This is a genomic window from Lysinibacillus sp. FSL K6-0232 (assembly GCF_038008325.1).
Lineage (GTDB): Bacteria > Bacillota > Bacilli > Bacillales_A > Planococcaceae > Lysinibacillus.
Window position 1 is genome coordinate 3757231 of the sequence record NZ_JBBOYW010000001.1, and the last position, 115343, is coordinate 3872573.

Below are 115343 nucleotides of genomic sequence, written 5' to 3' on the forward strand. Positions count from 1 at the left end.
CCAGTGCAATGATATTAATAATGCTTTTTACATTCAGCATAACAGTTGCTAGAGTTAGGACAACCATGCAAATGCTTCCTAACCACGCAGGCAGCCCAAACATTTGTTGAAAGGTCGCTCCTGCCCCGGCAAACATAATTACAGCCACACCGAATAAGAAAATAGATAATATAAAATCCAATATAAAGCCTATTCCATTCCCACAAATTTGATAAATTAAATCCTTATGTGATGTTGTACGTAATCTTGAGCTAACTTGCGCAATGCACATGCCGACAAATGCAAAACAGACAGCCGCTAATAGTGCACCGTAAATTCCTTTAAAACCAAAGCTTGTAAAATACAGAATAATCTCCTGTCCAGAAGCAAATCCTGCACCAACGATAATTCCTACATAGGCACCACCGATTTGCAAGCTTTTTTTCAAACAATTCTCTCCTCGTTTATACTGATGCAAGGTTGATTTATCGATAAACCTCTGTACTCATTGTTAATTTATTAATAATAGCTTGATTAGGCGTGTAACCAATGCCCACTGATTGTGGCACATGAATATAACCATCAATCACCTTTACTTCCGGCGTAATAATATCCTCATACCAATAATGACTAGAACCTGCAGTATCTCCAGGTAAAACAAAATTACTAAGCGATGTTAGGGCAATATTATGCGCTCGTCCGATGCCCGCCTCTAACATACCACCACACCACACTGGAATATTGTTCTTTTGGCATAAATCATGAATCCTCTTTGCTTCTGTTAAGCCACCTACTCGTCCAATTTTAATATTTATCACACCGCAGCTTCCAAGCTCAATGGCCTTTCGAGCATCTTCAACAGATGTAATACTTTCATCAAGACAAACAGGCGTTTGCAAACTTCTCTGTAATATCGCATGGTCTACAATATCATCAGTCGCTAATGGCTGTTCAATCATTAATAAACGATAGTCATCAAGCTGCTGTAATAGATTAATATCATTTAATGTATAGGCTGAATTGGCATCGACCATTAAAGGTAGGTCTGGTAGTTCAGCGCGAATAGCTCGTACTACCTCAATATCATAACCTGGCTTTATTTTGATTTTCACTCGTTTATAGCCGCTATTCATATGCTCTTTTATTAGCTCGATTAATTTAGCGGTAGACGATTGAATGCCTACACTTATACCTACTTCAATACGCTGCTTCTGTCCACCTAGCGCTTGTGCAAGCGATTGCTTTGTTTGTTGAGCATAAATATCCCATACAGCACCTTCAATTGAAGCTTTTGCCATACAGTTTCGACGAATAGATGCAAATAATGCAGACACCTCATCAGGATGCCTAATTTCTGTATGTAACAAGATAGGTATTAAAAAATCCTTGAGCATATGCCATGTTGTTTGTAATGTTTCCTCTGTATACCAAGGTGCTACAAACGCAACTGTTTCTCCCCATCCTGTTACACCTGACGCATCTTTTGCCTCTATCAATAACAGCTCCTTTTCAGCAACTGTACCAAAACTCGTTGTAAATGGTGCTTTCATTGGCATCTTTAAGTGCCGTAATGTGATTTCTTCTAATTTCACAATCGTCAACTCCTCGCTCCCATTATAAAGCTAATAAGGAACGTCTGACTAATAGATAGCTATGAACATATTCAGGGTGCTTTTTCATGCGTACAATGGCATAATTTTGTTTAAATAAGGTTGTTAAAATTGTTCGTACTTTATAGCGCCAATCCTCTGCAAGCTTAGGGCTTTCAACTTTCATTTTTTGCAAATATTGAGGGATTGACAATAAATAGGCATCCTTATAAAAGGATTGTTGAAGCTGAAATGCATTATCAACATCAAGTACAGGCAAGCCATCAACGGTTAATGACCATGGTACAATTTCTTGTGCAATTTCCTCTAGCTCATCCAAGCTATCCGTCATTTGTTTGCGCTCAATCCACCATTCAACAACGAGTCTATCTGAAGGCAGTCCTTCATTAAAATCATCCTGCAATGCGCCATAATAATCCATTTCATATTGATAACTAACCGTATTAAGCTTGAAAAATGCTAGATTTGCTAAACGTGCTTCTAGTGGCTCAATTAACCAACGAATTAACTGAAAACCGTGTTCTTTTGCATATTCTTGTTGTGCGTGCTTCAATAGCTCACCTACACCTTGTTCACGATATGCTTTCTCCACACCAATCATGTGTGAATGTAAATACATTTCTCCATCTTGGTAGCCAACAAAGCAATAGTTAAAGCCGATTAGCTTTTCTTCTAAATAAGCGCCAAGCACCAAGCCGCCATTTTGTACCGCAGCTAATAATTGGTGGGAGGGAATAGCCTGTGTTCCCCAAATTTCAGCATTTAACTTTTGTGCTTCTGCAATCTCTACAGGTGTCATGATTTTATGAATACGCACTTTTTCTAACATTATGCCGACGCCTCCTTCGCATGTCCTGCCTCTAATGCTAACAGCACAGCCTTCGTTAAAATTTCAACTCCTGTAACAAGCCTAGCCTGCTTAAATCTCATTTTTGGATGATGCAACCCTGGCGTTAACCCACACCCTAACCCTAGCATAGTTGTTTTTAAATGAGGACGCTTCACTGCGTAATGATGAAAGTCTTCTCCTCCCGGTGTGTGGACAGGCTTTCTCAGGTTGGATAATCCTGCCGCCTGTATAATTGCCTGCTCCATAATATATTGCGCACTTGCATCCACCTCAGCAGCTACGATATTTGCTACGGTACGTGAATCAATTTGCACCTTATGCAAAATCTTAGCGGAATCAATTACACGCTTTACGCCTTGTGCTAAATCGTCCATCACACTATTTTGCTGTGCGCGTATATCAATCGTAAATGCGGCATTCCCAGGAATAATATTTCCTGATTCGCCACCAGCTTGAAATTTTGTCATTTTAATAGATACAGGTACCATCGGGTCTGTATGGATTGTTCGTAAATCTTCAATAATGGTTGCACCGACTTCAATTGCATTGACACCAAGATGTGGTCTTGCAGCATGGGCATCCTCTCCAATAATTTCTCCTTCAATTAAGCGAGAGGCTCCGTGATATAACGCAGCACAATATGTACCATCCTCCAGCTCATGAACAGGTCTTACATGGACACCAAATAAAAAATCTAAATCATCAATAACACCCTCTTCTAAAACAGCTAATGCCCCTGTCCCCTTTTCTTCAGCAGGCTGGAAAATAACACGGATTGTCCCATTCAATAATGGCTTTTGCTCTTTTAAAAGTAATAACGTACCTATAGCCATTGTCATATGTCCATCATGTCCACAGGAATGATTTGCACGAAAAGCGCCATCCACCTCCTGCCATAATGCGTCGATATCTGTTCGTAAGCCTACCTTTGGTGTTCCATGCCCAATATCAACATAAAGCCCCGTGGAATTTTTAAAGCGTTTAGGTGAAAAACCTTCTTGTGTTAATAAATCGAATATATAATTGGTTGTTTCTATCTCCTGCCAGCTAATTTCTGGATGGTCATGTAAATGCGTAAAAATCTCCATTAACCTTGGCCTTAAACGATTCAACTCTTCTTTCATAGCTTCCAACCCCCTAAATTTTCATATTATTAAGATTATTATAACGAAAATACTAATGTTCTACATAGAAACTTATACCCGTATTCAGCAAAATAACTACTTAAAATATTATATTCATACTAAATTTTAATAGATACCCCATAATTCCAAAGCTTAAGCCACTATCAAATCACCACTTTAACACAATATAAAAAGATGTAAGCACAGTCTATACGCAGACTATGCTTACATCTTTTTTGTTAATTAATGCCCCGCATCGCTTTAGAAATAATCGGTGAAATGAGTAGTAAAATGATGCCTATCACAATGGATAGTGACCCTAAAAAGCCAAAGTAAGTAAATTCACTTACGACTTCATAGACCCTTACAAGCTGTGCATTAATAGCTTGTGCTGCTGCACTTGTTAAAAACCATAATGACATTGTCTGTGCCGCAAAAGCTTGTGGCGCCAATTTCGTTGTAGCAGATAAACCTACTGGTGATAATAATAGCTCTCCTACAACGACTAAGAAGAACGATAGCACTAACCACCATGGGCTAACTAATGTTTCCCCGCCTGATAAGTGTGCTGGAATCATCATTACAAGGAAAGACAAACCTGCAAAGAATAATGCATAGGAAAACTTACGTGGTGTTGTTGGTTGCTTATCTCCCCATTTTAACCATAGCATCGCAAATAAAGGTGCTAATGTGATAATAAATAACGGATTCAGTGATTGGAACCATGAAGATTGAAGCTGGAAGCTACCAATACTTAATTGTGTACGCTCATCTGCATAGGTTGCCAAAATCGTTGCTCCCTGCTCTTGAATAGCCCAGAACATAACCGCTGCTAAAAATAACGGAATATAGGCAAGCAGGCGTGATTTTTCATCTTTTGTTGTTTTTTTACTGCGATACATATAAATAAAGAATATAGTTGGGATTAATACACCAAGTGTTGTAATAATTACACTAAATACATTCATTGTTAATGTACCTGTTTTAATACCTACAGCACCTAGAATAATGATGAGTAAAGCTACAATCCCAAATTGTGTAAAGATTTTTTTACGCTCTTCAGGCTTTAATGGATTATTTACCTGCAGCCCTGCTAAGCCTAAATATTTTTTCTCTGTTAATTTATAAACAATTAAACCAAGTAGCATTCCAAGTGCTGCTAAGCCAAAGCCAAGGTGGAAGCTATATTTTTGCCCGATTGTTCCAACAATAAATGGTGCAACAAACGCACCCATATTAATACCCATATAAAAAATTGAAAAGCCTGCATCTCGGCGACTATCAGTTTCTGCATAAATATCCCCAACAATGCTTGAAACATTTGGTTTTAATAACCCTGTCCCTATCACGATAAATGCCATTGAAGCAAATAGCATTGTTACACCGCCTGGCAATGCCAGCAATAGGTGACCAATCATAATTAAAACGCCACCATAAAAAATTGTTTTACGTGTTCCTAAAACTCGGTCAGCAATCCAGCCACCGATAATACCAGACATATAAACAAGTGAACCATAAATTGCCATAATCGAGTTCGCTGTTCCACGATCTAAGCCTAATCCACCTTCATTTAACTCATAATACATAAAGAAAATAAGAATGGCACGCATTCCGTAATATGAGAAACGTTCCCAAAATTCTGTGAAAAATAAAGTAAAGAGCCCTTTAGGGTGTCCAACGAAGCCCTGCTGAGGGACCGATTTTACAACTTCATCTTTACTAGACATATAATACCCTCTCCTGATTTAATTTAATTATTCTGAAAAAATATTTTTCGACCTAATTTAAGAAGAAAAACTTTATTTCATCATACTAAATTCTTTTTTAAACTTTAGCAAGAGTTTTAAAAAATGTTGAAAATTTATTATTTTTCAATAAATTCTGATTGATTTTTCTAAAAAACATTAAATCCTTTGATATATCTAAGTTTTCTTATTCTTTAGTAAAGATCATATCCTTGGCATTCATTAAATTATTCTAAAATATATAAAATTCTGATTTATAACTCTTTATACAAATTTATACTATTTTTTCTACAGTATAACTATATAAATGTTCTCTAGTGCTACTATGCCCTTTTATAAAAAAAAGCATGCTATAAAGCTTTGGTACGCCTTATCCAAAATAATTTCATAACCTAAAACGAAAAAAACCAAACTATTCCACGAAACGCCCATTGAGAGTTTCGTAATAGTTTGGTTTTTTACTTGATTTAGCTCACCACATAATGCTGATATTTAGCATAGTCTGCCTGCTTTAGCTCTAGCGATAGCCATGTGCCATCCTCTTCATACGCTGTTTGATGCACAGAGGCATGCTCGTTCAAATAGGAAACAATATTGCCTTGATCATAAGGTATTAACATTTCACATGTGACATAATCGGAGAAGATATGCTGACGGATTAGTTGTAATAGCTCCTCTAAGCCTATCCCTTGCTTGGCGGAAATCCAAATATTATCACCACTTACTACAGGATACGGAACATTCGCAGCATCAGCCTTATTGTATACATAAATAGTTGGAATGGCTTCAACGCCAACTGCCTTTAATGTTTCATTTGTTACATCCATCATAAAGCCGTGCTCAGTGTTGGAAACATCGACAACATGAAGTAAAAGATCTGCATCTCGTGCCTCTTCTAATGTAGAGCGAAATGCTTTTACTAAATGGTGCGGTAATTTACTGACAAAGCCAACTGTATCTGTTAATAAAAAGGTCTTTCTATCAGGCAACTCTATTTGACGCACAGACGTTTCCAGCGTAGCAAAGAGCATATCCTTCTCAAAAACCTGTTTATGCTCCTCTTGCCCTATTGCTGCAAGTAGCTGATTCATAATCGTTGATTTCCCAGCATTTGTATAACCTACAATCGACACAATTGGCAATGCATTTTTACGGCGCTGCTTACGCTGTGTTTCTCGCTGCTCCTGAACATGCTCAAGGTCTTTTTTAATTTTTGCAATTTGATCCTCAATTTTTCGACGATCAAGCTCAAGCTTCGTTTCACCAGCACCGCGGTTTTTAAAGCCGCCTCCAGTTCCCCCACCTTGACGGCTTAGAGATGCATGCAAGCCTACTAAGCGCGGCAGCATATATTGTAGCTGTGCTAACTCCACCTGCATTTGTGCCTCACGTGTTTTCGCTCTTCGTCCAAAAATATCTAAAATTAGCATCGTGCGATCAATTACTTTTGTTACTAAATCACGCTCTAAATTACGAATTTGCGAAGGTGATAATTCATCATTAAAAATGACCAAATTGGCTTGCGCTTCCTCATAGAAATTTTTAATTTCCTCTATTTTACCTGTGCCCACATAATGAGATGGTGTAACACGCTCTAAATTTTGTGTCACAACACCAACTACTTCCACATGCAAAGCCTCTGCTAAGTTTTGCAGCTCCTCCATTGAATAATCGAAATGCTCATCATTCCGTATATTGACGCCAACTAATATGGCTTTTTCCATTAATACATCAACTTCTTTAATTTTATCCATTAGCATCCTCCCACCAAAGCCTTGGTGTCCCTACGGCAAATTTCCTTTATCTTACCATATAATATATTACTCGTATTCATAAACAATTATTATTTTTTCCCAAAAATGCGCCTCTTAAGCAAGGCGCATCAACATTGTTTATGTTCTTTCTTCTTTTAATAATTGCTCTGAGCGATTAAATTCCTCTTCAATTTCTGGATTTGGTTTATATGTCATAATACTGACAACAACTGCAACAATTAAACAAACAAGAAAGCCCGGTACAATCTCATATAATGCATCGGATAAAGCATCAACCTTACCCCAAATAAATGCTGTTATAGCACCTGTAATCATACCACCAATTGCTCCATAGTTCGTTAGCTTGCGCCAATATAAAGACAGCAAAATAATAGGACCAAATGCAGCACCAAAGCCTGCCCATGCAAAGCCAACTAAATCTAAAATTGAATTATCTGGATTCCATGCTAGGATAATGGCTATAATAGCAACGACTAATACAGCCATACGGCCAGCCAAAACATAATGTTTATCGTCTGCTGTTTTATTAAATAGAGCCTTATAAATATCCTCCACAAGCGCTGAGGACGTTACAATTAATTGTGAAGAAATGGTACTCATTACAGCGGCTAAAATTGCTGCCAGCATAATACCTGCTATAAATGGATGGAATAAAATTTGCCCCATCACAATAAATACCGTTTCAGCATCTTTTAATTCGCCAGCGTTTTGCTCGTAGTATGCGACACCTACTAAGGCTGTTCCAATCGCACCAAAAAGGCTTAACATCATCCAGCCGATTCCAATACGACGAGCCTGCTTTGTTTCCTTAACAGAGCTAATCGCCATAAAGCGTACAATAATATGTGGCTGCCCAAAATAACCTAAGCCCCATGCAATCGAAGAAATAATACCAGCGGCTGTCGCTGTAACAGGTAATAAATTTAGATGGTCAGGGTTAACAGCTTTAATGGATGTAATCGTATCTCCTAATCCCCCTGTTACAAACACACCGAATAGTGGCACACTAATAAGGGCTATAAACATAATAAGTCCTTGAATAAAATCTGTATAACTAACAGCTAAAAATCCACCAAATAATGTGTAGGCAACAACTACACCTGAAACAATTAGTAAGCCTAAATGATAGTCATAACCAAAGGAGCTATCAAAAAACTTGCCTCCTGCAACCATCCCAGATGATACATAAAATGTAAAGAACACTAAAATAATAATTCCTGAAGCAATTCGAATTAGCTTTGTCTGATCACGCAATCGACTATCCAAATAACTTGGAATAGTAATCGAATCATTTGTCACCTGTGTATACACACGCAACCTTGGTGCTACCAATAGCCAGTTTAAATAAGCGCCGATTGTTAAACCAATAGCAATCCATACCTCTACAAGACCTGATAAAAAAATCGCCCCCGGTAAGCCCATTAGGAGCCATCCTGACATATCAGCTGCCCCTGCACTTAATGCTGTTACCGCTGGTCCTAAAGAACGCCCGCCCAGCATATAGTCTGTTAAATTAGATGTTTTCGCAAATGCATACCAACCAATTGCCAGCATAGCGACCATATAAATAATAATGGCTAATAATTGATACATATTATCTGACATATGCTTCCCTCCTTGATATATGTTTAGTATCACCTATTCTTACTATAATAAAGGTACCGTAAATAGCCAATTATCCCTGTAATTTCTTAATTATAATAATAAAAATAGCTCACTAAGCCAAAGTAGCCTTGGTCACTGAAAAAAGTATGTTAAACTAGTGCCATCTATCACACAATAAAGTAGGCGAAAAATATATGACATTTGAGGAAATGAAAGCTCAGCTTATTGAGCAAATCTTACAGCAGCAGCTTGTTACTGCAACAATTAGTCAACCGCGCATGAAATCTAATGACATCAAACGAATTAAATTAAAGCCATTAATGCTTAAAAATGCTTACCATATACAAATTGAATACCAATATGAACGGATTTTAAAACATGAAAATATCCTTTTAGCAAGCTTCCCTGCCAAGCTTGAGTCCTTCTTTGAGGACTATCGTCAAGCTCATATTGATTTTGTAGATGAAAAAGTACATGTACAATTATCCAAAAAAAATAAGGTGCTTTGGAAATCCGATAAGACTGCTTCACCAAAGCAGGTCAGCCTTACACATAATCGTAAAAAAAATTACTTACTCTCTGATGACCAGCCCTATCCTTTTTTAATTCGACTTGGTGTACAAACAGCGGAAGGAAAGGTTAAAAAGCAAAAGTACGATAAATTTAAACAGATTAATCGCTTTATTGAATTTATTGACGATGCTTTAGCTTACTTACCAAAAGATCGGCAGGTGCGAATTTTAGACTTTGGTTCAGGTAAATCTTATTTAACATTTGCTTTATACCATTATTTAAAAATTGAAAAGGGCTTAGATATTCACGTAACAGGCTTGGATTTAAAAAAAGAAGTTATTGAAGAATGCTCACAGATTGCACAGGATTTAGGCTATGACCAGCTTGAATTTCTTGTAGGGGATATTAATGATTATAACGAGGAATCTGCTGTTGATATGGTGGTAACATTACATGCCTGTGATGTTGCTACAGATATGGCCTTGGCTCGCGCTGTAAAGTGGGGTGCAAGCGTTATTTTAAGTGTTCCTTGTTGTCAGCATGAGCTAAATCGTCAGCTTCATACACCAGCTCTTGATATTATGCTACAGCACGGGCTTGTACGAGAACGTTTTGCTGCCCTTGCGACAGATGCTATTCGAGCAGAAATATTATCATTGGTTGGCTATGAGGCACAGCTACTGGAGTTTATTGATATGGAAAATACACCAAAAAATATTTTAATTCGAGCCTACCACACAGGCAAAAGGCCAAATAAACAACAGCGTGCTAGCTACGATGCCTTTGTAAAACTCCTAAATGCCACACCATTTTTAGCAAATGAACTAAGCGACTATTTACAATAGGTCTATAAAAAGGGAGCTCAAAAGTTATTTGAGCCCCTTTTCTTATAATTCTTGTCGTAAAGCTTGAATGACATCAATTTTTGTCGCCTTGCGTGCTGGGCGATAGCCAGAAATCATTGCGACCCCAATGCTAATAGCCGCTGCAATCAATACGAGCTGCCATGGAATCAGAGAAAACGTAATATTATTTGTTGCAAAGGCATCCTCTCCTGTTGCTGCCTTTAAAATTAATGGCAATGCAATATTAGCTGCAATACTAATAGCATAGGAAATAACAACCGCAATGAGCGTCCCTAAAATACCAATAAATGTACTTTCCATTAAAAATAATCGTTGGATAAGCTTTGGGCTTGCACCAATTGCCTTTAGTACACCAATTTCACGTGTGCGCTCTGTCACAGCCATTGTCATTGTATTAAAAATACCGATAGAAGCAATTAATACTGCAATTGTCCCAACAAAAATTAAACCCATTTTTAAGACAAGGAAAAATACATTCATTTGCTCTAATTGCTCTGTAACTGAATAAACACTGTAGCCTTTCTCTTTTAATGTTTCTAAAATTGGCTTTACATTTTCCAATGTATCCGCAAAAATATTAAATTCCGAATAAAACAGCTCATCCTCTGGAAGTGCTAAGCTTTGTGCTAATGCTGCCTTCTGTGCCTTATCCATATGAATAGAGCTATCAATCATCCAATCATAAGAAGGCTTCTCCATAATACCAACAATTGTATAGGTCATTTTTTCCGTTTCATTATTTGGATCATCATGAGTTGCTAAGGACAAGTCAATCTTTTGACCAATGAGTGATTCCTTATAGCCCTCGTCTCTTCCATCATAATAAGTACCTTCAGCTTCAGCCTTTTTACTTTTCTCAGCCATTATATTGCGATCCTCTTCATTTAATAATGTTTGAGCAAAATGATAGCCTACAATAATTTCATTGGGCTTTGATGGATATGTGCCTTCAGCTAGTTTATCATTGACCTGCTTAAAATCCTGCATATTCGTTAGTGTGACATTAGAAGTTGTATCACGGTCTTCAAAAAATGAATGTGCCATAGCATTGATATTGATTGTTTCAAGCACTGTTTCCACATGGTCTATTTTTTTAATTTCTTGTATTTGATCGTCTGTTAGTTGTGTAGTATCACCGTACACTTGAATTTTTGTTACGGTTTCATTTGAAAGAATTTCATTGCGTAATGATTCCTGTAAGCCAAAGCCAACTGATGCTAAAACAATTAAAAAGGCACAGCCCATTGTTGCAGCTAATATCGTCATAAAAACACGTAATTTATTTTTCTTAATATGTTGCGTCACAAAATCTAATTGATCCTTAAATAACATAATTAAGCCTCCTCCTTTACAAGTTCCCCATCATACATACGGAAGCGGCTATGTGCAATTGTCGCAACCTCTTCATCATGGGTAATAATAATGAAAGTTAGCCCTAATTCTCGATTTAAGCTTTGAATAAGCAGCAAAATATCTTGCTCTGTTTCAGAATCCAGACTTCCTGTTGGCTCATCTGCCAGCAGTATTGGCGGATTTGTAATAAGGGCACGCGCAATACTTACTCGTTGCTGCTGACCTCCTGATAGCTCATTTGGATAATGGTCTGCAACCTCTGTTAAGCCAACCTTGTCCATTAATTTCTTAACCTTTTCTTTCCGTATAGCTTTGCGTAAGCCTTGTAATTTTAATGGAAGCTCGATATTTTCAAAAGCCGTTAAGCCCGGCATCAATTGAAAGTTTTGAAAAATAAAGCCAAATTGGCGTAAGCGAAACGCAGCACTTTCTGTTTCATTAAGATAGGCCGTTTCTTTCCCATTTACTTTAATTGACCCTTGCTCAGCCTTCATAAAGCCAGCTAAAGTTTGTAATAACGTAGATTTCCCAGAGCCGCTTTTCCCTACAATGGCTACAATTTCTCCTTTTTGAACCTCAAAGTTTACACCCTTTAATACAGGAACTTGTTTTTCCTTGCCTTTTTTACCAATTAAAAATGTATGTTGTAAGTTTTCAACTTGAATCATTTGTCAATAACCGCTCCTTTCTTATTTCATTTTCCATTGTAGAAAATAAATCTTAATAAAGAAGGAGGATAAAAATGAAGATATTCTTAAGAATAGTAAGGACATTTTCCTTTACATTATCTCTACGATTCTACATACAATATCTGTAGCTACAATGCTTATCATCGTTATTTTGTGAACAAGTTATATTACAGAAATGTAAATTTTCATGTCGAATATAAAATTTTTATGTAGAAATCCTAAAGTTTTTGTTATGATAGTAAAGTTTAGAAGCTGATTAACTTTTTATATCCAGGAGGATTCGATTTACATGCTTAACTCAAAAAAACAAGACCCTTTCTTTATTGCGCTGCATAAAATTGCTGAAAATATGAGAGAGGCTGTACATTACGCAAATGATTTTCGTATTAACAGTGTAGCTGACCTAAAAGAGATTAGCATTACAATGAAAAATTACGAAACTGCTGGCGATAAGCTTATTCATGAACTAATCGTAATGCTCAATAAGTCGTTTATGACACCGATTGAGCGTGAGGATATTTTAGAGTTTGCCATTCGTATGGATGACGTGCTAGACGGTACAGAGCATTGTATTGCACACTTTGAAATGTTTTCACTGACAGAAATTGATGAAGCTATGCGTATTTTCTTAGGCTATATTTCTAAAAGTGCTGATGAAATCGTGAAGGCAACAGAGGAGTTAAAGAAGAAAAATTTAGTTGGCATGCGTCCACACGCAATTCTTATTAAAGACTATGAACGTGAATGTGACGAAGTACAACGTTCATCCATTAAACAATTGTTTTTAAATGAAAAAGACCCAATTCGCATTATTAAATTTAAAGATATATACGAACAACTTGAAGATATCGCTGACTATTGTCAAAACGTAGCAAATACGATGGAAACAATTATCATGCGTAACGCATAATTAGGAGATGGGCATTTTACAATGAATACAATTATTATACTAACCGTATTGGTCGTCATCTTTGCCCTAACATTTGACTTTATCAATGGTTTTCATGATACAGCAAATGCTATCGCAACTTCGGTTTCCACAAGAGCACTGCCACCTCGTGTTGCAATCATGATGGCAGCAGTTATGAACTTTATTGGTGCAATTACCTTTGTAGGTGTTGCCAAAGCTCTTACAAAAGACATTGTAGACCCGTTTTCTTTAAATGCCTTTGAAGGAGATACAACAGGCTCGGTTGTTATATTAGCTGCATTGATTTCAGCTATTATTTGGAATTTATTAACATGGTACTTTGGTATTCCATCTAGTTCTTCACATACATTGATTGGTTCGATTGCTGGTGCTGCTATTGCATCTGCTGGCTTCAATGTTTTAAACTATGGCGGCTTTACTAAAATTATTTTGGCATTAGTTCTATCGCCAATACTTGCTATTTGTGCTGGCTTTATTATGATGACACTGTTTAAATTATGGTTTAAAAACTTAAATTTGTATCGTACAAATAAAGGCTTCCGTACATTACAAATCTTTACAGCAGCCATTCAATCATTTACACATGGCACAAATGATGCCCAAAAAGCAATGGGTATTATGACGATGGCATTAATTGCTGGCGGCTTGCATACAGGAGATGAAATTCCTTTCTGGGTACGAGCAGCAGCAGCTACAGCAATGGGGCTAGGAACCTCAATAGGTGGCTACAAAATTATTAAAACAGTGGGCGGCAAAATTATGAAAATCCGCCCTGTTAATGGTGTTGCGGCAGATTTAGCATCCGCAACTGTAATTTTTGGCGCTACATTGATTCATTTACCAGTATCAACAACACATGTTATTTCCTCATCTATTATGGGTGTTGGCTCTGCACAGCGTGTACGTGGTGTCAACTGGGGTATGGCTCGAAAGATTGTTACAACTTGGGTTATTACAATGCCAATTTCAGCCGTTATGGCATCCATTATTTATTTCTTATTATCATTATTCTTCTAACAATAAGACTCCTGTCCAGAAAACGGACGGGAGTCTTTACTTTGTCACACGACAAAATATGACACATCCATTACACTAATTGAAAAGGAGGATGTTGATACAACTATGAAAACTTTTTCAGCTTTTATCACAGCACATGCTAAAGCAATTGTAGTAATCTGGCTTATTATTTTTCTAGCAATGGCTTTTTTTGCTTTACAACTGCCATCTAAACTTCAAGGCGATGGTTTTTTTGTTGAAGCCGATCATACATATGTGACAAATAAGCTAGCAGAAACCTTTGATTTGCCTTCAGATACGATTTTGATTGTCTTTGATCCAGCAGAAGATCAAAAAATAGAGCACACCTTAAAGAAACTCGACAATATAGAAGAAATTCATTCCATCCAGTCACCTTTAGAAGATGCTTCATTGCGTAAAGATGGTATTGCCTATGCAATGGTTCATTTAAAAAATGATAGTGATAACCTTCCTGATATTGTGAAGGAGTTTCGTTCATCTATTGAAGAAGATGGTGTTCATATTACAGGAGGGCCTGTTATTTCTGCCGATATTAATACAGCTAGCCAAAAGGATTTAGCCTCAGCTGAAGCGATTGGGCTACCAATTGCCATTATCGTGCTATTACTAGCTTTCGGTACTGTTATTGCCTCTATTTTACCTATTGTTATTGGCATTGTTACAGTTGTTACTGCCTTTGGTATAATGACATTGCTTAGCGGCAGTATGAATCTATCCATTTTTGTCTTAAATATTGTCCCAATGCTTGGGCTTGCATTAAGCATTGATTTTGCGTTGCTGTTTATCAATCGTTACAGAGAGGAGCGCACGCATACCTCTGTTGTACAAGCCATTGAAATTGCTGTACAGACAGCAGGACGCTCCATTATTTTCTCTGCTGTCTGTGTCATGATTGGGCTTGGTGCGATGATTGTTATTGATGTAGAGATTTTCCATAATATTGCCCTAGGAGGCACAATTGTTGTTTTATTAGCTGTGCTTTCTGGCTTAACACTACTGCCTGCCACAATGATGCTGTTAGGCGACCGCCTGAATAAATGGCGTTTACTACGTGTAAAGCCAGGTGGTGCTAATCGTTGGCGTGGCTTTGCAGGCTTTGTGATGAAGCATCCTGTAGCAATTGTCATTGCAGCCATGCTATTACTTGGTGTTGGCATGCTTCCGTTAAAGGATATTCAACTAACGATCCCACAGGTTGATTCTTTGCCAACTAAATATGATGCACGTGCTGCCTATGATCAATTAGATAAAACATTCGGACTTGGTGACTCCTCTACGCTTTATTTATTAGCTGAGCGTAAAGAAGGCTGGCAGGATGATGAAGCAAGGCAGCTTATTTATGATATCCAAGAAAAACTCTTAAAGGACCCACTTGTCAATGATGTGTCCACCATCTATACGGTCGCCCAGCTTCAAACGCCTGAGGAACTAACTGCAGCATTAGCGACTCCGCAGGCTGCGGCACACTTACAACCGATTATAGATACATTTTCACAGGACATGCAGCTATTTATACCAATTACCATTGATGCAGCAGGCTCCTCCACTACCGCTCAAGATTTTGCTCGCACATGGATGGATAAGGATTTAGGTGTGGAGTTTGCGCTTGGCGGACCAGCTAAATTTAATCAGGAGATATTTGATGAAATTGCCAATAAAATCGTGCTAGCATTAGCCATTATTATCGTATCAACATTCTTTATTTTAATGCTGGCATTCCGTTCTATTTTAATTCCGCTTAAGGCAATCATTATGAACATAATTGGGTTATCCTCTGCCTTCGGAATACTTGTTTATATTTTCCAATATGGACATTTTGGTATTGAGGCAGGTTCAATTGTCTTAATTATTCCGGTAATTGTTTTCTGTCTTGTATTTGGTTTAAGTATGGATTACGAGGTCTTTTTAATTTCTCGTATTCAGGAGGAATATTTAAAGGGTGCTGATAATACACGTGCTACTGTAGATGGATTAACTTCCACAAGCCGTATTATTACATCCGCAGCACTAATTATGATTGTTATTACAGGGGCATTTGCTTTTACAGATGTAATGCCTGTAAAGCAAATTGGCGTTGGTATAGCTATTGCTGTTGCAATTGATGCAACAATTATTCGTCTTATGCTTGTCCCTAGCCTCATGAAGCTCTTTGGCGATTGGAACTGGTGGCTACCTTTTGCAAAGAAAAATAAATGATAGCAAACATATTGACTAAATAGCCTTTACTTTACAGAGAAAGCCTATGAATCTATTGCGAGGAATACCTTCAACTGAAATAATACAAATAAACTCCGCTTCCCTTTGAGAGGAAGCGGAGCTGTTAATTATGCATAAATGCTGTTATACCATTCTTTTGCAGCTTGTACTTCAGGCATTGTTAGCTGATGACCGAAATTGAACCACCTCGTTGTCACAACTGCACCCGCTGACGTTAATAATACTTCTAAATCCTCCGACTCTTGTGCTGTACACATTGGATCGTTTGTACCTGCACCAATAAAAACAGGCGTAGTAGGGAGCTTAGGCAAGTCAATACCACGTCTTGGCACCATTGGATGATGTAAAATTGCCCCCGCTAGTGCATCTGCATAATGGAATAATAGGCTTGCTGCAATATTTGCACCATTTGAGTAGCCTATTGCCACAATTCGATGACGGTCAAAGCCATATTGCTGCGCTGCCTCATCTAAAAACTCATTCAGTTCTTTTGTACGGAAGATTAAATCCTCAATATCAAAAACACCTTCTGCTAATCGACGGAAAAATCTTGGCATACCATGTTCAAGTACATTTCCTCGAACGCTTAACATATTCGCTGTATGATCTATTTCCTGTGCAAGGCCTACTAAACTTTCTTCATTACCACCTGTGCCATGTAACAACAATAAAGTTGGTTTTGTTTCATCTGTACCTTTTTTAAAAATATGTTGCACAAACAGCCCACCTTCCAATTATCTTGAATTCGAGATAATTGTACCTTGTGGCAAAATTAAATTCAAGCTCTTTGACTTATTAATTTCTCGGTTTTCATGATTCGGCTGCTCTTCATGTTTATCATAAAAGTTTTTAATTGTAAAAACGGAAAATAAGCATGCCGCAATAACAATAGCAATAACAATAATGACTAGTTTCTTTCCATTCATTTTATAACGATCCCCCGCATTGTTTATTTCTTCGTACGAAAGCCTTCTTCTAGTAAATATTCCTTTGCCGCATCATATGTACCAAATGCTTCTTCGAGATTATCACCATGATAAATATTCCAAGAGCGTTGCTCAAAGGCTAGCTGTAATTGTACACCATGTCGGTTATGCCAAGTTTCTACAATCAGCTCCTGCTCCTCTTCCGCCTCCGATAAATAGCTAATAGCATCCTCAATAATTTCAAGGAGCTGTTGCTCACTATAATCACGAATATTCACTAAGCCTTTATCGTTTGCTTCATGCTCATAGCGCAATAAATCGCCAACAAAAACAAAGCCGTTGCCATTTGGGTGCAATTTTTCAACCACGATCGTTTTTTCATAGAGGCTGTCCATATAGTGATAATTTAAACGCTTTAATGAAATTTCTTTTTTGGTTAGTTCAGAAAACGATTCAATAATCGCTTGCTTCTGTTCAAATGTTAGCATAGTACAAATGCTCCTTTTCTCTTTTATAAATTGGACTGCTTTAATTATCTCAGTAGTCATTTCTGATATTTTCTACAACCTACCTTACAGTATAACTTATTTTTTCTACTATCACGTTTAGAAATTGTGTTAGCAGATGTCAAATAAATAGGATAAGCCAGCATTGTAGCTTATCCCCTTTATCTTGGTTTGGCAAATTCCTTTTGTATCGAAAGCGAAGGGACAAATCCCTTTTGCGCGAAAGCAAAGCGACAGCAGCAGATATTTTTGCGCGAAAGCAAAGCAACAGCAGCAGATATAGAAGACCCCTTCCTCTGCTAAGCTAGTATATCCATCATCGTTTAGTGTTAAGCAAATGTGCTTTCCTGAGCAAATTTTATAACTTGTGCAACATAGAGCTCTCGATACGGAACAAACTGTGCTGTACTAACAGGTCTAACAATTTTCACACGTTGACCATCAGGAAAATATTCATAGCCTTCAATATTTAATGTTGTTGTTTCACCTAAAAAGAATGTCTTTGCCTCATCAAGCTTTGCTCTTACAACACCTGATACTTCCTCATACTGTAATGCAAAGGCATCCCAATCATGTTTAAAATGATAGAGATACACATGACAAAATTCATTATCAATCATATTTTCAGAAACAATGCTACAAGAGGTCATGCCCATTTTAACGACTTCATGTACAGCTATATCAAGCCCCAATTCTTCTTTTACTTCACGAATACCTGACTCCACTGTTTCGGTTGCAAGAAGATGACCTGCTGCTGTAATATCAAGTAGCCCTGGATAATCCTTTTTCTGTAAGCTTCGTATTTGAAAATAAATATACTCCTTATTAACAAGCCAGCAATGAAATGTTTCATGCCATAGTCCTTTCGCATGTACCTCTGCTCTTGTAGCTGTGCCTATTTGCTTGTGCTGCTCATTAAACACCTTTACAATTTCTTGTTCCATTTTCTATACTCCTATACTGACTTCGTCGCTTTGGTCTTAATCGCTTTACGTTGATCGTAAAGATTAGATGCAATCACCTTTAACACTGCATAAAATGGCACAGCAATAATAATTCCAACAAAGCCAGCAATATTACCCGCTGCTAAAATAATTGTAATAACTGTTAGTGGATGAATATCAAGAGATTTCCCCATCACATTAGGAGTAATAAAGTTGCTATCTATTTGCTGGGCAACAAGCGTTACAACAGATACCCAAATGACTAAAACAGGGTCTTGAATTATCGCTACAATAAGCGCTGGTGTAAATGCTATCCACGGTCCAATGAACGGAATCATATTCATTAAAAAGGCAAAGAGTACCAATAATAATGAATATTCTAAGCCGATAATCAAATAGCCTACATACATAATAAGCGCTAATAAAAAGCTAATTTGTAGCTGACCTTGAATATAGCTACGCAATACATCGTCAATTTCGCTTAATGTCTTCTTTACCCATGCCTGACGCTCGCCACTAAAGTATTTATAGATAGATGGCGCAAATTTTTCATGATCCTTTAGCATAAAAATAAAGAAAAATGGAATTAAAATAGCGAGCAATGATACAGACACAACGGATTGTAAAAAGGCAACAAGCCCTTTACTCACAGCAATCGCTATATCCTGTATAGAGTTTGCTATATTGTCAATCATATCGTTTAATTGCGGCGGGAGATTATCCTTATTTTGTAGCATATCTGTTATACTTTGAATGCCTGAACTAACACTCGCACTAATCATAGGGGCATTTTTCACGAGCTTATTAACCTGATCTGCTATTGGATTACCAATAATCCAGCCAAAGCTACCAACAATCGCAACTAACCCCACGATAATTGTTAAAATACTTGCCCATCTTGGCCATTTTCGCTTTTCTAAAAACCTTTGAATAGGCTCAGTTACATAATACAAAACACCACCAAGTAGTAACGGCACAAAAATTGCTTTTAAGATAATACCAAGTGGCGAAAAAATCCAATGAATCTCTATAAAATATTTAATAATTAATAGTGTAAGTAATATCCCTACACCAACCTGAAACCAAACCTTCCTCGTCACTTCTATTCACTTCCTTTTATCACAGTTACTGAAAATACTACTGATATATATCTTGTTTCGCAAGTATCCTAGTATATATTATGAAAATAAAGTAAGGAACTAAAAAAATTCGCCCACTTCCATAATTTTTATCATGGAAGCATTGCGAATTTTTTCATACATTATAATGATAAATCGTCTACTGAATTTAAGTATGCCTCAATTTCACCAATAACCGATTCAACACAGCCATCCTCAAATGGCGAAATTAAACCTGCCTCTTTCACAAGCTTTGTAAACGACATAGAGCCACCTAAACGGCATAGATGAATATAATCTTTCCAAGCAGCATCAAATTCTTCACGTGAACGTTTCCAAAACTGGAAGGCACAAATTTGTGCTAATGTGTAATCAATATAATAGAACGGGCTTGCATAAATATGAGCTTGACGTTGCCAAATGCCCCCAGCCTCTAAATAGCTATTATGATCGTAGTCGCGATGTGGTAAATATGTTTCCTCAATCTTTTTCCATGCTGCCTTACGTTCAGCCGGTGTCATTGTTGGATTTTCATAAATAACATGCTGGAATTCATCAACGGCAACACCATATGGTAAAAACAATAAGCTACTGCTTAAATGGGTAAATTTATATTTTTCTGTATCCTCTTTAAAGAATAGTTCCATCCATGGCCATGTGAAAAATTCCATACTCATTGAATGAATTTCACAAGATTCATAAGTCGGCCATAAATATTCAGGAATGCCGATATTGCGGCTTGAATAGATTTGGAATGCATGTCCAGCCTCATGTGTTAATACATCAATATCGCCTGACGTACCATTAAAATTCGAGAAAATAAACGGAGAATGATAGTTTTCAATAAATGTACAATAACCACCACTTTCTTTACCTTTCTTCGCCACTAAATCCATTAATTCATGGTCTATCATAAAGTTAAAGAACTCCCCTGTTTCAGGTGATAGCTCCTCATACATTTTTTTACCGTTTGCTACAATCCACTCTGCATTACCTTTTGGCGTCGCATTACCTGATAAAAAGTTAAATGCCTCATCATAAAACTTAAAATCTTCAATACCAATACGCTTTGCCTGACGCTGATATAGCTTAGTCGCTACAGGAACAATTAAATCGCGCACTTGATCACGGAATTTTTTCACCATCTCCGCATTATAATCAATGCGATTCATACGAATATAGCCTAATTCCACATAATTGTTATAGCCTAGTTTTACAGCAATTTCATGGCGTACCTTGACAAGCTCATCATATAAACGGTCAAATTCTTCCTCATGCTCAGCAAAGAAGCCAAAACGTGCCTCTGTTGCTGCTTTACGTGTTGCTCGATCAGTGGACTCTGCAAAGGGACCAAGCTGTGCCAATGTTAACGTTTCACCATTAAATTCGATTTGTGCGGAAGCAACAAGCTTATTATATTCAGAAACAAGCTTGTTCTCCTTTTGCATTAAATCAATAACTTCTGGGGAGAAGCCTTTAATTTGATAGGTTGCTAAATCGAATAGCTGCTGTCCCCATTTTTCTTCGAGCTGCTCACGGAATGGTGAGGTAATTAGTGCTTTATAATATTCTGTTGTTACCTCTTCAAGCTGTGGACCAACCTCATCAAAGTAATCACGTTCCACTTGATAAAATTCATCATTTGTATCAATGGAAGCGCGAATATAGCATAAATTAGCCATTGTTGCAAAATCATTGCTAATCGCATTTAAGCTTGCAATAATATTATTCTGCTCGTCCATCGTTTGTGCCTGTTTAAATTCTTCAATTAATGCTAATTGCTGTTCCTTCATTTCTTCAACATTTGGACGGCTGTATTCATAGTCTTTAAATGTTTTCATAAAGTCCCTTCTTTCTTGTTAATTAACCTGTAATATTTCTATTATATGCCAAAATTTTATCATTTATCAATTATACCTCTGCACAAAACATTTAATATCCTACAATATATGTTTTTAATAAAGCAGCCCTTTCCCTTATCCTTAGCTTAGCTTCTACTGATTTCGGTGTTTTAGCTGCGAGAACATCTCCTTCAAAGCCTAAAGACTCGGCTAGATATTTTGCACGTTTAAGATGGAAGTCATTCGACACAATCGTAATTTTCTTTGTGTCTTTTGGTAGTAATTCCTTGGAAAACTTTAAATTTTCATAGGTGGATGTAGATTTATCCTCCACAATTATTCTAGCTGCATCAATACCATTTCGTTCAAGATATTCCTGCATAATAGATGCCTCTGTACGATCTTCATCTGGCCCTTGCCCTCCTGAAACAACTACCTTTACATGTGGATAGCTCGTTAAATATGGAACTGCCGCCTCTAAACGACTTTTTAATGACAGTGAGGGCACACCACCAGGTTTTACTTTAGCTCCTAATATAATCATATAGTCAGCCGAACCATCTGCATTTGATTCAGCATTTCGCTCAATTTCTTCTCCCAGCCAAATATAGAGTATTGTTCCTGCCCCTGCTAGCAGAATACTCACACCTATTATCCATCTTTTCACAAACTACCCCTCCTTTACCTTTTACTAACGTTTGACAGAAAAAAAGGATGCTTGTACTAAAGCATCCCCATAGTGTCGAAACAAAACTGTCTATGCAATTCTTATCAATATCGTAAGGAGTAGATTTCTATTTCTGACTACTCGCTCGCAATTGTAACAGCAACAACATCCTTAATCTACCATAATACATCTTTTATAATTATATAAGGCTACCTTAGTACAAAACGCTTAATAGATTCTTGAAGCGCTGTTATTTCATCTGTTAAATCATTGGAAGATTCACTAACAAGCTGAATTGCTCGTTGCTGTTCATCTACAGATGCTGTTACTTCCTCAGAGGCTGCAGCATTTTTCTCACTAATCGTTGCAATACTTTCAATCGATTGGAGAATATGATTTTTAGAGCTATTCAAATGTTCAACACCATTTGTCATCTCTCCAATAATAGAAATAATCTTTTCCACTGCCAGCTTAATTTCCTTAAAGGACAACTCTGTAACCTCCACAGAATCATTTTGCTGACGTACAATAGTATGGGTTTTTTGCATTTCATCATTTACTAAGTTTGTTTCTCTTTCAATACCCTTTAATGTAGTGTGAACTAGCTCTGTTGCAGCTGATGTTTGGTCAGCAAGCTTCCTTACCTCCTCTGCTACAACCGCAAACCCTTTACCATGCTCGCCAGCTCGTGCTGCCTCAATGGATGCATTTAATGCAAGCAGATTTGTTTGATCAGAGATTTCCGTAATTGTGCCAACAATGCCTTCTATCTCTCGCACTTTAACAATTAAACTACTAAATACTGATTGAATGCTGTGAATAAGCGTTGAAGATTCCTGTGATTTCTCTTTTAAGCTATCTATATTCATAAGCCCATCTTCATTTGACTTTTGCATATGCTGCGAGGCATCAAGCATTAATTCATTTTTATCATGCAATAATTCAATTTGCTGAGCAAAATCAGTAGCTGTTCGGTTTGTATCTTCTGCATCAGATGCTTGCTTTACTGCACCCTTTGATACTTCATTGATTGCTTTAACAATTTCATCGCCATAGGCATTTGTTTCTTCTGCAACTGCAGTTAAGTTTGCTGATGTAGATTGTATTTCTACAATGGCTTCCTCTACATCTGAAATGAGTGTTTTCAGTTGATTGACCATCTCGTTAAAGCCATCATTTAACTGTCCAATTTCATCGGAACGCTGTAAATGCTCAATTTCCACAGTTAAATTTCCCTTCGCTACTTCACGGACACGTTTTGATAGCTTTAGAACTGGTAATGCCAAATGTCTTGACACTAAAATAACAATAATAGTGCCTATAATAATAGCCCCTACTAATGTCATACCAATAACAAGCAACAAGGAGTTCGCTTCTTCATTAAAGTCTTGCATATACGTGCCTGATGCAACAATCCATCCCCAGTGCGGGTCTTTCATAGAATAAATAATTTTATCTGCTAGCACCTCCTGCCCAGGCAGCTCAAATTCATATTCTGTAAAGCCGCCACCATCAAGTGCCTTTTCCGTTACCTCTCGAATAAAATAGTTACCACTACTATCTTTGTCCTCCCAAAGATTATCCCCTTCACGCGTTGGATGTGTTGTTAATGTCCCCTTATCATCTAACACATAAATATAGCCATACTCGCCTAAATCACCAGGATAATTAATAGGTCGCTTGCCCTCGCTATCTTTAGGGCCAAGAAACGCCTCACGTACTCTCTCCTGCGCCTCCTCTAAAGATATATCGCCCCTTTCAACACCTTCGTTTGCTAGCTCAATTAATTGCACAGCAGATTCAACACTATTACGAATAACCTGCTGCCCAATTTCCTCCATTCCGTTTTTCGCTTTCCCATAACTCACTAAACCAATTATTAAACTCGGTATAATCAATAATGCTAATGAAATAATAATTAGTTTCCCCTGAATTGAACGTAAAAACTTCATATATGTACCTCCCCCTATTTTCTGCGTTCAACAATATATTAATTTCTATTATGTTATGGTTTGAAAGTTTTCTCAATGGGTAAAGCACAAATTATTTTCTTTATTCCCTTAATATGGCTTATTTTCATATATAATGATTCATTACTTTAGTAGTAAATATTACCTTATAAAAGCTTGTTTTTTATAAAAAAAACTATTTCTCCATAAAGTTATCCCTTATAGAGAAATAGTTTTATAATTATGATAATTTGAATGTATTAATTGCTTCAATTACTTCTTTTGATGTTTGATCTAAAATAGCCACCACCTCATTTAATTCAGAAACCATTGTTACTTGTAAATCTGAGGCTGCCGCCACCTCTTTCGTGCCTTGTGCACTTCGCTGTGCAATATTGCTCATCTGCTCCACAGTGGCTAATACTTCTTCAGAGCCAGCTGACATTTCTTCAATTACCGCTGAGTCATCTTGAATTTTATTATTTACCTCAACAACAGATTGCAAGATTTGCTCTAAGCTTTCACCAATATGCTGTACTGCTTCAGTGCCTGCTTGTACATCCTTTGTACTACTAGACATCTCCTGCAATGCCCGTGCTGTAATATTTTTAAAGCTTGCTAACTGCATGTATATCTTATCAGCAGACTCCTTTGACATTTCTGCAAGTTTACGTACCTCGTCTGCTACTACTGCAAAGCCCTTACCTGCTTCCCCAGCCCTTGCTGCTTCAATGGCTGCGTTTAATGCCAATAAATTTGTTTGCTCAGCAATACTTGTAATAATTGTTACCATCTCTTCAATTGAACGGAATTTTTCACCCATTTCCTCTACATGATTAGCCGTTCGGAACACGGAAGACTCTACGCTTTGAATTTGCGATACAACATCTTGGGAATGATTAACGCTTGTTTCCACTAAATCCGTCATCATTGAGGATGATTCTGCAATTTCAGACGTTGTATCTGCTAAACGTTGAATACCGATCGACATTTCATTCATCGTTAATACAACCTCTTGATTGTTGTGCTGCTGCTGCTCACTACCAGCAGCGATTTCCACCATACGGTCTGCAATTTGACTGTTAGAAGCTTCTACATTTTGTGTTGTTGTATCTATTTTATGAATAACATTTTGTAGAGCGACTGTTCTTTGCTGAATTGTTTGGAATGTTGCTTTTAATTTTTCCAATGATTCCTTAAAAGCTTTTGCAAAAACAGTAATTTCATTGTTGCCCTTCAATTGGATATTGTCGACTTCATTTGTTGCCTTTACAATATCTCCTTGTGCAAAGCTTTCAGCTACCGCTCCTAAAGTTGCCAATGGCTTTAACGCTCGGTTTATGTAGCTATACATAATAAACATTACAATACCGATTAAAACTAATATGACTACAATTAATGTAGGCAAAATCGAAGCTAGCACATCACTAGCCACACTACTTACCTCTGTCGCTTCTATATCTACTCCTACAAAGGCAACAACATGACCAGACTCATCCTTTAATGGCACGGTACCTGATATATAATCACCAAAATCACTATGTAAAATTTCACTATAATAACTACCATCATCGATTACTTTTGCAATATCTTTATACGATGTAGAGGATGATTCATCACCTATAGCTCCTGAATTTTCTATATCATCTGCAGGCATACCATCTACTAAAAACCGAACTTTTTGATCATCTCCCGGCACTGCGAAAGTATAAGCATAGAGTACACCGTTCATTTCACGTAATTCATTAAGCTCTTCTCGTAGCTGCCAGTATAATTCCGATTCTATTGGTTCTTCAGAAAGCATAGCATAATCATCTGCATCTAAATATTTTGCAATATTCTCAGCAACTACAACTGCCTGTATACCCATTGTTTTATTCACGGACGACTTTGCTGTATAAACTGTCATTATAATAAAAAAGGCTAATAAAGCGACTAGCATTAATAATGACATTAATACGATTTTATTGCTTAATTTACTTGTCCTCATACTTTCCTCCTCTAGCATATTAATATTTTACAATTCTCTATTGTACTACTTTTCAGGTAATTCGACAAAAAACTATGACTATAGTGTTAATATAGATTGTAAAAAACGCCTTACTGTCCTTTTATCATACACGTTCTAACGAAAAACCAGTAGCCAAATGATAGCTACTGGTTTTCGTTCTTTATTTATTCACCTAAATCAGCATTATGGAAAACGTTTTGTACATCCTCTAAATCTTCTAATGCATCAATTAATTTTTCAAATTTGGCTACATCATCACCTGTTAATGTTACCTCTGTTTGTGGTAGCATTGACAACTCTGCTACTGTAAATTCTTCAACACCCGCAGCCTTTAATGCTTCTTGTGTCGCAAAGAATTGGTCAGGCTCTGCATAAATAATAACTGTTTCCTCTTCTTCTAAAATATCACGAGCATCAATATCTGCTTCCATAAGAATCTCTAGAACTTCATCAGCCGTTTTACCTTCTAAGCCAATAACAGCCGTTGAGTCGAACATATACGCTACAGAGCCACTTACACCCATATTGCCGTTATTTTTACCAAATGCTGCACGAACATCAGATGCTGTACGATTCACATTGTTTGTTAGGGCATCCACAATAATCATTGTACCTGCTGGCCCAAAGCCTTCGTAGCGTAATTCATCGAAGCTTTCATCACCGCCTCCTTTAGCTTTATCAATTGCCTTTTCTATAATATGTTTAGGGACACTGTATGTTTTTGCACGCTCAAGCACTACTTTCAGTGCACGGTTTGACTCTGGATCTGGTTCGCCTGATTTAGCTGCCACATAAATTTCACGCCCAAATTTGGCATAAATACGGCTTGTGCTTTGATCTTTAGACGCTTTCTTTTCTTTAATATTATTCCACTTACGACCCATTGTTTCCACTCTCTTTCAAAGAATAAATTTATCAAAATTACAGATATGCAATTGCATATCTGTAAATGGTAATTAAATACTTATCGTATCTTTACTCTGCAAATAATAACACAATGATGCCTGTAAAGCTAGATAGAGCGATGCTTAAGGCAATAAATTCTGAAAAACTAACCTAGCAGCTGTTCTTGTTTAATTTTTGCTAATAATGCCTGACAGCCCTCTAAAACTAGCTCATAGGTTTCTTGAAAATCTCCTGTGTAGTAAGGATCAGGAACGTCCTTACGATGCTCTGTTAAATCTAAAAAGCGAAAAATCTTTGGTGAATCAGGATTGCCTAGCATCGTTCGGATATTGCGAACATTGCTGTCATCCATCCCAATAATATATGTGAACTGCTCAAGATCAATTCTTTGCAATTGTCGCCCTTGCATGCCCTTTGTAGAAATACCAAATTCGCTGAGCTTATCCTGTGTTCCTTTATGAGGAGGCTCACCTATATGCCATGCACTTGTAGCAGCAGAATCCACTTCGATTTTATCCGTCAAATGCTCTTTCTCCACTAAATCACGCATCACTGCCTCTGCCATTGGCGAACGACATATATTACCCAAACATACGAAAAGTACCCGAATCATTACTATTCCTCCTATAACAAAGCACCCAAAATCACGATGATTCTGAGTGCTAGTTTTTTATTTTGCTGCAATACGCTTTTGCAATTCTTCTGTTAAAGCAACCAGTTCGTGCTCAAGGTGCTGTGTAAATTGTTCGCGACCTTCTTTACCTTTACCTGTTACATAAAACGGCTCGCCATAGATTAAATAGCCCTTCCCACGCTTTAACACATCTCCAGCATTACGTGCACCTACATAAGCTGCTGGCACAATTTGAGCCTTTGCTAGTTGTGCAATAGTAATGGCTCCTTGCTTTAAATCCGTTCCTTCTGCATTGCGTGTACCAGAGGGGAAAATCCCTACGATTTTTCCCTCCTTTAATAGCTGTGAGGGTATTTTAATAACGCTTGGACCTGGATTATCACGATCTACTGGAAAGGCGTTTAAATGCTTAACTAACCAGCCAAGACCCTTCATATCAAATAATTGCTTCTTCGCCATAAAGTGCACTTCCCTTGGATACATTGCTACCCCAAGGTTTAAAATATCAACATAGCCTGTATGTGTACAAGCAATAATAAACCCACCATCTTTCGGTAAGTTTTCTTCTCCATATACACGAGCTTTTGAGCCCATTAGTTTTAAAATTACTTTGACAATATTCGCTGCTAATTTATACACCGTTACATTCCTACCTTATTCAATAGTTACTACTATTGTAATCGAAAAGACCAGTATACTGCAATTACAGGTATTGTACCTAAACCCTTCCTAGCAATAAATCTACATCAATTGTAATAGTATTTAACATAATTGCTGCATCACCTTTTTTATGCCAGCCCATCGGTGTCATTTCTAGCAATGCTGGTACAAGCTCCTCCGCAAGTGGCAATGTATAGGTAATCCGTTCTACATAAGCCTCACGAAAACTCTCCTGGAAACGCGCCACAATTTGTTCGTTGGAATACGTTTCCTTGCTGGAATCCGCATATAATTGTGCACGAAGCTCCTGTAAATAGCCGCTTTGTGGCACAACTTTAATGACACAGCCACCAGGGGCAAGAAGTCGTTTAAATTCCTCATAATTAGCAGGTGATAAAATATTTAAAATCGCATCAAAGCTCGCTTGAGCAAAAGGACTTTTCGCTAAATCACCAACACACCAAATTTGCTTAGGATAGTGACGAGCAGCAGCTACAATTCCTTCCTTCGCAATATCAATGCCAACGCCAATACCTGTACTTTTTTCAGCCATAATACGGGCTAAATGTGACCCTTCTCCACAGCCAGTATCAAGAATGGTATTCGCAGACGCAAGAAGTTCAGCAATTTTCGCCTCTATCGCATCATAAATACCACTATCAATGACAGCCTTGCGAGATTCAAATAAATCTTTACTATATTTTGACGTAGCACCATGCGTCAGCATATTGACATAGCCTTGCTTAGCAATATCAAAAGAATGATTAGCAGAGCAAACAAGTCTGCCCTGCTCATAGACATGCATAGCGCTTTGACAAATTGGACAAGCGAAAAGAGCAATATGCTGCTCCATTAATGCTGCTCCTATCGCACGTTTAGAAAGTGCTCCCATATCTACGCCTCCTTCTGTTCATTAGGTGAAACAAGTGCAAAGCGTTCCCATTTACGGCTTTTCCATCTAAAGTATACAAGAATTGCACGTAACCATTCATCTGTTGAGATAGCTAGCCAAATACCTACCAAGCCTAAATCTAGTATAAAAACAAGGACATAGCCAAGTGGAACACTTATACAAAGCATAGATAGAAAGCCAATTTTCACAGGAAACCTTGCATCGCCTGAAGCGCGTAAAGAGTTAATAATAACAATATTCATTGTACGCCCTGTTTCAAGCACAATACTTAAAGCTAACACAGCTGCACCGATTGCGATAACCTCAGGATTATCGGTAAAAATATGCATAAGTTGCTTTCGGAAAAGTGTTACAAGCGTTACCATAATCATTGTAAACACAAACGCTGTACGTACACTTAGCCATAGCTGTCGATAAGCCTCCTCCTTTTGCCCTGCACCAACCGCACGTCCAATAATAATCGCTGTCCCTGTACCAATAGCGATCGCAAATAAATAGGTAAACATAGAAATATTCATTGCATATTGACGAGCTGCTAACGTTTCTGCACCTAAATATGTGGCATAATATAAAAAGATAATTTGACAAAACTGATACAGCACTTGTTCAAATGCAGAGGGTAAACCAATATTTAAAATTTTCCGTACATATTCCTTTGAGTATTCGAAATAATAGCGCAGTTTTATACGTACTTCCATAGCTTGATACAGCAGCCAGAAAAATACCAATACAGCTACCCCACGGCTAATAACAGAGGAGATTGCTGCACCCTCTACACCTAGCTCTGGCAAGCCTAAATTCCCAAAAATAAGGCCATAATTTAATACGACATGCAGGACATTCATGCCTAATGATACATACATCGTTTGTTTTGTCCAACCATGCACACGAATAATTGCTGCAAGTGCATTAATAATCGCCTGTAAAAAAATAAAGCTACCAATAATAACTAAATAGCTTTGTGCATATTGAAGCACCTCTCCCTGCAAGTTCATCATTGTCATTAAACGACTAGAAAATAACAGGAACATCAAGCTCATTAAAAACCCAAGAGCTAAATTCATCGTGATCGCTAAAGCAGAAATTTTTGCGGCTTCATAAAAGCGTCTTGACCCTAAATATTGTGAAACAACAATAGATGCACCATTTCCTACCACCTCAAGAATTAAGATAGCAATATGGATATATTGATTGGCTGCACCAACACCTGATACAGCATTATCTGATAAAGCACTAAGCATAAAAGTATCGGCTAGTCCCATTAACATAAATAAAAAGACCTCTAAAAAAATCGGCCATGTTAAATGAAATAAGCTCAACTTATTCGTTGCTTTCAATGTATTTGCCAATACCTTCACTTCTCCTGTAGTTTGTTAAAAATCTATTGTATCTTATCATAAAATTTCACGCTGTAAAGGGTTTTCTATGCAACAAACAAAAATCCCTCTCACATAGCTAGTGAAAGGGCTTTAACTTAGATTAAGCAGAAAGATTGCAGCTGTACACGCTTAGCAGTTGTTAGTCCAAACTCCTGCTCTAAATAAACTGCCTTTGAGCCATATTGATGTTCCATTGCATCAAATGCGGTCTGTAAATATTCCTCACGTGCAGACATTAATGCATTGAATTGCTGTAATTCTCGGTCATTAGACTGATGTTGAATAACCTGTAACATTTTCTCAACCATTGGACGCAAATAGACATTCGTCGCTAGGTAGTCCTCCATAATCGTTTCCTCAGGAACATCTAAAGCAAGTAAAATAAGGGCGCTACCGATACCTGTTCGATCTTTACCAACCGCACAGTGATGAACAAGACCTAAATCATCAGGATTTTGAATTGTTTGCATGAGCTTCTGAAAGGATGGATTGCCAAAGGGCATTTGTGCATAGAAATCGCGAAACATATCAGCACTTATATCTTTATAAAAATTGCTAGCTCCCGTGTTTGTCGGCATTTCGAATGCCTGCTTGCCCTTTGCAGGTATTTGAATATAATGTGTATGAGGAAAAACAGGATTTGGATTACTTTGTACCTCTTGTGGATCACGATAATCAAAAATTGTTTTAATACCTAACGTTTCAAATAACTCTTTATCTGCTACTGTCATTTTACCGAGTGCTGCTGAACGATAAAATAAACCATTTTTTACTGACCGACCATCCCTTGTTTTATAGCCACCCATATCTCGAAAATTATAGACCGCCTCAAATGGTACAGCCTTTATATCTAACTGTTTCATTTACTATACCTCCCTAAATAATTAAACATGCTTATTTCTATTTTATAGAACAATTGCAATTCATTCCAATGTTCACACTAAAAAATAACGGTAATCGTTATTGATACAGGAATTATTTGCCCATCCCTATCTATATGTTCAACAATTAAAAAATACCATCTCGCTACGGTAAACGGATGGCTGACTTGTATTTCTTTTTATATTGAATTTCCTGCTCTTCATCTATTAATCGATACGCAATCTCCAATAGTTTTGGGTCTTGTAATTCATCATATAAATTTTTAAAAGATACAATAATATCATGGCGGATACGTGTAGGGTGTTTTTCATCTAAGCAAGTTTGAAATCTTTTCGCTAAATACGACACGACTAAATCCCTTTGTACAGGACCTGCCAGACCAATTTTCCAAATAGCCTGCAATGCATGTCTTGCCGTAACCGTCCTATCATCATATGTTACTGCCCAAATTTTTAAAAAGTCCTCTAATACTCTTTCCTCTGGATCACTTTTAGCAGCTAAAGCACATAAAATTTGTGCAGCACGTGCACGAGAATATACATTTCTATATGTAAGAGCTTGAATAAGCTGTTCCCAAACTGCATATGTCCAATCTACAGGTTCTTCCATAATTTTAAGCAATTTCTCGTAGGATTCTTGTTGAGTAGCTTGGTCACGCTCTGTTAGATTACTGAAAAGTTGCAAAATCTCTTTTTCCATAAGTTATCCCTACCTTTATTGTTTCAGAACCTATTACAATTTTATTTATGGTACACTTAACTTAATTTTTGTCGCAAAGAAGGTGAGTTTATGAATAAATTAAATATTAAAAAATGGCTTTTTCGATTACTTGTGATTCTTGCCCTAATCGTAGCTGCTTATTTTATTATCCCTGTATCTATGCCTCTAATACTTGCAGGTATTAGTGCATTTTTCTTAGAGCCTATTGTCATGTTCTTTACAAGGCGTTGGAAAATGTCAAGAAAAATTGCAGTTGCCTTTATTTATATAGTAAGTGTTATCTTAATTTCTATTATTTGCTACTTTTCCATTACACAAATTATGTCGCAAATCATTTTACTATCGAAGCAGGCTCCTTATTATATTTCCAAGCTATCAGATATGTGGCTTCATATGCAAGAAAATATTTCAAAATACACAGAAGACTTTCCACCTGAAGTAAGTGCTTCACTGCAACATACTACAATGGATTTTATCAAGACAATAGAAGTATCCTTTTTAAACTTCTTTAATTATAGCAAAGTTTCAGCCTTCTTTTCTGAGATTCCAAGTCTATTTATCAGTCTTCTCGTTTATATGATTGCCCTATTTCTTTTTATGCTTGATTTGCCGAAACTAAAGCAAATGACCTATAAATATTTAAAGCCTAATACTGCACAAAAAATAAAAGTGATTGTCAATCGCTTAAAGGATGCAACGGTAGGCTATATGAAGGCACATTTATTTGTTAGCTTTATTATTGGAGGCGTCACACTTATTGGTTTACTGCTAATCCAGCCGAAGTATGCTATTACAATGACGATTATTATTTGGCTTATTGATATTATTCCTTTTCTTGGCTCGATTATTATATTGGCTCCTTGGGGGCTATATCACTTGTTGATGGGAAACACAGCGATTTCTGTAAAATTATTCATTCTAGCTGTTATTTTACTTATTATTCGTCGTGTAGTCGAGCCTAAATTAATGGGTGAGCATATTGGTTTATCTACACTACCTACACTTATTGCTATGTTTATCGGTCTAAAGCTATTTGGCATTATCGGCCTTTTAGTCGGACCTTTCGTGATTATTTTCTTTATTGCATTAAAAGAAACAGGTGTTATTAAGCTAAAGTTCAAAATTTAAAAAAGGTCATCTTTGTATGTTAATTCTACAAAGATGACCTTTTTATAATGTTGCTATTTATTAAATACGGCCAAAGCCTACTAAGTATTGATTCCACCAATCAAGTGATTCAATAACAACACCTTTATTTTGTGCGTTGATCATTGTATTGTTGCCTAAGTAAATACCTACGTGTGCTACACCTGAGCCATAGCTAAAGAATACTAAGTCACCAACACGTGCTTCACTTGCCGAAATACGCTGTGTTGCTAAATATTGTTGTGATGCTGTACGTGGTAACGAAACGCCTGCTTGCTTGTAAGACCATTGCACAAGACCTGAGCAGTCAAAGCCTGTTGATGGATTGCTACCACCCCAAACATATGAACGACCTAGGAACTGCTTAGCTGTCGCAATAGCACCGCCTGAAGATGCAGTACCAGCGCCTGAGCCAACAGTAATTTGCGGTGCTGCGTTACCAGCAGCCGTCGCTTGTTGAACAACTGGTGTTGCTGCTTGCAGTGCACGTAGACGAGCTGCTTCTTCCTCAGCTGCTTTACGCTCTGCTTCTAAGCGTTCTTCCTCTTGCTTCGTTGCAATTTGCGCTTTTAATGCAAGTGATTTGGCTTCGTTTTCAGCCTTTTTCACTTCCATTTCGCTTTCCTTTTGCTGAAGCTCTTGGAATTGTTTTTGAAGCTCTTTTTGTTTTTGATCTAACGTAGCTTTTTGTTGCTCTAAGCTAGCTTTATCCGCTTCTTGCTGATCCACTAATTCTTGGTCAGCATCCATTAATGTTTTTACAGCTACAACGCGGTCCATTAAATCTGCAAAGCTTTTCGCTTCAAGTACAACATTTAAATAAACACCTACTGTATTATCTTGTGCTTGGTATGCAGCCATACGCTCGCTTAAAATTTTAGAACGTTGCTCAATACGTTTTTCTGTTTCAACGATATTAGCATCGACTTCTTTAATTTCAGCTTGCACTTGATTAAAAACTTTTACTTTTGCGTCGATCTCTTTTTGTAGTTTCGTTAGTTCTTCTTGTAATTTTTTAACTTCTGCATCTATTTGAGCTTTTTTCTCAATCATTTGTTGGGAAGTTTCTTCTGCATGAACTTCTGTTGGTTGAATTGTATTAAATAATAATCCGCCAGCTAGTGCTAATGTTAGTACCATTGACTTACGCCATTTATTGCGCTTACCCACGTTTCCTTCATTTCCTTTCGTCTATCAATTTCGCTCTTTGTACTTTCTATCATCACTCGAACGATTTGTAATATTAATGAATTGTTCTTATATTTATCTCAGCCTTATAAAGTTTAGCATTATTAACATAACTTTTATACTATTTCTTCTCTATTTAATACATTAGTAAAACTCGAAATATTTCTGTAACATTCGTATAAATACTTATTTATTCTACAAAATACAACATTATTCTATATACCACCACTTTTTACTTATTCGACAATATACCTAGATGCGACTTTGTAACACTTTTGTAATATTTCATGACGATATGCCAAAGAAAAAAGGTAGGGAAAAAAATTCCTCTACCTATTGCTTCATAGAACGCAATGCTTGTATGGACAATCTTACCAATAAAATGGCGCATAAAAATAAGCCTAAATAAGCTGCTGTATTTAAATAAACCGCATAAGAAGCATGGATAAATTGTGAAATAGCTAAAAGTGCTACCGATATGATACCAAATGTAATTCCAACAAGCAGCAGTACAAAACGAGAAAATAGCTGTGTAATAAAGCGAGCATTATGCTCATCTGAAAACACATCATGATGTAAAATAATTTTTCCACTTTCAACGCGTTGAATAAGCTGGTCGACCCTTCTTGGCATTTTTCTTAATGTTGGAATGAGCATAGATAACTCTTCTTGCAGACGTTCCTTTGTCGCCATCGGTTCCTTAAATGGCTTTAGTAAAGATGCCCGCATATAAGTAGCAGAAAAATCCTTTGCCTCTGTAAAAATATCAAAGTGTGGATCAATCACACGCAATGTGCCATCAAGTGTTACTAACGAGCGAAGTGCCAAGCCTACAGCTGGATAGAAGGCTAAACCAAAATCACGCACAACTGTAAATAAGGCATGAATCAATTCCTCCGTAGGTATACGATCCACATAAGAAATTTTCAGTAAAATTTGATCGATTGCCTGCTCCATCCTTGCACGTTCTGCATGATCTGCATTTTCCACTAATAATGTTAAGCCATCGTACAAAATACTTGAATCATTCAGTTGGATGCCCATTAAAAATAGCTTTAAGCCCTCTTGCTGTGTAGCGCCCAAGCGACCCACTGCCCCAAAATCAAGCAAAACTGGTGTGCCATCTCTTTCATCAATGTAAATATTGCCTGGATGCGGATCTGCATGAAAAATACCTGAAAAAAGCATTTGCTCAAAAAAAGAATAGAGTACTGTTCTAGCAAATTCTCGATGATCAATGGCTAAACGCTTAAATTCAGATGCACCATCCGCCACACTTTTTCCACGAATATACTCCATCACAATAATATTTTCATTGCTATATGCTGTATAAATCTTAGGAATTCGAACTTGATAATCACTTTTCGCAAGCGCATTTTTTACTTGTAATGTATTGCGTACCTCAATATCTAAATGGATTTCCTCACGCAGCCCATCCGCAAATCCAACAGCTAGCTCACGAAAGCCTAATGACTCTGCCCATGTTGATTTTGCTGTGAGCCAATTGGCAAACTCCTCTAAAATTTCGAGGTCATCACGCATAATGCCTTTTACCTCTGGACGCAGTAGCTTGACAACAACCTCATCATAATTTTTCAGTCGTGCCCTATGTACTTGCCCAATAGAAGCTGATGCAATAGGCTCCATTTGAAATTGGCTGAATACTTCATTGGTTGGTTGAGGAAGGGATTCTTCTAAAATTGTTGTTACTTGTTCAGTTGCTAAAGGCTTTACGCGATGCTGTAGCCTCTCTAGCTCTTCGATAAATACGGGCGTAAATAATTCCTTACGTGTAGATAGCACCTGTCCAAATTTAATAAAAATCCCGCCACATTGCTCCAATGTCGCTCGCAGTGCAATAGCAAGCTCTTTTTCATTTTCACGTTGCCTTGCATATTTAATCGTTTGCACAACACCATTGGTTACAGCGATTTTTAGCACCTGACGCAAGCGTTTCTGCTGCCGCCAATAACTACGTAAGCGAAAAAATAAAGATTTTTGACCATTTCGACGATCTCCAGCCGTAATACCACTTGGATCAAACAGCTCAAACACTAAATAAAGCAGCATGGAAATAAGCAGCATACTACCAATCCAAATAAGCGTACTAACCTCTGTAACAGTTTGCATCATTGTTTCTGATAAAAAGTCCGTATGACGCAAATAAGAGTACCAGTAAACAAAAGAGGTTAGTGTCACACTAATTACCACAGATAGCACTCTGCGCACAAAATGAATATTTGAGCCAACTAAACGTCCGCTAACAATATAAATCAATCCTGATACAAAGATAATTTGGAGCAAAAACTTCAAAAAAATCAACAGGGCCACCTCCATTTTTTCCTACCGCTAGTATAGCAAATTTAGGCAGCCACATTCTTTTGCAAAGCCCATCTAAAATTTTTCGTCATTTATATTTGCTATGAGCCACTATAGATTAGAAGAGGTTGTGCGAAAACTCTTTCGCACAACCTCTTCTAACTTGTTCATTAAATAATATCCATCCAAATTTTAATAGCTGTTACTAAAATAAGTCCCGCTAAAATCCATTGTAAAACTTTTGTATTGATTCTTTTACCCACTCTTGCGCCAAGAGGAGCTGCAATAAGGCTCGCTATAATCATAATAAGCGCTGGATAATAAGCAACTTGACCTGTCATCACCTTGCCAATTGACCCTCCAATCGAGGAGATAAATGTAATCGCAAGGCTCGTTGCAATCGTCATCCGCGTTGGAATGCCTAGAATAACAAGCATAATTGGCACTAATAAAAACCCACCTGCTGCTCCTACAACCCCTGAACCAACACCAACAATAAATGCTAATAGCACTGCGAGAAGCTTGTTAAATGTAACCTCCCGCATCGGTTTATCATCTATTTGTTTTTTCGGGATAAACATCATCACAGCGGCAATAATCGCAAGAATGCCATACACAATATTAATGCTAGACCCTGATAAAAATTTCGAGCCGAAGCTACCTACAAAGCTACCCATTAAAACAGCACTACCCATATAAAGAATAAGTGATTTATTTAAATACCCACCTTTACGATATACCCATACACCAGCAAGGGCGGCAAAAAGCACTTGAATCGCACTAATCCCTGACACCTCATGCGCTGAAAAGCCCTCAAAACCTAATAATGGCGGGATATACAACAACATCGGAAAGTTTATAATAGCACCGCCAATACCTAGCATCCCTGATACAAATGAGCCGATAAAACCAAGACAAAATATGGTGATAATCCACACAATATCCATTTAGCTTACCTTCTTTCTGGCAACAATCCATAAAGAGCAAGAAGGGCTGCTCTACTTTCATAGACAACCCTCCACTCGCTCTATACTTTCTGAATTAAAAATGTAATGACACACCCTGAATTTCTCCTATATTTAATGTAGCCATGTTTTTTTTATTTTCATAATAGGCATTTCCTTTTGCAACTAATTGGAACTTCCTTCAGCCTAGCAAAATGGATTTTCAAGGTTGTACCCACCAAACTTACAAGCTCTATGACTCGTTGTGCCTTCACATATTTTAGCGTACAGCACAGCGATTTGGTCCAATCTCCATTGCTGTTTGCTCGTCTAACGTTGGATTTATTTTCCCCATATTCACTTGACGAATTTCCTGATACGCATTTGGCTGTGGCGGTAATTCATTTGTCACTACACGTTTAAACTCTTCTTCATCTTGAATATTTAAGCCATGGTTTTGTGCAAATAAATCACCTAGTCGTTTGGCAACCGTACCATCCTCATTCAGCTCTTCAATAATCATAAAATGCGCTGGTAAGACAATAAGCTCATCTGACAATTCACGATAACGCTTATAAAGCGTAGCTCGTAAATCCCCCACCCAATCTTCAGCAAGCCCTGCTAAATCTGGACGTCCAATCGAATCAATAAATAAAATATCCCCTGTTAATAAATATTTGTTATCAACTACAAATGATGTAGAACCAATTGTATGACCAGGTGAATAGATTGCTCCTACAGCTATTTTCGATGCTCCAATTTTAATAGTCATACCATCTATTAGCGGTGTATAACTAAATACAACCTCTTCTGCATCCTTCGGTGGTAAATAATAGGTTGCACCAGTTGCCGCTGCGATATGGCGTCCACCTGAAATATGGTCAGCATGTAAATGTGTATCAAAAACATATTTAATGTTAACGCCCTGTTTTTCTGCAAAGCTTGTAAATACATCTGTAAAACGAACTGCATCAATAATTGCTGCCTCTCCCTCAGAAATAACCATATATGATAGACAGCCCTTCCCTAAACGGACAAATTGGTAAAGCTCGCCACCACCTGTTAAATCACCAACTTTAATGGGCTCTAAATATTCACTCCAAGATTTCATCCCCCCTGCCAAATAAGCAGCGTCACGACCAGCTTCTGATAACATCTCAGCAACCATCACGGATGATCCTTCTTTTGCACAAACTACTAAAACTTCTTTATCAGTTGGAATTTTAGGTAAAATCCCCTCAACTCCATCTAATAATTCAAAATAAGGTATATTCAGATATTCAAACTGATGACCATCAATTTTCCAATCCTCAAATGCATCTGCATTACGAACATCTAAAATAAACAGCTTTTCATTGTTAATAACCCTTTTAGCAACTTGTGATGCGTTCCATTTCTGTATTGACATACACTTTACCTCCATAGGTATAAATTTAATGCTTTTTATAGCTTCTCTGCGCCTTCAAGTCCCCATCCCTAGAATGATAATGACGGTGCGGCATCCTTCGCAAATTCAAGAAATGTTACAGCTCCACCACTCTCTATTCCATCAATAAAATCAGCAGTCGTTAAACCCATTACATCCATTGTCATTTGACAAGCAATAAACTTTACACCTAATTCCTGCGCCATTTCCACCAGTTGAGGAATAGCTGGCACATTTGCCTTTGCAAAACCCTCCGCATAACGTTCCGCTCCTGCAGGCATTGGTAGTGCATGCATACCCTGCTTATGAATAAAGTTCAGTCCTTCAAATGTAAAAAAGATTGCTACCTCTTTGTTAGAAGCTGCCGCTGCTGTCGCAATATTAAATACCTTATATGCATCAAATAACCCACCATTACTCGCAATAACCGCTACTTTGTTTGACATAATCCATTCCCCCAATTAAATATTTTTTAGTAAATCACCTGTCCAGGAGGTCATTCCTGGCAAGACGTTAAATACCTTTGTAAATCCATGTGCTGCTAGCCTTTGAGCAGCTAGATCACTGCGTACACCCGTGCGGCAGATCACATAAATCTCCTGCTCCTTATCAAGCTCAGAGAGTCGTGCCTCCAGCTCACCTATTGGGATAGATTTCGCTTTTGCAATATGCCCAAAAGCAAATTCCGCTTCCTCACGTACATCTAGGATAAGCCCCTTTCGTTGAGTAATCTGCTCTAAATCAATTGTTTGTTCAAATGTCATTTCCTCTGTAAGCTCACTAGCACATTTACGAATATAGTGCTTCAGAACACCATCCGTTTCTAGCGTACCAATATATTGATGACCAACCGTTTCAGCCCATGCCGCAATATCAGCCTTTGATCCTCGATCTGTTGCACACACTTCTAAAACTTGCCCATCCGCTATATCAGCCATCGCCTTTTTTGTTTTTACAATTGGCATTGGGCAAGAAAGCCCTTTAGCATCTAACTGAGCATCTGCCTTCATACTTATCAAAACCTCCATATACCTCAAAGGGTATTATTTTTAACAAAAAAATATAGGACTACTATAGCTACAATCCTCCCCCCTTAATAGGCGCTCATACCACCACGAACATTTATCACACGCTCAAAGCCCTGCTTTTTTAATTGTTTACATGCCTGATTACTGCGCATACCACTTTGGCAAATCACAACAATTTCTTTATCCCTTGGTAATTGGTCAAAGTTGGAACCTAGTGGCATATTTTTAAATTGTGGGATATTGCGCCCCTTATACTCAGCTGGTGTGCGCACATCAATAAACACCTTATCTTTATCATGCAACACCGTCTTTAATTGTGTTGTTGAAATAGATTGAACTCCTTTCGCTGGCAGAAGTCGCCATATAAAAAACACTGCGATTATTGCAATAATAACCCACGCTTCCAAGCTAATGATTCACCACCCTCTATACACTAATATGGAATTTATAATATACCCCATAAGGTATATTGTCAACGTATAATTTGTATGCTATCCGTCAAAATGCTGGCGCCATCCGTCATATTATTCGTTCTATCCGTCACCCACAAAAAAATCCCTGCTACAAGCATTTACTTATAGCAGGGAAATCCATTATTTTATTAAGCTAGTTGCATAGCTGGTCCGAAAAATTCATAGTGAATTTTTTCGTCCTTCACGCCAATTTCTTGTAAATTTTTAATAACAGCCTCCATAAAGCCTACAGGACCGCATACATAAACATCAGCATTATCAGCGATTTTTTCTGCTAATAATTCTTTTGTAATAAGCTCGTCCTTATCAGAATATAACGCTGTGTACGATGCATTTGGTAATGCATTTACTTTTTCTTGAATATCATCGCTAAATGCTACTACCTTCTCATTGCGAGCACATTGGATAAAGTTAACCTCATTCATTGTATCTGTGCTTAATGATTGCAGCATGCTATTTAACGGTGTTACACCAATACCACCACTTACAAATGTAATTGGCGCAGTTGTTTCCTCTAACACGAATAATCCTGCTGGCGCACTCACATCTACTAAATCTCCAACCTGCAAGTGATCATGAATAAAGTTTGATACTTTGCCGTTTGGTGTTTGGTCATTTTCACGTTTCACAGAAATACGATAGCCATCCTCTGCACTTGCTTGTGAAAGTGTATATTGACGATTCATTAAATATTCTTCACCCGGTATTGTCAAACGAACACTAATATATTGACCAGGCTCGTACGTTGGCAGTGGTGAACCATCTTCATTAACAAAGTAAACAGATGTTACTAAATCACTTTCCACTACTTTCTTCGCTACTTTCAATGGTTTAAATAAACGCCATCCACCATTGCTTTCAGCCTTTTGATATAAATCCTCTTCTACTTGAATGAAAACATCTGCGATTACGCCATATGCCTCAGCCCACGCATTAATAATCTCATCTGTTGCCGCGTCACCTAGCACTTCTTTAATTGCTTTTAATAAGTTTTCTCCAACGATTGGGTAGTGCTCTGGTAAAATACCTAAGCTACGATGTTTATGTGCAATAAGCATGACTGCTGGCAAAATTGCTCCTAAATTTTCAATATGAACTGCAGCAGCATAAACTGTATTTGCTAATGCTGTTTGTTGACGACCTTTTTCTTGATTCGCATGATTAAAAATATTTAATAATTCTGGATGAGCTTGAAACATATTTTTGTAAAACGTCTTTGTAATTTCTACACCATGAACCTCTAACACAGGAACTGTTGATTTAATAATTTGTACTGTTTCTTGTTTTAACATATCGCTTACCATCCTTTCGTGATTACAATATAACGCTTTCATCCCTTTAAAGCAATATGTAAAATACATCTTTAACAAAATGGACATAATTAATGTATTTCAAATACATCTTTTAAAAAGGATTGAAAATATTATACTTCAAAGTAAAAATGCTATAATAATTTTGAATTATAGAAAGTAGGGTGTTCCTATGCGCTTAACTTTATACACTGACTATTCTCTTCGAACACTTATCTATTTAGGTGCCAAGGAAGATGGTCAATTATCAACGATTCAAGAGATTTCAGATGCTTATAATATATCGAAAAACCATTTAATGAAGGTGACACATCAGCTTGGATTGTTAGGCTATATCGAAACAATCCGAGGACGTGGCGGTGGTATTCGTCTAGCCATTGATCCAAAAACCTTAACAATTGGTGAAATCGTTCGACATACAGAGGAAGATTTTCATCTTGTAGAATGTTTTGATAAGGAAAATAATTTATGTAAAATAGCGCCAGAATGTCAGCTTAAAGGCGTGCTATATGAAGCTTTACAAGCCTATTTAAGCGTGCTAGACCGCTATACATTAGATGATTTTCTACATTCCAAGGAAAAGCTAATGGCTCTTCTGCTTGGTAAGAAATGAGGCTGGGACAAAAGAAAAAATGTTAGACCATTTACAAGTTTGGTCTAACATTTTTTTGCGTTATTAGAACACATATACTTTAATAAATCACAAAAATAACATTCATTTTTTGATTTTTCTCAATAAAATGAGCTATGTCCCAGCCTCATTCTTTATAGTAGCTTTGAAAAGAAAATCATATCTAATGCACGAATGCCATTTTCATAAATTGGCTTGGGATAATTGCTGAAGAAGTCCTTTTCGATACTCTCCATGCGAAAGCCAGCTTTTTGATAAAAGGCTATATTATCAATACTTGAATTCGCCGTTCCAACCAGCACCATTTGATAGCCTTGCTGCTGACAAATATCTGTGAGTTGTCGTAATACCTCTTTCCCTATCCCCTTCCCTTGATACTGCGGAACAATGGCAATATTTTTTAACTCGATAGTTGTTTTAGATTTGGGCATCACTAACGCCACGCCTACTAAATGCTCTCCGCATTGAATTTCGTATAAAATACCTTGATATAAATAGCTCTGAACTGCCTCCTCGCTTTCATCCGCCAATAAAAGCTGTGGTAAAAAGGCTTCTCTTGCCCCTTCTACTTTTTTAAGAGATATACGATAGCGCACAAAATCCTCTCGTTCAAAAACATTTAACACACATGGTTGTTTTTCCTTGACCTCTAACCATGCATGCTCCTCCGGATACTCCTTTTCCACCCCTAATCGAATAAAAGGTAGCTTTTCCTGTGCTTTTTGCGAACGAATATTGACCTTTCTAGCTCCTGCAAATACATGTAGCAAGCCAAGCTCAAAAAACGCAATATCTAAAATAGCCTCTTTTGCCTCAAAATTATAGCCCTTTCCCCAAAACTCATAGCCTAGCCAAGACCCAATATGGCAGCTCATCTTATGACGATCAATAAACATTAGTGATGTCACACCAATTACTTGCCCCTCCTCATCTAAAATCACGCGAGGAACTGTTTTTCCTTCTTCTTCATCTATACGTTCACGCTTAATAAAATTAATAGTGTCTTCTACCTTGCCAGCAGGTAAACCAAGAGCATCCCGAACCTGTGGCATAGAAGACAACGCATGGATAGCTTCAGCATACTTTAAATCATGCTTTACTAAAGTTACCGCCATCTTCTATTCCCCTTTATTTGTCGTTACTTTCCATTCGATATTACTCCCCAACCTTATCAATTATACGTTAATTTCCAGGAAACACCAAATCGATCTTGAATCCATGCAAATCGCTCAGAAAAGCCATGATTATCAAGCGGCATTAATGCCTTGCCTCCCTTTAGCATATGTGCAACTAAATGATTAATTTCATTTAACGATTCACATTCTACAAAAATAGAGATTGATGGTGTAAATGTGAAGTGATGTTGTATATTACTATCATTCACCATTATCTTTAAACCCATTAAATTCAAAACAGCCATCGCTACTTGCTGTGAATTATCCATATACATTAAGCTTTCGACTGTTAAATCCGGGAACCACTGTTGATATTGCTGGATTGCCTCATTAGCCTGTCCTTGAAACATTAAAAATATCGTTGCATTCTTCATTTATTTTTCGCTCCTTTATATCATAACTTAAAGTAAAATATATAGGATACTATTTTACAAAGTTTTCATATATGTTTATCAGTATAGCCGAATATAGAAAAGCCTTATAACAATAAAATAATAAAAATCCACTTCATCTTCTCGTTTGAAGTTAAGTGAATTTTTATCTACATACTTATTATTTTATTTTAGAGCTTATTATCAGCCCTTTAATAATCGGAATAAATACTCCTAGCAATACTACTGGCAGGAACCACCAGCCTAGTGATGTTGCCTCACCAAGTCCGATTTGTACCATTTGAAAGGAGATAAATGCAAATAAAATAAGACAAAGATTTTTCACCTCATTTAGTATTTTTCTGCTATTTATATAAAATGCTTTTACATTCTTTTCATTTAAGCGTGCTGGATAATTATGCATATGTGGCACTTTTTCTAATAATGTCATAAACAACCATAAAGCTCCACCAATACATGGAAGAATCAATAGCTCCAGCTTTGAGCCCCAGCGATCAACCTCACCTAGCCCATTAAAGTGACCAGGAATTTTATCGGGTAATTTAGTCCATACAACCATAATATAAAAGATCGATAAAATAAAGAAAACTCCGCCAATATAGTCCCATACCTTTTCAGATTTGGTTTTCGGTATTTTTACAATTGGTCTATACATATCGCCCCACCCTTCTGCTTTTCTTCTAACTATATGTACGTTAAGACTACTATTTAAGTTCCAAAATTCATGATAATAGGCTTATTTCACCTCCTATCAATTATCAGTATTAAAAATGTATTTTTACTGATAAATATAGTTTTTTTATTATGCTAGTTCTAACTTATTTTACTTTTAAAACTATTACAGAAAGTAAAAATACTCATAATACTTTGTAAAACGTTGATAATCTGATATAAATGTTATAGATACATATTTCATGGTTTTGTAACATTTATACTAACTACTGAGAAAGGATATTGCATCTATGCGTTTTACTATCTACAAGAAATTACTGCTCGGTTTTTTGATAGTCATTTTAGTTCTCGTTACAACAATTGGTTTAAATATTCAACAGCTTGACTCTGTAAACAAAACATATCGTACATTACTGGAGGAACAAATCACCACATCTAATAGTATTCAGGAGCTACATGTGCTAGCAAAACAAGAAATTGTTAGTATGAGGGGTTACCTACTGCTTGGCGATAAGCAAAACCTGCAAAGTAGTGAGGAAGCACGTAAACAATTCAAGCTTAAATCTGAGGAATTAATGGCAACCTTTAATTCTAAAAAATCCATTGAATTACTAGAAGCTATTATTAAAAGTGAGCAAAGCGTTCAACAGTTTGCAGATCGTATGTTTACACTAAAGGCTGAAGGCGAAACAGAAAAATATGAAAAGCTTGATAGCACGCAAGGACGCTTAATTATAAAGCAATTTGATGAACGTGTTGAAAATTTATCTGCTTATCAAAAGGAAGTTATAGATCATAAAATTGCCGCCACATCAAAGGAAATTCAACATATTAAACTGCAAATGATTTTTCTAGGGGGATTTGCTGTTGTCATTAGTCTGATAATTGCCATTGTAGTTGGTAATCTTATGTCCCGCCCTATCAATGGCATGGCAAAGGCTGCTCAAAAAATAGCAGCTGGCGACTTAACATCTGAGCAAATTCGTGTTAAAAATCGTGATGAAGTTGGTGATTTAGCACTAGCATTTAATCAAATGGCTGTTAATCTAAAAGACTTAATTACAAATGTCCGTCATAACACTACACAAGTTAGTAGCTCGGCTGCCGAATTAACAGCAAGTGCAGATCAAACAATCCAGGCTACTGAGCATACTACTTCCTCCATTCAAGAGGTCGCAAGTGGCTCTGAAACACAGGGGAAAAATGCTACAGAAAGCTCGGAAGCTATGAAAAATATGACAAAAGGTATACAACAGCTAGCCTCTACTACAGCAGCGGTTTCAGAGCTAGCAATGGAAACAAATTCGGAAGCTAAACATGGCAATGAATCATTACAGCGCGTGATTACACAAATGCAGACGATTAATACCGCTGTAGCAGAATCTGCTAGTGTTGTGAAAAATTTAGATAAACATTCCATTGAAATCGGAAATATTATTAGTATTATTACAGAAATTGCCGAACAGACAAATTTATTAGCACTTAATGCTGCAATCGAGGCAGCTCGTGCGGGCGACCATGGACGTGGCTTTGCTGTAGTGGCAGACGAAGTAAAAAAATTAGCCGAGCAATCCAAGCAGTCTGCTGAGCAAATTGCAACCTTGATTTCCGAAATTCAGCAAAATACAAATCATGCTGTCACAGCAATGAATGCAGGTACACAAGAAGTACAAACAGGTATGCAAGTTGTGAAAGTTGCTGAAGAAGGCTTTGCTAAAATTGTAAAACTTATTGAGCAAGTATCCATGCAAATCCAAGAAGCAACAACAGTTTCAGAGGAGATGTCATCGAGTGCAGAGCAAATTTATGCAGCCTTTGATGAAATAGCAACTATCGCTCAAATGTCTTCTAATAATTTGCAAAATGTAGCCTCTGCATCAGAGGAGCAGCTAGCAACAATTGAAGAAGTAGCAGCCTCAGCAGCAACACTCTCCACTATGGCTGAGGAACTACAAACACAAGTATCTCGCTTTAAATTAGAATAAACATAAAAAATATTACCTTTGCAAGTACAGAATAAAAATAATTTTTAGAAAATTGTTGACAGAACACTAATATCCAATGTATTATTGCTTTCAACAACACATTACAGGCCAAGATTGGAAATAGTAAAAGTGATTGTGTACTTATAGAGAGCCGGTGGTTGGTGTAAATCGGTAGACACACATTTTGAACTCGTCCATGAGCTACTCCCTGAACCTCAATTAGTAAGGGATGTCGGTTTCCTCCGTTAACAGGATAGACAGTGATGGCTGTCGATAAGAGGACTTTTTCTGCAAAGAAAGGTCAATTAGAGTGGTACCGCGAGCAAAAACTCGTCTCTATTTTTAAAAATAGAGGCGGGTTTTTTTATGTTTATGTATGGCCTACGTGTAACTTTTTAGATACTACCAACAACAAAAGGAGTGTTTTGATAATGGGAAGAAAAATTTGGGTGTTTGATACAACTTTACGTGATGGCGAGCAAGTACCTGGTGCAAAGCTGAATTTATATGAAAAAGTAGAGATTGCACAACAACTTAAAAAATTAGGTGTAGATATTATCGAGGCTGGTTTCCCTGCTTCATCACAAGGCGATTTTGATGCTGTGAAAGCTGTAGCCGAAAAGGTTGGTAATACAAATGACATTATGATTACAGCATTAGCACGTGCTGTAAAAGCTGATATTGATTCTGTTTATAATGCTGTAAAATATGCTGAAAACCCTATGATTCATATGGTACTTGGAACATCCGATATTCATGTGGAGAAAAAATTCAGCAAATCCAAGGACCAAATTTTACAAATTGGTGTAGATGCTGTGAAATATGCTAAAACATTACTACCACAGGTACAATATTCTACAGAGGATGCATCTCGTTCGGACTTTGAATATCTTTGGAAAACGATTGAAGCTGTGATGAAGGCTGGTGCAACGATGATTAACGTTCCTGATACAGTTGGTTTTGCAGAGCCAGAGGAATTTGGAGCAATGATCTATAAATTAAATGATCGTATGAAAAACTTAGACGATAGCGTTCTTCTTAGTGTTCACTGTCACAATGACCTTGGTATGGCAACAGCTAATACACTTGCTGCTATTAAAAATGGTGCAGATAAAGTGGAATGTACAATTAACGGTATTGGTGAACGTGCAGGAAATGCTGCATTAGAAGAAGTTGTAATGGCACTAAAAACTCGTAGCTCTGTCTACAATGCGGAAACACGTATTAATACAAAGGAAATTATGAATACTTCTCGTCTTGTTTCTAGCTTTATGGGCTTGGATGTTCAAGTAAATAAAGCTATTACAGGGGACAATGCTTTTGCCCATTCATCTGGTATCCATCAGGATGGCTTACTAAAATCCCGTGATGCTTATGAAATCGTGCATCCAGAAGATGTAGGTCTTGATGATATGGAGCTAGTGCTAACAGCTCGTTCTGGGCGTCATGCTGTAAAAAATGCTCTCGAAAAATTAGGCTTCACAAACCTTTCTACAGAAGAATTCGAAGGTATTTTTGATGGCTTCTTAAAGCTAGCCGATGCGAAGAAGGAAGTATACGATCACGACCTATATGTTATTGTTGAAAGCTATTATGAAAAGCATGACGCTAATAATAAAAATGCTACACATTATAGTGATCAATTCTTTGATTTCGATGACCTACAAGTCGTCAGCAATGCAAGCTTCCCTTCTGCAAGTGTAAAAATTCGTAAGGGTGGCGAAACATTTAAAGCAAGTGCTGTAGGCTCAGGTCCAATTGATGCCCTATATTCAGCAATTGCAGAAATTACAAATATTGATGTTAAACTAGTTGAATATAATATTAATAGTGTGTCACGTGGCAAGGAAGCGCTTGGTAAAGTAAAAATTACCATTGAGCATGAGGGCGAGAAATATATCGCAAAAGCAGCCGATACAGATATTCTAAAAGCAAGTGCTCTAGCTTACATTAATGCTATCAACAGTGTAATTGTCGCAAAACTAGCACCTGTTATGAATTAAATAAAGTAAAGCAGTATGGATATGTATGTGCCATACTGCTTTTTTAATATTGGACATTAAGTTTATTTATTTTGTCAATAAAGCTGAAAAATTGGGCGATAAATCTAAATTTTTGGGCGATAGACCTTTTCATCTAGCTGTATCTTTAATAATTCTGTTAAATCACCGATTACAATATCGGCCTTTTCCAGCTCTTTATCTTGTGCAAAGTCAAAGCGAACGCCTATAGAAAGGAATTGATTGTCGCGTGCGGCTTGAATATCTGAGGCACGATCCCCTACTACTGCCCCATACTGTATGTCATTTTCTTCAATCACTCGTTTAACCAAGTCTGATTTATGGCCGCTCGCAATAGATTGAATACTATATACTCCCTTAATAAAACGCTCTAGCTCATAGGTTTCCACAATAGCTTGTAAATATTCAACCTGTCCATTGCTCGCTATGTATAAAGGATAGTCTTGTGCCAATGCTGCAAGAGTTTGCTCAGCGCATGGATACAATGCACCATTATGATTACGGATTTGCTCAATCAACTTTGTATGAAATAACCCGTTGCTTTTCTCACGTATGTCTAATGAATGCATCGGACATAATGTTTCCCAAACAACTGGCAATGGAACACCCATAATTTCTCGATATTGTTCAATTGGTGTAGCTCCCTGCCATAAACCTTTCGCACGTAATACATCGAATGTAGCAGCAAGGGCTGGCTCTAAAATAAGATTTGTTTGAAATAACGTGCCATCCATATCAAAGATAAAAGCTTTCTTCATCGATTCACTCCTTAATGACCCACAGTCTATTGACCTTCAAATAGGCTATGTAATTTCCCTTTCTACTTCTATTTATGTTTATAGCTAAATTTTCAAAATTTGTCAATCACAATAAGCATGTATCTCCTTCCTTAGCGCATAGAATAAGCAAGACCATTAATTGCGAGGAGATGTTGAAGTGCCGAAAATTACTTCTATCAGTACATATCAGCCACCTTACACATTACAACAAGCAAATGCAGAGGAATTAACAAAGGAGCTTTTTTATGCAAAAATGCCTAAATTAGAGCGCTATTTAAAGGTTTTTGACAATGGTGGTATTGAAACACGCCATTTTTGTGTTCCACCAGAATGGCATCGTACAAATCACTCCTTTGAAGAACGTAATAATCTATATATTGAACTCGCTACACAGTATAGTGTGAATGTTATTCAAGCTTGTTTACAAAATAAAGCTTTTTTAGCTTCATCAATTTCGCCTCAAGATATTGATGCCATTATTTTTGTTAGTAGTACAGGAATTGCCACACCTAGCATTGATGCACGTATTATGAACAAACTCGCCTTTTCTGATCGGCTTAAACGCATCCCACTATGGGGTCTTGGGTGTGCTGGAGGCGCAGCCGGTGTAAGTAGAGCCTATGATTTTTGTCAGGCACATCCTACTGCAAAGGTTCTTGTTGTTTGTGTCGAGTTATGTAGCCTCACTTTTCAGCCAAATGATATTTCAAAAAGCAATTTGATTGGTGCTTCACTTTTTGCAGATGGTGCTGCCTGTATACTTGTTTGTGGAGATAATGCAACTATCAATACGATAAAGCCAACACCAGCTATTCTTGCTACAGGCTCTAAATGGATGCCAGATTCGGAAAATGTGATGGGCTGGCATATTAAAAATAGCGGGCTACATGTTATCTTTCAGAAAAGTATTCCTACTATTATTACGAATTGGCTTGGGCCATTTGTTGAGCAATTTTTATTGGAGCAGGAGCTTTATAGCGAGCAACTTACCCATTTTATCGCACACCCTGGTGGAAAGAAGGTGTTAAAAGCCTATGAAGACACGCTTTATCTTTCTTCCCAAAAAACCGACATTTCTCGGGAAATATTACGTCATCATGGGAATATGTCATCCCCAACAGTGTTGTATGTATTAGAGCAATTTATGTTACATGAAGGAAAAGTGGATGATACAGGCTTACTTGTTGCTCTTGGCCCTGGTTTTTGTGCAGAAGCTGTATTACTAAAATGGAGGGAGTAGCATGGTATTCTATTTGATTTTAATATTTGTTATTCTACAAAGATTGACAGAGATTGTCATTGCCAAACGTAATGAAAGGTGGATGCTGTCACAGGGAGCCTACGAAGTAGGAGCCTCCCATTATCCTTATATGGTGACAATGCATATTAGCTTTTTCTTATTTTTAATGGTTGAAGTGATGACGAATAATAATGGTATATCGCCCTTATTTCCATTATTTTTTATTTTATTTTTAGCTGTGCAAGCATTACGAGTTTGGTGTATACGTTCATTAGGTTCTTTTTGGAATACAAAGATCCTTATATTACCTGATACACAAGTTGTGCGTAAAGGGCCCTATGCCTATATGCGCCATCCAAATTATGCTGTTGTTTGCTTAGAAATCCTGCTGTTGCCTCTTATGTTTCAGGCTTATTTTACAGCATTTTGCTTTACACTCTTAAATATTACAATGCTGTCTGTGCGCATACCTATCGAGGAACAGGCATTGCGAGATGCAACAAATTATAATCATGTATTTCAAAAGAAGATTTCGGAATCCTAACCGAAATCTTTTTAGTATCCAGAAGAATAAGCTTGACAATTTAGCAAGAAAAATATATATTTTAAATCGTAATAATTACTATTTAAAACAGGAGGTTTTATGATGCGTGTACAAGTAACGTTAGCCTGCACTGAAACAGGTGATAAAAACTATATAACAACAAAAAATAAACGTACAAATCCAGAAAGGTTAGAGTTAAAAAAATATTCCCCTCGTTTAAAGCGAGTAACACTACATCGAGAAACAAAATAGCTTAAGCAAGAATTCGTTTATTCCTTTTGGCGTGAAAAAATAACTGTTTCAAAGCCTTCTAACAAGCCTTTGAAACAGTTTATTTTCATTCCACTATAGCTGCTCTCTATTAATTTCTAAAGCTAACTCGTTCAACTTATGATCTAGTTCATCAAGCATCCGTAATCGCTGATCGATTTGCTGATCAAAACTTATAATTTGTACACCAGTAGCTGGCTGTTGACCATCAGCCACTTTATTGGATAAGCGTTCGATTTCTTCGTTTTTCAGCGCTAATTCTTCTATTAAATGCTGATAGAGGCTATCCGAATGAGCTTGTTCCATATAGGACTTTTCAATTGCCTGCATAATGCCCTCTATTTGCCTGCCTGTTGCTATTGTAAAATCGCTTATTTTTTTATCTAGCCCCTCCATTACGACCTTATAGCTAGCTGCTTGCTTTAGTGTTAATAGCTTTGCATTCGCCTCTTTTATATTTTCTTTTAAAACTTTATTTTCCGCCCTCAATTCCGTTAATTCCTTTAAGAGTGACTCTATTGATGCAATTTGTTTTTTTCGCTGCAATTCTCGTCTTTCCATTTCTTCATTGTATAGCTGTAATTCTTTTTCATAGTTTCTTTTTAATTTTAATAGCTCCATAGACAGGTCTTTTTTGCTTTTTGTTAAATATACATTTTCTCGCTCAAGTCGTAGTATCAATTCATAATAATCACTATCTCTAAGCCGCTTCACCTCATTTTTATATTTGGCTAATTCGGCTCTTAAAAAAATAATCATTTGTTGGAGCTGTATAGGATCATTGTTTTTAACAACTTCACTATCCACCCTTGCACCTCCTAGCCTGAATAGCTTTTCAATAAATGAATCACTTCTTCAAACTGTGCTTTACTATCCTCTATTAGTTCATCAAGCTGCTGTATTAGCTTTGCCTCTTCTATAGGCTCACTGCTATTATTTTCTCCTGAAAGCAAATAGGCAATTAATAGATTTAATGTATTTTTTTCAAGAAATGCAAAGCTATTATCTTGCCCATTGCGGCGATTTAACTGCTCCGTTATCAATTGCTGAATGGCATGCTTTTGGACATCACTCATTGTCACCCTCCTGTATTTGACTAATTCCATTGAGATTAATAGGATTTAAAACAGCTGCACCATCTGTTAACTGATCGCAATATGTAAAGCCCATAATAGTGCCCGAATAGGATAAATTATGGGACCATTTAATTTGGAAATTGGTAAATGAAATAGTTTCATTTTGCTCAATAATTGTTTTTCCTACTGGTCTTAGCCAATACTCCTCTGTGCTTGATTTATCATTGAAGCGCTCCCACTGGTATTGCCCCTGTGTTTTTAAATTCGGAGTAAAATTTTCATGTACATATCGCCCTGAAAAATAAAATGGTGAATCCTTCGGCAGTTGAATACATACATATGGGTTTGTAACGGGTTCACTACCGATATTACGAATATGATAGGAACCTAAACATAAACTCTCTTGCTCTGAATCATAAGAAATATTAAATGAGGAAGTAAAATAGCTAATTAGACTGACGCTGTTTGGTATCCTTAGCCCTTCTACCAGTTGCTTCATTTCATGCAGATAGGCGTTTGTTTGGTCTTTTAAAGCTTGTATCTTCTCTTCAATACGATTTTCCACTGAATACCCCCTTGTTGTCATCAAAAAAAGAGAGGATTACCCTCTCTTCAGCATATGACTTTCCTTGGTATGTTAGCACCATTAACCGCCATTTGGGAAAATAACGGAACATTGCTTCGGACGAACCGCAGTCGGACATGAGAATGGTAAGTCTGCTCGTGGTTCGCAGAAAGTTGCTAAAAATTCTACAGTCACTGGGAATGTAGATTGAATACTTTGACAAACAGCAACAGTGATTGTTAACGCAGAAAACGTAATTGTACCTGTTCCAGCTGCAAGTGTTCCAGTTGTACATACGAAGCAATCTAAATCTGTATATAAAATTTCTACATCTGTACCTTTAGGAGCACATAATGTTACTTGCTCACAGCGAGAAACTGGAATTTCTGCACTTGTGAAAACGGTACCGTTTGGTAAAGTAACGATAATCGTTAGGATGAAGTTCTTTTGAATATTTAAGTGTTGCAGACAAACTGTTGACCCATCAATGGAGAATTGGCGATTCTCACGATTCAGGATCACGATTGGATTTGTAGCAGCTGGCGTCACTCGACATGTAACAACCGCACCTGTTAAATCAGTACCTGCTACTACACCTGGAAACGTAATATCTCCAGTTGGCGAAATATCAAATGACATTTCCTTTACAATCCAGTCATATACCTTATCAACATTTATACAAATTAATTCCTGCGCCTGGGATGGCATATTCTCCTGCATCCTTTTGACACCTCCATAAAATTTTTATCTTTCGTTTGTAGCATATGTTTTTTCGCTATAAGTGCATGGGCTAATAAATAGTTACACCTGATTTTTATTACACGTATTTGTTTTAGCAAGAAGCGCTGAAATATGTGAAAAGGCAGGTATATTTGTAACAGAAAGGCAATATTTTTAATAAGATAATAGTGGACTGAAAGGAGTGACATGCCATGAAAGATTCAAAATTGTACTCCATACAAGAGCTTGAGGACTTAAAGCAGCGGATTGAAGCCTATAGGGAAGCATTAACCTCGCTAAAAGCAGGCACTTCCATTGAAGATTATTTATATATGAAAGATGAATTCGATGGACTAAAAGCACAAATATTACATTTAGAGAGCTTAACAGAAACAATAGATGATAAACAAAATTCACAGATTAAGGGCTATGAGGAGCAAATTCAGTTACTTACCTCACAAGTTACATCATTAAATCAAACCATTGAAGAAATGAATCGTGACATCTTAACAATGCTAAAGAAATTACTGACACCTGAAACAACTGAAGCACAAAAAATACCGAATAACAATCAATCTTTCTCTACAATTCCTAATCTACTGCCAAGAAAGACGATGGTTACACAAACAACAAATCAAGCTGCTACCCAGCCTAAATCCAATCAACCTTCTTATAAAATGCTCCAAAGCTTAGCAGGAAAAGCGATCAATACCCAAAGTTTCACTAATTACCCTTCTACTAACCAGCATGAGCAACCTATGCATAGACCTGAAGAACGCCATTTTCATCAACAATACCTTCAATCCATTAATACGCATCCGAGTCAAATTTATAATGGGCTTTATCGGAACACTACTGTAGAACCTACATTCCATTTCCGAAACGCTACTGAGGCACAAGGAATTCCCGTTCAGGATGTTATCCCCCCTAGCACTGCAATACCCGCATCTGTTAAACCTACTTCAATTGATAAAGCACCGGCTAAAGAGGAAGCAGAAAACCTTCTTGAATCTGTAAACCTTGAGCATACTGAAGAGATAGACAACCACATAGAATCTTCTTCTATTACAATAGAGGAGCCTGAAGTTATTGAACAGCCTCAAGAAATAAACGAACAGCCAGAGCCTATAGATGCTCCCATTAAGGAAGACGCAAAGAAAGAAAAACATTCATTTCTCCATTTCTTAAAAAAGTGGAGCTAATATGTCTTATTTAGAACTGTCCAGTATGTATAACATGCATATTGGATTTTTTTATTTTATATAGAAGACAAGACCATATTAGATAATTGCCCTTAACCCTTCATCGAATCTGAATAGAATAATGAAGAAAGGGGGTGTAACAATGTGTTTAAATAATTCTATGTGTGGCTGTTCAGGAAATGGTCATGGCAACGGTGAATGCAGTGCAATGGGACCATTTGTAGCAATTGATGCTGCATGTATTACTCCACCTCAAGCAACTGGCTCAATTATTCCTTTCTCTTCTGGTATCACACCTGTTGTTTTAGCATCATTAGCAACTGGTTTAATTGATACACCTAGTCTGATTGGATTTGGTACAGCAGTTCCTGGTGTTACAGTTTTAGGAAATACAATTGATTTATCAGGTGTTGTAACAGAAGCTTTCTCTGTTCCTCGTCCTGGTAGTATTACAGCAATTTCTGCATCATTCTCTGCAACAGTTGCTATTGCATTACTTGGTACAACAACAGTAACTGCAACAGTATATCGTGCTCCTGCTGGTAGCACTGTATTCACTGCAACAGCTGCAACAGTAAGCCTTGCTCCATCCTTTACAGGGGCTATCGCATTAGGTCAAACAGCATTCGCTTCCGCAAACGTACCACCAGTACCAGTTGTAACAGGTGACCGCTTATTAATGGTTTACTCCATTACAACTTCTGGTGTTGCTGTTGCTCAAGTATTAACAGGAACAGCAAGCGCAGGTATTACAATTGCATAATTCCTTAGAAAAATAAATAAAATAGGCGACTTTTTTCAAGAAGTCGCCTATTTCATATTTTACCGTGCTAAAGCGTTTTGAATATGTGCTAAATGATGTTTACCATGCCATGCATATAGTCCAATCGCATGCTCTAATGTTGTTAGCCCTGAATCTGGATGTTGAAATGCTCTTTGCAGTTGTTCCTCAGTTAAGCTTGTTAGTAAATAGACCCAGCGTTCATGTAAGCTTTCAATTAGTTTAAACGAGGTTGCTACTGCCATTTCGGAATCTGGTAACTGTGCCCATTCCGCTTCATTGTACGGCTTAATCGTTGGCACATCCTCTGTTAATGCTAGTTTAAAACGGATATAGCTGTTCATATGACTATCAGCAATATGATGGACAAGCTGTGTAACCGTCCAGCCATGCTCACGATAAGATTTTGCTAGCGCCTGCTCACTTGCTCCGCTTAATGCCTCTGCAAGCTGTCTTGGTAAAAGCCGGATATCCTCAATCCATTTTTGAACTTGCTGTGAAGTTACCTCTTCTGGTAACTGGAATTGCCCAATTGGATATCGTAAATCTATCATAGCACTCGCCTCCATTTTATTTTTATAGTATCAATTTAAGAATTTCCCCGCTACTATTTTGATAGCTATTTCCCTACTCAATAGCAGGTGCAACAAAAAGCTAACATGTAATGGGCATATCGCTAAAATGTCTAAGCTTTATATTGTATCAATAAAGGCAACACGATATTCAACATGGTTGCCATATGTATGTATTATTTACTTAAATCCATCGCTATGCTTTTGCCTTCAATATAAAGATTTATGAACAGCCTGTGCTAATGCTTGTAATGGATGAGGAATAGTTAGCATTGACGATTTTTCAAATTGCTGTGCTGCATCTACCATTGAAAGCTGAGCAACTGAAATTGGCATTTGCTTAGATGATAAATGCTGCAAAGTTTGTATAATAGCATGATTATAGGATGTCTGATCATCTTTCATAATCAGCTCAAAGGCATGCTCAATAACATGTGCTAGCGCGTGTACGGCTTTGCCATGCAATTTAGCATATTGAGCAAGCCTTGTCATAGTGCCCTCAACGGTTGCAGGATTTGTAAAAAGCAGCACCTGGGGTCTTGGTTCCCTGCATATTATTTCAAAGTATGGCTCATCAATCTTTATAATAGGTATTGAGAAATTATTATCCTCTAACAGTGCAATATAATTGGTACATGTGATTAAAATAGCATCAACACCACAGCTAGCTATCCATTCAATCTGGTTTCTAGACTTCTGCGCTAATCCATCCTCTCCTTGTGATATATGATGGATTAGTCCAGGGTCAACAAAATGAACAAGCTCTATATCCTTTATGCCTTGTTCAATATACGCAATATTAGAATGATGTGCATGTAAGCAGCCAAGCTTTTTCTTCAAATAAACGCCCCCTGTAATAGTTAAAGTTATATCGTTACAACATACCCTAGTAAACACGATATTTCAATACTTCTTAAAACATAAAAAACCGTATTAGTTATAAAAAGTTAATACGGTTAATGTTTATTTTTAGCTTTTGTTTCCTTTTCAATATGCTTTCTTGCTATTTTCAAACGCTGAATATCCTTCTTTTTAACAGGAATAATTTCGTTCTTCATCATTTTGATAAAAGCTACCATTAATAATAGTAAAATTACTGTAAATGGTAAGGCAGCAATTAACGATGCTGTTTGCAGCGCCTCAAGCCCTCCCGTATACAGCAACACACCTGAAATAGCTGCCATCAATACACCCCAAATCAGCTTTGACAAGACACTTGGATTTAAGGAACCTTTTGTTGTCATACTCGCCATAATAAATGTTGCTGAATCAGCAGATGTAATTAAAAATATAAGAATAAGCAAAATACCAAGGGCTGATGCAATCGTCGAAAGTGGCAAATGCTCTAGCATCTGAAATAAGGCAACTGTAACATCATTACTAACTGTTTGTGCAATTTGAGCATTTTTGTGCAAATCCAACCACAACGCTGTACCACCGAAAACAGCAATCCAAAAGCAAGCAATTAAAGGCGGGATAATTAAGACACCTACAATAAATTCTCGAATAGTCCTACCCTTCGATACACGAGCGATAAAAGAACCAACAAAGGGTGACCAAGCAATCGCCCATGCCCAATAAAAGATTGTCCAATCCTTAACCCATGTACCTCCTACATATGGCTGCATTCGAAGACTATATTGAATAAAGTTTGAAATATAATCTCCTATTGCTAATGTAAATGTTTCCAGTATAAAAACAGTTGGACCTGCAATAAATACAAATAGTAATAGAATAATCGCTAGAGCCATATTAACATTGCTTAAGATTTTCATTCCCTTTTGAAGACCTGTAGTGGCAGATAACATATAGCCAATAAACATAATCCCTATAATCGCTACTTGTATAAGAAATGTATTAGGTAAACCGAAAACAAAATTTAGACCTCCATTTGTTTGCAGAACACCAAGACCTATAGAGGTTGCTACGCCCATAATCGTTGCAATGACAGCTAAAATGTCTACGACGCCTTTCACAGTTCGATTTGTGCCCGCTATTGGTTCGATAGCTGTAGAAATTAATAGATCCCGCTTCTTATTAAATTGCACATACGCCATCACAAGCCCAAGTATGGCATAGACAGACCACTGACTGATGCCCCAATGAAAGAATGCATAACCCATTGCAAGCCTTGCAGCATCAGCCGTTAAAGATTCTGTTGTACTAAAGGGCGGTGAAAAATAATGGCTCATTGGCTCAGCTACACCCCAAAAGACTAATCCTACTCCAAGCCCAGCCGAAAAAAGCATAGAAATCCATGTTAGAAAGCTAAATTCAGGACGACCTTCCTGCGACCCTAATCGAATCGTACCGTATTTGCTAATAGCTAAACCAAATAAAAAAATCACAATACTAAATACAGCTAGTAAATAAAACCAGCTAAAAAAGTCAGTCGTCATATGATATACGCTATTTGCTACATTCTTAAATTGCTCTGGCTTCACTGCTCCAATAACTACCAACAGTAAAATAAGACCACTAGCAATAATAAATACCGGATTTTTAAAAAGTTTATTGTGCATACAGCGCCTCCATTAATTCCAGACATAACAATTACCAATTTTCCTTTATTATGTGTAGTATTGAGGTAATATATGTACAATAAAAAAGAAGGCGGCTCCTTTTATTGTGAGCAATGGTTTTTAGCGAATAATGATTGCTAGAAGCTAGGCTGCCCAAAAATGTACTATTTTTTGGACAGCCCTTACTTATTATGTTGATTGATGCATAAAACGTATAGCTCTGCTCATAACAGTTGGTACAACAGAGGCATGGTTTTCATCTAAAGCCTTGTAAAAGCCAACATCCATTATATCCCTCAGCATACGCATCATTTGTCGTGCATCATCCACCATTGTATTTTCAAGCTCTCCAGCACTTATAAATAATGTTTCCTGTATTTTTTCATACTTTGTTAAACATTTTGAGGCATATTGGAATAATTCATGTTCATTCCACCAGATAGAAGGACTGATCGCCAAATAGCTTTGAAAGCTAGATGGATGATGAAATAACTGCCATAGTGAAAAATAGCCTGCTAGTGAATGCCCAAATAAAGCTTGTCGCTCTCTATTTATAGGGTACTGCTCTTCCATTGCTGGCTTAAGCTCCTCCTCTAAAAAACGACTAAAGTTGGCTGCTCCACCAAGCTTGTCATGACCTTTACCTTTAAATCGTTCAGGATAAATATATGTTGCTGCTGGTGCTGTAAAATCATAAAATCGCCTTTCACGCATATCTGCACCATGCCCAATACCAACCACAATTGATGGGGCAACATTTGTTTTTAGTGCATTACCACTTTGTAAGCGCACAGCTTCCTTCACAAGCCCAAAATAAGAAGAACCGTCTAATACATAGAGAATAGGAAAGCCCTCTTCTGGTGCTTCATTATTTGGTATATAAATATTAATTGTATAGGTGTAATCCGTATATTTCGAAGTTATTTGCTTTGTAATATAATCTATTTCAGCTACCTTCATTTGTTAGCCTCCTTTAAAATATCATAACTATAACAGACAGGTGTATTTGTTACAGGGTCTTCCATAATACGTGCATCAATACTAAATACTTGACGCATCACCTCTGCACATAATATTTCCTGCGGTGTGCCCGTTTGTATTACGACGCCATTACGCATTGCAATAAGATGATCTGAATATCTCGCAGCATGGTTAATATCGTGTAAAACCATCACGATTGTACAAACATGCTGTTCATTCAAACTTTTTACAATATCTAACACTTCTAGCTGGTGTGCCATATCTAAATAAGTAGTCGGCTCGTCTAGCAATAAAATATTTGTTTCCTGTGCTAAAGCCATTGCTAGCCAAACGCGCTGACGTTGGCCTCCAGAAAGCTGTGCTAGCTCACGGTTCCGATATTCTCTTGTATTTGTCACAGTTAAAGCCCATTCAATCATTTCCTTATCCTTATTTGTTAAACGATTAACATTATTGCGATGAGGATACCGACCATAGGCAATTAGCTCTTCTACCTTTAATTGACCCGGTGCAACAGGTGTTTGGGATAATATTGCTAGCTTTTTAGCAATATCTTTTGTTGATAAATTTTGCATATTTTGCTCCTGCAAATAAACCGTTCCCTGCTGCTTCTTTAAAATACGTCCAATTGTTTTTAAAAGCGTTGACTTGCCACAGCCATTTGGTCCAATAATTGTTGTTACCTTGCCCTCCTCTATTGTTAAATTTAAACCTTCAAAGACACGAACCTGCTCATAGCCTGATGCTAAATTTTCCATTCTAAATGCAGTTTGCACACCATTTCCTCCTATGCCTTAGATTTCACCAGTAAATATAAGAAATACGGAATTCCAATAATCGAAACAACAATACCAACAGCCAACTCAGATGGTGCAAATATGGTTTTGCCAATAAAATCAGCTAAGATTAACAGACCAGCACCAATTAGCGCACTTACTGGCATAACATAACGATGTTGAATACCAACAAGCTGCTTGGCAATATGTGGCGCCATTAAACCGATAAAGCCAATGCTTCCTGATACGGATACACAGGCACTTACAAGACCCACGCTAGCTAATAGCAGCTTTATTTTCTCTTTCTCAACAGCAATTCCTAAACTTGTAATGTTATCCTCTTCAAGCTGAAAATAATCAAATAAATACGATTTTCTATGCACATAAATTCCTAAGATCAGGAGCCAAGGTAACATTGTCAGTGCAAAAATCCAATTGGCATTGTAAATGGAGCCTGCCATCCAAATAGCAGCAGATTCAAAATCCTGCACACTCATTTTTAAGGATAAAAACAAAGATAATGCGCCAAAGCCACTATTAATGGCAATCCCTGTTAAAATTAAACGCTGCATATCTAAATGACCATTTTTCATAGCAAATGAAAAAATCAATATAGCCGCAACTGTTCCACCGATAAAGCCGAACAATGGCATCATTAAAATGGACATCCAGCTACTCATATCTGCACTCACTAGCTTTAATTGAAAGAAAAACATAAAAATAACGACGGCTGCCCCAGCTCCAGCATTAATTCCTAAAATACCTGGGTCTGCTAATCCATTACGTGTTATCCCTTGTAAAACAACACCAGCCATCCCTAAGCCAACACCTACAAATGCTGCAATTACAATGCGAGGTAGGCGAAACTCAAAGATAACAAGGTCAAAGTTTGAATTTGACTCAATACGCAGCAATGTTTTCATAATATCCATCACAGACATATCAAAAACACCATTTGTAATATGTAAATAGCTCGCACCCAAAATCAATAGCATCAGCATCGTCATTAGAAATACACTTGAGGCTTTATTACGCACGCTTTTCACCTCCGTGCTTACGAACTAAATATAAGAAGAATGGCACACCGACCAAGGCTGTTAAAACACCAATTGGCGTTTCAAATGGATAATTCACATAGCGGCTAAGAACATCGCAAAGCGCTAAGAAAAAGGCCCCAATTACAGCAGCGCAAGGGATAATAAAGCGATAATCCACACCAACAAGAAAGCGTGTAATATGTGGTATAACTAACCCAACAAAGGCGATCTTCCCAACCAGTGCTACAGCTGTACCTGTTAAACAGACTACTGCCAGCATACTAATGATTCTGACAGCTTTTGTTTTTTGTCCAAGTCCCATGGCAATATCTTCACCTAGCGAAGTAATGGTAATCGCTTTTGCAGATAGTAAAGCCAAGATCAATCCAGTTAGACCAAATGGAATCGAAAGGATAAGCATATCCATATCTACCATATGTACCTTTGTGTTATACCAAGCACTTACTGTTTGCGATACTTGAAAATACATTGCAATTGCTGTAGCAACACTGCTTAAAAATGTGCCAATAACCGTACCAATAATCGCTAGCCTTACTGGTGATAGGCCATTGCGAATTAATGAGCCAAAGCCAAAAACAATTCCTGCTCCTAATGCCGAGCCTAGCATTGATAATAAAATCATTTGATAGTTTGGCAAGCCCGGGAAAAAGACAATCGTCAATGTAATAACAAAAGCTGAGCCATCATTAACACCCATTAAGGAAGGTGATGCTAAATAATTTCGTGTAATCCCCTGCATCACTGCACCAGCAACCGCCAAAAAAGCTCCGACTAGCAAGACCGCAGCTACTCTAGGAATGCGACCTGTCCGTATAATTTGATGATCAACATTTGAAGCATCAAACGCAGTGATTGCCTGCCACACCGTAATCGCACTAATATCTTTTGTGCCATACACAATAGAAATGAGTGCCACAAGCGCTATAAGAATAGGAGATAACACTAATATTGAAAACGGCATTATATTTGTTCTTTTCAACTTTCACACCTTTTTCTTTATATATTTCTACTGAGCAAAAGGCTGGTAATAGCCCGGTGACATCACCAAATCTACTACCAGCCTGTTTATACTATTGCAGTAACTTTTCAGCAGCAATATCTAAAAATTTCACCTTAGACCAAGCAGTACCACCTTGTGCTAATGGCTCAATTGTATTGACGAAAACCTGATTATTTTGAGCTGCCCTTAAGCTTGTGAAAATTGGGTTCTTTTGTAGTTCTTCTAATGCCTTTGGCGAATCTGTATTTTCAGATTCCTCAAATTGTAGGAAAATAATATCTGGGTTTACTTCAGCCAATGCTTCCAGTGATAATTCATCCTGTGCCTTAGCTGCTTGTACAATAGCTGGAATTGGTGCGCCTAAATCTTCATACAATACAGGATTTAAATAGACACCTGCAGGATAGATGTACATCATGCCACCACGCACACGTATTATTAATATTTGCTTATCAGCTAGTTGTTCTTTAGATTTTACTTGTGCCTCTGCCACTTTTGCTTCATAGTCAGCAATAATTTTTTTAGCATCCTCTTCTTTACCAGCAAGCTGTGCCAGCACTGTTAAATTATCCTTCCAGTCTGTTGAAATATGTGAGTAAGGAATCATCGTTTGAATTTTATTAAGCTTTGCAGCTGTTTCTTCAGGGAATTTTGAAGTACCTACGATAACATCTGGATCAAGCTTCAGAATAGCCTCTGCATTTGGCTCCATTTTATTGCCTATAAGTGTAGCACCGTCAAATGCTGATGCTAAATATGCAGGAACTTTACCACCAACTTCAAGTACACCTACAGGCTGAATACCAAGCATTGCAGCATCTTCCATTGACTCTAAACTTGCAGCAACGATATTATGCACTTCTGCAGGAAGCTCATATTTTTCACCTAAGTATGTAATTGTCTGTGTTGCAGCATGCTCTCCCTGTGATTCTACTGTACTTGTTTCTGGCGATGTAGATGCAGGCTCCTGTGCCTTATCTGTGCCACATGCAGCCAGTGATAATACTAAAAGTGCAGGGGCACACATTTTAAAATATTTATTCATAGATATTCTCTCCTAACAAATCATGTTTATATTGATAATGATAATCATTTTCATACTTATGTCAATATATAATTGATATTCATTATCATTTACAGATGCTATCTTAACAAAGTGAAAAAAGATTGTGAATGGACGATTTTGAAAACGACATGGATTTTTGCCGATTTCTATAATAAAAAAACTGCTTCTTTTTTAAAGAAACAGCTTTTATATATAGTTCGTTTCCTCCATTTTTACCTTTCGATAAGCTGAAGGTGATAAGCCTGTGCATTTTTTAAATACTCTACTAAAGTAAAAACAATCTGCATATCCAACAGCTTCTGCAATTTCGCTTATAGGAATCACACCATATTCCAATAAATCTTTGGCGCGTCGTATACGGTACTCCGTTATATAAGTGCTTGGATTCATGCCTGTATGCTGCTCAAATAAATGCGCAAAACGGCGTCGTTCAATACCAAACTCATGTGCAATATTTGACACGGAGAGCTGCTCTGTATAATGTTCATGGATATACTGCAATGTCCGCTCCATCAATTCGCTAGCGCTATCAAGCACCTGCATTTTTGCCGCTATAAGAATATGCTCCAGCAAGTTCATAAATAATGTTTTAGACTTCAGTATAGCCATATTACTCGGTAATAGATAGCTTTCTATTAATTGCTGGACATCATTAATAATTTGTGGATTATAGCCTGTACGAATTAAAAAATGCTGTTCTGCTAACGGAAAAAGAACCGCTTCTGCTATAGGCAAATTATAATGAATTACTGCATACTCCCAAATTTTATGACCAGTCGCCTTCACCTCTATTAACATTTGAGGGCCTGCATGGACAATCATTCCCGGCTCTAGCTCATAAGATGTGCCATTAAAGCTAAATATAGCACTACCTGCAAGCGGCACAACCAACCCACACTTTTCTGGCGCTGTTGTTCTACCTATATCAACCTCACCTGGCTCCATTCTTTTTATAAAAACATCTGTAAACTTTACTGACGCATGTGCAAAGTAATCAATAATGTATTTGATATCCATATGCTAACCCCTATACATGTATCACATTCTGAACTTGTGAGAAGTGGTGCAAATCATGATTAACTAACCCTATGAAGTAAGCAATTACAGTTATCTCTGACTGCCCAACTGTAAATAACTGCTGCCATTGTTCATCAGAAAATGATTGAACAGCTTGTAACAATTGACTTCTTGTAGCAATAAAATTTTTAATTGTTTCCTCCATGGATTGTTCGCGGCTTTTCTTCGCTGCTATCGTATTCATCCATGCAACATCCGGCCCTTTCGGTAAACATTTTTTAACAAAGAAAAAGGGAATACGGTGATTTAACACAAATTCATCCCATGGAGAAAGATGCCCTATTACCTCCGCAACTGACCACTTCCCCGGTTCAATAGGCATACGCCATTGAACCTCCGAAATATCACTCAAGCTCTTTATCCAGTAAAGTGATCGTTCATAGTGCTGAATGATTTGCTTGTTGTTTTCTGGAAACATAATCTTTGCTTTATTAAAATCATGTATATTCGTCACTTGTTGGTATTTGATAACTATACCTCCCATCTACAATAATACTATCATTCTTCTGTAGCTTTTTGCTTTCACAGTTCACCTATGACACCTATAATGAAAAGAAACCTAAAATTAGGAGGAAGGCAATGCTAGCTACTATTGAAAAGCAAACTAATCACTATGTCGCAACGTTTGAACGCCCACTTCCCTATTCCGTAGACGCTGTGTGGGCAGCTATTACGAAAAATGAAAACCTTCAAAAATGGATGGGCAATTTAGAAATTATTGCCCTTCATAAAGATGGAAAAATTCATTTTAATATGAATGATGGAACAGATGCCTATGAGGAAATTACGATTACAGACTATATTGAAAAAGAGGTGCTTGAATTTGATTGGGCTACTGATACAGTAAGATTTGAGCTATCTTCTACAGCAAATGGCTCATTATTACTACTAATAGAAACCATTCAAGAATTAACAGACCACACGCCAAAGGATTTGGCTGGCTGGCATATATGCCTTGATCTATTAGCTAATGTCTTGAATGGTATTGAGCACCAGCATTTCCCAATGGAAAATTGGCAGCAGCACTTTGTTGAATATCAGAAGCTTACAGAGGCAGTAAAGCTTTCTTAGCTTGGGAATGTTTATTCTTGCTTCGTGGGTATTTACTTCGATTCCGCGGGTAATCTCCTTAACTTCGCGAGTATTCATCGCTATCCCCCTTTAACCATAATAAAATCCTAGAGCTTCAACTGCTCTAGGATTTTTTATTGATAAAAGGCTGTAGCAATTTCTAATGCTTGTAAAGGGTCTTTTATCATATCGAGTGTGTAAACAAGCTGTTCATCCTGCCAAACAATTAAATTGCCTGATTGATAAACATCTAGCTGTGCCATACCATACTGCTTTGGAATAGGGAGCATATGGCTTTCTAAATATTCAACTGCCTGCTTTGCAAGCTGTGTACCTGCCTCTGGGTTATCTGTCCGCGTATGTGTAGCAAGTGCCCAGCGTCCCTCGTTCCAGCCTGTCCATAATGATCCCGCTCCTGCATCCTGATAGCCTGTGATATTGTAGCCAAGGTCCACTTCTTGCCCTCCATTTTGGCTAAAATTATCAAAAGCCACTTGTGTGCTTGCTCCTTCCATACTTTGATATTGCTTCACTAACAGCCTGCAAATTACTGTTGCTGAATTTTTTAGTCGAATATCATTAATAGGTAAATCTTCTTTACTTTCATAAAAAATAATCTCCACCTGATTTTCTTCAACCTTTGTTGTTGCTGTTAAAAACGCACCTTCTGCCACTGGTAATGTTGTTGGCATGTTAAGGGGTATAGCTGAATGTAGCTCCTCTTTTATATACTGAAGAACTTCAATAGGTGTTTTACTATTTTCATTACTAGGCTGTGTTGTAGATATCTGATCTGAACTCTCGTCTATTTGATGCTGTTGTTCATTAGTAGAACAGGCACTTACAATACCAATACTTAATATAAACATAATAAATATTGTTCTTTTCATTATGCTAACCTCCATCTTTTTACTATTTTCCCCTGATGAAGGTTAGCTTAAACATTAGACTACTTTAGTGCATTGATTTGCTTTGTTAAGTCATTAAACTTTTGATCAAGCATGGCATAATCCTTATCTTTCGCCGTTAAAAAGCTTAGTTTACCCAATATCTCTTGTCGCTCTGTTTCAAGCTTTAGGCGTAGAGCTTCTTGATCATCAGCCTGCTTTGGTGTAGTAGCCATCCACTTTTTCTCTACACGTTGATCGCGAAGCTCCCATACGTCATTTGTTACCTTCTCTAAAAAATAGCGATCATGTGACACAACAAATAATGTGCCATTATACTGTGCAAGTGTATGCTCTAACTGTTCACGTGAAGGTAGATCAAGGTGATTGGTTGGTTCATCTAAAATAAGAACATTTTTATCTTCTAAAATATAAGCCATTAGTTTACATTTCACGCGCTCTCCCATACTCATATCACCAATCGCAGATGTCCAATGTGTAGCTGTAAACCCTAGATTTTTCATAAGATTTCGAACCTTACCTTGCTCCTCAAATGTTGCTTTATAGAAATATTGCGCTGGTGTTTGGTCAAGTGGTAAATCAAAGACCTCCTGTGTCAAATAGCCAATATTTGCAGCAGGAGAAAGCCATATTTCGCCATCAGCCTCTAACTGACCTAAAATCACCTTTAAAAAGCTTGTTTTTCCACTACCATTCTTACCTGTAATCGCAATTTTATCACCATATTGGGCTGTAATCGTAACATCTTTAAATAATGCGCGTTCACCAAAGCTCAACGACAAATGCTTTGTTTCCAACAGGCGCTTGCCAACACGCTGATTTGTACCTAAGGAAAAACGAACCTCTGCCTCTGGTGCTACAGCCTCAACCTTTGCCTTTTCAAGCTCTGCCTCCAAGCGTTTTTTCTTTGATTTCACCTGTGAATCCAGGCGCTTCGCCTTCACACGATGATATTCTTTAAAGCCTTCTAGCTTCGTTGATTGTGCATGACCCTTTTGCGACCAAGCTGTTAGCTCCTGCATTTGTGCCTCAATACGCGCAATATTTTTTTGTTGCTTGTCATAGGCTCGCTGCTGTGTTAATCTTCGATGCTCCCGTTCAGCCATATAGCTTGTATAGTTACCACTATGCTCAATTAACGTTTTCTCCTCAATCGACCAAATTTTTGTGGCAACCTTATCTAAAAAATAACGATCATGTGATACAAGAATAATCGTTCCCTTATAATGCTGTATTTGTTCAATTAAAAAAGCGGTACTTTGTTCATCTAAATGGTTCGTGGGTTCATCTAATAATAGCAATTGAGCATTCTGTGAAAAACCTTCTGCAAGGCGCATTTTCAGCTTTTCTCCACCACTTAATGCTGAAAATGCTATATTTGGAACCTGCCATTTTGCCAGCAAATCTGCTTCCTCTGTTGAAATATCCAGCCTCTCAAAATAAGCGAGCTCCTGCTCAACATAGGCAATCTTTGTCGTTCCCAGCCCTTGAATCTCTCCTGCTGTTGGCAATAATGCTCCCTGAAGCAACTGCAATAATGTAGATTTTCCAGCACCATTTCTACCAATAATGCCAATAATCTCTCCTTGCTTCACTGTTCCTGTCACATGCTCAAATAATAATGTATCCTTTATGTCATAACGAACATTCTGTAATTTTAAAAGCTCTTTCATCATATCCATCCTCTCAAGCTGGAGGAACAAAAAAATCCCTCCAAGTATTTTGGAAGGATTAGTCGCGACAATATCATACGTCATTCATAACTCCAATACGAAAAATACTGTGCTTTCTACTTTGTATATCAAAGAGAGAACAGGCAGTTTTTAGGTATTGAAGCTGCTATATATAGAAAATGGGCGGACTAATCCTATTTTTGTTGTTTGTGAAATATAAAATTTCATATGCAAAAAATAAGATTAGTTATTCATTAGCCACCCATCGTCCCTTCATCTTTTGTTACCATCATTGTAACACCATTTTTGGAAAAATCAATGCTAGCACTTTATTGAAAACATTCATAGGAACGAATTTGATTTCTTATAATTGTACGGAAATGCCAGCCATATCTACGACTCCAACGGAACCCTACTATAAACTCTCTCCCTATAGCAGTTGGATAAAACCAAAAGCTTCTACCATTGTTCATCCAAATATACGTATTTCTAAATAAACAGGCTCGGATTCCACTTGATCCTACTCGCCATGCAGGAATTGGCGGCGAAAAGCCTGGCGGTGTACTCATTGGCATTTGCCCTGCTGGCGGTGACCCAAAATGGGACGGTCCAAAGGATGTTGTTTCAAAATCATCATAGTCATCCCAGCCACTTCTTATAAAATTGCCATCTCTAAATGGATTATTATACACATAAACCCTCCTTTTACATTACTCAATATATGTAAAAGGGCACTTAACCATTGAGCCATTGCCTAAACACATATTCGGGATGTTTTACATTGAATATCCAACCTTACCTCATGGGTAGACTAGAGGAAATTTTATTTGAGGTGATTAGCTTGACCATATCAAAAATAGATGAAGAAAAAAATCATCATCATGAAAACCGCACTCACTATAAGCAACGCAATATGTGGACGGGTATATTATTTGGACTTGGAGCAGTGGCTTTTATCGATGAAGCTCTTTTCCATCAATTATTGCATTGGCATCATTTCTATGATAAATCTACAACAAATATTGGCTTAGTATCAGATGGCTTATTTCATGTATTTAGCTTTTTTGCTACGATTGGCTCAGCTTTTTTACTCGCTGATCTTCATCGAAAGCATGCATTTTGGTTGAAAAGATGGCTTGGGGGTATTTTTCTTGGGGCTGGTATATTCCAGCTATATGATGGAATTATTCAGCATAAGCTGATGAGGCTTCATCAAATTCGCTACAATGTCAATATTCTTCCCTATGATGTTGTTTGGAATGTAGTAGCGGCTATTTTAATCGTTATTGGCATTATTCTATTAGTCCAAACTAATCAAAAAGGACATTAGGGGGTAGTTACTCATGCATGCTCACACTCAAAATTTCCCTATTATTGTGCAGCTCATACTGGCTGTGCCATTTCTTATTGCCCTTATTGCCTATATTGTAGCTGTTATTCTTTCCAATCAACATAAAAAGCAATGGCCTTATTTCCACACCATATGCTGGATTTTCGGCAATTTATGTGCCATCTCCACTGTTATTGGTCCATTGGCATCGCTAATGCATCATCATTTTGTAGCACATATGATAGGGCATCTACTGTTTGGTATGCTTGCACCACTTCTGATGGCATTAGCAGCACCCATTACGCTCCTATTAAGGACTTTACCAGTAAATATGGCACGTGCACTTTCTCGTACAATGAAAAATCGTTATTGTCGTTTTATTCGTAATCCAATTATTGCCTCAATATTAAATGTAGGCGGCTTATGGCTGCTTTATACAACGCCACTCTTTGACCTTATGCATAGCAGCTTACTGTTATATGTATTGATTCATATTCATATTTTTCTAGCAGGCTATGTGTTTACAATTGCCTTTATTTATATTGATCCAACTCCACATCCATACTCGTATATTTTTCGCTCACTTATATTATTAATAGCATTAGCAGCACACTCTATCTTATCAAAATATATTTATGCATTTCCCCCTTGGCAGGTACCAGCTGAGCAGGCAGAGCTAGGCGCCATAATAATGTATTACGGTGGTGACACCATTGAAATCATACTTATTGTCATTCTCTTTTATCAATGGTTTAAAAGCACAAGAAAATCTATCCGACTAAATCGCATTCCTGTTTAGTCAGATAGATAGGATTGGATAATTCGCCAATCCTCTAATTTCTCAGCAAAGGATTTAATATTTTTTCCTGGTATCGGACTCGTTGATGGCATTTTTTGATAGGTTCTCCCCTCTAAAAGCTCTAAGCCAAGATGCTTTTTAAAAACCTCAAATGCCTTCGCCCCATTAAAAAGCACCAATTGAATATTAGGGTAATTTTCAAAAAGTGTATGAAAATCATTTGGCTTTTCATTACGAATTGCTGCATCTAGACTTCCTTTCCGCTCACACATTTCAATAGTATCCCAAAGACCAATCGCATTGCTTTTTAATAATGCGATTCTCTCGTCATACTCCTCAGGGATAGCTGTTCCTAATAGTTCGCCGATGATAGGCCAAAAGTGATTGCGTGGGTTACCATAGTATTGTTGCTTTTCTAATGATTGCTTCCCCGGCATTGAGCCAACAATTAACACCTTTGTCGATGCATCTACAACTGGCAATAAGACATTTTTTATTGCTTGTGACATTACCATCACCTCTTCCCTTATTGTAAATAAATATTGTGCCTCTTACCATTTTTAAGCCCTTTCTTGAATTTATGTTAGACTTATTATTAAACAATCATCTATACAGAGGTGAAATATGAAAAAATGGATTCAATCTCTTACAGCTAAAATGATTTTTTTAATTAGCATTCTCATTCTTTTTATATGTGGGATATTTGTCTATCTTTTGCAGACACATATTCGTGATATAACGGAGGAGCAAATGGGTATAGAAGCCTTACATATTGCTAAAACAGTTGCTTCCATGGAGGAGATTATTGCTGCTTTTAATGAGGACAATCCAAGTGAAGTGATTCAACCAATTGCAGAATCGATACGTACTGATATTGATGCAGCATTCATTGTTGTAGGCAATGCTGAAGGTATTCGTTATTCACACCCTATTACAGATAAAATTGGCAGTACAATGGTTGGTGGCGATAATGATGCTGTATTAATTGATAGACAAGCATATATATCAAAAACAATGGGATCATTAGGTGAATCAATTAGAGGCAAAGCACCAATTATACAGGATGATAAAATCATTGGTGTTGTTTCTGTTGGCTTTTTAACAAACAATATTAAGGCAATTATTGATAGCTATATGCATAAATGGAGCACATATATCATTATTATTCTTTTAGTGGGTATACTTGGTGCTATTGCTATATCCATTTATATTCGAAGATTATTATTTAATATGGAGCCTAATCAAATCGCTAAATTATACCAGCAAAACAAGGTAATATTAGAAACAACCGAAGAGGGAATCATTGCAGTTGATCAATGGCATCAAATTACAACGATTAATAAAAGTGCCTATGAGATACTTGACTCCACGCATCATAAATCATTACCAGAGTGGATGGGTACAAAAATTGAGCATATTTTCACACCAAAAATTGTTGAAGAGGAAGTTATTCATAATTTAGAGCTTCCCCTTGAAAAGCATATTATTATTTTAAATAAAGCTCCTTTAGTTGATAAAAAAAGGAAAATTGGTTCATTATATACCTTTAGAAAAAAGGTGGATATTCAAAAAATTATTGATGAATTAAAGCAAATTAAGCAATATGCAAATGTCCAACGAGCATACACGCATGAATTTGCCAATAAGCTGCATATTATTTTAGGCTTGCTTGTCCATAAGCATTACAACGAAGCCATCGAGTTTATTAAAGAAGAGCAAAATATCCAGCTTAAAAATCAAGCCTTTTTAAATAGTAATATTACATCGCCGCTTTTATTGGCTTTAATACAAGGAAAAATTGCAGAAGCTGCCGAACTTGGCATTAAACTGGAGCTTCAAGATATTCCTTCAACAATACAATTATCGAAGCAACAAGAAAATGCTCTCTTAACGGCACTTGGCAATGTGCTACAAAATGCAATTGAAGCTTTAAAAAATGTCACGCTTCCTGATAAACGAATTCAGCTATCTATTAATGATTATAAAAATCATTACTTATTGGAAATTCAAGATAATGGACCAGGCATTAACAATGATGTGTATGATCACATCTTTATAAAGGGTACTTCTACAAAAAAGGGCATGGATCGTGGACATGGTCTTGCTATTAGTAAGCAAGCCCTTCAAGAAATCAATGGCGATATTGTATTAGATACAGGTGATTTACCTGGAGCATGCTTTTTAATTTTCATTCCGAAAGGAGGCAATGAGCATGACACCGTTACAACACGTATGGATTGTTGAGGATGATTTTAGAGTAGCTAAAATTCATGCAGACTATGTCCATGCTATTAAAGGATTTAGTGTCACTGAAAATTTGCGTACAGGTCAAGAAACAATTGATAAGCTAAAGACTGCAGCTCACTTACCAGCAGTTATATTAACAGATTTATATATTCCTGATGTTGAAGGTAGCTCATTAATCGCTCATATACGTCATCTCTACCCTTCTATTAAAATTATCGTAATATCAGCAGCAACTGAAATAAAACTAATTAAAGAAGTGATTAATTTAGGCATTTTGGATTATTTAATCAAGCCTTTTGAACAGCAGCGGCTTCAGCAGGCATTCAATAAGTATTTGCAGGAGCTTTATTTATTTCAAAAAAGCACAAATGTTACACAGCAGGATATTGATTCGCTATTTTATTATGAATCGACCGCTAAGCTGGCAGCTGAAGACACATTTGTGAAAGGCATTGATTTGCATACACTGCAGGCTGTTAAAAGCATTTTTGAAGAATCAAAAACAGAGGAGCTTACAGCCTCACAATTAAGCGAGCTGATTGGCTCTAGCCGTTCGACAGCTCGCCGTTATTTAGAATATTTAGTAAGCGAGCAGTTTTTACAGACAAAGCTTATTTATGGTTCTGTTGGAAGACCTGAACGAAAATATGTATACTGTGAAACTTATGAACAAAATTAATCATATGTTCTTTATTTAACATATGATTATATTATTCTCCTCTCCTTTACACTATGTTATTTTTTTAAATAATCTGAAATAGTTGTTATTATAAGGGAGGAGATATTTTGAGTTTAAGTATAATTGGTTTTTTAACCATTATTATTATTGTTTCACTACTAATTAGCGGTCGTGTATCACCACTTGTTGCAATGGTTATTCCGCCTATTATTGCCGCATTAATTGCTGGCTTTAGTTTTGATGAAATAGGAGAATTCTTTACTTCTGGATTAACCTCTGTGATGAGTGTCGCTGTAATGTTTATCTTTGCGATTATTTTCTTTGGCATTATGCAGGATACTGGTTTATTCGAACCATTAATTAATAAAATGATTGCGCTTTCAAGAGGGAATATTATTACTGTAGCAGTGATTACAGTGCTTATCTCTGTCGTTGCACAGCTTGATGGTTCTGGAGCCTCTACATTTTTAATTACAATCCCAGCCTTATTACCTTTATATTTACGATTACGCATGAATCCATATTTATTACTGTTGTTAATTGCTGGGTCTGCTGCAGTGGTCAATATGATTCCTTGGGGTGGACCATTAGGTCGTGTGGCATCTGTATTAGAAACAGATGTTACTGAATTATGGTATCCGTTGATTATTATTCAAGTAATTGGTATTGTGTTAATGTTAATTTTAGCTGTCTTTCTTGGTATTAGAGAGAAGAAACGTATTCTTAAGCAATATGGTACACTTGAAATTGCTGCTGAGGATCAAGTAGTAGGTCAAGGTATCATTGCAACAGAGGTAGATACAAGCTTACAACGCCCAAAATTAATATGGGTGAATGCCATTATTGCTATTGTTGTCCTTAGCATTTTAGTGGCAGGTATTTTACCAGCAGGACTAGCCTTTTTACTTGGTGTAGCCATTGCGCTACCAATTAACTATCGTTCACCTAAAGAGCAAATGGCACGTGTACAAGCACACGCTCCAAATGCCTTAACAATGGCATCTATTATTATTGCAGCAGGGTTATTTTTAGGAATTCTTAATGGCACAGGTATGTTAGTAGCCATCGCTAATGATGCTGTAAATATTTTACCAGCGTTTTTATTATCTTATTTACATATCATTATTGGTGTACTTGGTGTACCATTTGATTTGTTATTAAGTACAGATGCGTATTACTTTGCATTATTCCCTGTAGTGGAACAAATCGGATTATCTTTTGATATTGATTCTCTTTCAACTGCCTATGCCATGATTATTGGTAATATTGTTGGTACATTTGTATCACCACTTGCACCAGCAGTTTGGCTAGCGCTAGGTTTATCTGGCTTAGAAATGGGCAAGCATTTAAGATATTCCTTCTTCTGGATGTGGGGATTAAGTATCCTTCTATTATTTATCGCTGTAGGACTAGGCATTATTACTATTTAATAATTGATCAAAAACCAGCTACTATCTGCAATGGTAGCTGGTTTTATAATGGAAAATCTGAGCCTATAAGTATATCCTGTGAAGACATTAGCAAAAGATTTTGTAAGGAATGCTTTTTAATATACGATTGCACAATCGCATAGCCAATACAGTAACCAATCCATGGGGGAAGCTTGCCGCCATATAAAAATTCAATATGGTTTTCTAACCCTTCAAGATGAATATTCGCTAAAAAATCTTTCTTCCATAGAGCAAGCATATGATCAAATGTATAATTATTTAACCAAGGTGCTAGCCATTTCTCACCATAGAGCTCCTTTACTGCACTTTCTGCTAAACCCTCCAAAATAAGCGAATCCAATAATGTCATGTCCTGTAAAGACTTATTCAAATAGTGCATACGGCAAACATGATGATATTCATGTGCCAATAATGCCTGAAGCTCCTGCTTCTCAAGCTTAGCAATCAATAGAAACAGTGCATTTGGATAAGCAATGCCGTTTTTATTTGTTATTGTTTGCTTAGCTGTTAAAGGAAAAATATAAATAGGTATGCTAGGCCCGCTCCACTTTTCTTTTAATTTTCTATACTCCTTTTGCACAACTTGCCAACTATTTTGTTCTTGCAAGCTCTGGATATCAATTATTTCATCAGGTTGGAATAATCCCTGCTGTAATAGCTCAAATTGTATTTCCTCCAATGAGCCATGATAAAAAACTTCTAGTAAATGACGACAAAGTATAGTGCGCTGTAACATTTCCCCATTCGCCAAGCCACTTGCCTGTTGTTGTATGACAAAGTTATGCAGCCATATATCTGTTGGCTGAACAGTCATTCTTCTCTCCCCCCTTTATAGCTTATGCCTTATTAGACAATCGGCTAATGATAAATGCATGAATTTGCATATATTAGCTTGTAACAGTGTAGAAAGGAGGGATCGTTGTGAGTCCAGCTGATGCTTATAATCTTTGCTGTCAATATCATGGTAAGCGTGTTAGAATTACGGATTCATCTGGTAAAGTACATGTTGGAGAAATTACAAAAGTAGATAGAAGACAAGTATGGATTCTACCGGATAGAAGATATCGCGGTTACGGCTTAGGCTTTTGGGGATTCGGAGGATCAGGCTTTGGCTATGGCATTGCACTAGGGGCTATTTTAGGTATTGCCCTTGCACCCATTATCTTCTTCTAAATATAGCCAACGCTTTTCATATGAAAGGGCGTGTCTAACAATACTTGATCAGACACGCCCTTTCACTTACTGGACTTGCTCTTGCTGCTGTTTACTTTTAATCAACTCGGATACTGTGACAAATGTATAGCCTTGCTTTTTTAAAGCAGGGATTATTTCTTCAAGTGCCTTAATCGTTTGTGTACGATCTCCACCACCATCATGAAATAAAATAACGTCCCCAGGCTTTGTCCCCTTCATCACCTTTTGAATGATTTTCTTTACGCCTGGCTGCTTCCAATCCTGTGTATCTTGATGCCAAGACCACATAACAACCTGATAGCCATCCTTTACAGCAGCATTAATCATCGCATCTGTATAGTTTCCACCAACAGGACGGAATAAAACTGGGGAAAATCCAGTAATACTATAAATCGTATTATTTGTTTGTCGAAGCTCTTCTCGCAGTTTATTGATGGAAGCCTTAAATGGGTGTGTATACGTATGATTTGCTAATTCATGCCCCTCTGTATAAGAACGTAAAACAAGGTCTGGATATTTTTCAGCATTTTTGCCAATCATAAAAAAGGTCGCTTTTGCATCATATTTTGCCAATAAATCCAGCACTGCCGCAGTGTATTCAGGATGCGGTCCATCATCAAAGGTAAGCGCAATAATTTTATCTTGTGTGCGAATATCCCACACAACCTCACCTGTTTCCTCATAATAATGTCGACCTTTATCAGCATGGCTTTTCTGCCCTACAAAAATGCCCGAGATGATTAACAAGCAAATCGTCAATACCAATACATATAAACGTGTCATAGCATCACCTCCCAAGTTCAAATTCACAAAACTCCGTCAACTTACTATTTGCGAATTGCAGTGAATTATACTTGTGAAGGTTTAGCCGCCCTGCTATTGTATAATGGTTTTGGGAGGGAGTGGCATGAATAAATTATTAGTAGTTTTTTATTTCATTAGCATTATTATAACCGCTATCATTTTTGCTTTAATCAATGTTTTGACGGGTCCTGTTTTGCTAGAGCGATCTTCCATTAGCAATGGCAATCCAGGGCTTTTCCCCCTTATCTTTTTAACGCCCTTTTTGATAATTTCAATAATAGGAACCTTTAAGCTTGCTATTATGTTAGCTAGAAAAATGTTCAAGACTGTACAATTTTATTTAATGATGATTTGCTTATTAGTTTTTTCAAGTGTGATTTATTGGCTTACGTTTAAAGAAGCCCAAGCATTACGATTATTTATTTTCCAACATAATCATTCCGTTACGGAGATTGCTGAAATTCCTCTGCTAAACACCTATTCAAATGCTATTTTTTTCAATGGCTGGACATTGCTTGCACTCCTATTTACAGCGAGTGGCATCGCTTATATATGGACATTTATTCAACATCGACAGTAATCTTTTAATTTTTTAAGAAAATGTTGAACACCTTACTTGTCACTTCCATATGTATATAAAGAAAGGGAGTGATTTTGATGGTGATTATTGAGCCTATTATGATTAAAGGTCATTTTTTCACTGCAGTAACTGTTCAATTACCTAAAACAACACTACTAACCATTTCGAATAATACAGGCTACATTATGTGTGGAGCACTTGATGTTGGCTTATTAAATAGCCGCTTAGTTGATCGGAAAATCATTGCTGGTCGCGCAGTAGGAGTAAAAACAATTGATGAGTTGTTAACAGCTCCATTAGAATCGGTTACTTATGAAGCAGAGCAGCTTGGAATTACAGAGGGCATGGCAGGTGTGGAAGCATTACTAAAAATGATTTAAATAGGTTATTACAAAAGCGTCGGTGTGGACTAGACGCTTTTCTTTTCGTCGCTGAATAAGCCTATTAGCCCTTTCCCATACTAAGGATAAAGGGAGCGTGCCAGCATGAATCATCATAAACAATTACAAATACATGTCACTCTACTTATTATTGTGTTACTGGTTTTTATTTGGTCTGTTATTCAACCATCTTCCTACCTTGATTGGCTTGCTGAAGTCAGCCCTGGCATAATTGCAATCATTATAGTAGTTGCCCTCTATCGTAAATTCCGCTTCACCACATTGTCTTATTTTATTATTGCTTTATTAGCTATTCTTACTTTTATTGGTGGACATTATACGTATTCAGAAGTTCCACTTTTTAATTGGATAAAGGATGAATTTCATTTACAGCGCAATCATTATGATCGCTTCGGCCATTTTTTAAAAGGTTTATTAGCGATTGTTATCAGGGAAATATTAATTCGTAAGACACCTCTTACAAAAGGTGCTTGGTTAACAGGTATCACAATTAGTATTGTGCTCGCTATTGCTGCCCTTTATGAAATCATTGAATGGCTAAGCACAAGAATTTCTAAGGGCAGCAAGGGAGCGAAGGATTTTTTAGGGATGCAGGGTGATCGTTGGGATGCACAATGGGACATGTTTTTAGCCCTGTTGGGAACTATTTTAGCATTGCTTGTCCTAACAAAGCTTCATAATAAATTATTAACAAGGCTAAACAAATAACAAGCTTTCGCATAGCATGAATAATGATCTTATAAAAGGAGGGATTCTATGTACTATGTACAAACTCAGCAGCCATCACGGGTAATTACTGTCACTGGCAATGGACAGGTAATGGCTGCTCCAACTTCTTCCCAGCTACAAATTGAAGTCCAGACACGGGGAAAAAATGTTCAGCAGCCTCAACAAGATAATGCCACAATAATGAGGCAAGTTATTCAAGCATTAGTAGCGCTAGGTGTTCCAAGGGAAGATATTCAAACAGCTACATATACAATTACACCGCTGTACAACTATGAGGATGGTCAACAGATTTTTAATGGCTATGAAGTTATAAATGCAATTATTGTGAACACTTCCGATTTAGATAATATTGGCTTCATTATTGATACAGCTATCGAAAATGGTGCTAACCGTATTGCCAATATCCAATTCAACGTGAATCAGATGGATGCTTATTATCAGCAAGCGTTAACCTTAGCTCTTCATGATGCACAAATCAAAGCAAAAACCATTGCGGATACTATGCGTATCGCATTGCCACCACTTCCCATTGAAATTACAGAGGAGCAGGCTAATACGCCTATTCTTTATCGTTCCATGGCTGATTCCTCAGGATTTACACCTATAGAACAGGGACAAATTCCTGTTCATGCTACCGTTCGTGTCAAATTTCAATACTAAGAAAAATTTATTAATGTATTTTTTCAATATAAGGATTATCATCCGCTGCTTTGATTACAATATCGAAATACTGGCAATACAGATGTATAAACAATTCATACTGAATACGTCGTTCATTATGTGACTGCCTTAAATAATTGATATCTGTCCCTCTTTCCATAACATCTCGACTTGATCTTCTCTTTAGCTCTGTAGCTTCATCTGTATAAGATAACTTTTTAAATCAAACAACAATGGGTCGATAAATGCTATACTCATACCTGCTACGATCGTTAGTGGTTTTTTGGATGAAATAACAGCACCTTTTAAATAATGTGTATCAATTGTTAATCAATTACGCTCCAGCGTAATTGCGTTCGGATTTTTTCGAGTTCACTTGAAAAGCTCCCCCACTACATTCATGAAATTACATGGCAAGTCATATATTGAAACATCATAAATTGCTTTCACAAGGAGGATTCAATGCAACCTAAAAAATTGCGCTTACGGAACATACAGCGTCTTGCTTATGAAATTACGGACGAGATGCATAAAGACAGGTATCGAACTGACATGCATAAACTGATTCCAATCATTGATAATTTAGCTCGAGCCATTAGTGATTTAACGGATTCTACTGGACAATACTCATTAGATTATGTAGAGGAAAAAGTGAAAAATGCTCATGCACTTTTATTTAGCAAAGAAAAGGTAGATATGTATTCATAAGAATAAGGGAAAAGGGTAACCATATAACTGGCTACCCTTTTATGCATTAATGCGTTTCAGGTTCAAATGTTTTACAGTCTGTTTCCTCACTATTGGAAGCTTGTTTTCCCTTTTGGCTAACAACATAAATTTTTTCTGCTGTACATTTGTTACCAGCGTCCCAAAATGTGCAGTTATTGACCTCACAAAGAATTTCTTGTGTCATCATTTCACACCTCCTCTTTGTTAGCTTTAACAAATTAGAGGCAATCAATACGTTTTATCTATTCTTTTGATTTACTAACATTTCCTTTTTATTCAATCATGCTAATTATTACTTTTTCATATCTTTCAACATTCGTGGTAACTATATAAATTAGTTGTCGAGTGGTATCAATTCTTCTTATCCACTTCATAAAATATAAAGAAAAAAGATAAGATAAATATTATGAAAAACCATATTATTCGTGATGTTGAAATGATATTCCCAAATGACTCTTTATCTAGTTTATAGAACAAAAAAGTTGCTATAGTGCTTCCTCCAACTGCAAACATTGAAATGATGATTGCGGAAATAGCAGAAACAAATATTCGTTTAACAGTGATAGAAATACTCATCACACCTCCCTCTATAATTAGATTTCAAGTGTCAGTAGAGCCGCCAGAGTGGCAAGCATAAACTTTGGTGTTGAGCCTAGTAATATTTAGAGGTAATTCAATTTCTAGTCCCTTATTTTATTCATTATTTTGAAGATTCTTTTTTATGATATTAACAGCAACACTTTATTCCATCTGAAAATCTAAATTAGCTGGGTGTTTTGGCAAAGATGTTTGCGTTAGCATATTTGTCGATGGCACTTTCTCGTCAACCTCCTCCAAACGAAAACCATCTGCCCAAACTTTACCAGAGCCAATTAACAAGACACCAAAATAAATGGAATCACTTTCTTCAGGCACATCTAACACGATTGAATAATGATTCCAGTCAGTAGTCCCTGTAACAGCACGTTGATCCATATTATCAAATTGAATTGTATCTCCCATACTGTTATCAATCCGCATCCACGCACCACATTTGGCTGCATCTACCGTCTTTAAGTAGCAGGACATTTTCAGTCGCTTCCCCTTATAGCCTGCTGCAAGAAAGCCTTGCATCATTGTAGCAAATTGCCCGTTATTTGCATTTGCGGTTGTGGAATATAATACACCTGACCGCTTTCCTGAATGAAATACTTGATCATCTGTATGGAATTGATATAATTCTGGATTTGCACCACTCAACGTCCACCCCTTAACTTGTTCACTTGATTCCACCAACTTTTCCTCCTCCATCATATTTAATGATTGCATCAATTTCCGATATTTTCCTGGCGGCAAAGCATAAACCTCTTTAAAGGCTCTTGTAAATGCTTCTTGTGATTGAAATTGAAGTGTAACAGCGATCGTTACGATTGATGCATTGGAGTACAGCAAATAACTTGCAGCCATAGCAAGTCGACGCATTCTTATATATTCACCAATCGTCATCCCTGTTTCTTGCTTAAAAATACGGCTAAGATGGTATTTTGAATAGCCCGCATTGCCTGGCAGACAGTCAAATGAAATTTCCTCCAATAATTGTTCTTCAATATAAGCAATAGTTCGCTGTGTTGCTTGACTATACTCCATATCACTCACCTCATCTTTATCATAACGGAGAAGGAATCAAATTATTTGATAGCGATTGCTAAATTTAGCATTTTGTTTACGTAAGAATTCACTATTTTAAATGGTTTCAGCCTATAGCTTGACCTTTAATAAAATGCCACAGCTTCCTTTTATACATCTAAGAAGGTATGGTCAAAATAAGCTTTAAAATTAGGATAAAGATATTTTAACGATGCTTGGATATCGATATCTTCATCAAATAACATTTCATGATCAATCTCATAAATAGCACAGCCTTCTTCATCCTCTAAATGATTTACATCTATACAAAAAATACAACCGTATTCTGCATCCCAGCAAAACGGTAAGTAGCCTAGCTGACATAATGTAGGATTATACATATCTCGAATACTATCCAAAGGATTATGTACGCCTTGTTCAGGTATATGATCAAAATAATGATGGTATGTTGAAATAAATGCTTTATACCACTGCGGAAATTTCAAGTCAAATTCTTTTTCTAAGCCTTGAATATCTTGCTCTGTTACTTGAGAAGAAATTAATTTCCAAACTGACCATTCCCCATCAATATCCATTACCTTCATTTCCTCAGGCACATTTGGGCGCATCCATCTACAAAAGCCCTCATCAGAAATATGAGAATATCGGTCGTAATAAGCCTGAAAACCGCTTTCAATATATTGACGAATATTTATCATACAGCTCGCCTCCCTTTATCAAAACACCTAAAACCATTATGGCACATAAGATAAGATATCAGTTATAGGATAGGAGGAATTGCTTTGTATTACAATTCTTATCCGTATTTTCTTTATGCCTATCAGTATCCAGCCTACCAGCTTGCTATTAATCCGTTCCCACCTGTTGATACACATAAATTTAAAAATTCAGCTACACAAATAAAGGCAATCATGCAGCAAGCACAATTACTAACAGATAAAATTAATAGCTCCCAGCAATTTGCTCATGATTTAATGAATGCAGCGCAGCTTTCCAATAAAGCAAAGGTTGAACAATTAATTACATCCACAGGTATTACAATGAAATTTGAAACAAACTATACACCAGATAGCTTCCAAATACGCCTTATCAATAGTGGTTGCTGTGGGATCACATTAAATATGAATTGGTAAAATATTATCCTTGTATTCCTATCGAAGTTGTAAACAATAAAAATATATGTTAGAGTATTGATAATCATTATATCTGAAAATTCTTATATTACTTTTCTTATCAAGAGAATTAGAGGGAGCTGGAAAAGCAAGCTTCTTTATTTACCACTACATACAGAAAGCAGGGAACTAGATGTCAAACGAACTTTTACAAGCATTACAATTATTAAAATCTAAGCAATGGGTCGATTTAACACATACATTTGGTCCTAATTCACCGCATTTTTTTATGTTTGAGGATGCAAAATTTGAAACATTATTTTCTCATGATGATGGCTTTTTCGCCCAACAATTCACATTCCCAGGTCAATATGGTACACATATTGATCCACCCATTCATTTTGTGCGTGACACACGCTATTTAGAGGAATTAGAGTTAAAAGAGCTTGTTCTTCCCCTTATTGTCATTGATAAATCACAGGAAGCAGCGAACAATCACGATTTTACCTTAACAGTTCAGGACATTGTTGATTTTGAAGCACAGCATGGAGAGATTGAAGCAGGGGCATTTGTGGCACTGCGCACAGATTGGAGTAAACGTTGGCCTGATAAGGAAGCCTTTAATAATGCGGATGAAAATGGACATAATCATATTCCAGGCTGGGGCTTAGAGGCTTTACACTTTTTATTCAAGGAGCGCAAAGTGAGTGCCATTGGGCATGAAACATTCGATACCGATTCTGCTGTTGATTTTCGTAAAAATGGACAGCTTGCTGGTGAATATTTTGTACTTGAGCAAGACACCTATCAAATTGAGCTTATGACCAATTTAGATAAGCTCCCTACAAGAGGCGCGATTATCTTTAATATCGTACCAAAGCCAGAAAAAGCATCTGGATTCCCTGTACGCTCATTTGCAATTTTGCCATAATATAAAGCTGGTATGATTCTTGTCTTGAATCATACCAGCTTTAATATTTTCTCCAACTTTATGAGTATTCGCTCTAGCTTCACGGTTATTCACCCTGACTTCGCGAGTATTTCTTCTAGCTCCGCGGGTATTCACTCTCCTTTCGCAAGCATTCGCTTCAATCTCAAACGCTCTCCCTTATTTGTAGTTCATTTTCACTAAATCACAATAAACTCTCTATAATGTCCTTTTAAATTTTTGTACATATTTCGACAAACTTTTCTCAAACTATGTAACTTGCTTTAGCAACACCGATAAATACTGTTACAAGCATATTGCCAATAATAATTAACTAATGGCATCAGAATTATTTTTATTTTAATAATTCTAAAGGAGTATACCAAAGCACACAGAATTGTTAAAATAAAAGATAAGAAATTAAATATATTGAACGATAAATTTATTCGTATAAATAGAACAAAAGAAATAAAATCCTACGGCATGCAAAAGGAGTTGATTCTTATGGCATTTAACATTTATTACTATGAAAGTAATGTGGATTGTAAATGTTGCAAAAAGCGTTTTACAACCTATAAGGTGCGTCCTAATCGATATAAAATTATCGAGGAGCAATCTGATTTTATGCCTGTTTATGAAGGCCTTAATCCTTTGCTGTACGAAGTTGCCGTATGTCCACATTGCGGTTATGCCTACCATAAATCAATGACTCGAACATATGGACCCTTTATGTTGCTAATTGAGGAATTATATATTAAAGAGCTTCAAAAGCCGATGAACATCTGTCAGGAGCGCACTATTGATGATGCTATCACTAGCTTTAAGCTCGCTTATTTAGTGGCTCGTGCAGCCATGGAGGAAGCACTGCTAATGGCTAATTTCGCCTTAAAAATTGCGTGGCTGTATCGTTTAAAAAATGATCAGGAGTCCGAAAAACGTTATCTTTTTGCGGCTAGAGATTTTTACAGTAAATCCTTTGCATCCAATCAGGAGGGCGGGGAAAGAATTCAGTTTTTACATGCCGAATTAAGCCTTCGACTTGGTGATATTACTGAGGCAAAAAGAGGATTTTCACGCTTAATTGCCGATAAGCATGTGTCGCCAAAGTATCGTAAACTTGCACGTAATCGCTGGGAAAATTATAGATATGATGAACAGTCTGCAGCAGTTAATGAATGTGAGGAGGAGAGGGATAGTTATGTTGCTATTTCAAAAAAGAATTGATGTAAGAGAAGAAGATATATTTTCAGAGTTACATCATTTTTTATTAAGAAAAAATAATCGCTATTTAACAAATGATGAAGTTGTCGCTTTAACAGGTGTATCATCTGAGCTGCTATATAAATGGGTGAAATCTGGAAAATTAAAAACAGCCATCTTTCCTAACTTAGGTGCACCTTGTGAAAGATGTGGGCAAATTACACAAGCAAAAATTTGCATAAGCTGCTCCTCCTCAATTATTGGAACATTACAGCAAGAGGAAAAAGATCGTGCATGGTTTAATCAAATTCAACGCAACGCTAGAACAAGCACCTATCATTATAAATAAATAGAAGAGCATCTCCTGTTGAATTAGCATGGAGATGCTCTTCTATTTATGTGTCCATTGATATTGTATCCCATTGTTCATTGCGATAACCAATTAACCAAAATAAGCCTCTACGCCTTTCCATTACAACACTTTCATTTAAAGCTGCTGGCGCTGTTTGACCATTAATACGACTATTTACACAGGCCCAATGTAATCGGTAGATTTTATCAGCCTCATCCAAAATTTCTTCCTTACTACGCATAGCTGTTTGGGCATAAAATTGCTCGAATGTTTCATGGCGAGAAACAGCCTGGATCGCATATTCACAATTACATATATCATCTGGAAATGCTAATGTTTCTACAAGACCCAATGCCCAAATAAGTGTCCAATAGGCTTCATATTGCCATGTAATATTTACTGCCTCTTGTGCATCTGGATATTGTGCCTGCAGAAAGCTCTTTTCATTGTCCGTTAAAAATTGCTGTACATTATACTTATGCAGCATATTTAGAAAGAACTCTCTTGAATCCTCAATATTTCCGTTTTGTGCTACATCACAGGCAAATTGAATAGCAATTAATAAAGCTACTGCCCTTTTAGCAATATCCTCCTGACTTTTAAAAGCACAGTCCTCTACTGGCGGCAGCTGTGGCAATGATGCTACATAAGGTATCTCTTTCTCTGCTAAGAATGCAATCGTGTTATTTTTTCGTGCTTCTCCTTGTGCTGATGTTACCTCTTGGGCATTTATCATTTTTGTACAGGCATGGGGTCTAAAGTTCGAAGGCCCTGATTGTCCATTAGAATAAACAATAACCGAGCCATTTTGATCAAGCAAAGTACCCTCTGGTAAAAAGCCAACACCACCTATACTTGATAATAATTTTATTAATAGCTGCATATGGTCATCTGTTATTTCTTTATCCATCTCAACTGCAATCACTGTGTTGAACACAGATATTTGAATCATCACAAGTTCCTTTAGTTGTTCATCTTCAAAAGGAATATTGTTATAAAAGCCCATCATTCCAGGAATATTTTTGGCGAAATAATCAGGGTCTATCTCATCAGTAATCACATGAATAGTACCTCGATGCTTTTTAAACAGCCCCCTCGATTTCAATAAATAGCTACTAGCATTTTTTTCAACTGTCAAGTCTTGCGCCAATGTTTCTAAAATTTTATCCTCAATATCGTGTGTATCATTTTTAGAAGCAAATATTGTAAAATGATTCAAGTTATCTCCCCCTATTGTTTCAATACCCAGCTATCCAAGCTATTTAAAGCATGGCTAAATAGTTGTTTATTTTTTCGTAGTACCTCATGCTCTGCCCAAAATGCTAATAACGACTGCCACTTTTCTGCTTCTACATCAGTTGTTGGCACAATTCCTTGACGCATCATATAATCAATGGCTCGGATGGCAGTAAGCCTCTCTACTTCGTGACCGTTTAACCATTCAAGTAATAGCTCTGCGCTTGGCTGTGATTGCGCTAACAATGTATCCCACCCATCGATTGGAAAGGCGAGATAGTCTTTCATCCAATCGATAACACTTGGATGATGGAAATGGCGTAGACGATGTAAGGCTGTATAGCTAGTAATCCTATCCTTTTCAATATCCTGAAGAACTAAAGCTAGCCCCTCTTCTATTGGCAAGCAATAGACTGTTAAATAATCACGCAGGGACTCTGCTATGTCGCTATTCCCTTGCCATAGCTCCCTCACCCACTGCTCAGCCTTATTTGCACATACCTTTACTAGCACATCGCTCCATGCTTGCTGATGCCATAAGGATGAATCTTGCTCAAGCTTTTGACGCAATGCTTGATATACTTGTTCTTTATTGAATAATGAAAAAGCCTCCTGCACCTCGGGATCTTTTACACCATGCATAGAAACATAGAAAAGCAAGGATTCTAAGCTAGCTTTAGCCTGCTGTAAGCTTGACGTTCTGTATTGCTCAAACCACTGTAACCAAATTTGTGAGATGGCTGAATGTGGATTTAAGCCCGCAGCATCACAAAACTGGCGATGCTGCCCGCAATCCACCCCGATACAGCCTAAAGTCGTTACATGATCGACATAAGCATGGAAGCTTGGTGCAAGAAAATCGAATTCATCCTCCTCATGGCTCCAATACCAAATTGATTCATCCCTCAGCTTAATTAGCACAGCATCTCCATTATGCGCTGTGTAAAATTGTAAGTATTGCTGTTCATCTGGCTCCTCCTCGCCACCAAAGTCAGGAAAATATAAATCTGCCAAGCTCCATCCAAAATCACCTGAAGGCTTCTCTGTCAATTGAGTAGGAAGAATTGCTGTATCAGGTAAAGACCAGTAGAGATTCACTTGCTGAGCATATTTTTGTAATATTTGACGAAACTCAGTAGGAATTGGGATGCCAAGCTGCTCCTCAGCCTGCTGTAGCTCTTGCTCCGTCGCTACAGGCTGAATATCAATAGGATGCACAGAGGCTCCTTGCTGCTTTAATTGTTCGATTAAGCTATGCCAACGCTCCATCCACATAAAGCTTCACCGTCCTTATCCATTACGCCCCAGCGCAATTACCGCTGACGCTTCACTTTCGATACAAAAAGAATTTGCTGAACCAAAATAAATTCACTTCTATATCGTCAAAAACTGCTTCCAAATTAGAAGAAATAGAAAAATATGAATATTTTACTGACATCTAAAAGACAACCTACGATAAAGGGCTCACTTATAGGCGCTTATTGAATCTTTTGTACTTCCATCATAATTTTGGTGACATACTCTTCTTCGCGATCCTTCATGACAGCATCATAAATATATTCCTCATAAACATACTGACCTAATTGATAGCCTTGCTCATGCATAACCTTAAATAATCGGCTATATGTTTCGCCAAGCCTTTTAGAGGGGCCTATATGGTAGCCAATAATAACCTGCCCCTCTATTGCTTTAAAATAAGGATGCCCTTCTCTTGGATGTGGCTGCTCTATATATAAGTAACTATAATTATCATAATTACCCGCTAGCACTTGCTCTCTTGTTGTCATGCCCCCTATTGGATAGCCCGTATCTAACTGGGAGCGGTCTAACTCCTCAATAAAATCAGCTACAGCCTTGACAAACTGCTCCTCCGTAGAATTCTCGATATTTTTACTTAAATACAATGTTGCCTCTGGAAAATATTCAATGGTGATGTCATCAAAGTGAAGATGTAACGCTTCCTCTGTTGTTTTCATTTTGACATCAATAATACCCTCAATGATTTCTAGCTCTCGGCGCTTTTTTGCAACAATCTCCTTTTGCTGATGCATTAATTCTAAAAAATTTTCAGGTGATTTTTCTGCCATATACTGTTGAATATCTTTCAAGGACATGCCTACTGCTTTTAATAATTCAATGACACTAAAAAAATCATATTGTGCAAGGGAATAATAGCGATAACCTTTACTGTCCTTAATAGTAGGTGATAATAAGCCAATTTGATCATAATAAATTAATGTTTGTTTATTAACCTTACATATTTTGGCAAATTCCCCTGTTGTAAAATATTTTACATTTTTATTAAGCATTTTTGAGTTTCCTCCCTTGACTATATAGTAACTATATACTTTAGATTGTACCTATTCACATTAAAAATAGAAAGGTTTTGACATTTATGTTCACGGAGATTCGTGACATTACAGCTTTCAACAAACAGGAAATTTTAGCTTTATGTATCGCTGACAATCAACAGCATTTTATCGAAACAACGAGCCAATGTTTAGCAGAGGCAGAGAGGGATCGACATTTCACACCTTTAGGCTTGTACAAGGATAACACTGCTGTAGGCTTTGCTATGTATGGGGTATTCCCACATGACGACCACAGTCAACGTATTTGGCTTGATCGCTATTTAATTGATGAGCGTTATCAAAAGCAGGGTTTAGGTAAATACTTTTTACAACAGCTTATTCATTATTTAACAGTACAATTTAACTGTCAGCATATCTATTTAAGCGTTTACGACAACAACGCTGTAGCAATTCGACTTTATCAACAATTTGGATTTATCTTTAATGGTGAGCTAGATGATAAAGGAGAAAAAGTAATGGTGTTGGAGGTGCATAGACATGACAACCATTAATCCAATTGAAACAAGACCATTGAAGCCGTTGTTTTTATCATATTTATTCCCAGCCATGGTTGGTATGTTCTTAATGTCCGTTAATATTTTAGTCGATGGTATTTTCGTGAGCCATGGCGTGGGACCTACAGCCTTAGCAGGAGTCAATATTGCCGTTCCTATTTTCTCTATTCTGCTTTCTATTTCTCTATGGATTGGTATGGGCGGTGCTACGCTTTTCTCGATTTCTCTTGGCGAGGGCAATAAACAGCGAGCGCATCAGCTTTTTACATTGGCATTTCTAACAATGCTTGTTATTGTGCTCACTATTATTGGGCTACTATTGTTCAATCTAAAAGATATTTCCTATATATTTGGTGCAAGTGATGATACGTATCCATATGTACAGCAATATTTATATGTTATTTTGCTATTTGGTGTATTTTATACAATCGAAAATCTTTTAAGTATTTTTATCCGAAACGATGGTAATCCAAAGCTGGCAATGCTTGGTTTAATAACAACATCTGTCTTAAATATTATCTTAAACTATATCTTTATTTTTATGCTTGATTATGGTGTCACAGGCTGCGCCTTAGCAACAGCCATTGCTACAATTATCGGTATGTCTGTGCTTTGTCTTCATTTTTTCCGACCGCAATCTGAGCTAAAGTTTGTTACTTCATTTTTTAAGCTAGCAGACCTAAGGAAAATTTTTGCGATTGGACTGCCAAGCTTTATCGTTGAAGCTTCTGTAGCTGTAATTGTTATTTTATATAATGTAACCTTTTTACACTATTTAGGCGCAAAGGGTGTCACAGCCTATGCCATGGTCAATTATATTCATACAGTGCTGTTAATGATTTTTCTTGGGGTTGGTATGGCTCTGCAACCATTAGTTAGCTACCATCATGGTGCAAAATTAATGAAGCGGTTAACAGCCTTATTAAAAATTGGCGTGGCGACTGCCCTTATACTAGGGCTATTAATATCGATTATAGCAATGCTTATTCCTTCTCAGTTAATGGCTCTATTTGGCGACAGCACATTTGCAATTCGCAGTATGGCAGCGCAAGGCTTTGCTTATTTTGCGATCGGCTATATCTTTTTAGGCATCAATATGGTGTTTGCGGAATTTTTCCAATCCATTGAGAAAATTCGTCTTGCTACAATGATTATGCTATTACGAAGCTTTATTCTATTTATTCCAGCGCTATTTATCCTACCAAAGTTATTTGGCGCTCAAGCTATTTGGTGGACCTTCCCTGTAGTAGAGGGAGTAACGGCATTACTGATTTATTGCTATATTAAGAAAAAACCGCAAATTATTGCCCCCTTATAAAATAAAAGGAATCATCTCTTTATTGTAGATGATTCCTTTTTATAATGGCTTATCATTTGTCCTCTTGTATTGGTATAGGCTGCTGCTCCAGAGGCTCTGAGGAGTTAACACCTAGCACATCCAGCAGGAAGATAAATAGTGGAATACCAATGATTAGTCCCCATACACCAAGGAAGTGCTCTGAGAAAAGAATAACCATAAATGTATAGAAAATCGGTAAATCCGTCTTTGCGGACATAAGCTTTGGATTTAAAAAATACGCTTCAATCGCATGCAACACTGTTACCATCACTAAAATATAAACAATATACATTAAGCCACCAATGCTATAAGCAATAATACTCATTGGAATTAATGAAATAATAACACCTGCTACTGGCACTAACCCTAAAATAAAAATCATAATACCAAGAGCAATTAAATGTGGGAAGCCCATTATATAAAGCATAATCACTGATAGTACACAGTTAACAGCAGCAATAATAAACTGTGCCTCAATTACTTTTCCAAATGAGCGAATAAATACTTTTGAAAAATAGTGAAGCTCATCATATAAAGGTCCAACCTTACTATCCTTAAACTTTGCTGTAAATTCAATAATTCGTTTCTTCTCTAGTAGGATAAATAAGCTTAATATTAATGAAATCAAGATTTGCATAATGATTTTACCAATATTCGTAATATTTTTAAGAGTTATATCTACACCCTGCTCTAAATATTTACCAAGCTCAATTTTCTCAAAGGTTGGTGCTAAATATCTGGCAATCTCATTATCATCTGGATTAACATTAAAGCTTGCTATAAGATCAAAAAGCTGTGTGATTTGCTGTGTTACAACCGGCAAATACTTATAAATAACTGCTACAATTGCACCAGCAAGTAATAAGTATAAGGTTACCGTAACTGCTTTTTCATTTAACGGTACATATCTCTTCATACTCTTTGTTGTTTTCGTAGCAAGCTGATTCATTAAATAGGTGATAATAAATGTCAGCAAAATAATATTGATCATACTACGCATTAAATATAATGCAACCGCAATGCCAAGTAAAAGCATAAAACGTTTAAAGCCATGGCTTCGGAAAAAATTATTCATTGATTCACTCCTTTTACAAAATGGCCTCGCTGCCTCTGCTACCTAGGGCTACACGCTCAAAATTGATTTACAACAATACGCATCATTCTTATGTAAAAATTTCCTCTTTATTAAGTATAGCCATATATCTTTAAGATAAGACGAAATTCATATTTCTTTAAAATTATTGTTTGAAGCTATAGATGGAAGTGAATTGTATGTTTTGTCAAATTAAAAAGTCTATATTTTATCCTTGTGAAAGCTTTATCAGCGTATAAGCCAACTCTATAAATCTATTATAACCCTTTAAATCAACATATCCAATTTGAAAGTTCTTTTATAATGGTATTTCTATAGAATTTTTACTAAACATTATTCTATGAAAATTGTAACAAACCTAACTTAAAGATTGATATTGAGGTAGAGGCTTATCAAAAGCTCCGCCATACCATTTTATTCTAATTGATATAGAAATATGTAATTTTTAGTTACTTCTAAAAACAAAGGAGCTGTTAGGGACATCAGCTTCTACTGACTTTCCCAACAGCTCCCATTATTTAAGCAGTTACTATTATGGTCGTTCTATCGCAAAAACCTCACCCATTTTTGCATAGTTTGATCCTGCAAGCCTGCTAACTGCTTGTAATTTGCTTGGATCAATATAACCTTCATGATAAATTGTTTCATCTATATGAAATTGGACAACTTCTCCAATCAATAAATCGCCAGTCTGCTCCTTACCATTCATCAATGGAATTGTTTGTACTAAGCGACATTCCATGCGCACCTTTGCCTCTTGAATACCGGGAACAGTTATTTGCTGACTATCCACTAATGTAAAGCTTGTACGTTCAATCTCACTTTCTGTAACAGGCAAGGATGCTGCTGTTTCATTTACCTGCTCCACGTTATCCTCATCTACAATATGCACAACAAATTGCTGACGATGATGGATATGTCGAGTTGTATCTTTTAAGCGTCCATTTGGTCCTTGAATCGCTAAAGAAATCATAGGCGGATTAGATGACACGATATTAAAATAACTAAATGGCGCTCCATTTACAACACCCTGCTCTGATTTTGTTGTAACAAAAGCAATTGGTCTTGGAATAATACTTCCAATGAGTAATTTATAGTTTTTGCGCTCTGAATTATTCTTAGGATCAATCGAAATCAAGCTCGCGCACTTTAATTGGAATTAATGTTCTTTCTAATTGTTCACGATGCTGCTCGTACTGAGGTGGTAGCATTAATTGACTTCCCATCGTTTCAGATGTTTCGTCATAAGCAAATCCAGGAGGGTCTGTAGCGATTTCAAATAAAATCTCGCCAGGCTCACGGAAATAAATCGCATTAAAATAATTACGATCCTTCACTTCCGTTACATGTTGCCCATGATTCATCACATATTTTTGCCACTCTAAATGATCTACATTATCCTCGGCTCTCCATGCAATATGATGAACCGTTCCTACGCCCATTTGACCATGTAAACCTGTTATCATTTTTACATCAACCGTATTGCCAATATCTGCATTTGATTTGAAACGAATATAGTCGCCTTCTGCCGCTACTTGCTCAAGACCCATTACCTCTGTTAAAACCTTTGCTGTTTCTTCAGGATGACTTGAATATAAAGTAGCTCCGGCAAAGCCTTTAATTGCAACTTTAGGTGTTACCTCGCCAAATGTCCATTCATTTACTGCGCCTGCAGCACGTGCAACGAGTTCAATATGCAAGCCATGTGGATCATCGAATTGAATAACTTGTTCACCAAAACGTTCTGCTTTGTGGAAAGGTATCGCAAACTTTGCTAAGCGGTTAATCCAAAAAGGCAGTGCTCCTTCTGGTACAACATACGTTGTCACACCGACCTGACCATCACCAATACGCCCTTGATACGCATTAGCCCAAGGGAAGAAGGTCATAATTGTACCTGGTTTCCCACCTTGATCGCCAAAATACAAATGATATGTGCCAGGATCATCGAAGTTTACTGTTTGTTTTACTAAGCGTAAACCTAACACGCCTGCATAGAAATCAATATTCTCTTGTGGATGCCCTACAATAGCTGTGATATGGTGAATACCCGCTGTATGCTTTTTCATGTTAACAAGCCCTTTCATCATGACTATTTTTTCCCACTTGTGTCTAGCGAATTGTATATAATGCTTTAGACCATGGAATTAATTGATCTAGCATCTGGTTTACTGAATCTGCTTGTACAGCTTTTGGTTTAAAGTCTGTACCATTTTCAAAATCTGTGAATAATGATAGTGCTGGGTGAACACGTACATCTGCGATTAACAGCTCGCCCATAATGCCACGTAAATGTTCTGCTGCACGAGCACCACCAACAGAGCCATAAGATACAATACCCGCAGCTTTGTTATTCCATTCTTCACGTAAGTAATCTAGTGCATTTTTTAAAGCGCCTGTAATAGAATGATTGTATTCTTGCACAATGAAGACAAAGCCATCTTGTTTAGCAATAATTTCTGACCAAGCTTGTGCACCTGATGCATCTTGTCCTGGTTCGCCTAATAATGGCAATTTATAATCAGCAATATCAATCACTGTATAATTTGCGTCACCACGTTGATCTGCAATTTCCTTTACCCATTGCGCTACCTGAGGACTTACTCGACCTTCACGAGTTGATCCGATAATAATACCAATATTTAATTCTGCCATTGTTTGTTCCTCCTCTTTTTTTGAACTAAAAAATTTATTAAAAAAACCCATCATTGTACCTCCTGACGAAAGCTAAAGGTTCGAATTCATTTATCCTAATTTTATTTATCTTGAATTCGAGATAATAATAACATGTCACTCTAATAAACGTCAACATCTTTGTTTTTTTATTTTAAGAGTGTACTATCCGTTGATTTAAATGTTTTATCCATCACTTTTGGCGCTCTATCCGTCACTTCAAACATTCTATCCATCTTATGAGCAATATCTACAATAAATTTCTTGCTCAGTTCCTCTTTCATCTGATTTTCAGCATCCACCATCACTTGCTCAATAAGGCAATCATTATGGTTAGAAGAACAGCTAAATAATGAGGTTTGCCCTTCAATCGCATAGATCACATCTAAAAAGGAAATTTCCTGAGAACGCTTAGCAATCCGATAGCCACCATTCACACCCGGATTCGATTCAATTAAGCCTGCCTTTACAAGCTTTGTTAAAATTTTAGAAAGATACGTTGGGGATAGATTTTGCATTTCTGCTAAAGACTCTACGCTCATTGATTTTTCTTTAGCGGTTAGTGTCAAAGTAACCATTGTATGTAACGCATAATTTGTTGCTTTTGAATATTTCATTCTTTATCACCCTCCATTAAAGAGCTTTATTATCTACAATATATCAAGAAAAAAAGCATGTTTGTATCAAAACACGCTTTCTTTTATTTTTTATGCTCTTTGCCCATAGCCCGCTTCTTCAGCAATAGCATCCGCCTTGGTTCTATGAATTGTTCCAGCTGGATGATTAGGCGGTGCATAAATTGTGTAAAGCTTTAGTGGCTTATTTCCTGTATTTGTCACGTTATGCCAAGTTCCTGCTGGTACCATTATCGCTGTATCTTCTGAAATATTTCTTTGGAAGTTTAAATAATCTCTTCTAGGTCCCATTTGAGTCACACCATGCCCCTCTTCAATACAAATAAACTGATCGACATGTGGATGAACCTCTAAGCCAATATCTTCTCCTACCTCAAGACTCATTACAGTTACTTGCAAATGTGATCCAGTCCATAATGCTGTACGGTAATTTTTATTGTGCTTTGTAGTTTCTTCAATATCCACAACAAATGGCTCAGGTCCATAATCCTGCCGCATATGATGGTTCGTCCTTTGCGCTACTTGATTTGGATAAGCCCAATAAACAGGCTGTTGATAACCATAATGGTACATCGAGTAATTACCATAATAAGGTTGATACATTTCCTTCAATCCTCCCGTCCATTCTCAACTTATAGTATGCAAATGATGAAAAGAATGTACTTACAGTGCATGAGCAAAGTTGTTCTTTAACTTAGGTTAGACATTGGTTATTATTAAAAATAAAGGAGGTAGTTGCCATGTATGATAGATTGGCTGAAAAACTAGCACATACGACAGCAATTAAATGGTTTCTTGGGCATAGCGCTGAAGATAATTGGATTATAGAGGCTGAACAAGAGCTAGGATTTACCTTCCCCCCTCTTATTGCTGGTGGTTAAAAAATTATGGCAATGCACAGCTTAATGGAGGGAATATTTTAACATTATCCCTACCAGCTTATCGAGATATAAATGACAGCGATCTTCTCTATATTCATCGGCTAAATTTGGCTGATGAGGATTGGTGCAGACAATATCCAAATAGATTAGATATATTTGTTCCAGATTCAGATGAACTATATTTCTTTGATACTTCGTCTAAAGATGAGCAAGGGGATTTTCCGGTTATGTGCTATGACTTAATGAATGCTATGATTTATGAGTATGCCCCTACCTTCGCTAATTTTTTGGAACATTTAATTGATGAACATTCATAAGCTATGATAAAAATCCGCCGTACGTTTTGTAGAGAAAATCACAAAAATTTAAGTGGATTTTCACCGTCTATTATTGAGATAATTCTTTTTTTAGACGTATACGAAATTGATCATCTGTTAGAAATTTTAATTGAAAGCTATTTATACTATTTGAGAGCTTAATTTGCTCCATTGTTGTTAAATTATTAGTAAAGAAGGCTATTTCCGTTTGGTTGCCTTCCTTATCCTCTGCATAAGCTGCCATTGCCAAAATAAAGGCAGTAGACCCTCCCTTTTGCCCTGCATGTGTTAGCCATTGTTGATTTGCAGGATTCTCCATTAGTTGTTCCATCACAGGATCTAAATACTTATATACATCCTCACTAAAGTATTTTTTACGATTTAATTTTTCTAAAATAGCAATGTAATCATTTGTGGGAGCTTTGACTAAACGATCAGACCATACTTTTTGAAAATCCATGCTTAGCAATTTTAACGCCTTTTCTTTCTCCTCATTTGTCAAAGGATGTTTGATCCATTGATTATGAATAGATAATGCCCTCCTGTGATATTCAGATTTATCCATATCTTGTAAAACTATTAATGCCTCTTTTGGCGTTAGCTCTTGTTCTTCCATTAGTTGCATAGGAATATAAAGGGCGCTTGTCATTGGATATAATGGTTCATGCTTCACTACATCCAGTTGCACTACAACATCATTAATAGCCTGAAGACCTAGTATATGCATTAAATATTCTGTATTCGCATTTGAGCTATAGGCAATCATTCCTTTTGCTACCTCACTTAACGGTACACTATCTCTGCCATCAAGATTTAATTGTGCTAGCCATGCTTTATGTGCACCACCATCTGTTCTAGGCAAGTAAAATGTTTCTAAATCCTTTAAAGAAATTTGCTGCTGAGGATTTATACGTCCATCTGCTGCCTGTTGAGCATAGGCAATCGCTACAATTATTTTCACCGTACTTGCTAAAACAAGAGGCTTTTCTGTATTTAGCTCTATCCATGGCTGCTGATTGTGCTGAATAGCTAATGAGATGTTTCCACCCTCTTGATTGTCCTTTATAAATTGCACAATATATTCAGGATCGGCTGTCGTCATATTTTTTTGCACCTTCCAAAATACAATACCTATCGCTAATCCAACACAAACACAAATACCGCTAATGATCCAATATATTATTTTCACATAAGTACCTCCTGTTTATTCTGCTGCTTCTTCCAGCCATTGCTGGAAAGCTGGTGAGGAAGGATCGTTTAATCGAAGTGCTATTTGTGTATTAATTGCTTCTGGTGGCATAATCTCCACAACAATGCATATAGAATCCCTTGGCTGATTGAGGGAGAATAACTCCTCATTAGCAAGCTTTTTCAGGGCTAGTTCCATTGCCTTTAAGCGCAGTAGCAATTCTTCTTGCCATTCGTCCTCTTCAAGCGTCCACATATATGGTCGCTACGCAAAGCATTTATACACAGCTGTAAAATTTTCTTCACCAAAGCAACAATAGGGAGAATCTGCATAGGACCACTTCAGAAGATTAGCCATTTCACATGGTGATCTATTGCTACGGCTTGCCTGTTTAACAGCCTCTCGCTCTAATGCCTCCCACGACCAAGCCGAAATGCTCGGCGCATGCCCTTCGCCAGTAGTATATAATGTGCAATAATAAAACCGTTCACCACTTTTAAAAAGCTCCAAAAAGGACTTTCTTGCCGCATTTGCTATCTCCACTGCTAGAATCTCAATGTCATCATTCATTGCCATAGCCATGCCTCCTTTAAAATAATTCGTTGGTCGTTCCTTAAAAATTAGCAGCTTCCATTTCCCCTGTTCTCATAATTATTATAGCAAATCCCTATTTTCCAAAATATAGTTATCGCAATAAGTACAAAATTTAAAATAATGTATTGTGATTCGTTTAGGCTTCTTGCACAAAAAGGTGCGATTCTATTAGAAGAATCGCACCTCAGACTGTAGACAAAAGCCATCGAGAGGTTCACTCTCGATGGCTTTTGTCATTTTTCTTCCTATTTCTTTTATAGATTTGGTTATATACAACCAAATCTAGCATACTCTTCGAGCATAGTTGCTCTCTTAAGCTACTTGCCACGTCCAAGTAGCCAGTTTCTTTAAATTAATGGCAGCAAAAGTAAGCATCGCCTGCATGGACAATTTTTTCAGACCTCTTAAGGTTGTCCATCGCATACCATGCTTTTCTTTTGCATCGGCAAAGACACGCTCAATCGTTTCTTTGCGCTTTGCATAAATTTGTTTGATGTCATAGGAATGGCGTAAATGTTCAGCTTCCTCCACATATGACTCCCAGATATGGCGTTGAATGAGTTTTTGATGATGCTTACTTTCTGTACATTGGGAAAGGTTTGGACACTTCGCACAAATCAAAGGATTCGATTTATATTGCCGATATCCTCCTTTCGTCGTTGTTGCATACTTCAATATCTGCCCTTGTGGGCAAAGATAACAATTATAATGCTCGTCATATATATACTCATGCTTTCGGAAGAATCCATCTTTCGTTTTAGGTCGTGTATACGGAAGAACAGGCAACATTTGATTCTCTAATAAAAAGTTCGTAATCGCTGGTGTTTTATAGGCTGCATCTGCCGCAACAGCGATTGGTTTTTGAACGTTTTGAATGACTCTTTCAACAAGTGGCTGCAATACATGGCTATCGTGCACATTTCCCGGAGTCACAATGGCACCTAAGACAAAGCCCTTTTCATCTGTCGCTGCATGAAAGGAATACGCAAACTGCTTCGTACGTTCATCCTTCACGTAATACCCACTTTCAGGATCTGTCGTGCTTTCCTTTATTTCTTTCCATTCTTCCTTTTCAAACTTCTCCGGGGGAAAGGGCTTTTTTCCGTGTTCTTCACGATCCATATTTAACTCTAATTGAAGTTTTTCTTCATAAGCCCGTGTTTCTTTTCGTACAACCTTTTTATCATACTTCCGTTTATTCGCACTCGCTTTCACATGCGTAGAATCGATAAATAAATGGTCTGCATGGAGGAGTCCTTGATGCATAATCTCTTTTAATATACGATAGAATATCTGCTCAAATATATCAGTGTCTTGAAAGCGACGGACATAATTTTTACCGAAGGTAGAGAAATGCGGGACTTCTGTATGGAAGCCAAATCCTAAAAACCAACGATACGCCATATTCGTTTCAATTTCTTTGATGGTTTGACGCATGGACCGTATACCAAAAACGTACTGAATAAACGTCATTTTAAAGAGAACAACAGGATCAATACTAGGGCGTCCTTTAGCAGAGTAGAGATTTTCTACTAAAGGATAGATAAATGAAAAATCAATAGCCGCCTCTAGTTTTCGCACTAAATGATCTTGGGGAACTAATTGATCAATCGTTAGCATTTCTAATTGTTCACGTTCATTGATTTGATTTTTTGTCATCATGGTTGATCACCTCGAAAGTGTACTTTTTATCAATAGATGAATAAGGAATTCTTTATGTAGAAGTTGATTGGAACGAAGGGTGGCGACTCCTGCGGGAAAAGCGGGAAAGTCGAGATCCTGGACTGAGCGAAGCGAGGGAAGCAGCTCGACCCCGCCCGCGGAAAGCGTCCGCCCGTAGTGGAAATCAACGGCTTTACTTTATTTTATTGTAAAAGAAAAAAGACTGTAGGCAAACTCAAAATTCATTGAGTTTGTCTACAGTCTGAGGTGCGATTCTATTAGAAGAATCGCACCTTTCCTGCTAGTATATTTTATTATGACGAATGGTAAACTGTAAGTCTGCTACATTTGCTATAAAGTTTTGATCATGCGTGACAAAAAGTATTGTTCCCTCATAGGCAGTAATAAATTGCTCAAGAGCCTCAAGCGCTGGAATATCTAAAAAATTGGTTGGCTCATCCAATAGTAAAATATTATACTCTCCCAAAAATAGCTGACAAAGCTGAAGGCGTATAGCTTCCCCACCACTTAAAGATAGCACACTTTTTTGCAAATCTGTTCCAACAAATTGCATGGCATAAAGGACACTACGCAATAAGCCCTCATCATACTCTGAACGATTTTTTAAAAACTGTAGAACCGTTTCATCGCTTGTAAACTGATAGCTCATTTGTTGGAAATAGCCTATTTTTGCCTTTGGTGAAATGATTAGCCCCTCACCTTTATGAAAAATATAATGGAGCAATGTACTTTTACCACTACCATTGCCACCTGTGAGTGCTATTTTCTTACCTAATGGTATTTGAAAGCTTACTTCCTCCAGTAGCACCTTATCCTCAACTTGCAAATTTAATCTATCTGCCATAATCGGAAATTTATTATGCATTGTTAATGCTTTTGATTGTCGAAAAACAATTTTTCGCTCTTGTTGTACAGCCTCTACCTCATGGAGCTTTTCTAGTCGATGTTCAATTGCTTTTGCTGCACGCTGCATAGCCTTTTGACTTGTGCCTTTTGACTTTGTCATAAACATGCGATTGGCTGGTGCATTCGCTTCTCTTTTTGACATGCCTCCTGCCTGCGTAATTTTTTCAGCTTTTTTCATTTTCTCATCTGCTGCTTTTTCAAGTCGACTTTTTTCTTTTATATACTGGCTATGCGCTTGGCTTTGTTGCTCACGCTGTTGTTGCTTTTGTGCAGCATAATCACTGTAATTTCCCGAATAGACCTGCACCTTACCTTCATCAACTTCCCAAATTGTTGTTACAAGCTCATCCAATACAGCTCGATCATGACTAATAACTAGCAGTGCCCCATAGTAATAACGTAATTCATCCAGTAAAAATGCAATACCTGCTTGATCTAAATGCGTTGTCGGTTCATCAATAAGCAAAGCTTCCTCATAAGTTGACAACAATTGGGCTAGCTTTAGTCTTGTTTGTTCGCCACCACTTAGCTGTGTAGAATATTTAGGAACCGCTAACTTTCCTAATAATGCGGCATCTGCCTCTACCACTGCTGGTACTGCCATTTGCTCAAAATAGCCGAAGTCCACATAACGCTTTACTCTTCCTCTCGTTGGTTCAAGCTTACCAGCAAGCAATTTCATTAATGTACTTTTACCAGCACCGTTTTTCCCAACAATTCCTATGCGGTCAAATTGATGCACTGCTAATTTTTCGATTGTTAATACCTCTTTATCTAAATAAACAACTTCTATATTTTCTAATTCAAAACATGCTTTCTCCATATTGCTACCTCCCGAAATAAATTGATTTCGTATCGATAGCAATTGCATCGATACGAGCCTCTCTTACCAGCTCGTATCAAAAGAACAATAGCATATGCATTGTACTTCTCCTCCCATAAAAAAATCACAGACAATCTGCCTGTGATAAATGTAACAAAGATATAGTATTTTTATTCTTACCAAAAAAGAAGACAATACAGCCTCCTTTTTTTCAATAATTTATGAAGATGATTAAAAAAGAACAGACCTATCCCGTTTACTCTAGTTTCACAAACAGAGCTTTTGACCATATTTAGTTATTAGACTAAAATTGGAAAACGAAACTTCATAGAATGTGTCATTTTTTAATAATCCTCCTTTAAGTATTACAATTATTATAAATACTTTTTTCAGTAAGTCAAGATTGGAAAATTGACTTTCAATATTGACTTAAAGGGTATATCAATTGTGAAAAACCTGATATAGTATGGACTTAAGAAAAAATCAAAGAGGAAATGGTGGTGTTTTATAAATGAAAAAGTATGTGATTGATATGTTAGTAATTATGCTTGGAGCGCTGTTATTTGCGCTAGCTGTTAACTTATTTGTTATTCCCAATGATTTAGGTGAAGGTGGTGTAACAGGCTTAACGATTATTGCTTACTATCTGTTTGGCTGGTCACCTAGTATTGTCAGCTTTGTCTTAAATGCAGCTTTACTTGTTGCTGGTTATAAATTTTTAAGCAGACAAACAACAATTTATACAATTATTGCGGTTTCCCTCCATTCCCTATTCTTACATTTAACAGAATCGTGGTCAATTTCCTCAAATGAAATTATTGTCAATACGATTTTTGGCGGCGTCTTTGCTGGTGCTGGTATTGGTCTTATTATTAGAGTGGGTGGTACAACAGCAGGCTCCACAATTTTAGCGAGAATGACAAACAAATATTTAGGCTGGAGTATTAGCTATGGCCTACTATTCTTTGACTTAATTGTTGCGTTTGCATCTTATTTCGTCATTGGTGCGGAGGCATTAATGCTAACGATTATTATGCTATATGTTGCTACAAAGATCATGGAATTTGTTATTGAAGGAGTGAATCCTAAAAAGGCTGTTACTATTATTTCGAAAAAGCCAGAAGATATTGCTGAACGTGTTACTGCCTTTATGAATCGTGGTGTCACGGTGCTTGCTGGTCATGGCTATTATACAAAGGAGCAAAAAGAGGTCCTGTATATTGTGATTAGTAAGCAAGAGGTTGTAAAGCTTAAAAAGATTGTTAAAGAAGTGGATAAAGATGCCTTTATCGCCATTCATGATGTAAGGGACGTTTTCGGAGAAGGCTTTATTGAATTAGCAAAATCATAATATAAACCTCCTATTTTGAGTCAAAATAGGAGGTTTATTTATTATTTTAAAATATTTAAGCTTGCTTGCGATCAGGATATAGTAAAGAGCAAACAATGCCGACAATTAAGCAAATAAAGAACGTCGCTGCCTTGGCTGAAACAATCGCCTCCATAGGTGACAGTGACCATGCAATTGCGCTAATAAAGCCTACAATAATTGTGGCGATGACCCCAATCCCTGATACACGTTTCCAGAAAAAGATTAACAAAATAACGACAGAAAATGTATTACCAATTCCTGCCCACGCAAAGGATACAAGACTATAAATAACTGAGCCTGATTTCAGTGAAATCATAATCCCAACAATCCCACTAATCACTGCCACAAAACGAGAAAGATGCACTAATCTTTTACTGGAAATATTCCAGCGCAATGTTTTATGAATAATATCCTCACTGATAGATGTCGTGATAACTAATAATTGTGAGGAAGCGGTTGACATAATGGCTGCTAAAATACCTGCTACAATAATACCTGCTACCCACGGTGGTAAAATTTCAAATATCATATGTGGCAAAATCATTTCAGGGTCATCTATAGAGCCTTGTTTATACAATGTAGAGGCAAAAATAGCTGATAAAAATGCTCCTACATATACGATAAGCGTCCAAATAATCGCCATATTACGTCCTGTTACACGTTCTTTTTCCGTTGTAATCGCCATAAAGCGCGAGCTTAATTGAGGCTGTCCACCTAGCCAGCCAAAGAACCAAGATAAGTTTGTAAATAGCATCGCTCCTAAAGCAAGGCCATTTAAGCCACCAACCCAGCTATCTGCACCATTGCCCATATTCGCAAGCTCTGCTGGTACACTTAAACCCTGATTCTGTATTTCCATATAGGCTGCGATTGGTACAATAATAAACGAAATAAGCATTAAAAAGCTTTGAATTGTATCTGTCCAAACAACAGACATAAATCCACCCATACATGAGTAGGCAATTATTATTGCAGCAATAATAATTGTGCCCCAAGTAATATTAAAGCCAGAAATCGAATAAATTGTTTTGCCCATGCCAGAAAACTGTGCTGCTAAATAGCAAACAAAGAATAATACCATCACAGCAGATGCTAACCAACGAATAATATCTGCATGCTGAGGAAACTTCACGGCAATATAATCTGTTAAACTATTTACCTTATATTTTTGCTGCTCTGTCATAAAGCGTTTAGATAAAAACAGCCATGAAAAAATAACCCCTAACAACATACCTGATAAAATCCAAACACCAGAAAGACCTGCAACATAAATAAAACCGATTGCGCCTAAAAACATATAGGCAGATTCTCCAGTAGCTCGCTCTGAAAAGGCTAATGCCCAGCCAGGTAGCTTGTTGCCGCCAAGAAAATAATCATTATGAGATAAATCCTTCTTGCTGAAATAAATACCAATGCCAAGCATAGCAAGTAAGTACATAAATATTTCAATATAAACAATTGTATGCATAACCCAAAATCCTCCATCTAATCAATCTAAATAATCCCAATAGGTTTTATCAGATAATAGTTCGGGTTATTTTAATTGTCAATAACTAAATTTGTAAAAGCGATGCAAAATATTTCGATATTTCTACAAACTTCAAAGCACCTGGAGAAAGGTGAATACTATGTTTATGTGCAATTCCAACCTGGCGAACATAGCCATCATAAAATTTTTTTCGAACAAGATTACTTGGTGCATGCAATAAAAGAGAATTTGGCACAATGGATATCCCTAAATTTTCATTGACCATTGTTAAAATAACCTGATCCACTGATAATTCATAAACAACATTTGGATGGATTTTATGCTTAGCTAACAGTTTGGAAACATCACGATCAATCGTACGCCTTGGCATAATCCAGCGCTCATGTTGCAATTGCTCTAAAGAAAGCTTGTCCTCCTGTGCTAATGGATGCTCCTTTGCCATAATACATACAAGCTCATCATCAAAAACAGCATCAAATATAAGATTTTTAGAATTAGGCTGTACTAAGAAGCCAATATCCACTACGCCATTATAAAGCCACCCCTCAATTTGATCGTAATCCCCCTCCATCAAGCGAATTTGCAAGTCTGGGTGATGCTGCTCAAAATATGCCAATACCTTTGGCAGCAAAACAAGCGAAACACTTGGTAAAATCCCAACAGATAATGTACCACCAATCAGATTTTTTAAATTTGCCACAGAGGTTTCAAGCTGCTGCTGTTGCTGCAAAATTTTTGAAATATGCTCATACACAACCTTTCCCTCACTTGTTAAAACAATATTATTGCGATTTCGAATAATTAATGAGAGCCCTAGCTCTGACTCCAAATTACTAATCGTATGACTAATCGACGACTGTGTAAGATTTAGCTTTAGCCCTGTTTCTGTAAAATTCCCTGTATCAATCAATGTATAAAAAGCCATATATTGCGCTAATGTTGCCATTATTGCTCCAACCCCTTTATGATTTTTTTTCATATCTGATTATTCAAATATTCATTTGATTTATATTCCCCCTCTCATCTATAATAAAATAAAATCCAAGTAAGTCAATAAGGTTTGTGCTGAGGGGGCATTAAAATGGCAGAGGAAAAATTAATGATGAAAGCTTTATCCATGGATATTATTACAGCAAAAATGTTTACTGAATTACATCTCTCCATTACGGAGCAATACGGAGAGCATGGTCGTGAATTAGTTCAACAAGGTTTGCAGGCATTTGGTTTAAAGGATGCTGAAGCAATGGCGAAAAAGGCAACAGCAGAAGGCGAAAATCATACATTCTTTGAATACTTACCCCAAATTGTTGAAGGTCAAGAGCAATATGCAGATTTAACAACATTTGCTCGCTTCTCAAAAATGTTTGCACAAATTGCGAAGCCAGTTGTTGATGAATTTGGCGAAGAAGGCGAGCAAGTCATTATGCGTGCAGTAGAACGTTTTGGCAATAAGCGTGGTGCAGGTATTGCTCAACGTGCACGTACAAATGGCTTAGAAAATTCATTGGAAAACTATTTAACAAACTATGACATGGGACGCAGCGATTTATTTGAAATTGAAACGGTTTATAAAGAAAATGAGGTTGAACAAACATTTACACATTGTCCACTTGGTCAGCAATGGGCGGATGATGGAATGGGTAAATACGGTATTTTATATTGTAAAATGATCGACCCTTCAATTGCAAAAGGGTACAATAAAAACTTTGAAGTGGTGCATGATGAGTATGTATTACGTGAAGGGCAATGCCACTTCCAATTCCAAATGAAAGAGTGATAGCTATGATTAATGGAGAAAGACTCTTACAACATCTTGAAGATTTAAGTCAGATTGGCCGCAATGAAGCAACAGGCGGGGTTAACCGTTTCTCTTTTACACCAGAGGAAAAGCAAGCGATTGAATTAGTAACGACTTATATGGAAGAAGCAGGTATGGTTGTGACAATTGATGCTATAGGAAATCTTATTGGTACGTATGGCGAAGGAAATGACACAATTATGCTAGGCTCACATATCGACACAGTACCAGAAGGTGGTAAATATGATGGAGCATTAGGCGTACTAGCTGCCATTGAGGTTGTACACACAATGCATGAACAACAATTAGTCCCATCTAAAAAAATCCAAGTTGTTGCGTTTAAAGATGAAGAAGGCACAAGATTTGATTTTGGGCTAATTGGTAGTAGAGCAATGGCTGGTCTTTTAACAGAGGATCAACTACAGTTCACGGACAAAAATGGTATTTCTATTGAAGAAGCTATGAAGGCATTCCAATTATCACCGTATCCTTTCGAACAACAACCACGTGATGATATTAAAGCTTATTTAGAAATGCATATTGAACAAGGAAAAGTATTAGAAAACGAAGACCTACCTGTTGGTATTGTTACAGGTATCGCAGCTCCTGCTTGGTTAGAGGTAACCGTAACTGGTGTTAGTGAGCATGCTGGTGCAACACCAATGCCGCTTCGTCACGATGCTCTTACAGCCGCAAGTGAAATGATTTTAGCTATTGAACAGCTATTAAATGATACAACTGGCTCCGTTGCGACTGTTGGTAAACTCACTGTATCTCCTAACGGTACAAATGTTATTCCAGGGAAGGTTACATTCACTATCGACCTACGAGATATTGATGAAAGTACGGTCAATGCATTGGAAGCAACCATTTTACAACAGCTACACCAAGTTGCTACACGTAGAAATGTAACGCTATCTTCTAAAGTTTTACAACGTGTGAAGCCAGCGAAAACAGATGCAGCGCTACAACAGCAATTAGCAACAAGCATTGACAAACAAGGAATACAACCCTACTTCCTTGTAAGTGGTGCTGGACATGATGCCATGAATATCGCTGAAATCGCACCAATTGCTATGCTATTTGTACGTTCCAAAGATGGCATTAGCCATAACCCATTAGAATACAGCTCAGATAAAGATATTATCATCGCAACAGATATCTTTTATGATACGGTTGTGGAGCTTGCTAAATAATCCTTTATATAGAACAAAGCTATTCTCTAAACTTTTGAGAATGGCTCAGGCTGTAGACAAACTCAATGAATTTTGAGTTTGTCTACAATTTTTTTCTTTTACAATAAAATAAAGGTAAGTCGTTGATTTCCACTACGGGCGGACACTTTCCGCGGGAGTCGCTGCCCTTCATTCCAATCAACTTCTACATAAAGAACACCTTATGCATAAGTAAGCTTTCGAGGTGATCAACCCTGATGACAAAGCATCAAATCCATGAACGTGAACAAGTAGAAATGCTAACGGTTGTTCCCCAAAACACTTCTTTCTATCTGTTCTACTTTATAAACAAATGACTGCTAAAAAAGGTTCATCTTTTTTGGAAACAACAATAAAATCACCCTGCTCTGAGAAAAGAACAGGGTAATTTTGCTATTAGGATAAATTTCTTTTCACAAGTATACCTACTTGCCTTGCGATAGCTTCAATATCATCATCAATCTCATCTAACGTATAGGATTCTAAAACACCCATAACGGCTGTTCCTAAAAATTTCAAAATCATATACCTGTCTATCTGTTCATTTAGGGCCGTATTGCTATCGAGCTTTTTATCAATTTCGCCCATAATAAATGTTAATAATTTTTTTCGAAACGATAATGTACTTTCACTTCTAAATAAGGCAGCAAAAAAAAGCTTATGCTGCTGAAAATACGAAAACCATATAATCGTACCTTCTATAAAGCCTTTATCCTTTTTAGCGTCACATATTTCTCTTAAACACTTTAAATGATTATCAACAATCTTATCTAATAAATCATATTTATCAATATAATGAAGATAAAAGGTTTTTCTACCAATATTAGCTTTTTCGCTAATATTTTTAACTGTAATGTCATCAAAGCCTTCATGAATCAGCATCGTTAAAAAGGCAGATTGGATTGCCTGCTGAGATTTCAATATTCTTCGATCAATTTTCTCCATGGAAAGACCTCCACTTATTTATTACACACATTTTCATTTATGTGTAATAGCACACAAATTATTAAATATGGTTATTGCAATGATTTGCGCTCTTTTTTATTATAAATATACACGAGTGTATTAAGTCACACAAGTGTATATTTTAAAAAAGGTGGTCTTCATATGACAGTTACAAAGAAAAATGTAAGATTCAATGCACGAGGATTAAAACTTGCTGGAATTTTAAATTTACCAGAGAATGCTGAAGAAAAGAAAGAAAATCCTGCAATTGTTTGTGTACATCCAGGCAGTAGCTGTAAAGATCAAACAGCAGGTCTCTACGCTGAAAAATTAGCAGAACTTGGCTATGTAACGATTGCTTTTGATGCAGCTTATCAAGGGGAAAGTGAAGGAGAGCCTCGATATATTGAAGAGCCCGCTGCACGTGTGGAAGATATTCGTTGTGCAGTGGATTATTTAACGACGCTTGATTATGTAGATGAAAATCGTATTGGCGTTTTAGGCGTTTGTGCAGGCGGTGGCTATGCAGTTAATGCGGCTATGACAGAGCGACGTATCAAAGCTGTTGGTACAGTTGTTGGCGCAAATATCGGTCGTGTAAACCGTGAAGGTGACCCTATTAAAACATTAGAAGCCATTGGACAGCAACGTACTGCTGAGGCACGTGGCGCAGAAACACTCATTACAAATTGGATTCCTAAAAGTCAGGCTGAAAGAGAGCAGGCTGGAATTACTGATATTGATATTAAAGAAGCTATTGACTACTACACAACACCTAGAGGTCAAAGTCCTAACTCACCAAACAAACTAAACTTTACAAGCATGGCATCAGTTATTGCTTTTGACGCTTTCCATTTAGTGGAGGAATTACTAACACAGCCTTTACAAATTATTGTTGGTGATGTACAAGGTGCTTTCGGCTCCTATAAAGACGGTCATGAGCTTTATAATCGTGCAGCCTCTAAAAACAAGGATATATTAGTTGTTGAAGGTGCAAGTCACTATGATTTATACGACCAACCAGAGCCTGTTGGCATTGCAGTTGAGAAATTAGCTAGTTTCTATAAAGAGTATCTATAGTTATTTCCTATAAAATAAGCCATCTAGCATTGATAACGTATCAATACTAGATGGCTATTTTAGTTTGTTGAATCACGTTTCATTACTATTGGCTTGAAACGATATAGTTGTTGCTCATCGGGCATTTGTTCTTTTTTGATTTTGCCTAAAAGGAGAGCAGCTGATTTTTTTGCCATTTCTAAAATCGGTTGCTGTAAGGTTGTAATCGAAGGTGTTATAAATTTAGCATATGGGACATCATCTACAGCAATTACCTGCAAATCGTCTGGCACCTGTAAATTGTGCCTCTTGATATAAACCATTAATTCCTGTGCAATTCGATCATTTGCTGCAATAATGCCCTTCGGTGGCTGCTCCAATGCAAATAGCTGCTGCAAAATTTCTTCCATCTCTGAAGGATCGCCATTTTTTATATAGCGCTCATCAATAGGGAGCTTACGCTTTTTTAATGCTTGACGAAACCCCTCTAAACGTTCAACCCGAGGTGTAATCGGTAATGCTAAAGACGTTGTTATAATAGCTAATGGCTGCTTTTGAAATAGCTCAACAGCCATATCCATTGCCGAAAAATTATCTAACAAAACAGCAGGAATATCTACCCCTTCGATAAAGCGGTCAATAAATACAATCGGCATTGTTTGCTGATGCAGTCTTATATAAAGCTCTTTATTTTCGCCTGTTGGAAAGACAATTAGACCGTCTACTTGCTTTTCCAACAATGTTTCGACATGTTCCCTCTCTTTTTTAGGATTATCTGCTGAGTTACAAACAATCATATGGAAGCCCTTTTTATCAAATTCCGCTTCAAGTGCATTTATAATTTTTGTAGAAAAGTCATGAATAATATTCGCTACAATAATACCAATCGTAAAGGTAGATTTCTGTTTTAGGCTACGGGCCATTATATTAGGTCGATATTGCAACGCTTCCACAGCTTCTTCAATTTTTTTTCGGGTTTCTGCACTCATATATTCATATCGCTTATTTAAATATTGCGATACGGTGCTGTTTGAAACGTTTGCATATTGTGCAACATCGGCAATTGTTGTTTTTTTCACTAAAATCAATCTCCTACCTACTAAATATGAAAATTCTGTTTAGTATATATGTAGCATAGCATATTTTCAAGACGAATTAACTATTCAAATATTGATATACCTGTTCTGGTAAATCGATACCTTTTGCCAATGTTTCCTCACTACGTCTTTGCTCCAGTTCACCAGGTACAAAAACTTGCTCAAAGTTCGGTGCTGGTGGTGCATCATGCAGCTCTTGAACCATCTGTGAGATGCTTGCTTTAAATTGCTCAAGATCACCGAAAACTTGCGGATCAATTACATACATATATTGTCCAAGATTGCGTTTTTGCTCGTAATCTCCATACATTTTGGAAATATGAGGTCCAAATGCAGCACTCGCTAAAATGCCAGAAAGCACATCTACTACAAGTGCCATACCGTATCCTTTTGGTCCACCGAATGGTGTTAAAGATTTTACTTGGTGAGGGTCTGCTGTTGGTGCACCTTGTGCGTCAACGCCCCAAGTAGTCGGAATCATTTCACCTTTTTCACGTGCATATAAAATTTTCCCAAGTGCGACATTACTTGTTGCCATATCCAAAATAATTGGCTTATCATTTGTAGGGAAACCAAATGCGATTGGATTTGTACCAAAATATGGCTCCTTGCCACCAAACGGTACAACAGCTGAATCTGTTTGAGAGCACATAATGGCAATTAAATTTTCATTTGTTGCTTGCTCAAGAAAATAGCCAAGTGCCCCGCAATGGCTGCTTTCTTGAATAATTGTTGTACATGAGCCATGCTCTTTGGCGATACGAATCGTTTCATCCATTGCCTCTTGACAAATAACATGTCCAAAGCCATTATCCCCTTTAAAAAGAAGGTGGTTCGTTCCACGTTGCTCTACAGAGAAATTTGGCTCCTTTGTAATACCACCTGCTTTTAAACGTGTAATATAATGCTCTACACGCATAACACCATGAGAGCTTACACCACGTAAATCCGCATAAATCAAAACATCTGCTACCTGTGCAGCCGTCTTTGTATCAATGCCCTCTGCTGTAAACTTATTAACTACTAGCTCTTTTAAAGCTTGAACGGAAATATTCATCCGAACCCCTCCCTATTATTTAAAATAAATTTGTACTTTGTTTGTGTTATATTGTTTAGCTTCAAAGTAGGCAATCGCATCCTCAAAGGCAATTTCCTTTGTTACATAGCCTTCTTTTATCTCTCCTGCTTGCATATGCTTCATCACTGTTTCGAAATCTTCTAATGTTGCATTACGGCTACTTTTCAACGTTAATTCTCTTGAATGGAAATCAGGATCATTAAAGGTAATTGTCTTTTTCATTAAGCCAATAAATACTAATGTGCCACTATGTTCAACATATTCGAACGATGCTTCCATTGATTTTTGATTGCCTGTTGCATCAAACACAACTGTTGGCAATTCCCCATTAAATTTTTCACGAAGCTGAACTAGTACATCATTATTGACAATAATGACATCGTCTGCCTCTGTCCATGCTTGCCCATAGGCTAAACGCTCTTCATTTAAATCCATTAACACCGTTTTTGCCCCACGTAATTTCGCAAAGCGTGCTGCTCCTAATCCAATAGGACCCGCACCAATGACAAGCACTGTATCCTTTTCTGTTAGCTCTGAGCGACGTACTGCATGTGCACCGATTGCTAAAGGCTCAACAATTGCTAATTGCTCTCCAGACACCGCATTATCTGTAATAACAATGCTTTCATCTACAACGATATACTCACCCATACCGCCATCTGTATGCACACCTAATACTTGAATTGTTTTACAGCAGTTTGTTTGACCACGGCGACAAGGTGCACATTTACCACAATGAATATATGGAATAACTGTTGCACGATCTCCTACCTGAATACCTGTTACATCTTCACCAACTGCCTCTACAATAGCAGCAAGCTCATGGCCTAAAACACGTGGATAGCTAAAAAATGGCTGCTCTCCTGCAAAGGCATGTGTATCTGTTCCACATATACCGATATGTGTAATTTTCAATAGTACATCATGGCTGTTTTGAATGCTTGGTTTTTTTACTTCACGCTGTATCATTTGAAATGGTTCATTAATCACTAGTTGTTGCATGTTATGTCCTCCAGTAATGTATTCATTGTTGTTAGTTGTTGAATAACCTCGGCTGCATCACATTGGAAATATTGCTCGATAAATTGCTCCATCGGCTCTATATTGCCTTGTTCATAGTGCTGATAAATATTTGTTAGCTTCGCAATCGTTTCCTCAGATTCACGCATTGAAAAGCGTCTTGGATTCATCACATAAATACCTAAAGCTAAAGCTTGGTAATAAATTTCTGTCGTTGCAAATGGAGCAATACGTGTTTGCCACTTCGATAATTCATTTAGTTGGATATCATATAGCTGATGCTCGATAAATGGATTTAAAAATCGCTCAAATACATTATGCTGATACTGCTCTTCTACATTGTAGCGCTGGGTAAAATCATTCGTTACCTTTTCAATAAAGGCACGCACACCCGCTTTAGAAAAGGCTTCTCTGACCGTTTTATAGCCATAAATCTTGCCAAATGCTGCGAGCAATATATGACTACCATTTAAAATGGCAACTTTACGCCTGCGATACATTGCTAAATCTGCAAAGACAAAGGGTAAATCTGCGCTTGTTGGCCAATGCTTGAAGGGTGCCTGCTGGTCAATAACAAATAAAAAATATGGTTCACAAACTGTATATAATGCGTCATCGCCACTATAATCCTGTGGGTAGCCTGTTACAATACGATCCACTAATGTATTACAAAAGGCTAATGTCTTGAGCCATTCGATAAAGGCTACAGGTAGCTCCCAGTCCTTTGCATGCTGTAAGCAAATATTTTTTAATGTATCACCATTCTGTTCAATTAGCTCAAGAGGCACAATTGCTAATTGCTTATTGCCTTGAAAATACTTGTAATAGTGTTCTAGGAAAATCGTTAATTTCGCTGCATAGCTTGTAGGACAGACAGTTGGATACGATATTTTTTCGTAATAAATGCCTGCCTCTGTTGTATTTGACACAATCATCTCCAATGCATCTGATTGTGCATATTGCAGGAATTTTTGCCAATCCTCATATGGATTAATCGTATCTTGAATAGCCTGTACAGCAATTTCCTGCTCTACAATTTCGCCATTTTTCAAGCCACGTTCGTTGACAGTAAATTGTAAGTGCTGTTGCTCTAAAAGCTTTACCGTTTTTCCTCTTGCAGTTGCGGCAACAGAAACAATACCAAAAGGTGCTTGTAATTTTTCAATTGCTAAATCAAAAAAGCCTCTCATGAAATTGCCATCACCAATTTGCATAATATTAATAGGGTGCTTCATCATCGCTCTCTCCTACATCGTAACGCCATCTTTAAAAATAGCGATTTCTTTATAGCCAAATTTTTCGTTATTTGTTTGTACTTCTCCTGAAGCTAACGCTAAAATATAATCGACAAATTCATCGACTAAAGCAGCCATTGATTTGCCGTCTACTAATTGACCTGCATTAAAATCAATCCAATTTTTTTTGCGTTCATATAGCGATGTATTTGTTGAAATTTTTACAGTTGGCGTTGGTCCCCCAAATGGTGTGCCACGTCCTGTTGAAAATAGCACGATCTGACAGCCCGTTGAAGCAAGAGCTGTTGTCGAAACAAGGTCATTCCCTGGTCCATTTAATAAATGCAGTCCCTTTGTTGACATACGGTCGCCATAATCAAGCACTTCTTTTACTTCTTGGAATCCACCCTTTTGAATACAGCCAAGTGATTTTTCCTCCAATGTTGTAATGCCACCTGCTTTATTGCCAGGAGATGGGTTTTCATAGACAGGCTGATTATATTTCATAAAATATTGTTTAAAGTTATTCACTAGCTGCACAATATCCTCAAAAACATTCTCGTCTTTTGCACGTTCCATTAAAATTTGTTCAGCACCGAACATTTCTGGAACCTCTGTTAACACAGTTGCACCACCTGCTGCAATCAATTGATCCGAAAATGCACCAATCATTGGATTTGCTGTGATTCCTGAAAATCCATCACTGCCGCCACATTTCAAGCCAATTTTCAGCTCTGAGATTGGTAGCTCTTGTCGTTTGAATGTTGTTACATAATCAAAAGCCCTTTCAAGCAATTGTTGACCTTCTTCCATTTCATCTGCCGCTTCTTGAACATTTAAAAAGGTAACACGATTTTCGTCATAATCACCAATCACCGTTTTAAACAAGTCGATATAATTATTTTCACAGCCAAGCCCTAGGACAATCACAGCTCCTGCATTCGGATGATGAATTAAATCTGCTAAAATTTTTTGCGTATATGTTAAATCATCGCCAAGCTGTGAGCAGCCATATGGGTGAGAAAAATGCTGTACGCC

At 37.1% G+C, this 115343-nt stretch carries 117 protein-coding genes, 2 pseudogenes and 1 other annotated feature (2 of these 120 only partly in view); of the genes and pseudogenes, 37 read left to right on the forward strand and 82 right to left on the reverse strand.

Annotation, left to right across the window (positions count from 1 at the left end; all coding sequences use genetic code 11):
- The 7 genes from MHB42_RS18455 to putP form a co-directional block, all read right to left on the reverse strand.
- Positions 1-427, reverse strand: the 5' portion of a protein-coding gene (locus MHB42_RS18455) for a YkvI family membrane protein (RefSeq protein WP_340807983.1). It extends 626 nt beyond the left edge of the window; the window shows 427 of its 1053 coding nt (coding positions 1-427); it begins with the start codon at positions 425-427; its stop codon lies off the left edge, out of view.
- A gap of 37 nt (positions 428-464) precedes the next feature.
- Positions 465-1571, reverse strand: a complete 1107-nt coding sequence (gene menC / locus MHB42_RS18460) for an o-succinylbenzoate synthase (protein WP_340807985.1) — start codon at positions 1569-1571, stop codon at positions 465-467.
- Positions 1572-1593: 22 nt separating this feature from the next.
- Entirely contained in the window at positions 1594-2418 is an 825-nt protein-coding gene (locus MHB42_RS18465) for a GNAT family N-acetyltransferase (RefSeq protein ID WP_340807986.1), read from the reverse strand.
- Complete coding sequence (locus MHB42_RS18470; protein WP_340807987.1) at positions 2418-3563, reverse strand: M20 peptidase aminoacylase family protein; 1146 nt, start codon at positions 3561-3563, stop codon at positions 2418-2420. The genes MHB42_RS18465 and MHB42_RS18470 overlap by 1 nt, the downstream gene beginning before the upstream one ends.
- A gap of 239 nt (positions 3564-3802) precedes the next feature.
- On the reverse strand, positions 3803-5290 hold the full coding sequence (locus tag MHB42_RS18475) for a peptide MFS transporter (protein WP_340807988.1): 1488 nt from the start codon (positions 5288-5290) through the stop codon (positions 3803-3805).
- Between the two features lie 485 nt (positions 5291-5775).
- Entirely contained in the window at positions 5776-7062 is a 1287-nt protein-coding gene (gene hflX, locus MHB42_RS18480; protein WP_340807989.1) for a GTPase HflX, read from the reverse strand.
- Between the two features lie 138 nt (positions 7063-7200).
- The gene (gene putP, locus MHB42_RS18485) at positions 7201-8688 is read right to left on the reverse strand and encodes a sodium/proline symporter PutP (RefSeq protein ID WP_340807990.1); all 1488 of its coding nucleotides are present in this window, start codon (positions 8686-8688) and stop codon (positions 7201-7203) included.
- 194 nt (positions 8689-8882) lie between these two features.
- Here putP and MHB42_RS18490 point away from each other — a divergent pair, with 194 nt between their 5' ends.
- Positions 8883-10046 (forward strand): class I SAM-dependent methyltransferase, encoded by a 1164-nt coding sequence (locus MHB42_RS18490; protein WP_340807992.1) that lies wholly within the window; start codon positions 8883-8885, stop codon positions 10044-10046.
- Between the two features lie 42 nt (positions 10047-10088).
- Here the strand turns inward: MHB42_RS18490 and MHB42_RS18495 are convergent, their stop codons facing one another.
- On the reverse strand, positions 10089-11399 hold the full coding sequence (locus tag MHB42_RS18495) for an ABC transporter permease (RefSeq protein WP_340807993.1): 1311 nt from the start codon (positions 11397-11399) through the stop codon (positions 10089-10091).
- A gap of 2 nt (positions 11400-11401) precedes the next feature.
- Positions 11402-12088 carry an ABC transporter ATP-binding protein gene (locus MHB42_RS18500; RefSeq protein ID WP_340807995.1) on the reverse strand — a complete coding sequence of 229 codons (687 nt, stop codon included), beginning with the start codon at positions 12086-12088 and terminating at the stop codon, positions 11402-11404.
- A 310-nt stretch (positions 12089-12398) separates the two neighbouring features.
- Here MHB42_RS18500 and MHB42_RS18505 point away from each other — a divergent pair, with 310 nt between their 5' ends.
- The 3 genes from MHB42_RS18505 (at position 12399) to MHB42_RS18515 (ending at position 16274) form a co-directional block, all read left to right on the forward strand.
- A complete protein-coding gene (locus tag MHB42_RS18505; RefSeq protein WP_340807996.1) occupies positions 12399-13019 on the forward strand; it encodes a DUF47 domain-containing protein in 621 nt (206 codons plus the stop codon).
- A 21-nt stretch (positions 13020-13040) separates the two neighbouring features.
- Positions 13041-14057 (forward strand): inorganic phosphate transporter, encoded by a 1017-nt coding sequence (locus MHB42_RS18510; protein WP_340807997.1) that lies wholly within the window; start codon positions 13041-13043, stop codon positions 14055-14057.
- A 105-nt stretch (positions 14058-14162) separates the two neighbouring features.
- Entirely contained in the window at positions 14163-16274 is a 2112-nt protein-coding gene (locus tag MHB42_RS18515) for an MMPL family transporter (protein ID WP_340807999.1), read from the forward strand.
- A 128-nt stretch (positions 16275-16402) separates the two neighbouring features.
- Here the strand turns inward: MHB42_RS18515 and MHB42_RS18520 are convergent, their stop codons facing one another.
- The 16 genes from MHB42_RS18520 to MHB42_RS18595 form a co-directional block, all read right to left on the reverse strand.
- A complete protein-coding gene (locus tag MHB42_RS18520; RefSeq protein WP_340808000.1) occupies positions 16403-17011 on the reverse strand; it encodes an alpha/beta hydrolase in 609 nt (202 codons plus the stop codon).
- An 18-nt stretch (positions 17012-17029) separates the two neighbouring features.
- Positions 17030-17221: a hypothetical protein gene (locus MHB42_RS18525; protein ID WP_340808001.1), complete on the reverse strand. Its 192-nt coding sequence runs from the start codon at positions 17219-17221 to the stop codon at positions 17030-17032.
- Positions 17222-17244: 23 nt separating this feature from the next.
- Positions 17245-17709: a hypothetical protein gene (locus tag MHB42_RS18530; RefSeq protein ID WP_340808002.1), complete on the reverse strand. Its 465-nt coding sequence runs from the start codon at positions 17707-17709 to the stop codon at positions 17245-17247.
- Between the two features lie 347 nt (positions 17710-18056).
- A complete protein-coding gene (locus tag MHB42_RS18535; RefSeq protein WP_340808004.1) occupies positions 18057-18671 on the reverse strand; it encodes an NUDIX hydrolase in 615 nt (204 codons plus the stop codon).
- A gap of 11 nt (positions 18672-18682) precedes the next feature.
- Entirely contained in the window at positions 18683-19771 is a 1089-nt protein-coding gene (locus MHB42_RS18540) for an AI-2E family transporter (protein WP_340808005.1), read from the reverse strand.
- A 161-nt stretch (positions 19772-19932) separates the two neighbouring features.
- On the reverse strand, positions 19933-21630 hold the full coding sequence (locus MHB42_RS18545; RefSeq protein WP_340808007.1) for a M3 family oligoendopeptidase: 1698 nt from the start codon (positions 21628-21630) through the stop codon (positions 19933-19935).
- Positions 21631-21721: 91 nt separating this feature from the next.
- Positions 21722-22297 carry a YdcF family protein gene (locus tag MHB42_RS18550; protein ID WP_340808009.1) on the reverse strand — a complete coding sequence of 192 codons (576 nt, stop codon included), beginning with the start codon at positions 22295-22297 and terminating at the stop codon, positions 21722-21724.
- Positions 22298-22506: 209 nt separating this feature from the next.
- A complete protein-coding gene (locus MHB42_RS18555) occupies positions 22507-24249 on the reverse strand; it encodes a methyl-accepting chemotaxis protein (protein WP_340808010.1) in 1743 nt (580 codons plus the stop codon).
- Between the two features lie 238 nt (positions 24250-24487).
- Positions 24488-26236 (reverse strand): methyl-accepting chemotaxis protein, encoded by a 1749-nt coding sequence (locus tag MHB42_RS18560; protein WP_340808012.1) that lies wholly within the window; start codon positions 26234-26236, stop codon positions 24488-24490.
- A gap of 185 nt (positions 26237-26421) precedes the next feature.
- A complete protein-coding gene (locus tag MHB42_RS18565) occupies positions 26422-27141 on the reverse strand; it encodes a YebC/PmpR family DNA-binding transcriptional regulator (RefSeq protein ID WP_340808013.1) in 720 nt (239 codons plus the stop codon).
- 167 nt (positions 27142-27308) lie between these two features.
- The gene (locus tag MHB42_RS18570; protein WP_340808015.1) at positions 27309-27776 is read right to left on the reverse strand and encodes a low molecular weight protein-tyrosine-phosphatase; all 468 of its coding nucleotides are present in this window, start codon (positions 27774-27776) and stop codon (positions 27309-27311) included.
- A 57-nt stretch (positions 27777-27833) separates the two neighbouring features.
- Positions 27834-28436 carry a lysophospholipid acyltransferase family protein gene (locus MHB42_RS18575; protein ID WP_340808017.1) on the reverse strand — a complete coding sequence of 201 codons (603 nt, stop codon included), beginning with the start codon at positions 28434-28436 and terminating at the stop codon, positions 27834-27836.
- A 79-nt stretch (positions 28437-28515) separates the two neighbouring features.
- Positions 28516-29349: a putative RNA methyltransferase gene (locus MHB42_RS18580; protein ID WP_340808019.1), complete on the reverse strand. Its 834-nt coding sequence runs from the start codon at positions 29347-29349 to the stop codon at positions 28516-28518.
- A 2-nt stretch (positions 29350-29351) separates the two neighbouring features.
- Positions 29352-30719 (reverse strand): MATE family efflux transporter, encoded by a 1368-nt coding sequence (locus tag MHB42_RS18585; RefSeq protein ID WP_340808020.1) that lies wholly within the window; start codon positions 30717-30719, stop codon positions 29352-29354.
- Between the two features lie 125 nt (positions 30720-30844).
- The gene (locus MHB42_RS18590; RefSeq protein WP_340808022.1) at positions 30845-31612 is read right to left on the reverse strand and encodes a tyrosine-protein phosphatase; all 768 of its coding nucleotides are present in this window, start codon (positions 31610-31612) and stop codon (positions 30845-30847) included.
- 163 nt (positions 31613-31775) lie between these two features.
- Complete coding sequence (locus MHB42_RS18595; RefSeq protein WP_340808023.1) at positions 31776-32330, reverse strand: hypothetical protein; 555 nt, start codon at positions 32328-32330, stop codon at positions 31776-31778.
- A gap of 90 nt (positions 32331-32420) precedes the next feature.
- Between MHB42_RS18595 and ytvI the strand changes: the two genes are divergently transcribed.
- The gene (ytvI, locus tag MHB42_RS18600; protein ID WP_340808024.1) at positions 32421-33479 is read left to right on the forward strand and encodes a sporulation integral membrane protein YtvI; all 1059 of its coding nucleotides are present in this window, start codon (positions 32421-32423) and stop codon (positions 33477-33479) included.
- 60 nt (positions 33480-33539) lie between these two features.
- On the opposite strand, the gene MHB42_RS18605 is transcribed toward ytvI, so the two are convergent.
- The 8 genes from MHB42_RS18605 to hmpA all read right to left on the reverse strand — a co-directional run bounded on the left by MHB42_RS18605 (position 33540) and on the right by hmpA (position 42167).
- Positions 33540-34667 (reverse strand): C40 family peptidase, encoded by a 1128-nt coding sequence (locus MHB42_RS18605; protein WP_340808026.1) that lies wholly within the window; start codon positions 34665-34667, stop codon positions 33540-33542.
- A 351-nt stretch (positions 34668-35018) separates the two neighbouring features.
- Positions 35019-37007: an ABC1 kinase family protein gene (locus MHB42_RS18610; RefSeq protein ID WP_340808027.1), complete on the reverse strand. Its 1989-nt coding sequence runs from the start codon at positions 37005-37007 to the stop codon at positions 35019-35021.
- Between the two features lie 167 nt (positions 37008-37174).
- On the reverse strand, positions 37175-37951 hold the full coding sequence (locus MHB42_RS18615; protein ID WP_340808029.1) for a sulfite exporter TauE/SafE family protein: 777 nt from the start codon (positions 37949-37951) through the stop codon (positions 37175-37177).
- A gap of 277 nt (positions 37952-38228) precedes the next feature.
- Positions 38229-39356 carry an MBL fold metallo-hydrolase gene (locus MHB42_RS18620; protein ID WP_340808030.1) on the reverse strand — a complete coding sequence of 376 codons (1128 nt, stop codon included), beginning with the start codon at positions 39354-39356 and terminating at the stop codon, positions 38229-38231.
- Between the two features lie 68 nt (positions 39357-39424).
- Entirely contained in the window at positions 39425-39820 is a 396-nt protein-coding gene (locus MHB42_RS18625; protein ID WP_340808032.1) for a DsrE/DsrF/DrsH-like family protein, read from the reverse strand.
- 15 nt (positions 39821-39835) lie between these two features.
- Positions 39836-40384, reverse strand: coding sequence for a sulfurtransferase TusA family protein (locus tag MHB42_RS18630; RefSeq protein WP_340808034.1), 549 nt, complete (start codon positions 40382-40384; stop codon positions 39836-39838).
- Between the two features lie 83 nt (positions 40385-40467).
- On the reverse strand, positions 40468-40809 hold the full coding sequence (locus MHB42_RS18635) for a rhodanese-like domain-containing protein (RefSeq protein ID WP_340808035.1): 342 nt from the start codon (positions 40807-40809) through the stop codon (positions 40468-40470).
- A gap of 194 nt (positions 40810-41003) precedes the next feature.
- On the reverse strand, positions 41004-42167 hold the full coding sequence (hmpA, locus tag MHB42_RS18640) for an NO-inducible flavohemoprotein (RefSeq protein ID WP_340808036.1): 1164 nt from the start codon (positions 42165-42167) through the stop codon (positions 41004-41006).
- Between the two features lie 190 nt (positions 42168-42357).
- Here hmpA and MHB42_RS18645 point away from each other — a divergent pair, with 190 nt between their 5' ends.
- Entirely contained in the window at positions 42358-42798 is a 441-nt protein-coding gene (locus MHB42_RS18645; protein WP_340808038.1) for an Rrf2 family transcriptional regulator, read from the forward strand.
- 152 nt (positions 42799-42950) lie between these two features.
- Here the strand turns inward: MHB42_RS18645 and MHB42_RS18650 are convergent, their stop codons facing one another.
- From MHB42_RS18650 to MHB42_RS18660, 3 genes are all read right to left on the reverse strand, one after another.
- Entirely contained in the window at positions 42951-43931 is a 981-nt protein-coding gene (locus tag MHB42_RS18650) for a GNAT family N-acetyltransferase (protein WP_340808039.1), read from the reverse strand.
- Positions 43932-43987: 56 nt separating this feature from the next.
- Entirely contained in the window at positions 43988-44365 is a 378-nt protein-coding gene (locus MHB42_RS18655; protein WP_340808040.1) for a VOC family protein, read from the reverse strand.
- Between the two features lie 178 nt (positions 44366-44543).
- Positions 44544-45038 carry a DUF1648 domain-containing protein gene (locus tag MHB42_RS18660; RefSeq protein WP_340808041.1) on the reverse strand — a complete coding sequence of 165 codons (495 nt, stop codon included), beginning with the start codon at positions 45036-45038 and terminating at the stop codon, positions 44544-44546.
- A gap of 307 nt (positions 45039-45345) precedes the next feature.
- Here MHB42_RS18660 and MHB42_RS18665 point away from each other — a divergent pair, with 307 nt between their 5' ends.
- Both MHB42_RS18665 and MHB42_RS18670 read left to right on the forward strand, forming a co-directional pair.
- Complete coding sequence (locus MHB42_RS18665; RefSeq protein ID WP_340808043.1) at positions 45346-47040, forward strand: methyl-accepting chemotaxis protein; 1695 nt, start codon at positions 45346-45348, stop codon at positions 47038-47040.
- Between the two features lie 101 nt (positions 47041-47141).
- Positions 47142-47381 (forward strand) — a binding site (T-box leader).
- A gap of 90 nt (positions 47382-47471) precedes the next feature.
- Positions 47472-49043 (forward strand): 2-isopropylmalate synthase, encoded by a 1572-nt coding sequence (locus MHB42_RS18670; protein WP_340808045.1) that lies wholly within the window; start codon positions 47472-47474, stop codon positions 49041-49043.
- A 104-nt stretch (positions 49044-49147) separates the two neighbouring features.
- Here MHB42_RS18670 and MHB42_RS18675 read toward each other — a convergent pair whose 3' ends face one another.
- Positions 49148-49819, reverse strand: coding sequence for an HAD hydrolase-like protein (locus tag MHB42_RS18675; RefSeq protein ID WP_340808047.1), 672 nt, complete (start codon positions 49817-49819; stop codon positions 49148-49150).
- Between the two features lie 178 nt (positions 49820-49997).
- Between MHB42_RS18675 and MHB42_RS18680 the strand changes: the two genes are divergently transcribed.
- The 3 genes from MHB42_RS18680 (at position 49998) to rpmG (ending at position 51876) form a co-directional block, all read left to right on the forward strand.
- The gene (locus MHB42_RS18680) at positions 49998-51080 is read left to right on the forward strand and encodes a type III polyketide synthase (protein WP_340808048.1); all 1083 of its coding nucleotides are present in this window, start codon (positions 49998-50000) and stop codon (positions 51078-51080) included.
- A 1-nt stretch (position 51081) separates the two neighbouring features.
- Positions 51082-51624 carry an isoprenylcysteine carboxyl methyltransferase family protein gene (locus MHB42_RS18685; protein ID WP_340808049.1) on the forward strand — a complete coding sequence of 181 codons (543 nt, stop codon included), beginning with the start codon at positions 51082-51084 and terminating at the stop codon, positions 51622-51624.
- Positions 51625-51726: 102 nt separating this feature from the next.
- Positions 51727-51876: a 50S ribosomal protein L33 gene (gene rpmG, locus MHB42_RS18690; RefSeq protein ID WP_053481849.1), complete on the forward strand. Its 150-nt coding sequence runs from the start codon at positions 51727-51729 to the stop codon at positions 51874-51876.
- Between the two features lie 93 nt (positions 51877-51969).
- Here the strand turns inward: rpmG and MHB42_RS18695 are convergent, their stop codons facing one another.
- From MHB42_RS18695 to MHB42_RS18710, 4 genes are all read right to left on the reverse strand, one after another.
- Positions 51970-52701 carry a hypothetical protein gene (locus tag MHB42_RS18695; protein ID WP_340808051.1) on the reverse strand — a complete coding sequence of 244 codons (732 nt, stop codon included), beginning with the start codon at positions 52699-52701 and terminating at the stop codon, positions 51970-51972.
- 11 nt (positions 52702-52712) lie between these two features.
- Complete coding sequence (locus MHB42_RS18700; RefSeq protein ID WP_340808052.1) at positions 52713-52970, reverse strand: hypothetical protein; 258 nt, start codon at positions 52968-52970, stop codon at positions 52713-52715.
- Entirely contained in the window at positions 52963-53535 is a 573-nt protein-coding gene (locus MHB42_RS18705; RefSeq protein ID WP_340808053.1) for a hypothetical protein, read from the reverse strand. Before MHB42_RS18705 ends, MHB42_RS18700 begins: the two co-directional genes overlap by 8 nt.
- 81 nt (positions 53536-53616) lie before the next feature.
- Positions 53617-54255, reverse strand: a complete 639-nt coding sequence (locus MHB42_RS18710) for a hypothetical protein (RefSeq protein WP_340808055.1) — start codon at positions 54253-54255, stop codon at positions 53617-53619.
- A 212-nt stretch (positions 54256-54467) separates the two neighbouring features.
- Between MHB42_RS18710 and MHB42_RS18715 the strand changes: the two genes are divergently transcribed.
- Together MHB42_RS18715 and MHB42_RS18720 are read left to right on the forward strand one after the other, a co-directional pair.
- The gene (locus tag MHB42_RS18715) at positions 54468-55457 is read left to right on the forward strand and encodes a hypothetical protein (protein WP_340808057.1); all 990 of its coding nucleotides are present in this window, start codon (positions 54468-54470) and stop codon (positions 55455-55457) included.
- 142 nt (positions 55458-55599) lie between these two features.
- Entirely contained in the window at positions 55600-56220 is a 621-nt protein-coding gene (locus MHB42_RS18720) for an exosporium glycoprotein BclB-related protein (RefSeq protein ID WP_340808058.1), read from the forward strand.
- A 59-nt stretch (positions 56221-56279) separates the two neighbouring features.
- Here MHB42_RS18720 and MHB42_RS18725 read toward each other — a convergent pair whose 3' ends face one another.
- The 10 genes from MHB42_RS18725 to MHB42_RS18770 form a co-directional block, all read right to left on the reverse strand.
- On the reverse strand, positions 56280-56792 hold the full coding sequence (locus tag MHB42_RS18725; RefSeq protein WP_340808060.1) for a YfiT family bacillithiol transferase: 513 nt from the start codon (positions 56790-56792) through the stop codon (positions 56280-56282).
- Between the two features lie 228 nt (positions 56793-57020).
- Positions 57021-57650 (reverse strand): hypothetical protein, encoded by a 630-nt coding sequence (locus MHB42_RS18730; protein ID WP_340808062.1) that lies wholly within the window; start codon positions 57648-57650, stop codon positions 57021-57023.
- 116 nt (positions 57651-57766) lie between these two features.
- Positions 57767-59332, reverse strand: a complete 1566-nt coding sequence (locus MHB42_RS18735; protein ID WP_340808063.1) for a BCCT family transporter — start codon at positions 59330-59332, stop codon at positions 57767-57769.
- 189 nt (positions 59333-59521) lie between these two features.
- Positions 59522-60292, reverse strand: coding sequence for an alpha/beta hydrolase (locus MHB42_RS18740; RefSeq protein ID WP_340808065.1), 771 nt, complete (start codon positions 60290-60292; stop codon positions 59522-59524).
- Positions 60289-61071, reverse strand: coding sequence for an ABC transporter ATP-binding protein (locus tag MHB42_RS18745; protein WP_340808640.1), 783 nt, complete (start codon positions 61069-61071; stop codon positions 60289-60291). The genes MHB42_RS18740 and MHB42_RS18745 overlap by 4 nt, the downstream gene beginning before the upstream one ends.
- A 29-nt stretch (positions 61072-61100) precedes the next feature.
- A complete protein-coding gene (locus tag MHB42_RS18750) occupies positions 61101-62096 on the reverse strand; it encodes a FecCD family ABC transporter permease (RefSeq protein ID WP_340808641.1) in 996 nt (331 codons plus the stop codon).
- Between the two features lie 22 nt (positions 62097-62118).
- The gene (locus tag MHB42_RS18755; RefSeq protein WP_340808067.1) at positions 62119-63126 is read right to left on the reverse strand and encodes a FecCD family ABC transporter permease; all 1008 of its coding nucleotides are present in this window, start codon (positions 63124-63126) and stop codon (positions 62119-62121) included.
- 91 nt (positions 63127-63217) lie between these two features.
- On the reverse strand, positions 63218-64192 hold the full coding sequence (locus MHB42_RS18760; protein ID WP_340808068.1) for an ABC transporter substrate-binding protein: 975 nt from the start codon (positions 64190-64192) through the stop codon (positions 63218-63220).
- A 207-nt stretch (positions 64193-64399) separates the two neighbouring features.
- A complete protein-coding gene (locus tag MHB42_RS18765) occupies positions 64400-65230 on the reverse strand; it encodes an AraC family transcriptional regulator (RefSeq protein WP_340808069.1) in 831 nt (276 codons plus the stop codon).
- Between the two features lie 10 nt (positions 65231-65240).
- The gene (locus MHB42_RS18770) at positions 65241-65774 is read right to left on the reverse strand and encodes a DinB family protein (RefSeq protein ID WP_340808071.1); all 534 of its coding nucleotides are present in this window, start codon (positions 65772-65774) and stop codon (positions 65241-65243) included.
- Positions 65775-65869: 95 nt separating this feature from the next.
- Between MHB42_RS18770 and MHB42_RS18775 the strand changes: the two genes are divergently transcribed.
- Positions 65870-66361 (forward strand): SRPBCC family protein, encoded by a 492-nt coding sequence (locus tag MHB42_RS18775; RefSeq protein ID WP_340808072.1) that lies wholly within the window; start codon positions 65870-65872, stop codon positions 66359-66361.
- 134 nt (positions 66362-66495) lie between these two features.
- Here MHB42_RS18775 and MHB42_RS18780 read toward each other — a convergent pair whose 3' ends face one another.
- The 3 genes from MHB42_RS18780 to MHB42_RS18790 form a co-directional block, all read right to left on the reverse strand.
- Positions 66496-67251 carry a hypothetical protein gene (locus MHB42_RS18780; protein ID WP_340808074.1) on the reverse strand — a complete coding sequence of 252 codons (756 nt, stop codon included), beginning with the start codon at positions 67249-67251 and terminating at the stop codon, positions 66496-66498.
- Positions 67252-67310: 59 nt separating this feature from the next.
- Entirely contained in the window at positions 67311-68942 is a 1632-nt protein-coding gene (gene abc-f, locus MHB42_RS18785; RefSeq protein ID WP_340808642.1) for a ribosomal protection-like ABC-F family protein, read from the reverse strand.
- A gap of 329 nt (positions 68943-69271) precedes the next feature.
- The gene (locus MHB42_RS18790; RefSeq protein WP_340808076.1) at positions 69272-69634 is read right to left on the reverse strand and encodes a hypothetical protein; all 363 of its coding nucleotides are present in this window, start codon (positions 69632-69634) and stop codon (positions 69272-69274) included.
- 221 nt (positions 69635-69855) lie between these two features.
- On the opposite strand from MHB42_RS18790, the gene MHB42_RS18795 reads away from it, so the two are divergent.
- Both MHB42_RS18795 and MHB42_RS18800 read left to right on the forward strand, forming a co-directional pair.
- Positions 69856-70272 (forward strand): DUF2243 domain-containing protein, encoded by a 417-nt coding sequence (locus MHB42_RS18795; RefSeq protein ID WP_402896167.1) that lies wholly within the window; start codon positions 69856-69858, stop codon positions 70270-70272.
- A 13-nt stretch (positions 70273-70285) separates the two neighbouring features.
- Positions 70286-71071, forward strand: coding sequence for a cytochrome c oxidase assembly protein (locus MHB42_RS18800; protein WP_340808080.1), 786 nt, complete (start codon positions 70286-70288; stop codon positions 71069-71071).
- Here the strand turns inward: MHB42_RS18800 and MHB42_RS18805 are convergent.
- Positions 71068-71580, reverse strand: a complete 513-nt coding sequence (locus tag MHB42_RS18805) for a DNA-deoxyinosine glycosylase (RefSeq protein WP_340808081.1) — start codon at positions 71578-71580, stop codon at positions 71068-71070. The two genes, MHB42_RS18800 and MHB42_RS18805, sit on opposite strands and share 4 nt — an antisense overlap.
- A gap of 115 nt (positions 71581-71695) precedes the next feature.
- Between MHB42_RS18805 and MHB42_RS18810 the strand changes: the two genes are divergently transcribed.
- From MHB42_RS18810 to MHB42_RS18820, 3 genes are all read left to right on the forward strand, one after another.
- Complete coding sequence (locus MHB42_RS18810; RefSeq protein ID WP_340808083.1) at positions 71696-73315, forward strand: sensor histidine kinase; 1620 nt, start codon at positions 71696-71698, stop codon at positions 73313-73315.
- Positions 73284-73997 carry a response regulator gene (locus tag MHB42_RS18815; protein WP_340808084.1) on the forward strand — a complete coding sequence of 238 codons (714 nt, stop codon included), beginning with the start codon at positions 73284-73286 and terminating at the stop codon, positions 73995-73997. Before MHB42_RS18810 ends, MHB42_RS18815 begins: the two co-directional genes overlap by 32 nt.
- Before the next feature lie 107 nt (positions 73998-74104).
- Positions 74105-75427: a CitMHS family transporter gene (locus MHB42_RS18820; RefSeq protein WP_340808086.1), complete on the forward strand. Its 1323-nt coding sequence runs from the start codon at positions 74105-74107 to the stop codon at positions 75425-75427.
- A gap of 43 nt (positions 75428-75470) precedes the next feature.
- Here the strand turns inward: MHB42_RS18820 and MHB42_RS18825 are convergent, their stop codons facing one another.
- A complete protein-coding gene (locus tag MHB42_RS18825) occupies positions 75471-76262 on the reverse strand; it encodes a DUF2268 domain-containing protein (RefSeq protein ID WP_340808088.1) in 792 nt (263 codons plus the stop codon).
- 107 nt (positions 76263-76369) lie between these two features.
- Here MHB42_RS18825 and MHB42_RS18830 point away from each other — a divergent pair, with 107 nt between their 5' ends.
- Complete coding sequence (locus MHB42_RS18830) at positions 76370-76621, forward strand: hypothetical protein (protein WP_340808090.1); 252 nt, start codon at positions 76370-76372, stop codon at positions 76619-76621.
- A 66-nt stretch (positions 76622-76687) separates the two neighbouring features.
- On the opposite strand, the gene MHB42_RS18835 is transcribed toward MHB42_RS18830, so the two are convergent.
- Positions 76688-77425, reverse strand: a complete 738-nt coding sequence (locus MHB42_RS18835) for a polysaccharide deacetylase family protein (RefSeq protein ID WP_340808091.1) — start codon at positions 77423-77425, stop codon at positions 76688-76690.
- A gap of 124 nt (positions 77426-77549) precedes the next feature.
- Between MHB42_RS18835 and MHB42_RS18840 the strand changes: the two genes are divergently transcribed.
- The 4 genes from MHB42_RS18840 (at position 77550) to MHB42_RS18855 (ending at position 79816) form a co-directional block, all read left to right on the forward strand.
- Entirely contained in the window at positions 77550-78026 is a 477-nt protein-coding gene (locus MHB42_RS18840; RefSeq protein ID WP_340808092.1) for a hypothetical protein, read from the forward strand.
- A 77-nt stretch (positions 78027-78103) separates the two neighbouring features.
- The gene (locus MHB42_RS18845) at positions 78104-78406 is read left to right on the forward strand and encodes a YunC family protein (protein WP_340808094.1); all 303 of its coding nucleotides are present in this window, start codon (positions 78104-78106) and stop codon (positions 78404-78406) included.
- Between the two features lie 105 nt (positions 78407-78511).
- On the forward strand, positions 78512-79135 hold the full coding sequence (locus MHB42_RS18850; protein WP_340808096.1) for a DUF2238 domain-containing protein: 624 nt from the start codon (positions 78512-78514) through the stop codon (positions 79133-79135).
- Positions 79136-79183: 48 nt separating this feature from the next.
- The gene (locus tag MHB42_RS18855) at positions 79184-79816 is read left to right on the forward strand and encodes an SIMPL domain-containing protein (RefSeq protein WP_340808098.1); all 633 of its coding nucleotides are present in this window, start codon (positions 79184-79186) and stop codon (positions 79814-79816) included.
- Between the two features lie 10 nt (positions 79817-79826).
- On the opposite strand, the pseudogene MHB42_RS18860 reads toward MHB42_RS18855, so the two are convergent.
- Positions 79827-80143: pseudogene (locus tag MHB42_RS18860) on the reverse strand (phosphoribulokinase); the annotation flags it as partial.
- 135 nt (positions 80144-80278) lie between these two features.
- Between MHB42_RS18860 and MHB42_RS18865 the strand changes: the two are divergent.
- A complete protein-coding gene (locus tag MHB42_RS18865) occupies positions 80279-80524 on the forward strand; it encodes a group-specific protein (RefSeq protein ID WP_340808100.1) in 246 nt (81 codons plus the stop codon).
- A gap of 46 nt (positions 80525-80570) precedes the next feature.
- On the opposite strand, the gene MHB42_RS18870 is transcribed toward MHB42_RS18865, so the two are convergent.
- The 3 genes from MHB42_RS18870 to MHB42_RS18880 all read right to left on the reverse strand — a co-directional run bounded on the left by MHB42_RS18870 (position 80571) and on the right by MHB42_RS18880 (position 82869).
- Entirely contained in the window at positions 80571-80729 is a 159-nt protein-coding gene (locus MHB42_RS18870; RefSeq protein WP_340808643.1) for a DUF1540 domain-containing protein, read from the reverse strand.
- A 557-nt stretch (positions 80730-81286) separates the two neighbouring features.
- Positions 81287-82171 (reverse strand): helix-turn-helix transcriptional regulator, encoded by an 885-nt coding sequence (locus MHB42_RS18875; protein WP_340808101.1) that lies wholly within the window; start codon positions 82169-82171, stop codon positions 81287-81289.
- Positions 82172-82320: 149 nt separating this feature from the next.
- Complete coding sequence (locus MHB42_RS18880; protein WP_340808103.1) at positions 82321-82869, reverse strand: SMI1/KNR4 family protein; 549 nt, start codon at positions 82867-82869, stop codon at positions 82321-82323.
- Positions 82870-82953: 84 nt separating this feature from the next.
- Here MHB42_RS18880 and MHB42_RS18885 point away from each other — a divergent pair, with 84 nt between their 5' ends.
- The 4 genes from MHB42_RS18885 to MHB42_RS18900 all read left to right on the forward strand — a co-directional run bounded on the left by MHB42_RS18885 (position 82954) and on the right by MHB42_RS18900 (position 85760).
- Entirely contained in the window at positions 82954-83304 is a 351-nt protein-coding gene (locus MHB42_RS18885) for a hypothetical protein (protein WP_340808105.1), read from the forward strand.
- A gap of 172 nt (positions 83305-83476) precedes the next feature.
- Positions 83477-84214, forward strand: coding sequence for a cyclase family protein (locus tag MHB42_RS18890; RefSeq protein ID WP_340808106.1), 738 nt, complete (start codon positions 83477-83479; stop codon positions 84212-84214).
- Between the two features lie 501 nt (positions 84215-84715).
- Positions 84716-85435: a DUF2225 domain-containing protein gene (locus MHB42_RS18895; RefSeq protein WP_340808107.1), complete on the forward strand. Its 720-nt coding sequence runs from the start codon at positions 84716-84718 to the stop codon at positions 85433-85435.
- Positions 85410-85760 carry a hypothetical protein gene (locus tag MHB42_RS18900; RefSeq protein WP_340808108.1) on the forward strand — a complete coding sequence of 117 codons (351 nt, stop codon included), beginning with the start codon at positions 85410-85412 and terminating at the stop codon, positions 85758-85760. Before MHB42_RS18895 ends, MHB42_RS18900 begins: the two co-directional genes overlap by 26 nt.
- Positions 85761-85806: 46 nt before the next feature.
- Here MHB42_RS18900 and MHB42_RS18905 read toward each other — a convergent pair whose 3' ends face one another.
- The 3 genes from MHB42_RS18905 to MHB42_RS18915 form a co-directional block, all read right to left on the reverse strand.
- Positions 85807-86982 carry a DUF4272 domain-containing protein gene (locus MHB42_RS18905; protein ID WP_340808110.1) on the reverse strand — a complete coding sequence of 392 codons (1176 nt, stop codon included), beginning with the start codon at positions 86980-86982 and terminating at the stop codon, positions 85807-85809.
- 11 nt (positions 86983-86993) lie between these two features.
- Positions 86994-88274 (reverse strand): SMI1/KNR4 family protein, encoded by a 1281-nt coding sequence (locus MHB42_RS18910; RefSeq protein ID WP_340808111.1) that lies wholly within the window; start codon positions 88272-88274, stop codon positions 86994-86996.
- 203 nt (positions 88275-88477) lie between these two features.
- Positions 88478-89308 carry a MerR family transcriptional regulator gene (locus MHB42_RS18915; RefSeq protein ID WP_340808113.1) on the reverse strand — a complete coding sequence of 277 codons (831 nt, stop codon included), beginning with the start codon at positions 89306-89308 and terminating at the stop codon, positions 88478-88480.
- 86 nt (positions 89309-89394) lie between these two features.
- Here MHB42_RS18915 and MHB42_RS18920 point away from each other — a divergent pair, with 86 nt between their 5' ends.
- Positions 89395-89862, forward strand: coding sequence for a GNAT family N-acetyltransferase (locus MHB42_RS18920; protein ID WP_340808114.1), 468 nt, complete (start codon positions 89395-89397; stop codon positions 89860-89862).
- Entirely contained in the window at positions 89849-91183 is a 1335-nt protein-coding gene (locus tag MHB42_RS18925) for an MATE family efflux transporter (RefSeq protein ID WP_340808115.1), read from the forward strand. The genes MHB42_RS18920 and MHB42_RS18925 overlap by 14 nt, the downstream gene beginning before the upstream one ends.
- Positions 91184-91235: 52 nt before the next feature.
- On the opposite strand, the gene MHB42_RS18930 is transcribed toward MHB42_RS18925, so the two are convergent.
- The 6 genes from MHB42_RS18930 to MHB42_RS18955 form a co-directional block, all read right to left on the reverse strand.
- The gene (locus tag MHB42_RS18930; protein WP_340808117.1) at positions 91236-92279 is read right to left on the reverse strand and encodes an AI-2E family transporter; all 1044 of its coding nucleotides are present in this window, start codon (positions 92277-92279) and stop codon (positions 91236-91238) included.
- A 550-nt stretch (positions 92280-92829) separates the two neighbouring features.
- A complete protein-coding gene (locus MHB42_RS18935) occupies positions 92830-93435 on the reverse strand; it encodes a flavin reductase family protein (RefSeq protein ID WP_340808118.1) in 606 nt (201 codons plus the stop codon).
- Positions 93422-94366, reverse strand: a complete 945-nt coding sequence (locus MHB42_RS18940; RefSeq protein ID WP_340808119.1) for a ring-cleaving dioxygenase — start codon at positions 94364-94366, stop codon at positions 93422-93424. Before MHB42_RS18940 ends, MHB42_RS18935 begins: the two co-directional genes overlap by 14 nt.
- Positions 94367-94409: 43 nt before the next feature.
- A complete protein-coding gene (locus MHB42_RS18945) occupies positions 94410-95003 on the reverse strand; it encodes an NADPH-dependent FMN reductase (protein ID WP_340808644.1) in 594 nt (197 codons plus the stop codon).
- A 116-nt stretch (positions 95004-95119) separates the two neighbouring features.
- Positions 95120-95587: an RrF2 family transcriptional regulator gene (locus MHB42_RS18950; protein ID WP_340808120.1), complete on the reverse strand. Its 468-nt coding sequence runs from the start codon at positions 95585-95587 to the stop codon at positions 95120-95122.
- Between the two features lie 90 nt (positions 95588-95677).
- Positions 95678-96208 (reverse strand): cupin domain-containing protein, encoded by a 531-nt coding sequence (locus tag MHB42_RS18955; RefSeq protein WP_340808121.1) that lies wholly within the window; start codon positions 96206-96208, stop codon positions 95678-95680.
- Between the two features lie 137 nt (positions 96209-96345).
- Here MHB42_RS18955 and MHB42_RS18960 point away from each other — a divergent pair, with 137 nt between their 5' ends.
- Both MHB42_RS18960 and MHB42_RS18965 read left to right on the forward strand, forming a co-directional pair.
- Entirely contained in the window at positions 96346-96486 is a 141-nt protein-coding gene (locus MHB42_RS18960) for a sugar kinase (RefSeq protein WP_340808122.1), read from the forward strand.
- Entirely contained in the window at positions 96453-96803 is a 351-nt protein-coding gene (locus MHB42_RS18965; protein WP_340808645.1) for an SMI1/KNR4 family protein, read from the forward strand. Before MHB42_RS18960 ends, MHB42_RS18965 begins: the two co-directional genes overlap by 34 nt.
- 70 nt (positions 96804-96873) lie before the next feature.
- Here the strand turns inward: MHB42_RS18965 and MHB42_RS18970 are convergent, their stop codons facing one another.
- The 4 genes and pseudogenes from MHB42_RS18970 to MHB42_RS18985 form a co-directional block, all read right to left on the reverse strand.
- Positions 96874-97992 (reverse strand): serine hydrolase, encoded by a 1119-nt coding sequence (locus tag MHB42_RS18970; RefSeq protein WP_340808123.1) that lies wholly within the window; start codon positions 97990-97992, stop codon positions 96874-96876.
- A 15-nt stretch (positions 97993-98007) separates the two neighbouring features.
- Positions 98008-98574: pseudogene (locus tag MHB42_RS18975) on the reverse strand (DUF4303 domain-containing protein).
- A gap of 324 nt (positions 98575-98898) precedes the next feature.
- Positions 98899-100248: an IS1182 family transposase gene (locus MHB42_RS18980; protein WP_340803925.1), complete on the reverse strand. Its 1350-nt coding sequence runs from the start codon at positions 100246-100248 to the stop codon at positions 98899-98901.
- Positions 100249-100549: 301 nt separating this feature from the next.
- On the reverse strand, positions 100550-101998 hold the full coding sequence (locus MHB42_RS18985; RefSeq protein ID WP_340808125.1) for an Msr family ABC-F type ribosomal protection protein: 1449 nt from the start codon (positions 101996-101998) through the stop codon (positions 100550-100552).
- A gap of 511 nt (positions 101999-102509) precedes the next feature.
- On the opposite strand from MHB42_RS18985, the gene MHB42_RS18990 reads away from it, so the two are divergent.
- Entirely contained in the window at positions 102510-103349 is an 840-nt protein-coding gene (locus MHB42_RS18990; RefSeq protein ID WP_340808127.1) for a YitT family protein, read from the forward strand.
- A gap of 55 nt (positions 103350-103404) precedes the next feature.
- Here the strand turns inward: MHB42_RS18990 and MHB42_RS18995 are convergent, their stop codons facing one another.
- Together MHB42_RS18995 and MHB42_RS19000 are read right to left on the reverse strand one after the other, a co-directional pair.
- On the reverse strand, positions 103405-104838 hold the full coding sequence (locus MHB42_RS18995; protein ID WP_340808128.1) for a sodium/proline symporter: 1434 nt from the start codon (positions 104836-104838) through the stop codon (positions 103405-103407).
- 85 nt (positions 104839-104923) lie between these two features.
- The gene (locus tag MHB42_RS19000) at positions 104924-105838 is read right to left on the reverse strand and encodes a LysR family transcriptional regulator (RefSeq protein ID WP_340808130.1); all 915 of its coding nucleotides are present in this window, start codon (positions 105836-105838) and stop codon (positions 104924-104926) included.
- A gap of 102 nt (positions 105839-105940) precedes the next feature.
- Here MHB42_RS19000 and MHB42_RS19005 point away from each other — a divergent pair, with 102 nt between their 5' ends.
- Positions 105941-106636, forward strand: coding sequence for an L-2-amino-thiazoline-4-carboxylic acid hydrolase (locus MHB42_RS19005; protein WP_340808131.1), 696 nt, complete (start codon positions 105941-105943; stop codon positions 106634-106636).
- 5 nt (positions 106637-106641) lie between these two features.
- Positions 106642-107853 (forward strand): Zn-dependent hydrolase, encoded by a 1212-nt coding sequence (locus tag MHB42_RS19010; RefSeq protein WP_340808133.1) that lies wholly within the window; start codon positions 106642-106644, stop codon positions 107851-107853.
- Positions 107854-108267: 414 nt separating this feature from the next.
- On the opposite strand, the gene MHB42_RS19015 is transcribed toward MHB42_RS19010, so the two are convergent.
- Positions 108268-108816, reverse strand: a complete 549-nt coding sequence (locus MHB42_RS19015; RefSeq protein ID WP_340808134.1) for a TetR/AcrR family transcriptional regulator — start codon at positions 108814-108816, stop codon at positions 108268-108270.
- A 162-nt stretch (positions 108817-108978) separates the two neighbouring features.
- On the opposite strand from MHB42_RS19015, the gene MHB42_RS19020 reads away from it, so the two are divergent.
- Complete coding sequence (locus MHB42_RS19020; protein WP_340808136.1) at positions 108979-109896, forward strand: alpha/beta hydrolase; 918 nt, start codon at positions 108979-108981, stop codon at positions 109894-109896.
- 59 nt (positions 109897-109955) lie between these two features.
- Here the strand turns inward: MHB42_RS19020 and MHB42_RS19025 are convergent, their stop codons facing one another.
- The 5 genes from MHB42_RS19025 to MHB42_RS19045 all read right to left on the reverse strand — a co-directional run.
- A complete protein-coding gene (locus MHB42_RS19025; protein ID WP_340808138.1) occupies positions 109956-110954 on the reverse strand; it encodes a LacI family DNA-binding transcriptional regulator in 999 nt (332 codons plus the stop codon).
- Between the two features lie 76 nt (positions 110955-111030).
- Positions 111031-112029, reverse strand: coding sequence for an ureidoglycolate dehydrogenase (gene allD / locus MHB42_RS19030; RefSeq protein WP_340808139.1), 999 nt, complete (start codon positions 112027-112029; stop codon positions 111031-111033).
- A 15-nt stretch (positions 112030-112044) separates the two neighbouring features.
- Entirely contained in the window at positions 112045-113052 is a 1008-nt protein-coding gene (locus tag MHB42_RS19035) for a zinc-binding alcohol dehydrogenase family protein (RefSeq protein WP_340808140.1), read from the reverse strand.
- Positions 113040-114308: a hypothetical protein gene (locus MHB42_RS19040; protein ID WP_340808142.1), complete on the reverse strand. Its 1269-nt coding sequence runs from the start codon at positions 114306-114308 to the stop codon at positions 113040-113042. The genes MHB42_RS19035 and MHB42_RS19040 overlap by 13 nt, the downstream gene beginning before the upstream one ends.
- Positions 114309-114317: 9 nt before the next feature.
- On the reverse strand, positions 114318-115343 hold the 3' portion of the coding sequence (locus MHB42_RS19045) for a UxaA family hydrolase (protein WP_340808143.1). 474 nt of this gene lie beyond the right edge of the window; the window shows 1026 of its 1500 coding nt (coding positions 475-1500); its start codon lies off the right edge, out of view; it ends in the stop codon at positions 114318-114320.

What these genes read in the sequence shown, in the direction of transcription:
- MHB42_RS18465 (WP_340807986.1), bottom strand. Translation starts at nt 2,418, where the DNA reads ATGTTAGAAAAAGTGCGTATTCATAAAATCATGACACCTGTAGAGATT.
- MHB42_RS18470 (WP_340807987.1), bottom strand. Translation starts at nt 3,563, where the DNA reads ATGAAAGAAGAGTTGAATCGTTTAAGGCCAAGGTTAATGGAGATTTTT.
- MHB42_RS18475 (WP_340807988.1), bottom strand. Translation starts at nt 5,290, where the DNA reads ATGTCTAGTAAAGATGAAGTTGTAAAATCGGTCCCTCAGCAGGGCTTC.
- hflX (WP_340807989.1), bottom strand. Translation starts at nt 7,062, where the DNA reads ATGGATAAAATTAAAGAAGTTGATGTATTAATGGAAAAAGCCATATTA.
- putP (WP_340807990.1), bottom strand. Translation starts at nt 8,688, where the DNA reads ATGTCAGATAATATGTATCAATTATTAGCCATTATTATTTATATGGTC.
- MHB42_RS18490 (WP_340807992.1), top strand. Translation starts at nt 8,883, where the DNA reads ATGACATTTGAGGAAATGAAAGCTCAGCTTATTGAGCAAATCTTACAG.
- MHB42_RS18495 (WP_340807993.1), bottom strand. Translation starts at nt 11,399, where the DNA reads ATGTTATTTAAGGATCAATTAGATTTTGTGACGCAACATATTAAGAAA.
- MHB42_RS18500 (WP_340807995.1), bottom strand. Translation starts at nt 12,088, where the DNA reads ATGATTCAAGTTGAAAACTTACAACATACATTTTTAATTGGTAAAAAA.
- MHB42_RS18505 (WP_340807996.1), top strand. Translation starts at nt 12,399, where the DNA reads ATGCTTAACTCAAAAAAACAAGACCCTTTCTTTATTGCGCTGCATAAA.
- MHB42_RS18510 (WP_340807997.1), top strand. Translation starts at nt 13,041, where the DNA reads ATGAATACAATTATTATACTAACCGTATTGGTCGTCATCTTTGCCCTA.
- MHB42_RS18515 (WP_340807999.1), top strand. Translation starts at nt 14,163, where the DNA reads ATGAAAACTTTTTCAGCTTTTATCACAGCACATGCTAAAGCAATTGTA.
- MHB42_RS18525 (WP_340808001.1), bottom strand. Translation starts at nt 17,221, where the DNA reads ATGAATGGAAAGAAACTAGTCATTATTGTTATTGCTATTGTTATTGCG.
- MHB42_RS18530 (WP_340808002.1), bottom strand. Translation starts at nt 17,709, where the DNA reads ATGCTAACATTTGAACAGAAGCAAGCGATTATTGAATCGTTTTCTGAA.
- MHB42_RS18535 (WP_340808004.1), bottom strand. Translation starts at nt 18,671, where the DNA reads ATGGAACAAGAAATTGTAAAGGTGTTTAATGAGCAGCACAAGCAAATA.
- MHB42_RS18545 (WP_340808007.1), bottom strand. Translation starts at nt 21,630, where the DNA reads ATGAAAACATTTAAAGACTATGAATACAGCCGTCCAAATGTTGAAGAA.
- MHB42_RS18555 (WP_340808010.1), bottom strand. Translation starts at nt 24,249, where the DNA reads ATGAAGTTTTTACGTTCAATTCAGGGGAAACTAATTATTATTTCATTA.
- MHB42_RS18560 (WP_340808012.1), bottom strand. Translation starts at nt 26,236, where the DNA reads ATGAGGACAAGTAAATTAAGCAATAAAATCGTATTAATGTCATTATTA.
- MHB42_RS18565 (WP_340808013.1), bottom strand. Translation starts at nt 27,141, where the DNA reads ATGGGTCGTAAGTGGAATAATATTAAAGAAAAGAAAGCGTCTAAAGAT.
- MHB42_RS18570 (WP_340808015.1), bottom strand. Translation starts at nt 27,776, where the DNA reads ATGATTCGGGTACTTTTCGTATGTTTGGGTAATATATGTCGTTCGCCA.
- MHB42_RS18580 (WP_340808019.1), bottom strand. Translation starts at nt 29,349, where the DNA reads ATGGGAGCACTTTCTAAACGTGCGATAGGAGCAGCATTAATGGAGCAG.
- MHB42_RS18590 (WP_340808022.1), bottom strand. Translation starts at nt 31,612, where the DNA reads ATGAAACAGTTAGATATAAAGGCTGTACCATTTGAGGCGGTCTATAAT.
- MHB42_RS18595 (WP_340808023.1), bottom strand. Translation starts at nt 32,330, where the DNA reads ATGGAAAAAGAGATTTTGCAACTTTTCAGTAATCTAACAGAGCGTGAC.
- ytvI (WP_340808024.1), top strand. Translation starts at nt 32,421, where the DNA reads ATGAATAAATTAAATATTAAAAAATGGCTTTTTCGATTACTTGTGATT.
- MHB42_RS18615 (WP_340808029.1), bottom strand. Translation starts at nt 37,951, where the DNA reads ATGGATATTGTGTGGATTATCACCATATTTTGTCTTGGTTTTATCGGC.
- MHB42_RS18620 (WP_340808030.1), bottom strand. Translation starts at nt 39,356, where the DNA reads ATGTCAATACAGAAATGGAACGCATCACAAGTTGCTAAAAGGGTTATT.
- MHB42_RS18625 (WP_340808032.1), bottom strand. Translation starts at nt 39,820, where the DNA reads ATGTCAAACAAAGTAGCGGTTATTGCGAGTAATGGTGGGTTATTTGAT.
- MHB42_RS18630 (WP_340808034.1), bottom strand. Translation starts at nt 40,384, where the DNA reads ATGAAGGCAGATGCTCAGTTAGATGCTAAAGGGCTTTCTTGCCCAATG.
- hmpA (WP_340808036.1), bottom strand. Translation starts at nt 42,167, where the DNA reads ATGTTAAAACAAGAAACAGTACAAATTATTAAATCAACAGTTCCTGTG.
- MHB42_RS18645 (WP_340808038.1), top strand. Translation starts at nt 42,358, where the DNA reads ATGCGCTTAACTTTATACACTGACTATTCTCTTCGAACACTTATCTAT.
- MHB42_RS18650 (WP_340808039.1), bottom strand. Translation starts at nt 43,931, where the DNA reads ATGGCGGTAACTTTAGTAAAGCATGATTTAAAGTATGCTGAAGCTATC.
- MHB42_RS18655 (WP_340808040.1), bottom strand. Translation starts at nt 44,365, where the DNA reads ATGAAGAATGCAACGATATTTTTAATGTTTCAAGGACAGGCTAATGAG.
- MHB42_RS18660 (WP_340808041.1), bottom strand. Translation starts at nt 45,038, where the DNA reads ATGTATAGACCAATTGTAAAAATACCGAAAACCAAATCTGAAAAGGTA.
- MHB42_RS18665 (WP_340808043.1), top strand. Translation starts at nt 45,346, where the DNA reads ATGCGTTTTACTATCTACAAGAAATTACTGCTCGGTTTTTTGATAGTC.
- MHB42_RS18670 (WP_340808045.1), top strand. Translation starts at nt 47,472, where the DNA reads ATGGGAAGAAAAATTTGGGTGTTTGATACAACTTTACGTGATGGCGAG.
- MHB42_RS18675 (WP_340808047.1), bottom strand. Translation starts at nt 49,819, where the DNA reads ATGAAGAAAGCTTTTATCTTTGATATGGATGGCACGTTATTTCAAACA.
- MHB42_RS18685 (WP_340808049.1), top strand. Translation starts at nt 51,082, where the DNA reads ATGGTATTCTATTTGATTTTAATATTTGTTATTCTACAAAGATTGACA.
- rpmG (WP_053481849.1), top strand. Translation starts at nt 51,727, where the DNA reads ATGCGTGTACAAGTAACGTTAGCCTGCACTGAAACAGGTGATAAAAAC.
- MHB42_RS18700 (WP_340808052.1), bottom strand. Translation starts at nt 52,970, where the DNA reads ATGAGTGATGTCCAAAAGCATGCCATTCAGCAATTGATAACGGAGCAG.
- MHB42_RS18710 (WP_340808055.1), bottom strand. Translation starts at nt 54,255, where the DNA reads ATGCAGGAGAATATGCCATCCCAGGCGCAGGAATTAATTTGTATAAAT.
- MHB42_RS18715 (WP_340808057.1), top strand. Translation starts at nt 54,468, where the DNA reads ATGAAAGATTCAAAATTGTACTCCATACAAGAGCTTGAGGACTTAAAG.
- MHB42_RS18720 (WP_340808058.1), top strand. Translation starts at nt 55,600, where the DNA reads ATGTGTTTAAATAATTCTATGTGTGGCTGTTCAGGAAATGGTCATGGC.
- MHB42_RS18725 (WP_340808060.1), bottom strand. Translation starts at nt 56,792, where the DNA reads ATGATAGATTTACGATATCCAATTGGGCAATTCCAGTTACCAGAAGAG.
- MHB42_RS18735 (WP_340808063.1), bottom strand. Translation starts at nt 59,332, where the DNA reads ATGCACAATAAACTTTTTAAAAATCCGGTATTTATTATTGCTAGTGGT.
- MHB42_RS18740 (WP_340808065.1), bottom strand. Translation starts at nt 60,292, where the DNA reads ATGAAGGTAGCTGAAATAGATTATATTACAAAGCAAATAACTTCGAAA.
- MHB42_RS18745 (WP_340808640.1), bottom strand. Translation starts at nt 61,071, where the DNA reads ATGGAAAATTTAGCATCAGGCTATGAGCAGGTTCGTGTCTTTGAAGGT.
- MHB42_RS18750 (WP_340808641.1), bottom strand. Translation starts at nt 62,096, where the DNA reads ATGACGATGCTGATGCTATTGATTTTGGGTGCGAGCTATTTACATATT.
- MHB42_RS18760 (WP_340808068.1), bottom strand. Translation starts at nt 64,192, where the DNA reads ATGAATAAATATTTTAAAATGTGTGCCCCTGCACTTTTAGTATTATCA.
- MHB42_RS18765 (WP_340808069.1), bottom strand. Translation starts at nt 65,230, where the DNA reads ATGGATATCAAATACATTATTGATTACTTTGCACATGCGTCAGTAAAG.
- MHB42_RS18770 (WP_340808071.1), bottom strand. Translation starts at nt 65,774, where the DNA reads ATGGGAGGTATAGTTATCAAATACCAACAAGTGACGAATATACATGAT.
- MHB42_RS18775 (WP_340808072.1), top strand. Translation starts at nt 65,870, where the DNA reads ATGCTAGCTACTATTGAAAAGCAAACTAATCACTATGTCGCAACGTTT.
- MHB42_RS18780 (WP_340808074.1), bottom strand. Translation starts at nt 67,251, where the DNA reads ATGAAAAGAACAATATTTATTATGTTTATATTAAGTATTGGTATTGTA.
- abc-f (WP_340808642.1), bottom strand. Translation starts at nt 68,942, where the DNA reads ATGAAAGAGCTTTTAAAATTACAGAATGTTCGTTATGACATAAAGGAT.
- MHB42_RS18795 (WP_402896167.1), top strand. Translation starts at nt 69,856, where the DNA reads ATGTGGACGGGTATATTATTTGGACTTGGAGCAGTGGCTTTTATCGAT.
- MHB42_RS18800 (WP_340808080.1), top strand. Translation starts at nt 70,286, where the DNA reads ATGCATGCTCACACTCAAAATTTCCCTATTATTGTGCAGCTCATACTG.
- MHB42_RS18805 (WP_340808081.1), bottom strand. Translation starts at nt 71,580, where the DNA reads ATGTCACAAGCAATAAAAAATGTCTTATTGCCAGTTGTAGATGCATCG.
- MHB42_RS18810 (WP_340808083.1), top strand. Translation starts at nt 71,696, where the DNA reads ATGAAAAAATGGATTCAATCTCTTACAGCTAAAATGATTTTTTTAATT.
- MHB42_RS18815 (WP_340808084.1), top strand. Translation starts at nt 73,284, where the DNA reads ATGACACCGTTACAACACGTATGGATTGTTGAGGATGATTTTAGAGTA.
- MHB42_RS18825 (WP_340808088.1), bottom strand. Translation starts at nt 76,262, where the DNA reads ATGACTGTTCAGCCAACAGATATATGGCTGCATAACTTTGTCATACAA.
- MHB42_RS18835 (WP_340808091.1), bottom strand. Translation starts at nt 77,425, where the DNA reads ATGACACGTTTATATGTATTGGTATTGACGATTTGCTTGTTAATCATC.
- MHB42_RS18840 (WP_340808092.1), top strand. Translation starts at nt 77,550, where the DNA reads ATGAATAAATTATTAGTAGTTTTTTATTTCATTAGCATTATTATAACC.
- MHB42_RS18845 (WP_340808094.1), top strand. Translation starts at nt 78,104, where the DNA reads ATGGTGATTATTGAGCCTATTATGATTAAAGGTCATTTTTTCACTGCA.
- MHB42_RS18850 (WP_340808096.1), top strand. Translation starts at nt 78,512, where the DNA reads ATGAATCATCATAAACAATTACAAATACATGTCACTCTACTTATTATT.
- MHB42_RS18855 (WP_340808098.1), top strand. Translation starts at nt 79,184, where the DNA reads ATGTACTATGTACAAACTCAGCAGCCATCACGGGTAATTACTGTCACT.
- MHB42_RS18865 (WP_340808100.1), top strand. Translation starts at nt 80,279, where the DNA reads ATGCAACCTAAAAAATTGCGCTTACGGAACATACAGCGTCTTGCTTAT.
- MHB42_RS18870 (WP_340808643.1), bottom strand. Translation starts at nt 80,729, where the DNA reads ATGACACAAGAAATTCTTTGTGAGGTCAATAACTGCACATTTTGGGAC.
- MHB42_RS18875 (WP_340808101.1), bottom strand. Translation starts at nt 82,171, where the DNA reads ATGGAGTATAGTCAAGCAACACAGCGAACTATTGCTTATATTGAAGAA.
- MHB42_RS18880 (WP_340808103.1), bottom strand. Translation starts at nt 82,869, where the DNA reads ATGATAAATATTCGTCAATATATTGAAAGCGGTTTTCAGGCTTATTAC.
- MHB42_RS18890 (WP_340808106.1), top strand. Translation starts at nt 83,477, where the DNA reads ATGTCAAACGAACTTTTACAAGCATTACAATTATTAAAATCTAAGCAA.
- MHB42_RS18895 (WP_340808107.1), top strand. Translation starts at nt 84,716, where the DNA reads ATGGCATTTAACATTTATTACTATGAAAGTAATGTGGATTGTAAATGT.
- MHB42_RS18900 (WP_340808108.1), top strand. Translation starts at nt 85,410, where the DNA reads ATGTTGCTATTTCAAAAAAGAATTGATGTAAGAGAAGAAGATATATTT.
- MHB42_RS18910 (WP_340808111.1), bottom strand. Translation starts at nt 88,274, where the DNA reads ATGTGGATGGAGCGTTGGCATAGCTTAATCGAACAATTAAAGCAGCAA.
- MHB42_RS18915 (WP_340808113.1), bottom strand. Translation starts at nt 89,308, where the DNA reads ATGCTTAATAAAAATGTAAAATATTTTACAACAGGGGAATTTGCCAAA.
- MHB42_RS18920 (WP_340808114.1), top strand. Translation starts at nt 89,395, where the DNA reads ATGTTCACGGAGATTCGTGACATTACAGCTTTCAACAAACAGGAAATT.
- MHB42_RS18925 (WP_340808115.1), top strand. Translation starts at nt 89,849, where the DNA reads ATGACAACCATTAATCCAATTGAAACAAGACCATTGAAGCCGTTGTTT.
- MHB42_RS18930 (WP_340808117.1), bottom strand. Translation starts at nt 92,279, where the DNA reads ATGAATAATTTTTTCCGAAGCCATGGCTTTAAACGTTTTATGCTTTTA.
- MHB42_RS18940 (WP_340808119.1), bottom strand. Translation starts at nt 94,366, where the DNA reads ATGAAAAAGCATACAGCGGGTATTCACCATATCACAGCTATTGTAGGG.
- MHB42_RS18945 (WP_340808644.1), bottom strand. Translation starts at nt 95,003, where the DNA reads ATGGGTTTTTTTAATAAATTTTTTAGTTCAAAAAAAGAGGAGGAACAA.
- MHB42_RS18950 (WP_340808120.1), bottom strand. Translation starts at nt 95,587, where the DNA reads ATGAAATATTCAAAAGCAACAAATTATGCGTTACATACAATGGTTACT.
- MHB42_RS18955 (WP_340808121.1), bottom strand. Translation starts at nt 96,208, where the DNA reads ATGTATCAACCTTATTATGGTAATTACTCGATGTACCATTATGGTTAT.
- MHB42_RS18960 (WP_340808122.1), top strand. Translation starts at nt 96,346, where the DNA reads ATGTATGATAGATTGGCTGAAAAACTAGCACATACGACAGCAATTAAA.
- MHB42_RS18980 (WP_340803925.1), bottom strand. Translation starts at nt 100,248, where the DNA reads ATGATGACAAAAAATCAAATCAATGAACGTGAACAATTAGAAATGCTA.
- MHB42_RS18985 (WP_340808125.1), bottom strand. Translation starts at nt 101,998, where the DNA reads ATGGAGAAAGCATGTTTTGAATTAGAAAATATAGAAGTTGTTTATTTA.
- MHB42_RS18990 (WP_340808127.1), top strand. Translation starts at nt 102,510, where the DNA reads ATGAAAAAGTATGTGATTGATATGTTAGTAATTATGCTTGGAGCGCTG.
- MHB42_RS18995 (WP_340808128.1), bottom strand. Translation starts at nt 104,838, where the DNA reads ATGCATACAATTGTTTATATTGAAATATTTATGTACTTACTTGCTATG.
- MHB42_RS19000 (WP_340808130.1), bottom strand. Translation starts at nt 105,838, where the DNA reads ATGAAAAAAAATCATAAAGGGGTTGGAGCAATAATGGCAACATTAGCG.
- MHB42_RS19005 (WP_340808131.1), top strand. Translation starts at nt 105,941, where the DNA reads ATGGCAGAGGAAAAATTAATGATGAAAGCTTTATCCATGGATATTATT.
- MHB42_RS19010 (WP_340808133.1), top strand. Translation starts at nt 106,642, where the DNA reads ATGATTAATGGAGAAAGACTCTTACAACATCTTGAAGATTTAAGTCAG.
- MHB42_RS19015 (WP_340808134.1), bottom strand. Translation starts at nt 108,816, where the DNA reads ATGGAGAAAATTGATCGAAGAATATTGAAATCTCAGCAGGCAATCCAA.
- MHB42_RS19020 (WP_340808136.1), top strand. Translation starts at nt 108,979, where the DNA reads ATGACAGTTACAAAGAAAAATGTAAGATTCAATGCACGAGGATTAAAA.
- allD (WP_340808139.1), bottom strand. Translation starts at nt 112,029, where the DNA reads ATGAATATTTCCGTTCAAGCTTTAAAAGAGCTAGTAGTTAATAAGTTT.
- MHB42_RS19035 (WP_340808140.1), bottom strand. Translation starts at nt 113,052, where the DNA reads ATGCAACAACTAGTGATTAATGAACCATTTCAAATGATACAGCGTGAA.
- MHB42_RS19040 (WP_340808142.1), bottom strand. Translation starts at nt 114,308, where the DNA reads ATGATGAAGCACCCTATTAATATTATGCAAATTGGTGATGGCAATTTC.